The organism is Nocardia rhizosphaerihabitans, from assembly GCF_014646295.1.
GTDB lineage: Bacteria > Actinomycetota > Actinomycetes > Mycobacteriales > Mycobacteriaceae > Nocardia > Nocardia rhizosphaerihabitans.
The window spans coordinates 633,274-747,357 of record NZ_BMNE01000001.1 but is presented as its reverse complement, the minus strand read 5'-3'; the positions used below and the strand labels follow the sequence as shown (position 1 = coordinate 747,357).

The 114,084-nt window shown below is 69.3% G+C and carries 107 protein-coding genes, 1 tRNA gene and 1 pseudogene (2 of these 109 cut by a window edge); 58 read left to right on the top strand and 51 right to left on the bottom strand.

Annotation, left to right across the window (positions count from 1 at the left end; all coding sequences use genetic code 11):
* The 5 genes from coaBC to IEY60_RS03285 form a co-directional block, all read left to right on the top strand.
* Positions 1-51, top strand: the end of a protein-coding gene (gene coaBC / locus IEY60_RS03305; RefSeq protein ID WP_189023618.1) for a bifunctional phosphopantothenoylcysteine decarboxylase/phosphopantothenate--cysteine ligase CoaBC. 1,167 nt of this gene lie to the left of the window's left edge; 51 of the gene's 1,218 nt are visible here — the last part of the coding sequence; its start codon lies off the left edge, out of view; it ends in the stop codon at positions 49-51.
* 204 nt (positions 52-255) lie between these two features.
* Positions 256-1,467 (top strand): methionine adenosyltransferase, encoded by a 1,212-nt coding sequence (gene metK, locus IEY60_RS03300; protein ID WP_189023616.1) that lies wholly within the window; start codon positions 256-258, stop codon positions 1,465-1,467.
* A 14-nt stretch (positions 1,468-1,481) separates the two neighbouring features.
* A complete protein-coding gene (locus IEY60_RS03295; protein ID WP_189023614.1) occupies positions 1,482-3,914 on the top strand; it encodes a primosomal protein N' in 2,433 nt (810 codons plus the stop codon).
* A 207-nt stretch (positions 3,915-4,121) separates the two neighbouring features.
* A complete protein-coding gene (locus tag IEY60_RS03290; protein WP_229739505.1) occupies positions 4,122-4,940 on the top strand; it encodes an acyl-CoA thioesterase domain-containing protein in 819 nt (272 codons plus the stop codon).
* A gap of 90 nt (positions 4,941-5,030) precedes the next feature.
* Positions 5,031-5,693: a maleylpyruvate isomerase family mycothiol-dependent enzyme gene (locus IEY60_RS03285; RefSeq protein ID WP_189023612.1), complete on the top strand. Its 663-nt coding sequence runs from the start codon at positions 5,031-5,033 to the stop codon at positions 5,691-5,693.
* A 33-nt stretch (positions 5,694-5,726) separates the two neighbouring features.
* Here the strand turns inward: IEY60_RS03285 and IEY60_RS03280 are convergent, their stop codons facing one another.
* Positions 5,727-6,572, bottom strand: a complete 846-nt coding sequence (locus IEY60_RS03280; RefSeq protein ID WP_189023610.1) for an SDR family oxidoreductase — start codon at positions 6,570-6,572, stop codon at positions 5,727-5,729.
* Positions 6,573-6,645: 73 nt separating this feature from the next.
* Between IEY60_RS03280 and IEY60_RS03275 the strand changes: the two genes are divergently transcribed.
* Entirely contained in the window at positions 6,646-7,230 is a 585-nt protein-coding gene (locus IEY60_RS03275; RefSeq protein ID WP_189023608.1) for a TetR/AcrR family transcriptional regulator, read from the top strand.
* Positions 7,231-7,232: 2 nt separating this feature from the next.
* On the opposite strand, the gene IEY60_RS03270 is transcribed toward IEY60_RS03275, so the two are convergent.
* Entirely contained in the window at positions 7,233-7,634 is a 402-nt protein-coding gene (locus IEY60_RS03270; RefSeq protein ID WP_189023606.1) for a nuclear transport factor 2 family protein, read from the bottom strand.
* Positions 7,635-7,676: 42 nt separating this feature from the next.
* Positions 7,677-8,744 (bottom strand): HD domain-containing phosphohydrolase, encoded by a 1,068-nt coding sequence (locus tag IEY60_RS03265; RefSeq protein ID WP_229739504.1) that lies wholly within the window; start codon positions 8,742-8,744, stop codon positions 7,677-7,679.
* 208 nt (positions 8,745-8,952) lie between these two features.
* On the opposite strand from IEY60_RS03265, the gene IEY60_RS03260 reads away from it, so the two are divergent.
* The 6 genes from IEY60_RS03260 to IEY60_RS03235 all read left to right on the top strand — a co-directional run bounded on the left by IEY60_RS03260 (position 8,953) and on the right by IEY60_RS03235 (position 14,773).
* Entirely contained in the window at positions 8,953-9,624 is a 672-nt protein-coding gene (locus tag IEY60_RS03260; protein ID WP_189023604.1) for a PadR family transcriptional regulator, read from the top strand.
* A gap of 201 nt (positions 9,625-9,825) precedes the next feature.
* On the top strand, positions 9,826-10,746 hold the full coding sequence (locus IEY60_RS03255; protein WP_189023602.1) for an esterase/lipase family protein: 921 nt from the start codon (positions 9,826-9,828) through the stop codon (positions 10,744-10,746).
* Between the two features lie 86 nt (positions 10,747-10,832).
* Positions 10,833-11,372: a peptide deformylase gene (gene def / locus IEY60_RS03250; RefSeq protein ID WP_189023600.1), complete on the top strand. Its 540-nt coding sequence runs from the start codon at positions 10,833-10,835 to the stop codon at positions 11,370-11,372.
* Positions 11,372-12,295 carry a methionyl-tRNA formyltransferase gene (gene fmt / locus IEY60_RS03245; protein WP_189023598.1) on the top strand — a complete coding sequence of 308 codons (924 nt, stop codon included), beginning with the start codon at positions 11,372-11,374 and terminating at the stop codon, positions 12,293-12,295. The genes def and fmt overlap by 1 nt, the downstream gene beginning before the upstream one ends.
* Positions 12,296-12,972: 677 nt before the next feature.
* The gene (locus IEY60_RS03240) at positions 12,973-14,337 is read left to right on the top strand and encodes an RsmB/NOP family class I SAM-dependent RNA methyltransferase (RefSeq protein ID WP_229739597.1); all 1,365 of its coding nucleotides are present in this window, start codon (positions 12,973-12,975) and stop codon (positions 14,335-14,337) included.
* 91 nt (positions 14,338-14,428) lie between these two features.
* The gene (locus tag IEY60_RS03235; RefSeq protein ID WP_189023596.1) at positions 14,429-14,773 is read left to right on the top strand and encodes an MmcQ/YjbR family DNA-binding protein; all 345 of its coding nucleotides are present in this window, start codon (positions 14,429-14,431) and stop codon (positions 14,771-14,773) included.
* 22 nt (positions 14,774-14,795) lie between these two features.
* On the opposite strand, the gene IEY60_RS03230 is transcribed toward IEY60_RS03235, so the two are convergent.
* A complete protein-coding gene (locus IEY60_RS03230) occupies positions 14,796-15,584 on the bottom strand; it encodes an RNA polymerase sigma factor SigF (RefSeq protein WP_268241454.1) in 789 nt (262 codons plus the stop codon).
* A 104-nt stretch (positions 15,585-15,688) separates the two neighbouring features.
* Positions 15,689-16,111, bottom strand: a complete 423-nt coding sequence (locus IEY60_RS03225) for an ATP-binding protein (RefSeq protein WP_189023592.1) — start codon at positions 16,109-16,111, stop codon at positions 15,689-15,691.
* A 98-nt stretch (positions 16,112-16,209) separates the two neighbouring features.
* Between IEY60_RS03225 and rpe the strand changes: the two genes are divergently transcribed.
* A complete protein-coding gene (gene rpe, locus IEY60_RS03220) occupies positions 16,210-16,866 on the top strand; it encodes a ribulose-phosphate 3-epimerase (protein WP_189024847.1) in 657 nt (218 codons plus the stop codon).
* A gap of 13 nt (positions 16,867-16,879) precedes the next feature.
* On the opposite strand, the gene IEY60_RS03215 is transcribed toward rpe, so the two are convergent.
* Complete coding sequence (locus tag IEY60_RS03215; protein WP_229739503.1) at positions 16,880-17,350, bottom strand: hypothetical protein; 471 nt, start codon at positions 17,348-17,350, stop codon at positions 16,880-16,882.
* 544 nt (positions 17,351-17,894) lie between these two features.
* Between IEY60_RS03215 and IEY60_RS03210 the strand changes: the two genes are divergently transcribed.
* From IEY60_RS03210 to IEY60_RS03195, 4 genes are all read left to right on the top strand, one after another.
* Entirely contained in the window at positions 17,895-18,518 is a 624-nt protein-coding gene (locus IEY60_RS03210; protein ID WP_189023588.1) for a riboflavin synthase, read from the top strand.
* Between the two features lie 122 nt (positions 18,519-18,640).
* Positions 18,641-19,885: a bifunctional 3,4-dihydroxy-2-butanone-4-phosphate synthase/GTP cyclohydrolase II gene (locus IEY60_RS03205; RefSeq protein ID WP_189023586.1), complete on the top strand. Its 1,245-nt coding sequence runs from the start codon at positions 18,641-18,643 to the stop codon at positions 19,883-19,885.
* Between the two features lie 25 nt (positions 19,886-19,910).
* Positions 19,911-20,387 carry a 6,7-dimethyl-8-ribityllumazine synthase gene (gene ribH, locus IEY60_RS03200; RefSeq protein WP_189023584.1) on the top strand — a complete coding sequence of 159 codons (477 nt, stop codon included), beginning with the start codon at positions 19,911-19,913 and terminating at the stop codon, positions 20,385-20,387.
* An 11-nt stretch (positions 20,388-20,398) separates the two neighbouring features.
* Positions 20,399-20,881 (top strand): PH domain-containing protein, encoded by a 483-nt coding sequence (locus IEY60_RS03195; RefSeq protein ID WP_308426071.1) that lies wholly within the window; start codon positions 20,399-20,401, stop codon positions 20,879-20,881.
* Between the two features lie 4 nt (positions 20,882-20,885).
* Here IEY60_RS03195 and IEY60_RS03190 read toward each other — a convergent pair whose 3' ends face one another.
* On the bottom strand, positions 20,886-22,832 hold the full coding sequence (locus tag IEY60_RS03190) for a gamma-glutamyltransferase family protein (protein ID WP_189023580.1): 1,947 nt from the start codon (positions 22,830-22,832) through the stop codon (positions 20,886-20,888).
* Positions 22,833-22,997: 165 nt separating this feature from the next.
* On the opposite strand from IEY60_RS03190, the gene IEY60_RS03185 reads away from it, so the two are divergent.
* On the top strand, positions 22,998-23,690 hold the full coding sequence (locus IEY60_RS03185; protein ID WP_189023578.1) for an HAD family hydrolase: 693 nt from the start codon (positions 22,998-23,000) through the stop codon (positions 23,688-23,690).
* A gap of 19 nt (positions 23,691-23,709) precedes the next feature.
* Here the strand turns inward: IEY60_RS03185 and IEY60_RS03180 are convergent, their stop codons facing one another.
* The gene (locus IEY60_RS03180; protein ID WP_189023576.1) at positions 23,710-24,129 is read right to left on the bottom strand and encodes a hypothetical protein; all 420 of its coding nucleotides are present in this window, start codon (positions 24,127-24,129) and stop codon (positions 23,710-23,712) included.
* 88 nt (positions 24,130-24,217) lie between these two features.
* A complete protein-coding gene (locus IEY60_RS03175; protein WP_189023574.1) occupies positions 24,218-24,826 on the bottom strand; it encodes a hypothetical protein in 609 nt (202 codons plus the stop codon).
* A gap of 166 nt (positions 24,827-24,992) precedes the next feature.
* Here IEY60_RS03175 and uvrC point away from each other — a divergent pair, with 166 nt between their 5' ends.
* The 7 genes from uvrC (at position 24,993) to tpiA (ending at position 33,307) form a co-directional block, all read left to right on the top strand.
* Entirely contained in the window at positions 24,993-26,981 is a 1,989-nt protein-coding gene (gene uvrC / locus IEY60_RS03170) for an excinuclease ABC subunit UvrC (protein WP_189023572.1), read from the top strand.
* 120 nt (positions 26,982-27,101) lie between these two features.
* The gene (gene rapZ, locus IEY60_RS03165) at positions 27,102-28,058 is read left to right on the top strand and encodes an RNase adapter RapZ (protein ID WP_229739502.1); all 957 of its coding nucleotides are present in this window, start codon (positions 27,102-27,104) and stop codon (positions 28,056-28,058) included.
* Positions 28,055-29,101 (top strand): gluconeogenesis factor YvcK family protein, encoded by a 1,047-nt coding sequence (locus tag IEY60_RS03160; protein ID WP_189023569.1) that lies wholly within the window; start codon positions 28,055-28,057, stop codon positions 29,099-29,101. Before rapZ ends, IEY60_RS03160 begins: the two co-directional genes overlap by 4 nt.
* Complete coding sequence (gene whiA, locus IEY60_RS03155; protein WP_067493655.1) at positions 29,092-30,075, top strand: DNA-binding protein WhiA; 984 nt, start codon at positions 29,092-29,094, stop codon at positions 30,073-30,075. The genes IEY60_RS03160 and whiA overlap by 10 nt, the downstream gene beginning before the upstream one ends.
* Before the next feature lie 203 nt (positions 30,076-30,278).
* Positions 30,279-31,295, top strand: a complete 1,017-nt coding sequence (gap, locus tag IEY60_RS03150) for a type I glyceraldehyde-3-phosphate dehydrogenase (protein ID WP_189023567.1) — start codon at positions 30,279-30,281, stop codon at positions 31,293-31,295.
* A gap of 5 nt (positions 31,296-31,300) precedes the next feature.
* A complete protein-coding gene (locus IEY60_RS03145) occupies positions 31,301-32,515 on the top strand; it encodes a phosphoglycerate kinase (protein WP_189023565.1) in 1,215 nt (404 codons plus the stop codon).
* Positions 32,516-32,518: 3 nt separating this feature from the next.
* A complete protein-coding gene (gene tpiA, locus IEY60_RS03140) occupies positions 32,519-33,307 on the top strand; it encodes a triose-phosphate isomerase (RefSeq protein WP_189023563.1) in 789 nt (262 codons plus the stop codon).
* A 63-nt stretch (positions 33,308-33,370) separates the two neighbouring features.
* Here tpiA and IEY60_RS03135 read toward each other — a convergent pair whose 3' ends face one another.
* The gene (locus tag IEY60_RS03135) at positions 33,371-34,159 is read right to left on the bottom strand and encodes an META domain-containing protein (protein ID WP_229739501.1); all 789 of its coding nucleotides are present in this window, start codon (positions 34,157-34,159) and stop codon (positions 33,371-33,373) included.
* A 136-nt stretch (positions 34,160-34,295) separates the two neighbouring features.
* Between IEY60_RS03135 and IEY60_RS03130 the strand changes: the two genes are divergently transcribed.
* Positions 34,296-35,882: an MFS transporter gene (locus tag IEY60_RS03130; protein WP_373291673.1), complete on the top strand. Its 1,587-nt coding sequence runs from the start codon at positions 34,296-34,298 to the stop codon at positions 35,880-35,882.
* A 34-nt stretch (positions 35,883-35,916) separates the two neighbouring features.
* The gene (secG, locus tag IEY60_RS03125; protein ID WP_189023559.1) at positions 35,917-36,150 is read left to right on the top strand and encodes a preprotein translocase subunit SecG; all 234 of its coding nucleotides are present in this window, start codon (positions 35,917-35,919) and stop codon (positions 36,148-36,150) included.
* Here secG and IEY60_RS03120 read toward each other — a convergent pair.
* A complete protein-coding gene (locus IEY60_RS03120; protein ID WP_189023557.1) occupies positions 36,137-38,407 on the bottom strand; it encodes a transketolase C-terminal domain-containing protein in 2,271 nt (756 codons plus the stop codon). The two genes, secG and IEY60_RS03120, sit on opposite strands and share 14 nt — an antisense overlap.
* Before the next feature lie 464 nt (positions 38,408-38,871).
* Between IEY60_RS03120 and IEY60_RS03115 the strand changes: the two genes are divergently transcribed.
* Positions 38,872-39,849: an alpha/beta hydrolase gene (locus IEY60_RS03115; RefSeq protein ID WP_189023555.1), complete on the top strand. Its 978-nt coding sequence runs from the start codon at positions 38,872-38,874 to the stop codon at positions 39,847-39,849.
* Positions 39,850-40,019: 170 nt separating this feature from the next.
* Here the strand turns inward: IEY60_RS03115 and IEY60_RS03110 are convergent, their stop codons facing one another.
* The 6 genes from IEY60_RS03110 to tkt all read right to left on the bottom strand — a co-directional run bounded on the left by IEY60_RS03110 (position 40,020) and on the right by tkt (position 47,442).
* Positions 40,020-40,769 carry a PaaI family thioesterase gene (locus tag IEY60_RS03110; RefSeq protein ID WP_189024841.1) on the bottom strand — a complete coding sequence of 250 codons (750 nt, stop codon included), beginning with the start codon at positions 40,767-40,769 and terminating at the stop codon, positions 40,020-40,022.
* A gap of 127 nt (positions 40,770-40,896) precedes the next feature.
* Positions 40,897-41,682 carry a 6-phosphogluconolactonase gene (gene pgl / locus IEY60_RS03105; RefSeq protein WP_189023553.1) on the bottom strand — a complete coding sequence of 262 codons (786 nt, stop codon included), beginning with the start codon at positions 41,680-41,682 and terminating at the stop codon, positions 40,897-40,899.
* Positions 41,675-42,583, bottom strand: a complete 909-nt coding sequence (opcA, locus tag IEY60_RS03100) for a glucose-6-phosphate dehydrogenase assembly protein OpcA (RefSeq protein ID WP_189023551.1) — start codon at positions 42,581-42,583, stop codon at positions 41,675-41,677. Before opcA ends, pgl begins: the two co-directional genes overlap by 8 nt.
* A complete protein-coding gene (gene zwf / locus IEY60_RS03095) occupies positions 42,580-44,154 on the bottom strand; it encodes a glucose-6-phosphate dehydrogenase (protein WP_189023549.1) in 1,575 nt (524 codons plus the stop codon). The genes opcA and zwf overlap by 4 nt, the downstream gene beginning before the upstream one ends.
* A 4-nt stretch (positions 44,155-44,158) precedes the next feature.
* Positions 44,159-45,295 carry a transaldolase gene (gene tal / locus IEY60_RS03090; protein WP_189023547.1) on the bottom strand — a complete coding sequence of 379 codons (1,137 nt, stop codon included), beginning with the start codon at positions 45,293-45,295 and terminating at the stop codon, positions 44,159-44,161.
* A 5-nt stretch (positions 45,296-45,300) separates the two neighbouring features.
* Positions 45,301-47,442: a transketolase gene (gene tkt / locus IEY60_RS03085; protein ID WP_189023545.1), complete on the bottom strand. Its 2,142-nt coding sequence runs from the start codon at positions 47,440-47,442 to the stop codon at positions 45,301-45,303.
* A 442-nt stretch (positions 47,443-47,884) separates the two neighbouring features.
* On the opposite strand from tkt, the gene IEY60_RS03080 reads away from it, so the two are divergent.
* Positions 47,885-48,874 carry a heme o synthase gene (locus tag IEY60_RS03080; protein ID WP_189023543.1) on the top strand — a complete coding sequence of 330 codons (990 nt, stop codon included), beginning with the start codon at positions 47,885-47,887 and terminating at the stop codon, positions 48,872-48,874.
* Between the two features lie 93 nt (positions 48,875-48,967).
* Here the strand turns inward: IEY60_RS03080 and IEY60_RS03075 are convergent, their stop codons facing one another.
* On the bottom strand, positions 48,968-50,425 hold the full coding sequence (locus IEY60_RS03075; RefSeq protein WP_189023541.1) for an FAD-dependent monooxygenase: 1,458 nt from the start codon (positions 50,423-50,425) through the stop codon (positions 48,968-48,970).
* A gap of 96 nt (positions 50,426-50,521) precedes the next feature.
* Here IEY60_RS03075 and IEY60_RS03070 point away from each other — a divergent pair, with 96 nt between their 5' ends.
* The gene (locus IEY60_RS03070) at positions 50,522-51,124 is read left to right on the top strand and encodes a TetR/AcrR family transcriptional regulator (protein WP_229739499.1); all 603 of its coding nucleotides are present in this window, start codon (positions 50,522-50,524) and stop codon (positions 51,122-51,124) included.
* Positions 51,125-51,130: 6 nt separating this feature from the next.
* On the opposite strand, the gene IEY60_RS03065 is transcribed toward IEY60_RS03070, so the two are convergent.
* From IEY60_RS03065 to IEY60_RS03010, 12 genes are all read right to left on the bottom strand, one after another.
* A complete protein-coding gene (locus IEY60_RS03065; RefSeq protein WP_189023537.1) occupies positions 51,131-51,436 on the bottom strand; it encodes a gas vesicle protein K in 306 nt (101 codons plus the stop codon).
* Entirely contained in the window at positions 51,429-51,659 is a 231-nt protein-coding gene (locus IEY60_RS03060; RefSeq protein WP_189023535.1) for a gas vesicle protein, read from the bottom strand. The genes IEY60_RS03065 and IEY60_RS03060 overlap by 8 nt, the downstream gene beginning before the upstream one ends.
* Entirely contained in the window at positions 51,656-52,507 is an 852-nt protein-coding gene (locus IEY60_RS03055) for a GvpL/GvpF family gas vesicle protein (RefSeq protein ID WP_189023533.1), read from the bottom strand. The genes IEY60_RS03060 and IEY60_RS03055 overlap by 4 nt, the downstream gene beginning before the upstream one ends.
* Positions 52,504-52,890 carry a gas vesicle protein gene (locus tag IEY60_RS03050; protein ID WP_189023531.1) on the bottom strand — a complete coding sequence of 129 codons (387 nt, stop codon included), beginning with the start codon at positions 52,888-52,890 and terminating at the stop codon, positions 52,504-52,506. The genes IEY60_RS03055 and IEY60_RS03050 overlap by 4 nt, the downstream gene beginning before the upstream one ends.
* Positions 52,887-53,222: a gas vesicle protein GvpO gene (gene gvpO, locus IEY60_RS03045; RefSeq protein ID WP_189023529.1), complete on the bottom strand. Its 336-nt coding sequence runs from the start codon at positions 53,220-53,222 to the stop codon at positions 52,887-52,889. Before gvpO ends, IEY60_RS03050 begins: the two co-directional genes overlap by 4 nt.
* A 5-nt stretch (positions 53,223-53,227) precedes the next feature.
* Positions 53,228-53,488 (bottom strand): gas vesicle protein GvpG, encoded by a 261-nt coding sequence (locus tag IEY60_RS03040; RefSeq protein ID WP_189023527.1) that lies wholly within the window; start codon positions 53,486-53,488, stop codon positions 53,228-53,230.
* Between the two features lie 3 nt (positions 53,489-53,491).
* Complete coding sequence (locus tag IEY60_RS03035) at positions 53,492-54,253, bottom strand: GvpL/GvpF family gas vesicle protein (RefSeq protein WP_189023525.1); 762 nt, start codon at positions 54,251-54,253, stop codon at positions 53,492-53,494.
* Positions 54,253-54,657: a gas vesicle protein GvpJ gene (gene gvpJ / locus IEY60_RS03030; protein ID WP_189023523.1), complete on the bottom strand. Its 405-nt coding sequence runs from the start codon at positions 54,655-54,657 to the stop codon at positions 54,253-54,255. Before gvpJ ends, IEY60_RS03035 begins: the two co-directional genes overlap by 1 nt.
* Complete coding sequence (locus IEY60_RS03025) at positions 54,654-55,790, bottom strand: SRPBCC family protein (RefSeq protein ID WP_189023521.1); 1,137 nt, start codon at positions 55,788-55,790, stop codon at positions 54,654-54,656. Before IEY60_RS03025 ends, gvpJ begins: the two co-directional genes overlap by 4 nt.
* Positions 55,791-55,795: 5 nt before the next feature.
* A complete protein-coding gene (locus IEY60_RS03020) occupies positions 55,796-56,434 on the bottom strand; it encodes a hypothetical protein (protein WP_189023519.1) in 639 nt (212 codons plus the stop codon).
* 208 nt (positions 56,435-56,642) lie between these two features.
* Entirely contained in the window at positions 56,643-56,849 is a 207-nt protein-coding gene (locus tag IEY60_RS03015; RefSeq protein ID WP_189023517.1) for a hypothetical protein, read from the bottom strand.
* Positions 56,850-56,954: 105 nt separating this feature from the next.
* Positions 56,955-57,920, bottom strand: coding sequence for a quinone oxidoreductase family protein (locus tag IEY60_RS03010; protein ID WP_189023515.1), 966 nt, complete (start codon positions 57,918-57,920; stop codon positions 56,955-56,957).
* Positions 57,921-57,996: 76 nt separating this feature from the next.
* On the opposite strand from IEY60_RS03010, the gene IEY60_RS03005 reads away from it, so the two are divergent.
* Positions 57,997-58,365, top strand: coding sequence for a hypothetical protein (locus IEY60_RS03005; protein WP_189023513.1), 369 nt, complete (start codon positions 57,997-57,999; stop codon positions 58,363-58,365).
* A 61-nt stretch (positions 58,366-58,426) separates the two neighbouring features.
* On the opposite strand, the gene IEY60_RS03000 is transcribed toward IEY60_RS03005, so the two are convergent.
* The 5 genes from IEY60_RS03000 to IEY60_RS02980 form a co-directional block, all read right to left on the bottom strand.
* Positions 58,427-59,395 (bottom strand): COX15/CtaA family protein, encoded by a 969-nt coding sequence (locus IEY60_RS03000; protein WP_189023511.1) that lies wholly within the window; start codon positions 59,393-59,395, stop codon positions 58,427-58,429.
* Positions 59,396-59,461: 66 nt separating this feature from the next.
* The gene (locus IEY60_RS02995) at positions 59,462-60,244 is read right to left on the bottom strand and encodes an ABC transporter permease (RefSeq protein WP_189023509.1); all 783 of its coding nucleotides are present in this window, start codon (positions 60,242-60,244) and stop codon (positions 59,462-59,464) included.
* Entirely contained in the window at positions 60,241-61,173 is a 933-nt protein-coding gene (locus tag IEY60_RS02990) for an ABC transporter ATP-binding protein (RefSeq protein WP_189023507.1), read from the bottom strand. The genes IEY60_RS02995 and IEY60_RS02990 overlap by 4 nt, the downstream gene beginning before the upstream one ends.
* Positions 61,170-62,888, bottom strand: a complete 1,719-nt coding sequence (gene mptB / locus IEY60_RS02985) for a polyprenol phosphomannose-dependent alpha 1,6 mannosyltransferase MptB (protein WP_189024839.1) — start codon at positions 62,886-62,888, stop codon at positions 61,170-61,172. Before mptB ends, IEY60_RS02990 begins: the two co-directional genes overlap by 4 nt.
* An 82-nt stretch (positions 62,889-62,970) precedes the next feature.
* The gene (locus IEY60_RS02980) at positions 62,971-63,921 is read right to left on the bottom strand and encodes a rhomboid family intramembrane serine protease (RefSeq protein WP_189023505.1); all 951 of its coding nucleotides are present in this window, start codon (positions 63,919-63,921) and stop codon (positions 62,971-62,973) included.
* Positions 63,922-64,006: 85 nt separating this feature from the next.
* Between IEY60_RS02980 and IEY60_RS02975 the strand changes: the two genes are divergently transcribed.
* From IEY60_RS02975 to IEY60_RS02935, 9 genes are all read left to right on the top strand, one after another.
* Positions 64,007-65,485, top strand: a complete 1,479-nt coding sequence (locus IEY60_RS02975) for an FAD-dependent oxidoreductase (RefSeq protein ID WP_189023503.1) — start codon at positions 64,007-64,009, stop codon at positions 65,483-65,485.
* Between the two features lie 179 nt (positions 65,486-65,664).
* Positions 65,665-66,441 (top strand): helix-turn-helix transcriptional regulator, encoded by a 777-nt coding sequence (locus tag IEY60_RS02970; RefSeq protein WP_373291662.1) that lies wholly within the window; start codon positions 65,665-65,667, stop codon positions 66,439-66,441.
* The gene (gene sufB / locus IEY60_RS02965) at positions 66,438-67,874 is read left to right on the top strand and encodes a Fe-S cluster assembly protein SufB (protein WP_189023501.1); all 1,437 of its coding nucleotides are present in this window, start codon (positions 66,438-66,440) and stop codon (positions 67,872-67,874) included. Before IEY60_RS02970 ends, sufB begins: the two co-directional genes overlap by 4 nt.
* On the top strand, positions 67,874-69,052 hold the full coding sequence (gene sufD, locus IEY60_RS02960) for a Fe-S cluster assembly protein SufD (protein WP_189023499.1): 1,179 nt from the start codon (positions 67,874-67,876) through the stop codon (positions 69,050-69,052). The genes sufB and sufD overlap by 1 nt, the downstream gene beginning before the upstream one ends.
* A gap of 36 nt (positions 69,053-69,088) precedes the next feature.
* Positions 69,089-69,856, top strand: coding sequence for a Fe-S cluster assembly ATPase SufC (gene sufC, locus IEY60_RS02955; protein WP_189023497.1), 768 nt, complete (start codon positions 69,089-69,091; stop codon positions 69,854-69,856).
* Between the two features lie 5 nt (positions 69,857-69,861).
* The gene (locus tag IEY60_RS02950; RefSeq protein ID WP_373291661.1) at positions 69,862-71,124 is read left to right on the top strand and encodes a cysteine desulfurase; all 1,263 of its coding nucleotides are present in this window, start codon (positions 69,862-69,864) and stop codon (positions 71,122-71,124) included.
* A gap of 3 nt (positions 71,125-71,127) precedes the next feature.
* Positions 71,128-71,604: a Fe-S cluster assembly sulfur transfer protein SufU gene (gene sufU, locus IEY60_RS02945; protein WP_189023495.1), complete on the top strand. Its 477-nt coding sequence runs from the start codon at positions 71,128-71,130 to the stop codon at positions 71,602-71,604.
* Positions 71,604-71,987, top strand: coding sequence for a metal-sulfur cluster assembly factor (locus IEY60_RS02940; RefSeq protein ID WP_189023493.1), 384 nt, complete (start codon positions 71,604-71,606; stop codon positions 71,985-71,987). The genes sufU and IEY60_RS02940 overlap by 1 nt, the downstream gene beginning before the upstream one ends.
* A gap of 195 nt (positions 71,988-72,182) precedes the next feature.
* Complete coding sequence (locus IEY60_RS02935; RefSeq protein WP_189023491.1) at positions 72,183-72,608, top strand: DUF4189 domain-containing protein; 426 nt, start codon at positions 72,183-72,185, stop codon at positions 72,606-72,608.
* 67 nt (positions 72,609-72,675) lie between these two features.
* Here IEY60_RS02935 and IEY60_RS02930 read toward each other — a convergent pair whose 3' ends face one another.
* A complete protein-coding gene (locus IEY60_RS02930; RefSeq protein ID WP_189023488.1) occupies positions 72,676-73,299 on the bottom strand; it encodes a TetR/AcrR family transcriptional regulator in 624 nt (207 codons plus the stop codon).
* A gap of 158 nt (positions 73,300-73,457) precedes the next feature.
* On the opposite strand from IEY60_RS02930, the gene IEY60_RS02925 reads away from it, so the two are divergent.
* The 3 genes from IEY60_RS02925 (at position 73,458) to IEY60_RS02915 (ending at position 76,000) form a co-directional block, all read left to right on the top strand.
* Positions 73,458-74,684: a PucR family transcriptional regulator gene (locus IEY60_RS02925; RefSeq protein WP_189024832.1), complete on the top strand. Its 1,227-nt coding sequence runs from the start codon at positions 73,458-73,460 to the stop codon at positions 74,682-74,684.
* 76 nt (positions 74,685-74,760) lie between these two features.
* Positions 74,761-75,309 carry a riboflavin biosynthesis intermediates N-glycosidase gene (gene ybiA, locus IEY60_RS02920; RefSeq protein ID WP_189023486.1) on the top strand — a complete coding sequence of 183 codons (549 nt, stop codon included), beginning with the start codon at positions 74,761-74,763 and terminating at the stop codon, positions 75,307-75,309.
* A gap of 190 nt (positions 75,310-75,499) precedes the next feature.
* Positions 75,500-76,000 carry a DUF4189 domain-containing protein gene (locus IEY60_RS02915; protein ID WP_189023484.1) on the top strand — a complete coding sequence of 167 codons (501 nt, stop codon included), beginning with the start codon at positions 75,500-75,502 and terminating at the stop codon, positions 75,998-76,000.
* Between the two features lie 69 nt (positions 76,001-76,069).
* Here IEY60_RS02915 and IEY60_RS02910 read toward each other — a convergent pair whose 3' ends face one another.
* From IEY60_RS02910 to IEY60_RS02900, 3 genes are read right to left on the bottom strand one after another with little or no spacing between them, the layout of a single operon-like run.
* The gene (locus tag IEY60_RS02910; RefSeq protein ID WP_189023482.1) at positions 76,070-76,732 is read right to left on the bottom strand and encodes a methionine ABC transporter permease; all 663 of its coding nucleotides are present in this window, start codon (positions 76,730-76,732) and stop codon (positions 76,070-76,072) included.
* Positions 76,732-77,745: a methionine ABC transporter ATP-binding protein gene (locus tag IEY60_RS02905; RefSeq protein ID WP_189023480.1), complete on the bottom strand. Its 1,014-nt coding sequence runs from the start codon at positions 77,743-77,745 to the stop codon at positions 76,732-76,734. The genes IEY60_RS02910 and IEY60_RS02905 overlap by 1 nt, the downstream gene beginning before the upstream one ends.
* Positions 77,742-78,614, bottom strand: coding sequence for a MetQ/NlpA family ABC transporter substrate-binding protein (locus IEY60_RS02900; protein WP_189023478.1), 873 nt, complete (start codon positions 78,612-78,614; stop codon positions 77,742-77,744). The genes IEY60_RS02905 and IEY60_RS02900 overlap by 4 nt, the downstream gene beginning before the upstream one ends.
* Before the next feature lie 132 nt (positions 78,615-78,746).
* Between IEY60_RS02900 and IEY60_RS02895 the strand changes: the two genes are divergently transcribed.
* A complete protein-coding gene (locus IEY60_RS02895; RefSeq protein ID WP_189023476.1) occupies positions 78,747-79,613 on the top strand; it encodes a MetQ/NlpA family ABC transporter substrate-binding protein in 867 nt (288 codons plus the stop codon).
* 1 nt (position 79,614) lies between these two features.
* On the opposite strand, the gene IEY60_RS02890 is transcribed toward IEY60_RS02895, so the two are convergent.
* From IEY60_RS02890 to ku, 3 genes are read right to left on the bottom strand one after another with little or no spacing between them, the layout of a single operon-like run.
* Positions 79,615-80,880, bottom strand: coding sequence for an NAD(P)/FAD-dependent oxidoreductase (locus IEY60_RS02890; RefSeq protein WP_189023474.1), 1,266 nt, complete (start codon positions 80,878-80,880; stop codon positions 79,615-79,617).
* Positions 80,881-80,928: 48 nt separating this feature from the next.
* Positions 80,929-81,474 (bottom strand): GNAT family N-acetyltransferase, encoded by a 546-nt coding sequence (locus tag IEY60_RS02885; protein ID WP_189023472.1) that lies wholly within the window; start codon positions 81,472-81,474, stop codon positions 80,929-80,931.
* A gap of 14 nt (positions 81,475-81,488) precedes the next feature.
* A complete protein-coding gene (gene ku / locus IEY60_RS02880) occupies positions 81,489-82,403 on the bottom strand; it encodes a non-homologous end joining protein Ku (RefSeq protein ID WP_189023470.1) in 915 nt (304 codons plus the stop codon).
* A gap of 109 nt (positions 82,404-82,512) precedes the next feature.
* On the opposite strand from ku, the gene IEY60_RS02875 reads away from it, so the two are divergent.
* The gene (locus tag IEY60_RS02875) at positions 82,513-83,595 is read left to right on the top strand and encodes a lycopene cyclase family protein (RefSeq protein WP_229739498.1); all 1,083 of its coding nucleotides are present in this window, start codon (positions 82,513-82,515) and stop codon (positions 83,593-83,595) included.
* 209 nt (positions 83,596-83,804) lie between these two features.
* Positions 83,805-86,138: an MMPL family transporter gene (locus IEY60_RS02870; RefSeq protein ID WP_189023467.1), complete on the top strand. Its 2,334-nt coding sequence runs from the start codon at positions 83,805-83,807 to the stop codon at positions 86,136-86,138.
* Between the two features lie 81 nt (positions 86,139-86,219).
* Here the strand turns inward: IEY60_RS02870 and IEY60_RS02865 are convergent.
* Positions 86,220-86,983, bottom strand: a pseudogene (locus IEY60_RS02865) (SDR family oxidoreductase).
* A 146-nt stretch (positions 86,984-87,129) separates the two neighbouring features.
* Here IEY60_RS02865 and IEY60_RS02860 point away from each other — a divergent pair.
* A complete protein-coding gene (locus IEY60_RS02860) occupies positions 87,130-88,761 on the top strand; it encodes an ABC-F family ATP-binding cassette domain-containing protein (protein ID WP_189023465.1) in 1,632 nt (543 codons plus the stop codon).
* Between the two features lie 154 nt (positions 88,762-88,915).
* Positions 88,916-89,188 (top strand): helix-turn-helix domain-containing protein, encoded by a 273-nt coding sequence (locus tag IEY60_RS02855; protein WP_229739497.1) that lies wholly within the window; start codon positions 88,916-88,918, stop codon positions 89,186-89,188.
* A 6-nt stretch (positions 89,189-89,194) separates the two neighbouring features.
* Here the strand turns inward: IEY60_RS02855 and IEY60_RS02850 are convergent, their stop codons facing one another.
* The 4 genes from IEY60_RS02850 to IEY60_RS02835 all read right to left on the bottom strand — a co-directional run bounded on the left by IEY60_RS02850 (position 89,195) and on the right by IEY60_RS02835 (position 91,801).
* A complete protein-coding gene (locus IEY60_RS02850; protein WP_189023463.1) occupies positions 89,195-90,154 on the bottom strand; it encodes an MvdC/MvdD family ATP grasp protein in 960 nt (319 codons plus the stop codon).
* 14 nt (positions 90,155-90,168) lie between these two features.
* The gene (locus IEY60_RS02845) at positions 90,169-90,588 is read right to left on the bottom strand and encodes a hypothetical protein (RefSeq protein ID WP_189023461.1); all 420 of its coding nucleotides are present in this window, start codon (positions 90,586-90,588) and stop codon (positions 90,169-90,171) included.
* Between the two features lie 284 nt (positions 90,589-90,872).
* Positions 90,873-91,289, bottom strand: coding sequence for an acyl-CoA thioesterase (locus IEY60_RS02840; protein WP_189023459.1), 417 nt, complete (start codon positions 91,287-91,289; stop codon positions 90,873-90,875).
* 89 nt (positions 91,290-91,378) lie between these two features.
* A complete protein-coding gene (locus IEY60_RS02835; protein ID WP_189024826.1) occupies positions 91,379-91,801 on the bottom strand; it encodes a cupin domain-containing protein in 423 nt (140 codons plus the stop codon).
* A gap of 137 nt (positions 91,802-91,938) precedes the next feature.
* Between IEY60_RS02835 and IEY60_RS02830 the strand changes: the two genes are divergently transcribed.
* On the top strand, positions 91,939-92,433 hold the full coding sequence (locus tag IEY60_RS02830; protein ID WP_229739496.1) for a MarR family winged helix-turn-helix transcriptional regulator: 495 nt from the start codon (positions 91,939-91,941) through the stop codon (positions 92,431-92,433).
* 68 nt (positions 92,434-92,501) lie between these two features.
* Here the strand turns inward: IEY60_RS02830 and IEY60_RS02825 are convergent.
* The 3 genes from IEY60_RS02825 to acnA form a co-directional block, all read right to left on the bottom strand.
* Positions 92,502-92,574 (bottom strand) — tRNA-Val (locus IEY60_RS02825).
* A gap of 17 nt (positions 92,575-92,591) precedes the next feature.
* The gene (locus IEY60_RS02820; protein ID WP_189023455.1) at positions 92,592-93,161 is read right to left on the bottom strand and encodes a TetR/AcrR family transcriptional regulator; all 570 of its coding nucleotides are present in this window, start codon (positions 93,159-93,161) and stop codon (positions 92,592-92,594) included.
* 133 nt (positions 93,162-93,294) lie between these two features.
* Positions 93,295-96,108 carry an aconitate hydratase AcnA gene (acnA, locus tag IEY60_RS02815; protein WP_189023453.1) on the bottom strand — a complete coding sequence of 938 codons (2,814 nt, stop codon included), beginning with the start codon at positions 96,106-96,108 and terminating at the stop codon, positions 93,295-93,297.
* Between the two features lie 280 nt (positions 96,109-96,388).
* Between acnA and IEY60_RS02810 the strand changes: the two genes are divergently transcribed.
* The 3 genes from IEY60_RS02810 (at position 96,389) to IEY60_RS02800 (ending at position 99,720) form a co-directional block, all read left to right on the top strand.
* Positions 96,389-96,949, top strand: coding sequence for an Rv1476 family membrane protein (locus IEY60_RS02810; protein WP_189023451.1), 561 nt, complete (start codon positions 96,389-96,391; stop codon positions 96,947-96,949).
* Between the two features lie 325 nt (positions 96,950-97,274).
* Positions 97,275-98,639 (top strand): NlpC/P60 family protein, encoded by a 1,365-nt coding sequence (locus tag IEY60_RS02805; RefSeq protein ID WP_189023449.1) that lies wholly within the window; start codon positions 97,275-97,277, stop codon positions 98,637-98,639.
* A gap of 151 nt (positions 98,640-98,790) precedes the next feature.
* A complete protein-coding gene (locus tag IEY60_RS02800; protein WP_189023447.1) occupies positions 98,791-99,720 on the top strand; it encodes a response regulator transcription factor in 930 nt (309 codons plus the stop codon).
* A gap of 98 nt (positions 99,721-99,818) precedes the next feature.
* On the opposite strand, the gene IEY60_RS02795 is transcribed toward IEY60_RS02800, so the two are convergent.
* Complete coding sequence (locus IEY60_RS02795; RefSeq protein ID WP_189024824.1) at positions 99,819-100,454, bottom strand: HAD-IA family hydrolase; 636 nt, start codon at positions 100,452-100,454, stop codon at positions 99,819-99,821.
* Here IEY60_RS02795 and IEY60_RS02790 point away from each other — a divergent pair.
* The 6 genes in view from IEY60_RS02790 to IEY60_RS02765 are tightly spaced (at most 3 nt apart) and all read left to right on the top strand, a layout consistent with a single transcriptional unit that may run on beyond the window.
* Entirely contained in the window at positions 100,453-102,489 is a 2,037-nt protein-coding gene (locus tag IEY60_RS02790) for a fatty acyl-AMP ligase (RefSeq protein WP_373291660.1), read from the top strand. The two genes, IEY60_RS02795 and IEY60_RS02790, sit on opposite strands and share 2 nt — an antisense overlap.
* A complete protein-coding gene (locus IEY60_RS02785) occupies positions 102,489-108,122 on the top strand; it encodes a type I polyketide synthase (protein WP_189023442.1) in 5,634 nt (1,877 codons plus the stop codon). The genes IEY60_RS02790 and IEY60_RS02785 overlap by 1 nt, the downstream gene beginning before the upstream one ends.
* Complete coding sequence (locus IEY60_RS02780; RefSeq protein WP_189023440.1) at positions 108,119-111,181, top strand: type I polyketide synthase; 3,063 nt, start codon at positions 108,119-108,121, stop codon at positions 111,179-111,181. Before IEY60_RS02785 ends, IEY60_RS02780 begins: the two co-directional genes overlap by 4 nt.
* Positions 111,178-111,954, top strand: a complete 777-nt coding sequence (locus tag IEY60_RS02775; RefSeq protein ID WP_189023438.1) for a thioesterase II family protein — start codon at positions 111,178-111,180, stop codon at positions 111,952-111,954. Before IEY60_RS02780 ends, IEY60_RS02775 begins: the two co-directional genes overlap by 4 nt.
* A gap of 3 nt (positions 111,955-111,957) precedes the next feature.
* Positions 111,958-112,974 (top strand): AfsA-related hotdog domain-containing protein, encoded by a 1,017-nt coding sequence (locus IEY60_RS02770; protein ID WP_189023436.1) that lies wholly within the window; start codon positions 111,958-111,960, stop codon positions 112,972-112,974.
* Positions 112,971-114,084, top strand: the 5' portion of a protein-coding gene (locus IEY60_RS02765; protein WP_189023434.1) for an FAD-dependent monooxygenase. The gene runs 512 nt beyond the window's last position; the window shows 1,114 of its 1,626 coding nt (coding positions 1-1,114); its start codon is at positions 112,971-112,973; its stop codon lies off the right edge, out of view. Before IEY60_RS02770 ends, IEY60_RS02765 begins: the two co-directional genes overlap by 4 nt.

The window sequence follows — 114,084 nt, the reverse complement described above, 5'->3', positions numbered from 1 at the left end:
GCGCTGCTGGCCAGCCGGGTGCTCGACGCGCTCGTCCCGCTGCTGCGCTGACCGGGGTACGGTCCGCATACTTCGCGAGATCTGTTGCGCGGCAATGATCGTCGCGCAGTGTACTGCGCACGGGCGCGGTCTGTGGGCGGCTTCGCCGGTTCGGTGAACAGTCCGGGACAGTCTGTGTGCACTGCGCCACCTCGTCGGTGGTTTGGAATAGTCTTGATAAGGAACGAGTAACCCGTTGAGGGAGAGGGAATAACTGTGCGTACGACAGGTAGTCGGCTATTCACCAGTGAGTCCGTGACCGAAGGTCACCCGGACAAGATCTGTGACGCGATCAGCGATTCCATCCTCGATGCGTTGCTCGCGGAGGACCCGAGCAGCCGGGTGGCGGTGGAAACCCTGGTGACCACGGGTCAGGTCCATGTGGCGGGCGAGGTCACCACCTCGGCCTACGCCGATATCCCGCGGATCGTCCGGGAGAAGGTCCTCGAGATCGGATACGACTCCTCGGCAAAGGGATTCGACGGCAACTCCTGCGGTGTCAACATCGCGATCGGCGCCCAGTCGCCCGATATCGCGCAGGGTGTCGACACCTCGCACGAGGCGCGCGTCGGCGGTTCCGACGACGCGATCGAGCGCCAGGGCGCCGGTGACCAGGGCCTGATGTTCGGCTACGCCACCACCGACACCCCCGAGCTGATGCCGCTGCCGATCGCGCTCGCGCACCGGCTCTCGCGCAAGCTCACCGAGGTCCGCAAGTCCGGCGTGCTGCCCTACCTGCGTCCCGACGGCAAGACCCAGGTCACCATCGAATACGACGGTGACCGCCCGGTCCGCCTCGACACGGTCGTCATCTCCACCCAGCACGCGGCCGATATCGACCTGGACAACCTGCTCGCGCCCGATATCCGCGCGAAGGTCGTCGACGCCGTCATCGGTGACCTGGAGCTGCCCAGCCTGGACACCTCCGACATCCGGCTGCTGGTCAACCCGACCGGCAAGTTCGTGCTCGGCGGCCCGATGGGCGATGCCGGCCTGACCGGCCGCAAGATCATCGTCGACACCTACGGCGGCATGGCCCGCCACGGTGGCGGCGCGTTCTCCGGCAAGGACCCGTCGAAGGTGGACCGCTCGGCCGCCTACGCCATGCGCTGGGTCGCCAAGAACGTCGTGGCCGCCGGGCTGGCGGATCGGGTCGAGGTGCAGGTCGCGTACGCGATCGGCAAGGCGGCCCCGGTCGGCCTGTTCGTCGAGACCTTCGGCACCGAGAAGGTGGACCCGGTCCGCATCTCGGCCGCCATCTCGGAGGTCTTCGACCTGCGTCCGGGCGCGATCATCCGCGACCTTGACCTGCTGCGCCCGATCTACGCGCCGACCGCGGCCTACGGTCACTTCGGCCGCACCGATGTCGACCTGCCCTGGGAGCACACGGACCGCGCCGACAAGCTGCGCGCGGCCGTCGGCCTGTAAGACTCACCGCCCGCGTGGCAGCGGACGAGACAACGACAGCAGCGGGACACCCGATCGCTCGGGTGCTCCCGCTGCTGTCGCCTGCGCACCTGGACCGCGATTTCGACTATCTGGTGCCGCCGGAACTGGACGAGATCGCCCAGCCCGGCGTGCGGGTCCGCGTCCGTTTCGCGGGCCGGCTGGTCGACGGCTACCTGCTCGAACGGCTCCCGCGCAGCGATCACACGGGCAAGATGGTCAAGCTCGAACGCGTCGTCTCCCCGGAACGCGTCCTCACTCCGGAAATCCTGCGCCTGGCCACCACCGTCGCCGCCCGCTACGCGGGCACCCGCGCCGATGTCCTGCGCCTGGCCATCCCACCCCGCCACGCCCGCACGGAAGCGGGGCCAACCAAGAAGTCCACTGCCGCAACGGAATCGATGTCCGACGCAGCCGAGTCGACGCCGTCGGCGACGCCGGACACGGCCGCCGCCAGTCGCGGTGAACAGCCGGTGAGCGAGCGGTCCGAGGCGGAGCCACGAAAGTCCGGGGCTGATGTAGCCGACGCCGCCGACGCAGCCGAGCCGAGGCCGTCGGCGACGCCGGGCACGGTCGCCGACGGTCGCGGTGGGCAGCCGGCGAGCGGGTGGTCCGGGGTGGAGCCGCGGACGTCCGGGGCTGAGGCCGCCGTCGACGATGTGCCCGGCAAACGGACCGCGTCCGGATCGGCGGCAGCGCGAGAATCGTCGACTCACGATCAGGGCCCGAACGACGAATTGCAGGCTGTGGCCGGAGCTCGGGCGGCGACTGAGCAGCGGCCGTCACCATCCGGTTCCGATGGTGAAACACCTGGCGCGGCAACGGAACCGAGCGTCGACACGTCGGCGTGGGGTCGCTATACGCACGGCGAGGCGTTCGTCAGCGCGCTGCGGCAGGGCAGGGGTGCGCGTGCCGCGTGGCAGGCGCTGCCCGGCGAGGACTGGGCCGCGCGCCTGGCCGAACTCGCCGCGACGGTGGTGGCGAGTGGGCGCAGTGCGGTGCTGATGGTGCCGGATCAGCGCGACCTCGATCGGCTGCTCGCCGAATGTTTTCGGCTGGTGGGGGATTCGGCGGTCGGGTTGTCGGCGGGGCTGGGGCCCGCGGCGCGGTACCGGCGCTGGCTGGCGGTGCTGCGCGGGCAGGCACGCATCGTGGTCGGCACCCGCGCGGCCGTGTTCGCGCCCGCGCGCGACCTCGGGCTGATCGCCATCTGGGACGACGGCGACGACACCTACGCCGAGCCGCGCGCCCCGTATCCGCATGCGCGCGAAGTGGCGATGCTGCGTGCCCACGAGACGGGCGCTGCCTTCGTCGCCGCCGGCTTCGCCCGCACCGCCGAGATCCAGGCCGTCGTCGAATCCGGTTGGGCCCGTGATCTTCTCGCCGAGCGACAGGTGCTGCGCGAGGTGATGCCGCGGATCAGCGCGCCCGGCGACACCGACTTCGCCCTGGAACGGGACGCGCTGGCGCGGGCGGTCCGGATGCCCGGTGTCGCTTTCGCGGCAGCGCGCGCGGCGATCAAGGAGAACGCCGCGGTGCTGGTCCAGGTGCCACGGCGCGGGTACGTCCCCTCGCTGGCCTGTGCGAAATGCCGGACGCCTGCCCGGTGCAGGCACTGCAACGGGCCGCTGGCGCTGCCGCAGTCCGCCGACGGCCAGGCGGCGAGCCCGCAGTGTAAGTGGTGCGGCATCACCGAGGCCGCCTTCCGCTGTCAGGCGTGCGGGGCGCGGGCTCTGCGGGCGATGGTGATCGGCGCGGCGCGCACCGCCGAAGAACTCGGCCGGGCATTTCCCGGCGTGCCGATCCGGGGCTCGGGTGGCGGGGAAGTCCTCGACACCGTCGAGCCGGGCGCCCAGGTGGTCGTCGCCACGGTCGGTGCGGAACCGCTGGTGCGCGGCGGCTACGGGGTAGCGCTGCTGCTCGACGGCTGGGCCTTGCTCGGCCGGGCCGACCTGCGGGCGAGCGAGGACACGCTGCGCCGCTGGATGGGCGCCGCCGCCCTGGTCCGGCCGCGCGGACAGGTCATCGTGATGGCCGAACCCGCCCTGCCCACCGTCCAGGCCCTGGTCCGCTGGGACCCCGTCCACCATGCCGCCGCCGAGCTCGAGGCCCGCGCCGAGGTCGGCTTCCCGCCCGCCGTGCGCCTCGCGGCCGTCGACGGGACGTCCGCCTCGATCGCCGAATTCCTGGACGCCGCGGCCCTGCCCGACGGCACCGAGGTGCTCGGCCCGGTACCCCTGCCGCCGACCGCGCGAAAGCCGTTCTCCGGCAGCGACTCTCCCTCGGAAGTCGAGCGCATGCTGCTGCGGGTCGGCCGATCCGCCGGCACGCCCTTGGCCCGCGCCCTGATCGCGGCACAGGCGGTCCGCAGCACCCACCGATCCGACGATCCGCTGCGAGTGCAGGTCGACCCGGTCGACATCGGCTGACCGGCGTGTGCTCGGGTCGCCGCGCGGTGACGGGGCGGACTCGGGCGAGCGCCCGCCCGATTTGCCAGCCGCGGGCCCGGTCGACATCGGCTGACCGGCGTGCGCTCAGGTCGCCGACGCGGTGACCGGGCGGGCTCGGCCGAGCGCCCGTCGGATTCGGCGGGCGCGCCCCTGTCCTACCATGACCTCGAATGAGCGGAGAGGATCGTGGTGGAGTTCTTCACGACGCACGATGGGATGTACGTGGCGAGCGATCTGGCGGTGAGCCGCTGGTCGCCGAACCAACTGCACGGCGTCGGGGTGTGCGGTCTGCTCGCACTGGAGGCCGAGAAGCACAGTCCGGGAACGGGATTCGTCCCGGCGAGGATCTCGGTCGATCTGTTCCAGCAGGTCACCCGGGAACCGATCACGCTGCACAGCGCGGTGGTGCGGGCAGGCAATCGCATCAAGGTCGTCGATTCCTGGCTCGTCCAGCAGGACCAGACGCGGGCCAGGGCGACGGTGACGTTCCTGGCCGCCACCGACAACCCGCCGGGTACGGTCTGGCAGCCGCCACGGACGCTGCCCGCCCCCGCGGAACGCCGGGACGATCCGCAGGGCGCCGCACCGCTGTTCAAGTCCGGTGACGCCGACTGGATCACCGACTTCGGCGCCGCTCGCGACGCCGAGCGCAAAGTCACCTGGCAGAACCTGCCCCCGCTGGTGGCCGGGGAACCGTTCACGCCCTTCCAGCGCGCCGCCGCCACCGGTGACCTCACCAACCTCGTCTGCCACTGGGGTTCGCGCGGCGTCGGCTACATCAACGCCGACATGACCCTCACCCTGTCCCGCCTGCCGATGGGTCCGGAACTCGGGATGCAGGCTCTCGACCACGTAGGGAACGCCGGTGTCGCGGTGAGTACCGCGACCATGTACGACCGCGAAGGCCCCCTCGGCACCTGCGTGATCACGGCCGTGGCCAACGACCGGCGCCGGTCGGTCCCCGTGCCCCGCGGCGAACCGGTGCCCGCGACCGCCGAGGGCTGACCAGGGCCCGATGAATTCGCGCCGTCGGCGTCGTCTGCACTGACGACGGCGCGCGCCCGCGCGTCCCCGAACCGCGCCCTGGAGGTCCCCTTGGCGAACACCCTTTCTCGTGACGAACTCTGGGCAATGGCGCACGCCGAACGGGCGGCCCTGGCCGAGGACCTCGCCTCTCTGACCGACGAGCAGTGGGCGCGGCCGTCGCTGTGCGGGACCTGGGTGGTCGAGGAGGTCGTCGCCCACCTCACCGCGGCGGCGAGTATCGGCAGGCTGCGCTGGCTGCGGAGTGTCCTGGGCGCCCGCTTCGACTTCGACCTGCACAATGCCCGGCGCCTGGCCGACCATCGCGGGGCCACACCAGCCGAAACCCTCGCGCTGTTCCGGGCGGTCATCACCAGCACGACCGCGGCGTCCGGGCACACCGCGGCCTGGCTCGGCGAGGTCGTCGTCCACGGGCAGGACATCCGCAGACCGCTCGGGCTGTCCACCACGCCCTCGACGGAGGCCGCCACCGCGGTCGCCGACTTCTACGCGAGCCGCGATTTCACCGTGCCCAGCATGACCACCATCGCCGGCCTGCGCCTGGAAGCCACCGACGGGACCTTCGCGACGGGCGCCGGTCCGCTGGTCAGCGGTCCGACGATCGCGCTGGTCATGGTCATGGCAGGCCGCGTCACCTATGCCGACGAGCTGACCGGGTCCGGCCTGCCCACGCTCCGAACCCGGCTGAGCGCTGGTTCCGCCGACAAGGCGTGAGCTGGATCCACGCTGGGTCGGCACCGGACCCGCTCAGCGGTACATCGCGCGCTGCCGCAGTGCCCACTCGGCGTAGGAGGTCGCCGGGCGTCCGAGCACCTGCTCGATATCGCCGCTGACCTGCTGTTCCTCGGCGGTGGGAGTGCCCAGGATGGTCAGCGTGTGGTCGGCGACCGCCTCCGGCATGAATCGCAGCATGTTCTCCTTCGCCTGCGCCGCGGTGAGTTCGACGAAGCTGATCGGCTCGTCGACGGCCGTGGCGATCGCGGCCGCCTGCTCGCGCGGGGTGACCACCGCCGGGCCGGTCAGCGTGTAGGCGCGACCGCCGTGCCCGTCCTCGCGAAGAGCGACCGCCGCGACCGCCGCGATGTCCCCCGGATCGACCGCGGGCAGACCGACATCGCCGAACGGCGCGGCGACGGTCCGCGACGTGCGCACCGCTTCGATCCAGGCATAGGTGTTGGAGAAGAACGCACCAGGCCGCAGCGAGGTCCACTCGAGATCGGACTCCGCCAGCGCCTGCTCGAAGGCGATCGTCCGCGCGTACCCGGCGGATTCAGGACGGGTCACCGCGCCCTGCGAGGAGACGAACACCACCCGGCGGACACCGGCGGCGGAGGCGGCCTTCATGACCTGGGCGGGTTCCGGCCCGGTCATGAGCTGCTCGCCGGTGATCAGCAGGAACAGCGCCTCCGCACCGCGCAGGGCGGGGTAGAGGCTGTCGAGGTCGCCCAGATCGGCAACAGCGTGTTCGACGCCCGCGGGCAGGTCGACGGGCTTGCTGCCCCGAGAGACCGCGCGGACCTGTTCGCCCGCCTCGGCGAGCAGCCCGACCAGCTGACGGCCGATATTGCCGGTGGCCCCGGTGACGACGATCATGAGAACTCCTTGAGTTAGTTGACTGACTAACTCAACGTAGCAAGGTCTGACCGGGCTGTCTATAGTTAGTTGCATGACTGACTCAGCGACCCCGCCGAAGATCGGGAAACGGGAACGACTCGTTCACGCGGCCGCACGGGTCTTCTACGAGCAGGGGGTCGAGAAGACGACCATCGCCGACATCGCCAGCGCGGCCGATGTGCCCGTCGGCAACGTCTACTACTACTTCAAGACCAAGGACCAGTTCGTCCAGGCCGTGATCGATACCCATGCCGCGGTGCTCGGCGAGGTCATCGCGGGAATCGAGCCGCTGCCGGGCCCCGCCGAGCGGTTGAAGGCGATGGTCGCGAGCTGGGTGGACCAGCGCGAGCTGGCCGTGCGCTTCGGCTGTCCGACCGGCTCGCTGGCCGCCGAACTCGACAAGCGCGCCGACGCCTTCGGCGGCGAACCGGCGCGGCTGATGAGCCTGCTCATCGACTGGGCGCGGGCCCAGTTCGTCGAACTCGGCAGGCCTGACGCCGCCGAGCTCGCCGTTGCCTTCGTCGCGGCCTATCAAGGAATCTCCTTGCTCACCAACACCTTCCGCGACCCCGAGCTGATGGTGACCGAGGGTGCGCGCCTGGAGCGCTGGATCGACGAGCTGGCCGGTCAGGGCTGACCTCACTCGGCCGGCTGCCATCCCGAACACAGCAGATCGATGGTGGTGATCCGGTCCTGCTCGGTGGTGAGGAAGATCCGCTGCTCGGCGACCCGGGCGGCGCCGGGAGCGTGGACGGGCTGCATCCGGACCAGCCAGTGCAGGGCGAGCTTGCCGCCGACGCGGTCGCTACCGGCGTCGAGCACGGTGAAATCGTCGGGCCCGCCGAACCAGCCGCGGAACCGGTCGACGGCTGGGCCCGGGCCGACCGCGTCGAACGGGCCGGGCGGGATGAGGCCGCGCAGGCGTACCTCGGGGGCGAGGCAGGCGGTCATCGCGGCGAAGTCGCGCCGGGTCAGCGCGGCGAGAAACAGGTCGGCGACCGGGGATTCGGTCGGCTGCTGGGGGAGGGTCGAAGTAGTCATACCGGAAGTGTCGGCCGTACGCGGCGCCCCGACATCGGGTGATCACCCGATCTTTGCGGGCTGATCCTCGTCCGGCAGGAGGCCGTGGCGCATGGCGAAGACGGCGGCCGAGCCGCGGCTGTGCACGCCGATCTTGGTGTAGATGTGCTCGACATGGCTGCCCGCGGTCCGGGGACTGATGCCGAGCGCCTGCGCGATCTCCCTGGTCGAACGACCGCGAACCAGCAGCGCCAGCACATCGAGTTCGCGGGCGGTGAGACCGGCGACCAGCGCGCGTTTGCGCGGCCTTCGGCCCTGCGCGGCAGCCAGGACCGCGGCGACGGCATCGCCGTCGAGCCTGCCCGCCGTCGCCTCGGCGCGCAGGATCTTCGCACGTTCGTCGGGATCGGCGGCTGGTCGGTGCGGGCGGTCCTCGCCGAGGGCGCGCAGCATCTGGGCGGCGGCCAGGATGCGGGCCGTCGGCGGCAGCATCGCGCCGGTGAGCCCGCGCGGATACCCGGAGCCGTCCATCCGCTCGTAGACCATCGAGGCCGGTCCGGCCAGCACGGCGAGGTGCGGACTGCGGGCCAGGATGCGCTCGGTGAGGTAGGGGACCATGCGCACGCGTTCGCGCTCGCTCGGGGTGAGCGGCCCCGGCTTGTTCCATATCCCGGTCGAGACGCCGATGGTGCCGAGTCTGCACACCAGCGCGGCCCTGCGGACCATCGTGGCCTGGTCGGCGGGCAGGCCGTATTCGCGGGCCGCCGCCGCGGCCAGTTCGGCGACCGCGCGCGAATGTCCGAGGAACCAGGTGGCTTTCGCGTCGGCGTAGTCGGCGAACACCGCGAGCACCTCGGTGAGTTCGGCCTCGGGGATCGGGCGGTCGAGCGCGGCGCAGCCGTCGATCACGTGCTGCCAGGCGTCGACCTGGTCGAGCCCGTCGAGCAGCGCGCCGCCGTCGCGGGTACACAGGTCGACCAGGCCGGGGTCGAATTCGGTGCCGCGGCGCGAGCGCAACATCTGCACGGCCGCGTCGACACCGCCGACGCGGGCGTGTACCTCGGCGTCGTCGGCGATGTGGACCACCCGCATCACCGGGATGATCGCGTCGCCGCGCAGCCCGGCGGGCACGCCGTGGCCGTCCCGGCGTTCGAAGGCCTGGGGCAGCGCGGTGCGGACCGCGGTGGGTGGCCGGCGACAGCGAGGCGATCAGTTCGGCCAACCGCATCGGCCGCAGCGGCTCCGTCATGGTGATCACAAGAGTACCTCTTGCACTCGATGCATTGCCGATATATCGTCGATAGTGTGAAGAACGACGAGAGAGCCTGAGGAGGCTGTCATGCACAACGCAGAGAATCGAGAATTCGGACACTTCGGCCGCGGTCGCGGACCCGCGGAATTCGGTCCCGATCGGCGGCAGTTCCGCCGGGGTGGGCGACACGGGCACGGTCCCGAGTTCGGACCGGGCTTCGGCCCAGGTTTCGGACCGGGTTTCGGTCCCGGCTTCGGTCGTGGACGCGGCCGTGGCGGCCGGGGCAGGCGCGGTGACGTGCGTGCCGCGGTGCTGCTGCTGCTCGTCGAGCGGCCCATGCACGGCTACGAGCTGATCCAGCAGATCCGCGAGCGTAGCGACGATGTCTGGCGTCCCAGCCCGGGGTCCATCTACCCGGCATTGGCCCAGCTCGAGGACGAGGGCCTGGTGCTCATCGAGAAGGTGGCCGGTCGCAAGACCGCCCAGCTCACCGACGAGGGCAAGACCTATGTCGAGGCCAATCGCGAGGAACTCGGCGACCCGTGGGCCGAGGTCAAGCAGGACATCGGCGCCCAGGCGCTGGATCTGCGTGGCCTGGTCGGACAGGTGATGGGCGCGGTCGGTCAGGTCGCCCAGGTCGGGACGGCGGAGCAGGCGGCCAAGGCGGCCGAGGTGCTCACCGAGACCCGTCGGGCCCTCTATCGCATCCTCGCCGAAGACGACGTCACGCCCGGGGGCGACGCCACTTCTGAGAAGTGAGCTCCCGGTGCGGGATCGGCGCCGCCGCGGCACCCCCGATAATTCGGGGCATTCATACCCCGTTCATGGAGGTGCGAAACCCACCCCGAGGGTGTATTTCTTTGGGATATGGGACAGCGGCGGCGCAGGTGGGTTTGGGGAACGGCACAACAGCGACGGGCGGGCGCGATCGCGTTAGCCGTCGCCGCGGCTTTCGGGAGCATGGCCTCGCCTGCCGGAGCCGAACCAGCGGGGTACCGGCCTGCCGTCGTGCCGAGCGAAGAGGGTCCACGCCAGACCGACCACCTCGCCGCGGCACGCTATCTCGACACGCACCCGGCCGCAGTTCCGGTGGGGGTCAACAACTTCGGCTGTAAGCCGACCGCCGAACATCCGCGTCCGGTGGTGCTCGTGCACGGTACCGACTCCAGTGCGTACTCCGATTGGGCGGGGATCGGTCCGCAGCTCGTCGACGCGGGGATGTGCGTGTTCGCGCTGAACTATGGTGGCGCGCCCGGCGCCGACACCTACGGCACCGAGGACATGCGGATCAGCTTCGCGCAGCTCGCGGCGTTCGTCGACGACGTGCTCGCGGTGACCGGTGCGGCGAAGGTCGACCTGGTCGGCTTCTCGCAGGGCGCGAACGTCAGCCGGTACTACGTCAACAAGCTCGGGGGAGCACCGAAGGTCGGCACCTGGGTCGGGCTCGCCTCGCCCAGCTACGGCGGCGTCATGTACGGACTCGTGCCGGTCGGCCAGGCCGTCCCCGGCATGATGGACGTCTACGCGAAGGTCACCTCGACGGCCGCGGTCCAGCAGGCGCAGGGTGAGCCGCTGATGGTCGAGCTCAATGCCGGTGGCGATACCGTGCCCGGTCCGCGTTACGTCACCGTCGGCAGCCGGGTCGACGAGATGATCCAGCCCTTCGACAACATCGCCCTGCACGGCGCAGGCGCGGAGAACCTCGTCCTGCAGGACCTGTGCGCCGACGACCTGACCGGCCATTTCCACCTGGTCTACGACCCGTTCGTGCAGCAGCTGCTGCTGCGGGTGCTCGACCCCGCCCACGCCCCGGCTCCGGTCTGCAAGCCGGTCGCCCTCGGCACCGGTATTCCCCAGGTGATCATCGCCGGAAATTCCTGACGGCCGGCCGGATGGTGCGCCGACGACTCGACCACGGGGATCAATAGAATGGGCTGACCGCACTTCGTCCAGCCGGGAGCCGCCGCGTGACCATTCAGCCCGTTCGCCTGTTCGGCGATCCCATTCTGCGTTCCCGTGCGGATGCGGTCACCGAGTTCGGCGCCGAGCTCGGCCAGTTGATCGCCGACCTCACCGAGACCATGCACGACGACGGCGGGGTCGGGATGGCGGCGCCGCAGATCGGGGTCGGGCTGCGGGTGTTCGTCTACGACACCGGTGACGCTGCGGGACACGTGGTGAACCCGGAGTGGACGGCGATCGGCGAGGACGAGCAGGTCGGGCCCGAGGGCTGCCTGTCGATTCCCGGCGTGCGCTACGACGTGCGCCGCGCGATGCGGGTGCGCGTCACGGGCGTCGACAGTGCCGGTGCGCCCGTGGAATTCGCGGCAGAAGGGCTGCTCGCGCGGTGCGTGCAGCACGAGACCGATCATCTCGACGGCGTGTTGTTCGTGAACAAGCTCGAGCCGGCCGACCGCAAGGACGCGATGCGCACCATCCGCGAATCCGACTGGTTCCGTGCCGGAATCACCGTCCGCGAGTCCAGCGGTGTCGGCGGTGGCCGCTGATGCGCGTCGTCTTCGCAGGCACACCCGAACCCGCGGTGCCCTCGCTGCGCAGGCTGATCGAGAGCGAGCGCCACGAGGTCGTCGCCGTGATCACCCGCCCCGACGCCGTCGCGGGCCGCGGCCGCAAGATCATGCGCTCGCCGGTGGGGCAGCTGGCCGACGAGCACGGCATCCAGGTGCTCACCCCGCGCAAGCCCGCCGAACCCGAGTTCGTCGCGGCGCTGACCAACCTGGCCCCGGACTGCTGCCCGGTGGTGGCCTACGGCGCGTTGCTGCCCCAGCAGGTGCTCGACATCCCCACCCACGGCTGGATCAACCTGCACTTCTCGCTGCTGCCCGCCTGGCGTGGCGCGGCGCCGGTGCAGGCGGCCATCGATGCCGGTGACGACATGACCGGCGCGTCGACCTTCCTCATCGAGGCGGGCCTGGACACCGGCCCGGTGTACGGCGTGATGACCGAGAAGGTCGGCGTCACCGACACCGCGGGCGAGCTGCTCGCCCGGCTGGCGGAGGCGGGTGCCGTCCTGCTGGAGAAGACCCTCGACGGCGTGGAAGACGGGACGCTGCAAGCGATTCCGCAATCCAGCGACGGCGTGTCCTACGCGCCGAAGGTGACCGTGGAAGCAGGCCGGATCCGGTTCGACGAGACCGCACTGGCCATCCACCGCCGCATCCGTGCCGTCACCCCGGCGCCCGGCGCGTGGACCGAGATGAACGGACTGCGCCTCAAGCTCGGCCCGGTGGAGATGGTGGAGGAAACCTTGCCCGAACGCGAGATCGAGGTGCGCAAGTCCGGCGTCTTCGTCGGAACGTCGACCACAGCGGTCCGGCTCGGCCAGGTCCAGCCACCCGGCAAGAAGATGATGAATGCCCTGGACTGGGCCCGCGGCGCCCGCCTTGCCCCGGGCACGGTGATCGGATGAGTGCCTCGGATCGCAGGCGACGCCGGGAAGCCGACCAGCGCAGCGGCACAACACCGCGCGACGAACGCAAGGTCTCGGGCAAGAACGTCGACGGTGGCTGGGCGGCCCGCGCGGCCAAGGGCGGCGGCACCGTGCGAGCGGGCGGCGGACCCTCGCAGCGCTCCGGTGGTTCGCGCCAGGCGGACGATCGTGGTGACGCCGGTCGCGGTGCGAGTGGCCGGCAACGTGACGATCGTGGTCGCGGTGCCGATGACTCGCGTGGCGGGGGCTTCCGCGGTCGCGGCGAGGGTGGTCACGGTCGTGACGACGACCGTCGTACCGACTTGGCTGAGCGGCGTGGTGCTGACGGCCGCGGTGAGGCCGGACGTTCCGGTACTCGTGCGGGCGGCGACCGCGCCGAACGATCCGATGGTCCGCGGGGGCACGGCCGTGCCGAGACCGGACGCTCCGCTGGTCGCGCGGGCGGTGACCGCGCGGAACGATCCGGTGGTCCGCAGGGACGCGGTGCCGGTCGTGGCGACGCCACCGGAAGCAGGCCCACCGCGGAGCGCACTGCGCGCGAAGGGGATTCGCGTTCTCGCGGTGCGGGAGCCGCCCGCGGTGGCAAGCGGTCCGCCGGTGAGCGAGCCGGCGGTCAGGGCGCGGAGCGCAGGCGCGAGGATCGGCCGGATCCGAGTGTGCCGAGCCCGCGGAAGCGGCGCGGCGAGCCGGTCGATCCCGCGCGCGAAGTGGCACTCGATGTGCTGCGGGCCGTGCGGGAGCGCGACGCCTACGCCAACCTGGTGCTGCCGAAGTTGTTGCGGGAGCGCAAGATCAGCGGGCGTGATGCCGCGTTCGCGACCGAACTCACCTACGGCGCGTGCCGCTCGCAGGGGCAGCTCGACGCGGTGATCGCGGCGTGCGCGGGGCGGCCGGTGGCCGAGATCGACGGGCCGATTCTCGATATCCTGCGGCTCGGCGTCTATCAGCTGCTGCGGACCCGCACGAGCGCGCATGCCGCCGTCGACACCTCCGTCGATCTGGCTCGTGCCGAATTCGGCCAGGGCCGTGCCGGTTTCGTGAACGCGGTGCTGCGGCGGGCGGGGGAGAAGACGGTCGAGGAGTGGGTGGCCGAACTGGCGCCCGCCGATCCCGTCGGCGGCCTCGCCTTCGAATACGCCCACCCGACCTGGATCGCCCAGTCCTTCGCCGATGCGCTCGGCGCGCAGGCGGGCGAACTGGGTGCGCTGCTGGCCGCCGACGACGAGCGCCCGGTCGTGCACCTTGTCGCCCGGCCCGGTGAGATCACCGCCGAGGAACTCGCGCTGGTCACCGGCGGCGAGGAAGGCCGCTGGTCGCCGTACGCGGTGTACCTCGAAGGCGGCGACCCCGGTCAGCTGGAACCCGTCCGCGACGGTATCGCCGCTGTCCAGGACGAGGGCAGTCAGCTCGTCGCCGTCGCGCTGACCAAGGCACCGCTGAACGGTCCCGATGCGGGCCGCTGGCTCGATCTCTGCGCCGGACCCGGCGGCAAGGCGGCCATGTTGGGCGCGCTGGCCGCGATCGACCTGTTCACCGTCGACGCCGTCGAGCCCGCCGAGCACCGCGCCGAACTGGTCCGTAAGTCCACCCGTGGGCTGCCGGTCACCGTGCATGTCGCCGACGGCCGTGACAGTGGTCTGACCCCCGGTTACGACCGCATCCTCGTGGACGCACCCTGCACCGGCCTCGGCGCGCTGCGTCGCCGCCCCGAGGCGCGCTGGCGGCGCACTCCCGCCGACGTGCCGGAGCTGGTCACCCTACAGCGCGAACTGCTCACCGCCGCTTGGGATCTGCTGCGCCCCGGCGGCGTGGTCGTGTACTCGACGTGCTCGCCGCACCTGCCCGAAACCGTCGCGGTGGTCGGCGATTTCGTCCGCCGCTCCGGCGCGGAACAACTCGACACCCGCGACCTGCTCCCCGGCGTCACCGACCTCGGCGACGGCCCGTCGGCTCAGCTGTGGCCCCACCGTCACGGCACCGACGCGATGTTCCTCGCGGCCCTGCGCAAACCGCTCGACTAGCGGTCGGCGGGCGACGACGTACACGTCCGAGCCCGCCGACACGTGACATTCGTCCAATCGCCCGCCGCCCGAACAGGCGCAGAATCGGGGCATGGCGATGACGTGGGAGCAGGTGGTGACGATGGCGACGGCGCTGCCGGGTGTCGAGGAGGGCACCTGGTGGCGCAGTCCCGGGCTCAAGGTCGGAGGGAAGGGGTTCGCGCGATTGCGGGTCGAGGCCGAGGGTGGGCTGGCATTGCTGTGCGAGCCGGGAGAGAAGGAAGCCCTCCTGGCCTCCGGTGATCCGGCGTTCTACACGACACCGCACTACGACGGGAGCCCGTACGTTCTCGTCGATCTCGCCGTGGTCGACACCGACCAGCTCGCCGAACTTCTCGACAGCGCCTGGTGGCTGCGGGCGCCTGCTCGGCTGCGGCGCGAACGGCAGGGCGCGTAGGGACGTCGTTGTCCCGGTGACCTCAGTCTCGTTCGGACAATTCGCGCAGGCGGGCAAGGGTTTTCGCGAGGATCCGCGAGACGTGCATCTGGGAGATCCCCAGCTGGGACGCGATCTGGGTCTGCGTCATCGACTCGAAGAAACGCATCGTCAGAATGCGACGTTCGCGTTCGGGCAGGCCCGCCAGCAGCGGACGCACCGCGATGTACTCCTCGACCCGGTCGAACTGCGATTCCTCCTCGCCGAGGGTGTCGAGCAGCGAAGCATCACTGTCGCGCCCGACCGAGGCGGCATCGATCGAGGTGGGCTGGTACGCGTTGCCCGCGATCACCGCCTGGGTGACCTCGTCGGGGTCGACGTCGAGTTCGGCCGCGATCTCCTTCGCGGTCGGGGAGCGACCCAGCCGTTGCGACAGCTGATCGACCGCTGCCCCGATGCGTAGGTGGGTCTCCTTGACCCGCCGGGGTACTCGCATCGCCCAGGTGTTGTCGCGGAAGTAGCGCCTGACCTCACCCATGATCGTCGGCACCGCGAAGGACAGGAAGTTCGAGCCGCGGCTCAGATCGAACCGGTCCACCGCGTGCACCAGGCCGACGCGCGCCACCTGCGACAGATCGTCGAACGGTTCGCCGCGCCCGCTGAACTTCCTGGCGATGTGGTCGGCCAGCGGAATGCAGCGGTTGATCAGCGCGTCCCGCGCCACCGCGTGCGCGACGCTGCCCGGTTCGGTCGCCGCGAGCCGCTCGAACAGCGCGCTGACGTCGTCGTAGCCGGATACCGGCTCCTCGGTCTCGGCGTCCTCGTCGACGATCTCCTCGGCCGGGTTCTGCGCTGCGGCGCCGTTGTCGGCGGCCTGCGGTTCGGCGCGGGTTTCCTGGTCGGGCTTGTGGTCTTCGGTGGTGTCCTCGCCGTGCACTACGCCTTCCCCCGGACCCGACGGAATCGGACCGTCGTCGGATAACCGGACACGACCGCGTCGAAGCCCTGCTGGTCGGCGGTCACCTCGTCGCTGAGCGTGCGCAGCACGTGCCAGCCGAAGCTGCGCTGATCGGGCATGCCCTCGGCCGCGGCGACGCCGTCGACCCGCACCATCAGTTCACTGTCACCGACGACGAATTCGCAGGTCAGCGTCGAACCAGGCGCGGCGATCGCGATGAGGGTGGAGCACACCTCGTCTACGGCCAGGCGCACGTCGGCGACCTCGTCGAGGGTGAAATCGCTGAGCAGGACCAGGGTTTCGGCCAATCCGCGCAGGATCGGCAGCTGGGTCAACGAAGCTGCTACGCGAATCTCCACCGGGGCGCTGAACAGCCCTTGTTCCGCCGAAATATTGGTCACCCTATGGAGGCTACCCACATCCGGGCAGGGCAATCACCATTTGGTCGCTACACTTGCGCGCTGTGTCCACACCGACGTTCTCCCGCCCGGCCAAGCCGATGATCGCCCCGTCCATCCTGTCTGCGGACTTCGCGAACCTGGCTGCTGAGGCGGCCGCTGTCGAAGGCTGCGACTGGCTCCACGTCGATGTCATGGACGGCCACTTCGTGCCGAACCTCACACTCGGCCTGCCGGTCGTGCAGAGCCTGCTCAAGGCCACCGACATCCCGTTCGACTGCCACCTGATGATCGACGACCCGGGCCGCTGGGCGCCGGGCTACGCCGAGGCGGGCGCCTACAACGTCACCTTCCACGCCGAGGCGACCGACGACCCGATCGCGGTGGCCCGCGACATCCGCGCCGCGGGCGGCAAGGCCGGACTGTCGGTCAAGCCGAATACGCCGATCGAGCCGTACCTCGAGATCCTGCGTGAATTCGACACCCTGCTGGTGATGAGCGTCGAACCCGGTTTCGGCGGGCAGTCGTTCATTCCGGGCGTGCTGGAGAAGGCGCGGATCGTGCGCAATCTGGTCGACGCCGGTGAATTGCAGCTCGTCGTCGAAATCGACGGCGGCATCAATCTGGACACCATCGAGCAGGCTGCCGCGGCGGGCATCGATTGCTTTGTCGCCGGTTCGGCGGTTTACAACACCGCCGATCCCGGTGCGGCCGTGCAGACGCTGCGCAACATCGCGACTGCCGTCTGGCAGCCGTAAGTCGCGAATTCGATCAGAGCGAGCGGAGTGTGCGGGTGCCCAGCGCCCGCGCCGCTTCGATCACCGCCTGCACCGGCGGCCGGGTGTCGGCCGCGACGGGCGCCTGCACCCAGGTGCGGTAACCGGTGCGCTCGTCGTCGGGTGAGGGCAGCACGATCTGGCTGCCGTGGCACGCGACCGTCGTGTAGAGCCGGAACAGTTCGGCGGACGCGGTGGGGGTGAGGGTGTCGGGGCGGCACGGGCCGGTGAGGAAGGTCCAGCGCCTGGCCCGCGGGTGGTCGACGACCGGACCCGCGATCGCGGCGCTCCGCAACCGGGCCTGCACCCGCTCGCCCAGATCGCCCGGCATGGTGACCGCGCCGTAGTGCGCGCCGATCAACAGCAGAATGCGCCGGGAATCCGGATCGATCGTCGCGGGCAGGTGCAGTTCCCGCCGATAACGGACGCACCGAATTTGGAGCGTGGAATCGACCAATGTGCTCACGCGGCACCCCCACATGTATCGAACCTGTTGTGACCCACAGTGTTGTCTGACTTCCTGGAGTGGTGGACTAGCCCTGGGTCGAACTGCCCACGACTGCCTTGCCGCGGGCCGAATGCGCCGCCGACCAGGTCGAGACGAATAGTTGAACAGCAGGAATCGGCGACATAACAATATTGCGTCAATGGCCTGCTCGGCGCAAGCATTAGAATCACCGTGTTTCGAGTTCGTAATTCAAGGGTAAGTACAGGTTAGAGCCGCCGGACGAATGGCTGTGACCGATTCTCCGAAAATTCGATTGAACAATTACCGCCGGAATGATTAACGGCGGGGTTTCATCATGTCGGCCTACATTCACCGCCGGATCGATGCACGGCTGTCCGTTTCCCTGGACGTGACCGTGCCCGGGGTCCGATTCGACCCCGACCCGGCAGGCCTCACCCGGCCCGCCACTAGGCTGTGCGGCGAGCGGGTGCCGCCGGGAATAGCGGCCACCCACCTGCTGTTGGGCCCAACGGGTACGGATGACGCGACAAGGGAGTCAGGCATGTTCACAGGGATCGTCGAAGAGCTGGGCGAGATCGTCGCCACCGAACAGCTGGCCGACGCCGCCCGGTTGACGATCCGCGGCAAGCTGGTGACTTCCGATGCCGGGCACGGCGATTCGATCGCCGTCAACGGTGTCTGCCTCACCGTCGTCGACGTGATCGACGGCGACAGCTTCACCGTCGACGTCATGGCGGAGACGCTGAACCGGTCGAGCATCGGCGCTCTGGTCGCCGGCTCCCGGGTCAACCTCGAGCGCGCCGCCGCGCTCAACAGCCGCCTCGGCGGCCATCTCGTGCAGGGTCACGTCGACGGCACCGGCACCGTGCTCTCGCGGACGCCGTCGGAGAACTGGGAGGTCGTCCGGATCTCGCTGCCCGACGCGATCGCGCGCTATGTGGTGGAGAAGGGCTCGATCACCGTCGACGGCGTCTCCCTCACCGTCTCGGGTCTCGGCATCGCCGACGAGCCCGCCGCCGACGGCAACCGCGACTGGTTCGAAGTCTCGCTGATCCCGACGACGCTGGCACTGACCGTCCTCGGTACCGCGCCCGTCGGCACCACGGTGAATCTCGAGGTCGACGTGATCGCCAAGTACGTGGAGCGACTCGCCCAGCGAGGCTGACCTACCGCGGCCCCGGGCGGCACCGAAAGCGCCTGGAGCACGCCGTACTGTGTAGGAAGAATCGAGGCCGAGAGGCCGAGAAATACGCGGCGCCAGCCGCCAAGAATACGGAGCAAGCAGACGTGACCAGGTTGGACAGCATCGAGCGCGCGGTCGCCGATATCGCGGCCGGCAAGGCTGTTGTCGTCGTCGACGACGAGGACCGGGAGAACGAAGGCGATCTCATCTTCGCGGCCGAGAAGGCCACGCCGGAGCTGGTCGCGTTCATGATCCGCTACACCTCCGGCTACATCTGCGTGCCGCTGACCGGCGACGACTGCGACCGCCTCGGCCTGCCGCCCGCCTACGCGATGAACCAGGACAAGCACGGCACCGCCTACACCGTCTCGGTCGACGCCCGCGAGGGCATCACGACCGGCATCTCGGGCGCCGACCGCGCGGTCACCATGCGGCTGCTGGCCAGTGCCGACGCCAAGGCCGACGAGTTCACCCGGCCCGGTCACGTGGTGCCGCTGCGCGCCAAGGACGGCGGCGTGCTGCGCCGTCCCGGCCACACCGAGGCCGCGGTCGATCTGGCCAGGATGGCCGGTCTGCGGCCTGCCGGCGTGATCTGCGAGATCGTCAGCCAGAAGGACGACGGGCACATGGCCCGCACCGACGAGCTGCGGGTCTTCGCCGACGAGCACGATCTGGCGATGATCTCGATCGCCGACATGATCGCGTGGCGGCGCAAGCACGAGAAGCATGTCGTGCGGGTGGCCGAGGCACGGATCCCGACGGCGCACGGTGACTTCAAGGCGGTCGGCTACCAGAGCATCTTCGACGAGGCCGAGCACGTCGCGCTGGTGCGCGGCGACATCGGCGACGGCGAGGACGTGCTGGTGCGCGTGCACTCGGAGTGCTTGACCGGCGACGTCTTCGGTTCGCTGCGCTGCGACTGCGGTCCGCAGCTGGACGCGGCGCTGGAGATGGTCGACGCCGAGGGCCGCGGTGTCGTGCTCTACATGCGCGGGCACGAGGGTCGTGGCATCGGCCTGATGCACAAGCTGCAGGCCTACCAGCTGCAGGACACCGGCCGCGACACCGTCGACGCCAATCTCGATCTCGGACTGCCCGCCGACGCCCGTGACTACGGCACCGGCGCGCAGATCCTGGTCGATCTGGGGATCCGGTCGATGCGCCTGCTCACCAACAACCCCGCCAAGCGCGTCGGCCTGGACGGCTACGGCCTGCGGATCACCGAGCGGGTGCCGATGCCGTTGCGCGCCAATGCCGAGAACCTGCACTACCTGCGTACCAAGCGGGATCGGATGGGCCACGACCTGATCGGCCTGGATGACCTGGATCTGGGCGAAACCGCGCAGTGACCACCACTTCCGAAAGGTAGCAACGATGAGCGGCACGGGTGTCCCGTCCTTCGCGCTGGCACAGGCCAAAGACGTCAAACTCGGCATCGTCGCCTCGCGGTGGCACACCGAAATCTGCGACACCCTCGTCGCCAACGCGCAGCGCGTGGCCGAGGAAGCAGGCGTCGAGCAGGTGACCGTGGTGCGCTGCGCCGGTGCGATGGAACTGCCGGTCGTCGCCCAGGAACTGGCCCGCACGCACGACGCCGTCGTCGCGCTCGGTGTCGTGATCCGTGGTGGCACACCGCATTTCGAGTACGTGTGTGACGCGGTGACCGCCGGGCTGACCCGGGTGTCGCTGGATGCGGCCACCCCGGTCACCAACGGTGTGCTCACCACCAACGACGAGGAGCAGGCGCGCGACCGCGCCGGGCTGCCCGGTTCCTCCGAGGACAAGGGCGAGCAGGCCTGCGCCGCCGCCTTGGACGCCGCGCTCACCCTGCGCGCCCTGCGATCGGCGTGACCGTGCCGGTCGTGCGGACCTGGCGGCGCGGTGCGGGTGCCCCCGAACCCGGGGCGACCTGGGAATTCGAGGTGCGGCCGCGGCGCGCGATCCGGACCGCGGTGGTGGTCGCGATCGTCATCCTCGTCTTCTTCACCGCCGGTGGTCTGCTGCTGCGCACCGGTTCGACCGGGGTGAACTTCCGGGTCGCCGACCAGGTCGGAATGATCCTGATCGGCGTCCTCGGCGCGGCCGCGGTCCTGCTGCTCACCCGGCCGCGGGTCCGCGCGGGCGCCGCGGGGGTCTCGGTCCGCAATATCCTCGGCGATCACGAGTATCCGTGGGCCTACATCCGCAGCGCCGCGTTCCCCGACCGTAAGTCGTGGGCTCGCCTGGAACTGGTCGACGACGACTATGTCCCGATGCTGGCGATCCGCTCCAACGACAAGGCCCATGCCGCCGACGCCATCGAGCGCCTGCGTGAACTGGGCGCCAAGTATTCGTCCGAGGACTGACCCGCTAGCGGGTGTCGCCGAGGACCGCTCCTTCGCGGCGGGGGTCGGCGCCGCCGATCCAGCCGTCCTTGCCGTCGCGTTGTAGTGCGCTCAGACCGCTGGTCTGCGGTGCCACCGAGACCTGGTGGCCCATGGCGCGCAGGCGCTGGACGAGGGGGTCGTGGTCGCCGTTGTCGGTGGCATTGATGTCGGGGTGTTCGCCGCCGACGCCGGTCACCGGGGTGTTGCCGGCGCCGAAGGAGACGCCGGAGACCGCCTGTTGCGGGTCGACCCCCCAGTCCAGGACGTTGACCAGGGTCTTCACGACGAACTGGATGATCACCGCGCCGCCGGGCGAACCGGTCACCAGGGCGAGGTCGCCGCGGTTGCCCGCGTCGTCGCGGTCGAACACCAGGGTGGGGGCCATCGAGCTGCGCGGGCGCTTGCCGGGCTGCAGCCGGTTGGCGACCGGGGTGCCGTCCGGGTCGAGCGGGTCGGCGGCGAAGTCGGTGAGCTGATTGTTCAGCAGGAAGCCGTCGACGAAGTGGAACGAGCCGAACGCCGCCTCCACGGTGGTGGTCATCGCGGCGGCGTTGCCGTACTTGTCGACGACGGAGATGTGGCTGGTGCCGTGTTCGGGCGGCTGCGGGCCGTTGCCCAGCGGCACCGGACCGAGATCGCCGGGCTTGGCGGTGCCCATGCTGCGCTGCGGGTCGATCAGCGTCGACCGCTGCTTCAGGTACTGCGGGTGCACCAGGGAGAGCACCGAATTGCCCGGCAGCGGAACGAAATCCGGGTCGGCGACGTACTTGTTGCGGTCGGCGTAGGCCAGGCGCTCGGCCTCGGAGATCAGGTGCACGGCCTGCGCGTCGGGGCGTCCGCCGTCGGCGTCGACCTCCTGCGGGCGCAGGGCGGGCAGGTCGAAGTTGGCCAGGATGCCGAGCGTCGCGGCGACGGTGCTGCCGCCCGAGGACGGGGCGGGCATGCCGCACAGTTCGAACTTGCGGTAGCCGGTGCACAGCGCGGCGCGCTTCTTGACCTGGTAATCCGCCAGATCGGAGGTGGTCAGCAGGCTGGGGGTGCGCCCGCCCGCGGTGCTGCCCGCCGCCTCGACGATGTCCTGGGCGATGGCGCCGGTGTAGAGGGCCTCCGCGCCGTCGGTGGCGACGGCGGACAGTGTCTTCGACAGGGCCGGGTTGGTGAGAACCGTGCCTGCCTTCTTGGGCGAGCCGTCGGCTTCGAGGAAATACCCGCGCGCGCCCTCGTCGGCGGAGAGGTCCTTGGCCGACTCGGCGATCTGCCCGGCCAGCCGCGGACTGATCGCGAAACCGCTGTCGGCCAGGCTGATCGCCGGGTCGAACAGTTCCTTCCACTCGGTCATCCCGTGCTCGCGGTGGGCGAGTTCGAGCATCCGCAGCACGCCGGGCACCCCGATGGACCGGCCGCTGGCCCGGGTGTTGGGGGCGGGTTCGGTGCGGTCGGTGTCGCTGACCCAGCGCAGGTAGTTCTCGGTGGCCGCGGCGGGCGCGGTCTCGCGGCCGTCATAGGCCTCGACGGTGCGCGACTTCGCGTCGTAGTGCAGCAGGAACGCGCCGCCACCGATGCCGGAGGCCTGCGGTTCGACGAGCCCGAGCATCGCCTGCGCGGTGACCAGCGCGTCGGCGGCAGTGCCGCCCGCCCGCAGCACCCGGCACGCGGCCTCGGTGGCGAGCGGATTGGCGGTGGAGACCGCGTAGGTGTGGGTACGCACCGCGGTCATGCCCGAGCGGTAGCCCGACGCGATCTCCGGATTCGTGCTGAGATTCTGCGTGGTCGGGGCGCCGGTCGCCGGCGCCGCCGAGACGGGCGTGCCGTTCGGTGTACTCGTACATTCGGCTGCCGCGGCGTCGGTCGACGAGCAGCCCGTCAACAGCCCCACCGTGAGCACTCCGGCCGCCGCGGCCCCGATCCACGTCTGTCGCCTTGGCGTCATCCTGGCAGCGTAACCCCGCACGGCCCACCCTTGCCGCCGTTTCCGGCGCAGCACCCGCTGCGACGGTTGCCGCGGCGTCGACGCGCCGGTGACGACGGCACGAATGTTCGGTTGCCGAACCACTTTCCGCCCGTTGCGCTGCGCCGACCTCGCTACCCTGGCGAGATGGATATCGACGCGGTGCTGTTCGACTTCTCCGGCACGGTCTTCCGCTTGGAGGACGATCGGACCTGGGCCGACGAGTTGATCGACGACGACGGTGCGCCGTTCGACGTCGCGGCCAAAGCCGAAGTGCTGCGGCGGATGACGGCTCCGGTCGAGCAGTTCATGACCTTCGACGCGCGAGGTCAGCATGCCTGGGACAACCGTGATCTCGACCCGGCCCTGCACCGGCATGCCTATCTCGAGGTGCTGCGCGGATCCGGCGTTCCCGACGCGCAGGCTTCGCGCCTCTACGAGCGGCTCATCGACCCGCTGGCGTGGACGCCGTATCCCGACACCGGCACCGTCCTGGAATCCCTGGCCGCACAGGACATTCCGATCGGCATCGTCAGCAATATCGCCTTCGACATCCGCCCCGCCTTCGCGCAACGCGGCTGGGCGGACCTGATCGGTGCGATGACCCTGTCCTACGAGGTCGGCGCCATCAAGCCGGACGCCCAGATCTTCCGCGACGCCACCGACCGTCTCGGCGTCGACCCCGAGCGGGTCCTGATGATCGGCGACAGCACCGAAGCCGACGGTGGAGCGACCACCCTCGGCGCCCGCTTCGTCCTCGTCGACGCGGTTCCGACCGCCCAGCGCCCGCGGGCGCTCATCGACGCGCTCGCCGAGCACGGCATCCGCACGGCCGACTGATCCGCACGGGCCGAGGAGGTCAGCGCTCGCGGGTGAACCAGGCCTGGGCCGACGGACGCAGGAGCAGCGCGGCCACCGCACCGTTGGCGACGATGCCGACCGCACCCGGCGGCAGCCCGGTGAGGATCCCGGTGCACGACACCAGCCCCGCCAGCGCGGCGGCGCCGACCGTGGCCTTCCGGACCAGGTCACCGCCGCGGCCGAACAACAGCACCAGCGGGATGAGCGCGAAAGTCGGCAGGTAACCCGCGATCAGCGCACCGAGCGAGCCACCCGTGCCCAGCGCGATGGTGATGGCGATCAGCACGACGCCGACGGCGGCCGCGACCCCGGCGATGAGCCGCGCACCGCGCACGGTGCCCGGCATGACCCCCAGCGGGGTGCCCTCGTCGAACAGGTCGTCGTCGGCATGGGGTGGGGCAGCGGGCGCGTTGGTCATCGGAGGTCCTTTCCGGCACGGAAGCCGGCCACCCACGCTACACAGGCGAGTCGGCGGGCCTGCCGTCGCGCGGTCGTCCGGGCGCTGATCAGCGCGGCCGGTGGAACCAATCGCGCGCCGACCGCTGCGCGAGCAGGATCGCGACGGCACCGCCGATCAGCATCCCGAGCAGGCTCGGCGGCATCTGGCTCGCTGTCGAACCGAGACCGCACAGCGCCGTCAAACAGCCGACCACGATGGCCGTGGTCCTGATCCCCTGGCCGCCGGTCGGGAACGCGAACGCGAGCCCGCCCAGCACGAGGAACGGTCCGAAGCCGGCCGTTGCCCGCCCGGCGGCCTCGCCGCCCGCCATCGCACCGAAGACCACGATCAGCGCCAGCCCGAGCCCCGCCGCGACGAACGAGAGGACCTGGGCCGCGCGGACGCTGCCCGGCATCCGCACCGGCGCCTGCGGGTACCCGCCGTACGGGCCGCCCGGGTACGGGGCATAGCCGGGGTATCCGGGATCGCCGGGGTACGTCACGTAGCTGCCGTCGGGCTGGCGGCCGGGATGCGGAGCCGCCGGACCACCGTAGGTCTGGTGGGCAGGCGCCGCGGGATACGGCTGGTGGCCGGGCCCGGGTGCGATCGGCTGAGCGGCCGCCGGGTCGCCCGGTGCGGAATTCGGTACGGCGGGATGGTGTTCGGGGCCGGTCAACGGCTGTCCTTTCCGAGTGGATCATCGGGAGACGGCAGCACAGATCGATTCCGGCAGAAGCCCCCCGCGCACCATTCAAGATCATCGGTGCCCGCGCGTCATCTCAGGGGGAGCCGATGTCCGCCGGCGCGACCGGCCTGTCGGACGTCCTCGCTAGGCTGGATGCGTGGCAGATCCCGCGACGTACCGGCCGGCGCCGGGCACTATTCCCGTCGAACCCGGTGTGTACAAGTTCCGGGACGTGCACGGGCGCGTCGTCTACGTCGGCAAGGCCAAGAGCCTGCGCAGCCGGTTGAACTCCTACTTCGCCGACGTGTACTCGCTGCACCCGCGGACCAGGCAGATGGTGACCACGGCGGCCGGCGTCGAGTGGACGGTGGTGTCCACCGAGGTGGAGGCGCTGCAGCTCGAATACAACTGGATCAAGGAATTCGATCCGCGGTTCAACGTCCGCTACCGCGACGACAAGACCTATCCGGTGCTGGCGGTGACCCTCGACGAGGAGTACCCGCGCCTGTTCGTCTACCGCGGCGCCCGCAAGAAGGGCGTGCGCTACTTCGGCCCCTACGCCCACGCCTGGGCGATCCGCGAGACACTCGACCTGCTGCTGCGGGTGTTCCCCGCACGCACCTGCTCCAACGGAGTCTTCAAGCGGCACAGCCAGATCGGGCGTCCCTGCCTGCTCGGCTACATCGACAAGTGCTCGGCGCCGTGCGTCGGCCGGGTCACCGCCGACGAGCACCGCCAGATCGTCGACGACTTCTGCGACTTCCTCTCCGGCAAGACCGACAAGATGGTGCGCGCGCTGGAACGGCGCATGCACGAGGCCGCCGACGACCTCGACTTCGAGACCGCCGCCCGCCTGCGCGACGACGTGCAGGCCTTGCGCCGCGCACTGGAGAAGCAGGCGGTGGTGCTCGGCTCAGGCACCGACGCCGACGTGATCGCCTTCGCCACCGACGAACTCGAAGCCGCCGTCCAGATCTTCCACGTCCGCGACGGCCGCGTGCGCGGCCAGCGCGGCTGGGTGGTCGACAAGTCCGGCGACGCGCTCGACGTCGCCGAATCCGGCACCGAACTCGCGGCGCTTGTCGAACAGTTCCTCACCCAGTTCTACGGCGAACAGGCCGCCATGGCCGAGCAGAACGCCGACGGCGATGTCGTCGTCGTTCCGCGCGAGGTGCTGGTCCCCGAACTGCCCGCGGATGCCGAGGAGATCCAGGACTGGCTCAGCAGGCTGCGTGGTTCCGCGGTCTCGCTGCGCGTCCCGCAACGCGGCGACAAGAAGGCGCTCGCCGAGACCGTGCAGCGCAACGCGGGCGAGGCACTGGCCCAGCACAAACTCAAGCGCGCGGGCGACCTGACCTCCAGATCCCAAGCGCTGCAAGACATCCAGGACTTCCTCGACCTGGACAGCGCACCGCTGCGGATCGAGTGCGTCGATATCAGCCACGTCCAGGGCACCGACGTCGTCGCCTCGCTGGTTGTCTTCGAGGACGGCCTCGCCCGCAAATCCGACTACCGCCACTACGCGATCAAGGAGGCCGCGGGCGACGGCCGCTCCGACGACGTCGGCAGCATCGCCGAGGTGACCCGCCGCCGCTTCGCCAGGCTCGCCCGCGACCGCCAGCAGGTCGTCGACGTCGAGGTCGACGACACCGACGAGCCGACCTCGCGCCCCGGCGTCGACCCGGCCACCGGCAAGCCGCGCCGCTTCGCCTACCCGCCCAACCTCTACGTCGTCGACGGCGGAGCGCCCCAGGTCGCCGCGGCCGCCGAGGTGCTCGACGAACTCGGCATCACCGACGTCGCGGTGATCGGCCTCGCCAAGCGGCTCGAAGAGGTATGGGTGCCAGGCGAACCCGACCCGGTGATCATGCCGCGCAACAGCGAAGCCCTCTACCTGCTGCAACGCGTGCGCGACGAGGCACACCGCTTCGCGATCACCTTCCACCGCAGCAAACGCTCGCGGCGGATGACGGCATCGGCGCTGGACTCGGTACGTGGACTCGGCGAGGCGAGACGAACCGCGCTGGTCACCCACTTCGGCTCGGTCGCCCGGATAAAGGACGCGACTGTCGAAGAGATCACATCGGTGCCCGGTATCGGCGTCTCCACGGCGAAAGCGGTGCTGGAAGCACTGAACAGCCCGTAGCGAGGACGGGCGCGGATCACAGGACGCAAGATTGCGAGTGCCGTACGTTGAGTGTCTGCGCCCGATACCCGAACCGGTGCGGGATGATCGAAAGGCACCCAGAAACGGACCCGGTAGGACATGACACGCGTCGAATCGAACAACAATGCGGGGGCGGTACCCGGACAGACCGGGTCGGTCACCGACAAAAAGCAACCAGTAGAAGTGGTCATCGTGACCGGCTTGTCCGGCGCGGGCCGCGGCACCGCCGCGCGCGTATTGGAGGATCTCGGCTGGTACGTCACCGACAACCTGCCGCCCGAACTGATCGGGCGGATGATCGAGCTCGGCGCCGCAGCCGAACCACCGATCCGGCGTCTGGCGCTGGTCATGGACGTGCGCAGCCGGTTCTTCACCGGTGACCTCTCCGGCGTCACCGAGCAGCTGCGCTCGGCAGGCATCCGCACCAGAGTGTTGTTCCTCGAAGCCTCCGACGATGTCCTGATCCGGCGATTCGGCTTCGCCAGGCGCAGGCATCCGCTGCAGAGCGACAGCCCCGACGGCACCCTCTCGGCAGGCCTGACCGCCGAGCGGGTCCGGCTCGCCGCGGTCAAGGCGGCGGCCGATGTCGTCATCGACACCACCGAGCTGTCGATCCACCAGCTGCACCGCAAGCTGGAGGAGGTGTACGGCGCAGGCGCGCCCGCAGCGCTGCAACTGACCGTGCAGTCGTTCGGATTCAAGTACGGTGTTCCACTCGACGCCGACATGGTGTTGGATGTGCGATTCCTGCCCAACCCGCACTGGATTCCCGAGCTGCGGGAACACACGGGCCAGGAATCGGTGGTCAGCGACTACGTGTTGTCGAGGCCGGGTGCGCAGGACTACCTGCAGACCTGCCACCATCTCGTCGACCTGACCACGACCGGATACCGCCAAGAGGGGAAGCGATACATGACGGTGGCAGTGGGGTGCACCGGCGGCAAGCATCGCAGTGTCGCGATCGCCGAGGCGCTCGGCGAGCGCATCGGCGCCGATACCGGGCACGCGGCGGTGGACGTCGTCCGCGTCGTGCACCGGGATCTGGGGCGCGAATGAGTGGATGGGAAGCCGACCCGGCCGTTGTCGCGCTGGGCGGCGGTCACGGGCTCTACGCGACCCTGACGGCGGTACGCAGGCTGACCAGACGGATCACCGCGGTCGTCACCGTCGCCGACGACGGCGGGTCGTCGGGCAGGCTGCGCGCCGAACTGGGCATGCTGCCGCCGGGTGACCTGCGGATGGCGCTGGCCGCCCTCGCCGAGGACGCCGACGGCGTCTGGGCGACGACGGTGCAGCACCGTTTCGGCGGAACGGGCGCGCTGGCCGGTCACTCGGTCGGCAATCTGATCCTGGCCGGGCTCACCGATGTACTCGGTGACCCGGTGGCCGCGCTCGACGAGGTGGGCAGGCTGCTGCGGATCACCGGCCGGGTGCTGCCGATGTCGCCGATCCCGCTCGACATCGAGGCCGAAGTGTCGGGCCTGGAAGCGGATCCGCGAATCGGGCGGTGTGTGCGCGGTCAGGTTGCGGTGGCGACCACGCCGGGTAAGGTCCGGCGGGTGCGGCTGATTCCGTCCGATCCGCCTGCCAGTCCCGAGGCGACCTCGGCCATCGAGCACGCGGATGTCGTTGTGCTGGGGCCGGGTTCGTGGTTCACCAGCGTCATTCCGCATGTCCTCGTGCCGCAACTGCACGAATCGCTGGTGCACACCAGGGCGCGCAAGGTGCTCGTGCTGAACCTGGCCGCCGAGCCGGGGGAGACGGCCGGCTTTTCGGCGGAACGTCATCTGCATGTATTGTCCCAGCACGCACCGGATTTCGCGGTCGACGACGTGCTCGTCGACTCGGCGTCGGTGCCCGAGGGGCGGCAACGGGAACATGTGGCAAGAGCCGCCGAACAGTTGCGCGCACGGGTAACGTTCAGCGATGTCGCCGAGCCGGGAACGGATCGGCATCATCCCGGAAAACTAGCCGCCGCACTGGATCAGCTGATCCGGCAGCCGCGGTCGCAACTGGCAGGGCTTCGAGTCGAGGGACGGCACACGGGATCGGATGTGCGTTCCGGGTCGGTGGGAAAGGAGCGCGTCTCGTGGCGATGACAGCCGAGGTGAAGGACGAGCTGAGCAGGCTCGTGGTGTCGCAGGTCAGCTCGCGCAAGGCGGAATTGTCGGCCTTGCTGCGGTTCGCCGGTGGTCTGCACATTGTCGGTGGCCGGGTGATCGTCGAGGCCGAGGTGGACATGGGGTCCATCGCGCGGCGGTTGCGCCGGGAGATCTTCGAGCTCTACGGGTACGGCTCCGACGTGCACGTGCTCGGTGCGGGCGGGCTGCGCAAGACGTCCCGCTACGTCGTGCGGGTGTCGAAGGAAGGCGAGGCGCTGGCGCGCCAGACCGGTTTGCTCGACGTGCGCGGGCGACCCGTGCGCGGGCTGCCCGCCCAGGTGGTCGGCGGCAGCATCGGTGACGCCGAAGCGGCTTGGCGCGGTGCGTTTCTCGCGCACGGTTCGCTCACCGAGCCGGGGCGTTCCTCGGCGCTCGAGGTGAGCTGCCCCGGCCCGGAGGCGGCATTGGCGCTGGTCGGCGCCGCCCGGCGGCTCGGTATCACCGCCAAGGCGCGTGAGGTCCGCGGCACCGATCGGGTGGTGGTGCGTGACGGCGAGGCGATCGGCGCGCTGCTCACCCGGATGGGCGCGCAGGACACCAGGCTCACCTGGGAGGAACGCCGGATGCGCCGCGAGGTGCGGGCCACCGCCAACCGGCTCGCCAACTTCGACGACGCCAATCTGCGCCGGTCGGCACGGGCGGCCGTCGCCGCGGCGGCGCGGGTGGAGCGGGCGCTGGAGATCCTCGCCGACGACGTGCCGGACCACCTGGCCGCCGCGGGCAAGCTGCGCGTCCAGCACCGGCAGGCCTCGCTCGAGGAGCTCGGTCAGCTGGCCGAACCGCCGATGACGAAAGACGCTGTGGCCGGACGGATCCGGCGCCTGCTGTCGATGGCGGACCGGCGGGCCAAGGACCTCGGCATTCCCGACACCGAATCGGCCGTGACGGCCGAACTTCTCGACGACGCGTAGCGCGGTCGTTCGCCGGTCGCTGTGGTGAATCCGACGTTTAGGGCAGAGCGGTCATGCATGACCGCTCTGCCCTTTATTCTGGGGTTCCCGCAGGCCGGGGGCAGGGACCTCACAAATCACAGGTGGCTGTCGTGAAGTCGACAGTCGGCTACTAGTGTGGTGACGGTCGGAATGAATCCGCTTGAAAGCTGAGGAGCGATAACGTGACTGTCCGGGTAGGTATCAACGGCTTCGGTCGTATCGGACGAAACTTCTTCCGTGCGGTGGAGGCGCTGAAGGCTGTCGGCAAGACCGATATCGAGATCGTCGCGGTCAACGACCTCACCGACATCAACACCCTCGCCACGCTGCTGAAGTACGACTCCATCCTGGGTCGGCTGCCGCAGGACGTCTCCGTCGACGGCGACACCATCGTGGTCGGCGAGCAGCGCATCAAGGCGCTCGCGATCAAGGAGGGCCCCTCGGCACTGCCGTGGGCCGACCTGGGTGTCGACGTGGTCGTCGAGTCGACCGGCATCTTCACCGCCGCCGAGAAGGCCAAGGGTCACCTGTCCGCCGGCGCCAAGAAGGTCATCATCTCCGCGCCCGCCACCGGCGACGACATCACCATCGTGATGGGCGTCAACGACGACAAGTACGACGGCAGCCAGAACATCATCTCCAACGCCTCGTGCACCACCAACTGCCTCGGCCCGATCGCGAAGGTCCTGCACGACTCGTTCGGCATCGAGCAGGGTCTGATGACCACCATCCACGCCTACACCCAGGACCAAAACCTGCAGGACGCGCCGCACAAGGACCTGCGTCGCGCCCGCGCCGCTGCCCTGAACATCGTGCCCACCGGCACCGGCGCCGCCAAGGCCATCGGGCTGGTGCTGCCCGAGCTGCAGGGCAAGCTGGACGGCTACGCGCTGCGCGTTCCGGTTCCGACGGGCTCGGTCACCGACCTCACCGCGACCCTGACCAAGGCCGCCACCATCGACGAGATCAACGCCGCGATGAAGGCCGCCGCCGAGGGTCCGATGAAGGGCATCCTGAAGTACAACGAGGACCCGATCGTGTCGAGCGACATCGTCACCGATCCGCACTCCTCGATCTACGACGCACCGCTGACCAAGGTCATCGGCAACGAGGTCAAGGTCGTGTCCTGGTACGACAACGAGTGGGGCTACTCGAACCGCCTGGCCAACCTGGTCGATCTCGTCGGCAAGTCGCTCTGAGCCCGATGACTGTCCAGACACTGCAAGATCTGCTGGCCGAGGGTGTCGAGGGCCGGGGCGTGCTCGTGCGCTCCGACCTCAACGTCCCGCTCGACGACAACGGCCAGATCACCGACCCGGGCCGCATCATCGCCTCGGTCCCGACCATCCAGGCGCTGGTCGAAGCCGGTGCCAAGGTGGTCGTGATGGCCCACCTGGGTCGGCCCAAGGGCGAGCCCGACGCCAAGTTCTCGTTGGCCCCGGTGGCCGCGAAACTGGCCGAGCTGCTGGGCCGCAACGTCCAGCTCGCCGGTGACGTGGTCGGCTACGACGCGCTCTCGCGCTCGGAAGGCCTCACCGACGGCGACGTGCTGCTGCTCGAGAACGTGCGTTTCGACGCGCGCGAGACCAGCAAGGACGATTCGGAGCGGGCCAAACTGGCCGCCGCCTACGTCGAGCTGGTCGGCGACGACGGTGCGTTCGTCTCCGACGGTTTCGGTGTGGTGCACCGCAAGCAGGCGTCGGTCTACGACGTCGCCCAGGTGCTCCCGCACTACGCGGGCACGCTGGTGGCCGCCGAGGTCGACGTGCTGCAGAAGCTCACCCAGGACCCGGCCCGCCCGTACGCGGTGGTGCTCGGCGGCTCGAAGGTCTCCGACAAGCTCGCGGTCATCGAGGCGCTGGCCCCCAAGGTCGACACCCTGGTCATCGGCGGCGGCATGTGCTTCACCTTCCTTGCCGCACAGGGCCTTTCGGTGGGCACCTCGCTGCTGCAGGAAGAGATGATCGACACCTGCAAGTCGCTGCTCGAGCGCTTCGGCGACGTGCTGCACCTGCCGGTCGACATCGTGGCGGCCGACAAGTTCGCGCCCGACGCGGACGCCGAGATCGTCGCGTCGACCGAGATCCCCGACGGCTGGATGGGCCTGGACATCGGCCCCGAATCGGTGTCGCGGTTCGCCGCGCTGCTGACCGAGGCGCAGACGGTGTTCTGGAACGGCCCGATGGGCGTGTTCGAGTTCGAGAAGTTCGCCGCGGGCACCCGCGGGGTGGCCGAGGCCATCGTGACCGCCACCGGCAAGGGCGCGTTCACGGTCGTCGGCGGCGGTGACTCGGCGGCCGCCGTGCGCACGCTCGGCCTGCCCGACGACGGTTTCTCGCACATCTCCACCGGTGGTGGCGCGTCCCTGGAATACCTGGAAGGCAAAGAGCTGCCCGGTATTTCGGTGCTGGAGGGCTGAGCGATGGCAGCACGTAAGCCGCTCATCGCGGGCAACTGGAAGATGAACCTCAACCACCTCGAGGCCATCGCGCTGGTGCAGAAGGTGGCCTTCGCGCTGCCGGAGAAGTACTTCGCGAAGGTCGACGTGTCGGTGATCCCGCCGTTCACCGATCTGCGCAGCGTGCAGTCGGTGGTCGAGGGCGACAAGCTCCTGCTCACCTACGGTGCGCAGGACGTGTCGGTGCACGACTCGGGCGCCTACACCGGTGAGATCAGCGGGTCGATGCTGGCCAAGCTGGGCTGCACCTTCGTGGTGGTCGGGCACTCGGAGCGTCGTCAGTACCACAACGAGGACGACGCGATCGTGCTGGCCAAGGCCAAGCAGGCGCTGAAGAACGAGATCACCCCGATCGTCTGCATCGGTGAGGGTCTCGGCGTCCGCGAGGCGGGCACGCACGTCGAGTACAACCTCGAGCAGCTGCGTGGTTCGCTGAAAGGCCTGACGGCCGAGCAGATCTCGCAGATCGTCATCGCCTACGAGCCGGTCTGGGCGATCGGCACCGGCAAGGTCGCCTCGGCGGCCGACGCGCAGGAAGTGTGCGGCGCGATCCGGGCCGAGCTGGCCGAACTGGCCTCGCCGGAGGTCGCCGCGGGTGTTCGCGTGCTCTACGGCGGGTCGGTCAACGCCAAGAACGTCGGCGAGCTGGTCGGTCAGCCCGACATCGACGGCGCCCTGGTCGGCGGTGCCTCGCTCAAGGCGGACGAGTTCGCGACCCTGTCGGCGATCGCCGCGGGTGGGCCGCTGCCCTGATCGGGTAGAGTTGTGGCGAAGGGCCGGAAACCGAAAAGGTTTCCGGCCCTTCGTCGTTCGTCGCTACTGCGCGTGCAGGATCAGGCCGTTGCCGTTGTCGTTGCGCAGGGTGAGGCTGTCGCCGTCGATGGTGGACGTCGTGCGGCCGTCGAGGGCGCGCAGCACGGCGTTCTCGATCTCCATGACATCCGGTGCGCACATCATCTTGGTGGTGGCGACGGCGAAATTCACCGCGTCGCCGGGGCCGACGCCCGCGGTGCCGGTCATCCGGTTGCAGCCGGCCATCCCGTTGACGGTGCCGCCCGCGCCGATCGTCAGGTTCGCGCCCACCTCGTCGAGGGTGGTGGAGCGGACATGGCCCTGCTCGGTGATCAGAGTGGTGACGACCCAGGTGGTGCCGGTCAGCGGCTTGTCCGGGGTGACGATCTTCTTGTCGGTGAGGTGGATGGTGGTGTCCTTGCCGGTGAGGGTCAGCTTGTCGCCGTCCAGACGCCAGGTGGGATCGGACTCCAGGAAGGAGTTCTGCCAGGCGTCGGACATGCCGACGTCGTCGGCGCACGCCATCAGGGTGCTCGCCAGCGGCGAGGTGCTCAGGACGTGGTCGCTCAGGTCGACGGTGCCGCTGCTGGTGTTGCAGCCGGAGTTCGCCGAGATGCGGCCCTCGGCGAAGGTGAGCCTCATCGGGCCGCCGCCGGGGATCGGGTCGCCCTCGACCTCGGTGGAGAGGTAGGTGTGTCCCATCGGGGTCGCGGTGTCGTCCGGCGCCTTTCCGGAATCGGAGGAGGAACAGGCCGTGGCCGCGGCGGTGGCGAGTACACAGAGCGCGGCGAGACGGAGCAGAGTTGCCGACATGTAGCCCATCGTACGTGGCAGAGGGGTGAATTCGGCTCGAGCTGCGGCGAATCCGTCTCGCGGCCGCACCCGGCCTGCCGCCGTTGCGCACACGGTCGGGCGAGGTCGCCGGGGATATGCTCGGCGGGTGAACAGTGTGGCGGCGGGACCGGTGTCGACGTGGGCACCGTTGGGCTCGCCGGTGTTCCGGGCACTGTGGATCGCGCAGCTGGTGTCGAATCTGGGCACGTGGATGCAGACGGTCGGCGCGCAGTGGATCCTGGTCGATCAGCCGAACGCGGCGGCGCTGGTGTCGTTCGTGCAGACCGCGCTCGCGTTGCCGGTGATGTTGCTGTCCATCCCGTCCGGGGTGCTCGCCGACCTGGTCGACCGGCGCAGGCTGCTGATCGGCGCGCAGTCGGGGATGGCGCTGGCCTCGCTCACCCTCACCGTGTTCACCGCCACCGGGCACACCACGCCCGCGGTACTGCTGACCCTGCTGTTCCTGCTCGGTTGCGGGCAGGCGCTCACCGCACCTGCGTGGCAGGCGATCCAGCCGGAACTGGTGCCGCGCGACCAGATCACCTCCGCGGCGGCGCTGGGCAGCATGAGCGTCAATATCGGCCGCGCGGTCGGGCCCGCGGTGGCGGGGGTGATCGTGTCGATCGCCGGGCCGACGGTGGTGTTCGGGTTCAACACGCTCTCGTTCGTCGGGATCGTCGCGGTGCTGCTGGTGTCGCAGTGGCCGATCCGGATGCGCACCCTGCCCAGCGAGCGCCCGCTCGCGGCCCTGCAGGCAGGCACCCGGTTCATCCGCGCCGCGCCCGCGATCCGGCGGGTGCTGTTCCGCGCGATCCTGTTCATCGCGCCCGCCAGCGCGGTGTGGTCGCTGCTGCCGGTCATCGCGCACGACCGGCTCGGGCTGGCCTCCGACGGCTACGGGCTGCTGCTCGGCGCGCTCGGCCTCGGCGCGGTGTGCGGTGCGCTCGGCCTGTCCCGGCTGCGGGTGCTGTTCACGCCGACCCAGCGGCTGGCGCTGGCCGCTGTGCTGTTCGGGCTCGGCGCGGTGGCGACGGCGCTGGTGCCGAGCGTCCCGATCGTGCTGGTGCTGCTGGTCGGGTCAGGCCTGGCCTGGCTGCTCGCCATGGCGACGCTGAACTCGACCATGCAGTTGCTGCTGCCCGCCTGGGTGCGGGCACGTGGGCTGTCGGTGTACATGCTGGTGTTCATGGGCGGGCAGGCCATCGGCTCGCTGGTGTGGGGTCTGGTCGCCGGTGCGTACAGCGCGGTGGCGGCGCTGCTGATCGCGGCGGGGTTGCTGGCCTGCTGCGCGGTGAGCACGCTGTGGTGGCCGATCCGGCACAACGTCGAGGACATCGACCTGTCACCGGCCGCGTTCTGGCCCGAACCGCAGCTCGTCGTCGAACCCGACCCCGAGGACGGCCCGGTCCTGGTGATGCGCGGCTACGACGTGCCGCCCGAGGACGTGGCCGGGTTCACCGCGGCGATGGCCATGGTCGGCCGGTCCAGGCAGCGCACCGGCGCGATGGAATGGCGGCTCTACCGCGACGTCGGCACCGTGGACCGATTCGTCGAAGCCTTCGTCGTCCGCTCCTGGGCCGAGCACATGCACCAGCACCAGGTCCGGCTCACCGCCCGCGACCAGGAGATCGAACAGACCGTCGCCCACTGGTCGGCCGGCGCCGAAACCGTCGCCCACCTGGTCGCCGTCGAGCCTGGTTAGACCAGCCGGGCGTCGACCCCATAGGATGGGCGCCATGTCGCTGTTCCTCGATATCCTCCTTGTGATCACCAGCGTCCTGTTGGTGCTGCTGGTGCTGCTGCACCGCGCCAAGGGTGGCGGCTTGTCCAGCCTGTTCGGTGGCGGCGTGCAGTCGAGCCTGTCCGGCTCCACCGTCGTCGAGAAGAACCTCGACCGCATCACCATCTTCGTCGGCATCGTGTGGCTGATCGCGATCCTCGGCATCGGCCTGGAGATCAAGTTCGCCTGAGTCGCTGGGCCGCCGCTTCGATAGCCGATTCGCTGAGCAGGACGGTGTCGGCGGCGGGGCCGAGGGGGACGAAGCTGTCCTCGCTCGTGACGCGGGCGAGGGTGCCGGGGAAGCCCGCGTCGATGAGTGCCGCGAAGACCGACTCGGACACGCCGCCGGTGCGCCGGGTTTCGTCGGCGACGAGCACGTGGCCGGTGGCCTCGGCGTGATGGAGCAGGTCGGCGACCGGGAGCGGGTTGAGCCAGCGTAGGTCGAGCACCCTGGCGTGGATGCCCTGGGCCGCCAGGCGGTCCGCGGTGCGCAGGCACATCGGCACCCCGTTGCCGAAGGTGACGAGGGTGAGATCGGTGCCGTCGCCGTAGACACGGGCGCTGCCGATCGGGACGTGTTCGGAAGTCGGTGGGGCGAGCCAGGATTCGTCGCCGGGATGAAGATCTCTGGTGTGGTACAGCGCGATCGGCTCGACGAACAGGCAGACGCGTCCGTCGACCCGGGCGGCGGAAACGCAGGTGCGCAGCATCGCCGCGGCGTCGTCGGCGCGGGCGGGAACCGCCACGACGACGCCGGGGATATCGCGCAGCGCCGCCAGGGAATCGTCGTTGTGGAAGTGGCCGCCGAAGCCCTTCTGATACGCGAGCCCGGCGATGCGCACCACCATCGGATTGCGGTACTGGCCGTTGGAGAAGAACGACAGCGTCGCCGCCTCACCACGGATCTGGTCGGCGGCATTGTGGACGTAGGCCAGGTACTGGATCTCCGGGATCGGAACGAATCCGGCCAGCCCCGTCCCCAGGGCGGTGCCGAGGACGGCCTGCTCGTCGAGCAGGGTGTCGAACACCCGCCGCGCCCCGAATCGCTTCCGCAGCCCCTTCGTGACGCCGTAGACGCCGCCCTTGCGCGCCACGTCCTCACCGAAGACCAGCACGTCGTCGTCGCGGGCGAGCAGTTCGCCCAGCGTGTGATTGATCGCCTGGGCCAATGTCATCGGCAGAGGCCGGGCGGGGGCGGTGGAAACGCGCTGCGACCCGGTGTTCTCGGTTGCGCCGCTGCTCTGGCCGCGATCAGCACCTCGACCGTAGGCGCGACCACGCACGCCGACCGGCTCAACGCGGTCGGCTGCGCGGCTCTCGACATCGCTGCGAATCGCGTCGGGGCTGGACGGGGCGAGGGGAGCCGTCACCGCCGCCGCGGAGTCGAGCCGGGCCTCGCGGAGCACCTCGTCGGCCGTGTCGCGGACCCTGGCGCCGATGCGCTCGTAGCGGTCGAGCAGGTCGACGGCATCGGCGATGCCGGCGCCGAGGAGAAAGCGGGCGGTGCCGAGCAGGGGATCGCGAGCCAGGTCGGCGGCGAGTTCGGCCGGGCCACGGTAGGCCGCCTCGACATCGGATCCCGCGTGCCCGCCGAGGCGAACGGTGCGCAGGTGCAAGAAGACCGGTACGCGCCACGTCCGCGCGAGGTCCACCGCGTCCTCGGCGACGCCGAGGGCATCCGGGAGATCGCAGCCGTCGGCGGCGAGGTAGGTGAGCCCGGGCCGCGGGCCGTAGGAACGTTCGATCCAATCCGGCGGTGTCGGCACACTGATGCCGATCCCGTTGTCCTCGCAGACGAGCACGAGCGGCATCGGCACACCCTGATGCGCGGCGTGCACCGCCGCATTGATCGCCCCCGTCGCGGTGGAATGATTGGCCGAGGCGTCACCGAAGCTGCACACCACGACCGCGTCGGCGGGCCATGGACACGGAATGCCCAGCCGCGCAGCGCGATCCAGCGCGAAGGCCAGCCCGACCGCGCGTGGCAGCTGGGACGCGATCGTCGAGGTCTGCGGGATGATCGAGGCCTGCTTGCTCCCGAACACCTTGTGCCTGCCACCGGAAATCGGGTCGGCGGCCGCCGCGACAACCCCGAGCAGTACATCCCGGATCGGGTCGGCTCCCGGAATCTGCCTGCACCGCTGGACGAAGAACGCCCCCGACCGGTAGTGCAGCAGCGCCGGATCGTCGACCCGCAGCGCGGCCGCCACCGCCGCATTGCCCTCGTGCCCCGAGGATCCGATGCTGTAGAACCCCTGCCGGGCGGCGCCGAGCCGCCGCGCCGCCAGATCGAGATGCCTGCTGGTGACTTGGGATTCGAACAGCTCCAGCCCCCGCGCGGCATCGATCGCGCCGACGGCATCGCACCGGTCAGCCGCGGTGAGACCGGCCAGCGCGGCCCGAAATGCCGCGTCCAGGTCGAGCGAGCTCCTCGCCACTTCGCCCATCGCACCCACTCCTCGCCCGCAGTCGAGTCGACGTCCGATCCCGTCGGCATGCCAGGAATCCGATGCTAGGCGCTCGCACGCTCCGGCCCGCCACATTGGACCGATATCGACCGGCGGATGTCGAAGAGCGACCGGAGCCTCGGCTGGTACGTGCACTGAGCGGGCGGCGGTGCGGGCAGTCGGCCGGGCGAGCGACCACAGCAGCGCGGGCAGTACCGCGCGGCCTGCATCGCCTCGTCCCTCGACCACAACATCCGGCCCTGACGTCGGTCAGCTGATGGCACGCGCCGGATCCGGTACGACGCGCTGTGCGGTGACACCGGCCGAACTCGGCCGGGCGTGTGCGGCGATCGTTCCGGACCGCATGTTTCCGAAAGCGCACCGCCGGTCACCCCTGGCACCGTAGTGCTACCCGCTGATTCAGCGGCCGGTGAACAGCACGACGAGACGCCCGGAGGACCATCATGCGAGGCCGAATTCCCCTGCGAATGCGGATACTGGCCGCACTCAAGCCCGAACCGGACTGGGACACGATCACCCCGGCCGAGGTCATCGAACTGCGCGCCGCGCAAGCGCGCACGCTGGGATCCTCACTCGGCGCCTTCGTCCTCGGCAAGCCCGACCCCGGCGCGCGGATCACGACGCATGCCCTCGAGCTCCCCGGTCGCACCCTCGACGTGCGGATCTATCAGCCGACAAGCGGCAGGTCCGGACTGCCGCTGATCGTCGCCTTCCACGGTGGCGGCCTCATCGGCGGTGTTCCGGCCCAAGACGATTGGCTGCTCAGCCATCTGGCCGCGCACACCCCGGCAGTGGTCGCCTCCGTGGATTACCGCCTGGCGCCGGAACATCCGGTGCCGGAACCCGTCCACGACGCCTACGACGCGGTGCCTCGCCTGGTCGAGCAGGCCACGCGATGGGGCGCCGATCCGGGCCGCCTCGCCCTGCTCGGCGCCAGCGCGGGCGCCACGCTGGCGGCCCTCACCGCGATCAGGGCCGTGGAACTCGGGCTGCCGGTGCGCAGCCAAGTCCTGATCAATCCGCAGCTCGACTGGACCGAGGCCGTGTTCCGGTATCCCTCGTTCACCGAGAACGCCGATGCCCCGACCGCGTCGCCCGCCAATTGCCGTGCGGTCCAACGGATCGCGCTACCCCCGTCCTTCGATGCCAGGACGATCTCGCCGCTGTACGCCGAGGATCTCACCGACGTCGCCCCCGCCCTCATCGTGTCGGCCGGTCTCGACACCCTCGAGGACCAGTCGCCCGCCTACGCCGACCGGCTGCGCGCAGCAGGCGTCGAGGCGACACTGACCCGCTATGCCGAAGCGACCCACGCCTTCCTGAGCATGCCCCGGCTCGTCCCCGCGGCCCGGCCGGCTCGCGAGGAAATCCTCGCCCACCTGCGCAGCCGCCTGCCGGAGCGCGCAAGTACACCACGCTGACCTGGGCGTGGGCGACGTCGAGTTATCGGGTGGATCTCTGCGTCGCGAACGCGGCAAGCCGCCAGCACCGCGCTATCGCCTGGGGCCGGGGTTGCCCTATCGCCCGGGAGCGGGGCTGCGCGGTCGCCCGGGGGTTGGGGCTGCGCTATCGCCCGGGAGCCGGGGCCACGCTAGCGCTCGGAAGCCGGTGCCTGGGTCTGCTCGCGCGGCGCAACCCACAGCGCCTCGGCGAGGGCGCACAGTTCGCCGCCGCGCGTGGAAAGGGACACGCCCACTGTGTATTTGCGGCCTTCGCTGCGGATCGCCCAGGCATGGGAGATGTACTCCGCGCCCGCCAGGACCGGCTGTACCTGGGTGGCGGTGAGGGCCGCGGTGACCGCTCCGCGGGCCATTCCCTGGAACACCCAGGCGGCGATACCACCGGGGCAGTCGAGGGCAGCCCAGACGATCTCCGGTGGCAGTTCCCCGTTGTGGTCCGCGAGGCCCTGATCCGGAGTCCACGCAGCGGCGATGACCGGACGGTCCGGCACCGGCCAGGGGAACAGGCGCAGGCCGTGGCCGGGCGCGCACTCGATACCGCAGCCGAAACAGTCGGTGACCGGCCGTTTCGGGCTCGCGAGCGCGGCTTCGGCGGCGCGCTTCGCCGCCGACCAGGAGGGGCCGGGCGGCGCGGTGATGCCGAGTGTGGCGGGGGCGGCCTGTGCCAGCAGCGTGCCGTCCGCGTCGGTCAGGGTCGCGTGTCCGGGTTCGGCGGCGGGAAGGGCGAGCGGGGTGTCGATCGGGACCGCGCGGCGGAAATCGACGCGCACGGTGTCGGCCGTGGATCGGCGGGCCAGCATTCCGGCGACATATCCGCCGAACGCCACCTGCGGATAGCCGTGCACATGGCCGGGAATCGTCACCGTCTCGGTCTGGATCATGCTGGTGGTCACCCTTTCGGCCGGTACAACACCCTCGACGATATCGATGGGCCGGGGGAGGCCGCCGCGAGGGGCCCGGCATGCGCAAGGGCCGGACCCGTCCGGGCCCGGCCCTTGCGCCGGACGACTATTCCTCGTCGAGCAGCAGGTCGGCGGCGGCCGCCTCGTCGACGACCCAGGTGGTCGACTCGATGCCGACGGCGCCCGCCGAGGGGACATCGTCGGGGGAGGCACCGTTGACGGCGGCGGCGACCGCGGCGGCCTTGGCGGTGCCGCTGACCACGAGCATCACGTGGCGCGAACGGTGGATCGCCGGGAGGGTCAGGCTGACCCGGGTCGGCGGCGGCTTCGGGCAATCATGCACGGCGACAACGTAATCGTGCTGTTCCCGGATGGCGGGGGAGTGGGGGAACAGCGAGTCGATGTGGCCTTCGGGGCCCATGCCGAGAACGGTCAGGTCGATCTCGCCGCGCTCGTCGAGCTCGGTGTGGATCGCCTGGGCATAGGCGGCGGCCGCTGCCTCCGGGGAGCCGTAGGTGCCATCCGAGGGCGCGATGGGGAACACGTGGGCCGGGTCGAGCGGGACGAAGTCGAGCAGCGCCTTCCTGGCCTGCAGTTCGTTGCGATCCGGGTCGTCCGCGGGAACGAAACGCTCATCGCCCCAGTAGACGTAGAGCTTGGACCAGTCGATGGCGCCCGGGTTCTGCCTGACCCGCTCGAGCAGGCGGATGCCGTCGCTGCCGCCGGTCAGCGACACCGAGGCGGTGCCGCGTTCGGCCTGGGCCGCGACGATCACGTCGACGAATCGTTCGGCGGCGGCATCGGCCAGACCGTCGGCGTCGTCGTGGACCTCGACGGTATTGGCCGGGAATTCGGCACCGAGCTCGTCGTGCACGTCGATGTGGTCACTCATAGGTCACCTTCTCGATTCCGGCGAGCGCCTCGGCGTAGATCTCGTCGGCATCGAGCCGGCGCAGTTCCTCGGCGAGGCAGTCGCGAGTTTCCCGGCGCGCCAGCGCGATGCGCTGATCGGGTTCACCGGTGCGGGTCAGCGTTGCTGTTCTTCCTAGTTGCGGGCGGCTGATGGCGATCGAATCCGTGCCGCGGTGCAGTTCCACCCGCAGCTCACCCGTCCTGCGGACGACGGGACAACTCAGGCGTGAGGCCAGCCAGCCCGCGAGCGTGTCCAGGGCGGGCTCGCTGGCCAGCCCGGACACGGTCACCGAGGTGACCGGCTCGAACGGCGGCTCGTCCAGCGCCGCGGCCAGCAGCGCGCGCCAGTAGGTGATGCGGCTCCACGCCAGATCGGTGTCGCCGATCGCGTAGGAGTTGCGGCGCTTCTTGATGGCGGCCTGCGGATCGGGCGCGAAGGTGGCGTCGGTGATCCGGCGCTTGGCCAGCTTGCCCACCGAGTCCAGCGACGGGAACTCCGGGGCGCCACGCGGCCACCACGCCACCACGGGGGTGTCGGGCAGCAGGAACGGCGTGACGACGCTGCTCTCGTGGTTCACCAGCGGACCCTGCAACCGCAGCACGATCACCTCGGCCGCACCGGCGTCGCCGCCGACCCGGATCTGGGCGTCGAGGCGGGTGTCGGCGTCGCGGTCGCCGCGGGCCAGCACGATCACGCGACACGGGTGTTCGCGGCTGGCGTCGTTGGCGGCGTCGATCGCGTCCTCGGCCTCGGAGGAATCCAAGGTGCACACCACCAGGGTGAGCACCCGGCCCTGGGTGATGACGCCGTTGGTCTCGCGCAACTGCACCATGCGCTTGCCGACCTCGACGGTGGTGGTGTCGGGCATGTCGACGATCACGGGCGCCGCCATTCCCGCCCGCTGCGCGCGAGCATCTGATCGGCCGAGGTGGGACCCCAGGTGCCCGCCTCGTAGGGTTCGGGCTTGCCCTCGGCCGCCCAGTGCTCGAGCACGGGATCGAGGATGCGCCAGGACAATTCGACCTCCGCGTTGACCGGGAACAGCGAGGGCACGCCGAGCAGCACGTCCAGGATGAGCCGCTCGTAGGCCTCGGGGGAGGACTCGGTGAACGCCTCGCCGTAGCTGAAGTCCATGTTCACATCGCGCACTTCCATGCCCGAGCCCGGCACCTTGGAACCGAAGCGCAGGGTGATGCCCTCGTCCGGCTGCACCCGGATGACCAGCGCGTTCTGCCCGAGCTCCTCGGTCATGGTCTGATCGAACGGCAGGTGCGGCGCGCGTTTGAAGATCACCGCGATCTCGGTCACCCTGCGGCCGAGGCGTTTTCCGGTGCGCAGGTAGAACGGGACACCGGCCCAGCGGCGGTTCTCCACATGCAGGGTGATCGCGGCGTAGGTCTCGGTCCGCGACTGCGGGTCGAAACCGTCCTCCTCGTGCAGGCCGACCACCTGCTCGCTGCCCTGCCAGCCTTCGGTGTACTGGCCGCGCGCGGTCGTCTCGTCCAGCGGCGCAACGAGTTTGGTGGCCGAGAGCGCCTTGATCTTCTCGGTGGTCAGCTGCTCCGGCTCGAAGGAGGTCGGCTCCTCCATCGCGGTCAGTGCCAGCAGCTGCAGCAGATGGTTCTGGATGACGTCACGCGCGGCGCCGATCCCGTCGTAATACCCCGCGCGCCCGCCGAGACCGATGTCCTCGGCCATGGTGATCTGCACGCTGTCGACGTAGTTGGCGTTCCACAGCGGCTCGAACAACTCGTTGGCGAAGCGCAGCGCCAGGATGTTCTGCACCGTCTCCTTGCCGAGGTAGTGATCGATGCGGAAGACCTGCTCCTCCGGGAAGACCCGGTTGACCAGCGCGTTGAGTTCCTTGGCGCTGGCCAGGTCGTGCCCGAAGGGCTTCTCGATCACCACCCGCCGCCACGGCAGGTAGCCGTCGGCGTCGGTGCCGGCCGGCTGGGCCAGCTTGTGCTCGGAGAGCTGGTCGAGCACCACCGGGAACATGTTCGGCGGAATCGACAGGTAGAAGGCGTAATTGCCGCTGGTGCCGCGGGTCGCGTCCAGGGTGCGCAGCGTGTCGGCGAGCGTCGCGAAGGCAGCGTCGTCGTCGAAACTGCCCTGGACGAACCGCAGCCCCTCGGCCAGGTGGTCCCAGACCTCCTGGCGAAAGGGTGTGCGTGCGTGCTGCTTCACCGCGTCCAGGACGACGGCGGCGAAGTCTTCGTCGGCGTAATCACGCCGGGCGAACCCGACCAGGGCGAAACCAGGGGGCAACAGCCCCTGGTTCGCCAGGTCGTAGATGGCCGGCATCAGCTTCTTGCGGGACAGATCTCCGGTGACACCGAAGATCACCATGCAGCAGGGCCCCGCGATGAAGGGAACCCGTTTGTCTCGTTCGTCGCGCAGCGGGTTGCGCCACAGCCCCGCCGCCCGATCCGTCGATGCTGTGCCGGCCATCGGGTCAGTTGCCCCCCGCCGCCGCGGTGCGCAGTTCGCCGGTGGTGGCGTCGAGCAGTTCGTTCCACGCCGACTCGAACTTGTCGACGCCCTCGCGCTCGAGCAGCGCGAACACATCGTCGAGGTCGATGCCGACCGCCGCCAGGTCGGCGAAGACCTGCGCGGCCTCGGCGGCCCGGCCGCTGAGGGTGTCGCCGAGGACCTCGCCGTGATCGGCGAAGGCCTGCAACGTCTTCTCCGGCAGGGTGTTCACCGTGTTCGGGCCCACCAGCTCGGTGACGTACAGGGTGTCGGAGTAGTCCGGGTTCTTCACCCCGGTCGACGCCCACAGCGGACGCTGGCGGTTACCGCCCTGCGCGGCCAGGTGGTTGTAGGTGGAAGTGTGCGCCCCACCGTCGAACACGTCCTGGTACTCGGCGTAGGCCAGCCGGGCGTTGGCCACACCCGCCTTGCCACGCAGCGCGAGCGCCTCCGGGGTGCCGATCGCGTCCAGGCGCTTGTCGATCTCGGTGTCCACGCGGGAGACGAAGAACGAAGCGACGGAATGGATCTTGGCCAGGTCGTGGCCGCCGATCTGGGCGTTGCGCAGACCGTCGAGGTAGGCGCCCATCACCGCGCGGTAGCGCGGCACCGAGAAGATCAGCGTCACGTTCACGCTGATGCCCTCGCCGATCACCGAGGTGATGGCGGGCAGGCCCGCCTCGGTGGCCGGGATCTTGATGAACAGGTTCTTGCGGTCGACGATCTTCCACAGCTCGATCGCCTGGGCGACCGTCTTGTCTGCGTCGAAGGCGAAACGCGGGTCGACCTCGATCGACACGCGGCCGTCCACGCCACCGGTGGCCTCGAACACCGGGGCGAGCACATCGCAGGCGGCGCGCACGTCGTCGGTGGTCATGGTGCGGATCGCGGCGTCGGCGTCGGCGCCCTGGGCGGCAAGCTCTTTGAGCTGACCGTCGTAGTCGTGGCCCTTGCTCAGGGCGGCCTGGAAGATGCTCGGGTTCGTGGTGACACCGACGACGCTGCGGGTCGCGACCAGGTCGGCGAGATTGCCGGACTTGATCCGATCACGGGACAGATCGTCGAGCCACACCGAGACCCCCGCGGCCGAGAGCGCGGCGAGATTCTCGTTCTGTGCCATTGGTTTTACCCCTTCACCTTGTCGGTCGAACGCAGTGCGGCGGCGACGACGGCATCGGCGGTGATACCGAATTCGCGGAACAGGGTCTTGAAGTCGGCCGAGGCACCGAAGTGATCGATGCCGACGACCTCACCCGCGTCACCGACGAACCGGTGCCACGGCATCGCGATACCGGCCTCGACGGCCACCCGGGCGCGCACCGAAGGCGGCAGCACCTCGTCGCGGTAGCCCTGGTCCTGCGCGTCGAACCATTCCACACACGGCATCGAGACCACGCGGGTCGGGATGCCCTGCTCCTCCAGCGTAGTGCGCGCGGCGACCGCGAGCTGGAGCTCGGAACCGGTGCCGATCAGGATGACCTGCGGGGTACCCGTCGAGGCCTCCGCCAGCACGTAGCCGCCCTTCTTGACACCCTCGTAGCTGGTGCCTTCGAGGGTCGGGATGTCCTGGCGGGTCAGCGCCAGCGCGGACGGGCCGTCCTGGTGCGGGGGGTCGAAGGTCGCGAAGTGCGAGATGTGCTCGTCGGAATCGCGCTCGAGGATGGTGCGCCAGGCGTGCACGGTCTCGTTGGCGTCGCCGGGGCGCACGACATTGAGGCCGGGGATCGCGCGCAGCGCGGCCAGGTGCTCGACCGGCTGGTGGGTCGGGCCGTCCTCGCCGAGACCGATGGAGTCGTGGGTCCAGACGTAGATGGCGGGCACCCGCATCAGCGCGGCCAGGCGAACGGCCGGGCGCATGTAGTCGGAGAACACCAGGAAGGTGCCACCGTACGGGCGGGTCGGGCCGTGCAGCGCGATGCCGTTGAGGATCGAGCCCATCGCGTGCTCACGGATACCGAAGTGCAGGGTGCGGCCGTAGGGCTGCGCCTTCCACATGCCGGTCGAGATCGACTCGGGGCCGAAGCTCGGCTGGTTGGGCATGGTGGTGTTGTTGGACTCGGCCAGGTCGGCCGAGCCGCCCCACAGCTCGGGCAGCTCGTCGGCGACGGACGCCAGGAACTTGCCGGAGGCCTTGCGGGTGGCCATGCCCTTCGGGTCGGTCTCGAAGGTCGGCAGCGCCTCGACCCAGCCCTTGGGCAGCGAGCGGGTCTGCAGGCGGTCGAACAGCGCCTTGTTCGACGGGTTCGTCTCGGCCCACTTGTCGAAGTCCAGCTGCCACTTCGCCTTGGCCTCGGTACCGCGGGCCAGGGCCTTACGGGTGTGCTCGATGACGGCCGGATCGACGTCGAAGGACTTCTCGGGATCGAAACCGAGCGCCTTCTTGACCGCGGCGACCTCGTCGGCGCCCAGCGCGGCGCCGTGCACGCCGCCGGTGTTCATCTTGTTCGGCGCGGGGAAGCCGATGATGGTGCGCAGGATGATGATCGACGGCTTGTCGGTCTCGGCCTTGGCCGCCTCGATGGCCGCCTCGATCGCCACGACGTCCTCGCCGCCCTCGACGATCTGCACATGCCAGCCGTAGGCCTCGTAGCGCTTGGCCACGTCCTCGGTGAAGGCGATGTCGGTGTCGTCCTCGATGGAGATCTCGTTGTCGTCGTAGATCACCACGAGGTTGCCCAGCTGCTGGGTGCCCGCGATCGAGGAGGCCTCGGCGGTGACGCCCTCCTGCAGGTCGCCGTCGGAGGCGATGGTGTAGATGAAGTGGTCGAACGGGCTGGTGCCCGGCGCCGCTTCCGGATCGAACAGGCCGCGCTCACGACGGGCGGCCATCGCCATGCCGACCGCCGACGCCAGGCCCTGACCCAGCGGGCCGGTGGTGATCTCGACGCCGTCGGTGTGCCGGAACTCGGGGTGGCCCGGGGTCAGCGAACCCCACTGGCGCAGGTGCTCGAGGTCGGTCAGCTCCAGGCCGAAACCGGCCAGGTAGAGCTGGATGTAGAGGGTGAGGCTGGAATGCCCACAGGACAGCACGAACCGGTCGCGACCGACCCAGCGCGGTTCCGCGGGGTCATGGCGCATCGTGCGCTGGAAGAGGGTGTAGGCGACCGGCGCGAGGCTCATCGCGGTACCGGGGTGGCCGTTGCCCGCCTTCTGCACGGCATCGGCGGCGAGGACGCGGGCGGTATCGACGGCCTTGGTGTCGAGGTCCGTCCAGTCGCTGGGGTAGTTCCGCTGAGTGAGGGCGCGAATGTCGTCTGTGACTGACACGACCGTGGTTCTCCTGACCTGAGGTTTCGTCGACGGCGATACATGGCAGCTGCGATGTGTCTCGAACGGATCGCACGCGGCCGGGGGGTGCGTACCGATGTACATCCATACCCTAGTGGTGATGCTCGGTGGGACCGGCGCGAACCCTGGTTGTGAGTGTAGTGCGGACCTGGGCGTCGTCTCCGGGTGTGGGCGGCATCGATCCGCACGGCAGGTGGTGACGCCGCCGCGGTGCCGTTCACCTGCATGTCGATGCCGGTTCACCGCGGCGTGGGGCCTGGCGACGGCCGTGTGAGCGGCAGTGACCGTGCCCACGGTGGCGGGGGCCTGGCGTGGAGCGGCACCGGCGTGGGTCTACCATCGTCTGTAGTAGTGGCCGCGTCGCAGCCGCGCGCTGCTCGTTCCAATGCCGGATGCGAAGCACAGCGTGCGAGGAGAAACAGTGCGGATCGATCCCCAGCCGGGTAGTAGCGGTGCGCACAATTCCTCGACGGCACTGGCCGATCGCCTCACCGGGGACGGTCTCGTCTCCAAGGTCCTGCGCAAGCCGCTCGCCTACATCGCGCTCACCAAGCCGCGTGTCATCGAGCTGTTGCTCGTGGCCACCATCCCGACGATGTTGCTGGCCGACCGCGGCACCGTCGACATCCGGCTGATCCTGGTCACCCTGTTCGGTGGCTGGATGGGCGCGGCCAGCGCCAACACCCTCAACTGTGTCGCCGACGCCGACATCGACAAGGTGATGAAGCGGACCGCCCGGCGCCCGCTCGCCCGCGACGCGGTGCCCACCTCGCACGCGTTCGTCTTCGGCGTCACCCTCGGCGTGATCTCCTTCGCCTGGCTGTGGTGGCAGGCCAACCTGCTCAGCGGCCTGCTCGTCGTGGCCACGATCCTGTTCTACGTCTTCGTCTACACCAAGGGCCTCAAGCGCCGGACCTCGCAGAACGTGGTGTGGGGCGGCGCCGCCGGCTGCATGCCCGCCCTCGTCGGCTGGTCTGCGGTCACCGGGAACATCGGCTGGCCCGCGATCGTGCTGTTCGCGGTCATCTTCTTCTGGACGCCGCCGCATACCTGGGCGCTGGCCATGCGCTACAAGGAGGACTACCGGGCGGCCGGGGTGCCGATGCTGCCGGTGGTCGCGACCGAGCAGGTTGTCACCAAGCAGATCGTCATCTACACCTGGCTGACGGTGCTGGCCACGCTGGCTCTGGTCCCCGCGACCGGCGTCATCTACGCAGCCGTCGCGCTGGTGGCCGGTGCTTGGTTCCTGCTGATGGCGCATCAGCTCTATGCCGGGGTGCGGCGGGGTGAGTCGGTGAAGCCGCTGCGGTTGTTCCTTCAATCGAACAACTACCTGGCGGTGGTGTTCTGTGGTCTGGCTGTCGACTCGGTGCTCGGGTGGACCACGCTCGGTAGCCTCGTCGGGCTCTGATACTTCTCGAACCAACGCCGATGGCCGGGCAGAGATGCCCGGCCATCGGCGTATTCGTCTCGGTGCTGCCCCGCTGACTGGCGGCGGCAGGGTCTACCAACGGCGGGCGAGATGGCCGTCCGGACGGATCAGGATGTGGGTGCCGGGAGTGGCCGCGTAGGCGGTGAACGCGTGACCGTCGGTGTCGACGAGTGCTGTGGACGCGAGCTGGTCGGCGACGTCGGGGTGGGCCGGGGCATCGGCGTGACGGATCTCGACCGTGCGCACGGCGGGATCGTCGACGGGCGCGCGGTCCGCCGACGCGAAACGAAGCAAGGTGGCGTGCGGGCCGCGAAAGAGGTCGAACAGGCGGATCGGGCGGCCGGATTCGTCGTGCAGCGGAGCATCCGGTGCGCGGTCGCCCGCGACGAGCGGACCCTGCTCGGTGGGGGAGCGGTAGGTGATGCCGAGCTGGCGGGTCTCGGGGCCGCGGTGCATCGCGTCCTCGTCGCCGTCGACGAGTTTGTCGAGGAGTTCGGTGCTCAGACCGAGGACGCGGGCCGCGACCGTGCGGCGTTCGGGTTCGTAGGTGTCGAGCGGGGCGGTATCGCCGTCGAGGGCGGCCGCCAGCTTCCAGCCGAGGTTGTAGGCGTCCTGGACACCGGTGTTGAGGCCCTGTCCGCCGGTCGGCGGGTGGACGTGGGCGGCATCGCCCGCGAGCAGCACCCGGCCGTCGCGGAAGCGCTCGGCGAGACGAATGTTGGGGCGCCACACCGTGACCCACGACAGCTCGCTCAGGGTCAGGCCCAGCGCCGGAGCGTGGCGGTCGGCGAGACCCTGCAGGGTGGCCGAGTCGGGGGACTGACCCTCGGCCAGTGGCGCGGCGAACTGGAAGCGACGTCCACCCGGCAGCGGTGACAGCGTGAAGCCGTCCATCGGCTGGTCGGCCGCGCCGGCGAACCAGTAGCCGAACTCGTGGTCGATGGCGTCGACGCGGACATCACCGAGCAGCATCCTGATCGAGTCGTCGGTGCTGCCCTCGAATGCGATCCCCAGACCCTTGCGCACTGTGCTCGCGCCGCCGTCGGCGCCGACCAGGTAGCTCGCGTGGACCGTCTCGTGGACGCCGTCGCGCAGCAGTGTCGCGGTGACGCCCGTGTCGTCGTGTGTGAAATCGACCAGCGCCGTACCGAATTCGACCTGTCCACCCAGCTCGGCCAGCCGCGCTCGCAGGATCGCCTCGGTGTCGGATTGGCCGAGCACCCACCCGTTCGGATACGGCACGTCCGGTGTCGGTGCGACCGGTTCCGCCATGCGGCGCTCGCCGACGAACGCACCCGCGAAGTACACATGCATCGCCGGCAGGTCGCGCCCGGCGGACAGCACCGCGCCGAGGACGCCGAGATCCTCGAACACCTCCAGCGTGCGCGGCTGGATGCCGTCGCCACGCGACCCCTGGAAGGGTGTCTCGGCTCGGTCGACGAGCCGGACCGCGATCCCGCGCCGCGCGAGATCGATGGCGAGGGTGAGACCGGTCGGGCCTGCACCGGCGACAAGTACCTGGTCGGACATGAGAACTGCCTCCTGCGATGAGAACTGAATCAATATTCAGTGAATATGAATTCAGTTTCAGTGTTGGTACCGTGCTTGTCAAGGAGGTGGCTTCCGGTGGCAGGCAGCAGGCGCGAGAAATCCGCGGAGACCGAGCAGGCGCTCAAGGACGCCGCCCGCCAGGTCTTCGCCGAACACGGCTACCTGAACGCCAAGATCACCGACATCACCGCCGCCGCGGGCCGGGCCGCGGGCTCGTTCTACAACCACTTCGCGAGCAAAGAGGAACTGCTGCAAGCATTGCTGGCCGATATAGCCGTAGCGGGCGACGAACGCGCCGCCGATCCCGAGCACAACGGCGACTTCACCGATCCGGCCGCGGTGCGCTACCACGTGCGCGGTTACTGGACCTTCGCCCGCGACAACGCCTCGGTACTGCGGGCCATGGGCCAGGCCGCACAGGTCAGCCCCGAATTCGCCCGGATCATCGCGAGTTTCGGCACGGCGCAGCGCGCCGATATCGCCGACCACGTTTCCGATTTCCCCGAGCGCGGGCTGCACCTGCCCGGCACCGTCGATGCCAGCCTGGCGATGATGTTCGCCGCGGTCGACGGGACGCTGCGCATGGTCGAGGACGGGTCGGTGACGTTGACCGACGAGGAGGCGATCGAGTCGATCACGCGATTCGTCTACCGGGGGCTCACCGGTCGCGATTATTGACCGCGGTCAGCGGTCGGTCGGGTCACGCGGGAGCAGGGTGCCGAGGGGGCCGAGATCGATGTTGAGCTCTTCCGGGGTGAGGCCGAAGTGGTCACGTAATTCGTCCATGCGTTGTTCGAGCAGCATCAGGGTGGTGCCGATCCGTTCGATCTGGGTGTCGGTGAGGTCGCCTGCGTCGACGCGGCGCAACGCTTGCCGCTCCATCAGTTGCCGCAGCAGTTCCACCAGCGTGAGGACGAGGGTGACCAGCCCGCGCTCGACGGATTCCGGTTCGGTGTCGATACGCGGTGGGATGCCGCCGAATTCAGTCATCGCCGGGCGGTTCCAGCACACCGCGCACCGCGGACCCGGCCGGCGTCGAGAGCGTGCTGATCGAGGAGATGAGGGCTCGCAACGAGATCTGGACGAGGTCGACGTCGGCGATGGCGAGTGTGACGTCGCCGGAAATCACCACGCCACCGGCCAGCACCCGATCCAGCAGGTCGACCAGCGCGACGCGGCGCTCGTCGTCGACGGTGCGGTCGACCTGGCTCATGCCGGCTCTCGTTCTACGCCTGCGAACGAATACGGCGGCCACGGGCCGGTGAGTTCGAGCCGGATGCCGGGGAATTCGGAGCCGAGCATCGTGACGGTCGCGGTGAAGTCGTCGATGCGATCGTCGTCCACGAGGTATGTCCCGTTGAGCACCATCCAGTCCCGGCGCCCACTCAGCGCTGGATCGGTCAGCGCCTGCAGTCGTCCTGCCGCGGCGTGGCGAACCAAGCGTGTGTGGATCTCCGCGGCGCGCGCTGCCGCGTCGCGTTCGACGGTCTCCTGTGCGGACAGTTGCGCGCGACGCCGGGCCAGATACGCGGTCCCCGCCCCCGTCGCGCCGCCTTCGTTCGCGGCCCTGGCTTCGGCCACGGCAGCGGTCAGGGCAGCGCGATCGCCGCCTTCGTTCGCGGCCCTGGCTTCGGCCACGGCAGCGGTCAGGGCAGCGCGATCGCCGTAGGCTTTCACGCCCCACTCGGTGCGGCCGCTCACCAGGGCCAGAGCCGCACCGAACTCAGCTCGCCGTTCGTCGAGCAGCTCGCGCACTCGGTCGTCGTCGCTGAAGACGGTGGCCAGGCGCAGCGGGAGGGCCGGACCTCGGCGCACCACGGTCGACACGACGGCGTCGTGCGTGCGGGCTGTCGCCGCCAGCCAGTCGAGATCCTCCAAGTGCCCGCGTAGTGGCTGCTCCCCGAAAACCTCCAGCGGCACCGAGCCTACGACCGCGGTCAGATCATCCGAGACCACCGTCCGCACCGGCTCGCCCGCGACTCCGGTCAGCTCGTTCAGGTCCGCCACCCCGTCGCGGCTGGACGTCACCGCGTACAGCCAGACCCCGAGACCAGGGGTCACGATCGGTGTTCCTTGGGCTCGCGGTCGCGCTCGCTGAGTTGACCGCGTCCGTTCGTCGCCTCCAGCTGGGCGATCCGATCCCGAAGTTCGCGGTTCTCGAGTTCGAGATCCCGATCCTGCCGCTCCAGCGTGCGGGCCTTGCTGTTGAGCCAGGGGTCGGTCTCCCACCAGTCGATGCCGACCGCCTTGGCCGTCTCCAGGGACGCGATCACCAAGCGCAACTTGATCGTGAGCAGTTCGATGTCGAGCAGGTTCACCTGGATGTCGCCGGCGATCACCAAGCCCTTGTCGAGGACCCGCTCCAGGATGTCGGCGAGGTTCGTGGACTGATGCCCGCCCCCGTAGGGCTGCGGGACCGAAGATCCGCCTCCGACCACAGTCATCGCCGCTCGTTTCCGCCGACGTCGGTGTTGCCGCGCCCGAAGCGCTGTGTCCTGCGGTAGGCCAGCAGATTCCCGTCGAGATCGATCTCCTCCTCGTAGAGCGCCAGAATGTCCGCCGAGGAGGGGATGCGGCGATCCTCGAGTACCTCGATCTCCACCAGCCAGCCATCCTCCGTCGGTTCCATCCGGGTGACGCCCTGCACGTGTTTCGACGTCAGTTCGACGAGATGCTCGATCGCTACCGCTGCGGCTTGCGCCGCGCTCAGGGGAGGCTGTTCGTCCGACGCCGAATACACGTCCTCGGAATCGTCGGAAGTAGTCTTGCGGGCCACGCGAGTCACTCCTCTGTCCGGTCGATCGCGGTCAGGTCACTCGTGGAGCCGGTCATACGATCCAGAACCGACTGCTGCGCCTGCTTGTGCTCTTCTTCGGACAGCTGACCGGCCTGCGCCGCGCGATCGATCTGCTCGAGCTCGGCTCGCAGCGCCGCGGGATCATGGAGCTGCTGCTCGACCTGGTCCTGGATCACTTCGCCGAGCCAGATCACGCCGCGAACCGGCGCGAGGGGCAACGTCAATATCGTTGAGAGCAGACCCATGCCTCACCCCTCGGGGGCTCGCTTCGTCACGAAGTCGTAGGCCGCCATCGGTCCGAGCAGAGTCAGCTCCACTCGGCTGTCCCACCGCTCGGCGAGCCGGCGCAACGTATCCTCCAGCTCTTCCTGCCTGGCCAACTCGACCAGCACCGCGATGTGGACGGCGTCCTCCTCATGGCTGGGCTCGCGCTGGTTGACCAGCGGTTCCAGCTTCTCGAGTTCGGAAATTGTGGTGCGAGTATCCTCGGCTCGCTTGGTCTCGATGGCCTGATTGATCAGCTCGCCCAGCGCGATGCGGGCATTGCGGGTGGCGTCCTCCGGTTTGTCGCGGATCTCCTCGCGGAGCCGGGCGGCCTCGGCGTTCTCGTCGAGCAGTTCGCGCAGGATGGTGTCCTCGATGTAGCGCCCCCTGATCACGAACTGCGCCCGGCCCTCGAGTTCCTCCAGCGCGGCGCGGAATTCGTCCTCGTTCGTCGCGAGCAATTCGTTCTCCACCGCCTCCGCGTCGGCCATGACGGCACCGAACCGCAGCGGCAGTACCGGGGCGACGACGGCCGACCCGTCCAGCAGTTCGGCATGGACGGTGAGGTCCTCGGGGGTGCCCAGTGGCCGATCGGATTCGAGCGCGCTGACCAGCGCGGCGATCTCGCCGTGCCGCACCACGGTGACCTCGCCCGGAGGATCGCCGACACCGGTCGCGTTCGGCTCGGGTTCGACGTCGGCGGGCACGATGCCATAGACATACACAGCGGTGGCGTCGGCAGCCATTACTCCTCCCGGCGTCTGGACGACCGGGGCGTTGTCTGGCGCTTGTCCTCGACGTCGCCGAGAAAATCCGAGACCTTCTCGCCGGCCGCTTCCAGAACGCCCTTCGTCTTGTGCTTCGAGGCGCCCTCGGTGACTTCGCCGACGATATCGGTCAGCCCCTTCGGTTCGCTGGTCGAGATCTCCAGCCGGTTGACCGCTTCGGCGAATCGCAGATACGTGTCGACACTGGCCACCACGACGCGCGCGTCGATGGTGACCAGCTCGATGCCGACCAGCGAGACTCGCGCGAACGCGTCGATGACCAGTCCTTTGTCGAGAATCGTGTCTATGACATCGGCAAGGCTGGAGGAGTTCGGCCGCGCCATCGTGCCGGCTCCGCCACCTCCTGCGGGTTCGATGGTCATTCGCTTGCTCCTCGGCTCTCACGCGCCCGGCGGGTCACCGGGCTCTTGCGGCGGGCGGCCGGTCGGCGGCGAGGCGGCTCCGGTTCTTCTTCTTCTTCCTCCTCGTCTTCCTCGTCCACTTCGGTCTCGTCCGGCTCCTCGTCCGCGGGGGTTTCTTCGTCCGCGTGGTCGTCTTCGGTGTTCTCTTCTTCCTCACGCCGCGCGGTCTCGTCGTCTTTGACGACCTCGCTGTCGTGGATCTCGCCGTGCCAGCCGACGATGTCGTCGCTGTGCAGCACGGAGTCGAGCATGACCTGCCGCTGGAAGTGCTTGAGTTCCAGGCGGCACCGGCGACCTGCCGCGCGCCACAGATTGGCGGTCTTCTCGAACACGCCCTGGGGATGGTACTCGAGCACCACGAGGATGCGGGTGAGCCCCGGCGTGAGCTCGTGGAAGGTGACCGCGCCGTCGATGTAGCCTTTGGCGCCCTTGGAACGCCAGACGATCCGCTCGAAGGGCACCTGCTCGAGGATCGTGGATTCCCAGGTGCGTCTGGACCAGAACACCTTGCCGGTCCAGCTGAGCTTCTCGTCGGCGACCTGCTCGACCTGCTCGACCTTCTTCGTGAACTTCGGAAAATCCGCGAACTGGGTCCACTGGTCGTAGGCCAGATCCACCGGAACCCCCACGTCGATGTGTTCGACGATGTTGGTCAGCTTCAGCTTCTTGCCGCCGCCTTTGCCCTTGCCTTTGCCGCCGGTCAACGACTCCTTTGCCGCCTCGAACGATTCGCCGACCGAGTGCCGGAGCTTGCTCATGCTGCCGCTGACGGCCGCTCGCAACGGCGAGGCGCCTTCGGCCAGCTTCTCGACGCCGGTCACCGCAGCCAGCAGATTCCCTCCGTTACCTTCGCCGTACTCGCTCAACCGGCCCGCGGTCTGCGATACCCGGTTCGACAGCCCGGACACCGTGCGTTCGGCCAGGGTTCCGACGAGGTTCTGCACGGATTGCTGCAGCAGGCCCGTCGGGGTGGGACTTTGCGCCGTTTTCCGTGCCGTCGACCCAGCCCGGGTCGCGGCTTTGGTGGCGCGGCCCGCTGTATCGGTGGCCACCTTGCCGACTCCGGCCGTCGCATCGTGCAACGTCTTCGCCATCGCCCTCACCTCCTGGCGCGTCGTACGGGCGCTTCGTCGGGGTCGGAACGGCTACGGCGTCGGACAGCCGAAGCCGGCTTGCGGTCCGCGGACCCGGAGCTACGAGCCGCGGTCCGGGAGCCGGTTTTCCGTCCGCCCGCGGTCCCTGTCCGGCGTGCCCGCGTGCGCGCTGCGGGCTGACCGCTGTCGTCCTCGTCGTGGCTTCGTCCGGAATCGTCTTCGTCCTCGAGGTCCTCGTCCTCGGCCTCGTCGGCGGACGCTTGCTCGTCCTCCCGGGTCGGTTCGTCGTAGTACTCGCCTTCGTCGGAATCCGCTTCCGGTGACTCGTCTCGGCCCTCGTCCAACACGAGCGTCGAGCCCTGCTGCAACCGAGCGTTGAGTGCGTCGATGCGATTGCTCGCGGCGGTGACCGCCGCCGTCCGGACCGCGCCTGCCAACTCGCCGCGAACGGTGTCGGTGAGCCGAGTCAGCTCCGGCGACGATTTGAGCAGCGAAGCTCCGCGTCCCAGCAGCTCCGCGGGGGCACCCGAGGACCGCTTGGCCATCGCCGCACCCGCCAGTGCCAACGCAAAGCGCATTTTGCGCGTGCGGCCGAGCACATACCCGATTCCCACCCCTACCGCAATTCTCGTTCCGCCTTTCATGCTCAACTCCTCGCTGGCTCGACTGCCACGGCACCGACGCGTCCCCATTACGCCGGCTATGACACCGCTATGAGTGGGGTAGATCACATGCATTCCAGCGTATGCCTAGTTACCGAATGGGTCGATGGGTTCTGCCTGCGAAAACCCGCCAAGGTTCGGCATCTGAGCCGTGATCTGGCAACCAGCGAATCCGGGAAATCGAGTGGTATCAGGGGTTGTGCATCAGCTGCTTGGCAAGGCCGAACAGGCGGCTACCGAGCTTGATGACGGGAAGCCCCAGCGGAATCAGAAGGATCGTCGCGCACAACACGGCGCCGAGGACCCACACCACAGCGGCGAGCAACCCGACTACCGTGCCGAGCACAGCGGTCAGGATCCCCACCACCACATTGAGCAGACCCTGTATCGCTCGCATGACAACCTTCCTGCCTCCCCATTCTGCGCTCTTCTCGCTCGATTTTCACTCGACGCGCGCGGGCACAGCCGCCGGAGTTCGGCGAGAACGAGGTGGCCCGGGAAGCTAAGGCAGCAGGACGATGGAGCCGGTGGTCTTGCGTCCGGCCAGATCGCGGTGGGCTTGCGCGGCGTCCGCGAGGGGGTAGGTCGCGCCGATGCGGAAGGTCAGCGTGCCCGCGGCGATGCCATCGAAGACATCGGTTGCGCGCCACAGGAATTCGGCGCGATCGCGAGTGTAGGCGCCCAGGGACGGGCGGGTCAGCCACAGCGACCCCGCGGGGTTGAGGCGCTGCGGGTCGAACGGAGGGACCGCGCCGCTGGCCGCGCCGAACAGGGCCAGGGTGCCGCGCACGCGCAGCGAGGCGAGGCTGGCCTCGAAGGTGCTGGCGCCGACGCCGTCGTAAACCGCGGCGACACCGGCGCCGTCGGTGAGTTCGCGGACCTGGGCGGCCAGGTCGTCGCCGTAGCGCAGGACCTCGCGGGCGCCCGCCTGGCGCGAGAGCTTCTCCTTGTCGTCGGTGGAGACGGTGGTGATCACCCGCGCGCCCTTGGCGGCGGCCATCTGGGTGAGCAGTAGCCCGACGCCGCCCGCGCCCGCGTGGATCAGCACCGGATCGCCGGGTTCGGGGCGGAACACCGATTCGACCAGGTAGTGCGCGGTCATCCCCTGGAGCAGGGCGGCCGCCGCGACGATCGGGTCGACACCCTCGGGTACCTGCACCGCCACGGCCGCGTCGACGGCGACCTTGTCCGCGTAGCTGCCCGGCGCCGCGGCCCAGGCCACCCGGTCACCGACCGCGAACTCGGTGACGTCCGCGCCGACCGCCGCCACGATGCCGGTGCCCTCGGTGCCCGGGATATAAGGAGTCGCCTGCGGATACAGTCCGGTGCGGAAGTAGATGTCGATGTAGTTGACGCCCACGCCCTGGGTGTCGACCAGCAGCTGACCCGGCCCGATCGGCGGATCTGCCACCTCGACGTACCGCAGGACCTCGGGACCACCGTGCTCGGAAACCTGAATCGCGCGCATGAGTCCCCTTTGTACACCCCGTGTTCGACGCCACTCGGGGGTGGACTCGCAACTACCGGCCGGTAAACTCACGGCCATGAGTGCTACCACCGCCGCCCCCGTCGCCGTGAAGGTGCCTGCCGAGGTCGAGAAGTCCGTCGTCAAGTTCGTCGCCGAGCACGGTGGTTCGGGTACGGCCGTGCTGCAGTACATCGGCGAGCAGGGCGTGCGCATCACGCTGGTCGGCGCCGACGGCATCCTCGGTGACCGCATGGTGGCCGACATGGCGACCGCGAAGGCCCTCGTCGAGCGGGTCGACGGCCTCGCCGAGACCGACGAGTGGAACCGCGAACTGGTCTCCGTCGTGACTCCGGCCGCGTCGCACTGGAAGAAGATGGCGGGCTGGGTCGCCAACCAGACCCGCTTCCCGAAGGCGCGCAACTGGAAGCTCTTCGCCGGCGCCTGACTCCGGCAACGACAACAGCCCGCGATCGTCGAGATCGCGGGCTGTTGCTTTTGTCAGGAGATCAGTGCGCCGCGGCCACCGGAGTGGGCGCGTCGACCTGCTCGCGGACACGCAGCGAGGCCCACAGCGCGGCGGTGGCGGCGGTGCACGCCGCAGCGCCGCCGACATGGATGGCGACCAGCGCGGCGGGGACATCGGTGAAGTACTGGACGACGCCGACCAGGGACTGGGACACGACCAGCCCGAGCAGCACGTACAGGCGGACGCGGATCGCCGGGGTGATGCCGACGGCGAACAGGCCGAACGCGAGACCGACCAGCAGCGCCAGATAGCCGACGAGCAACTGCGAGTGCAGGTGCACCAGCGTGACGATCTCGACCTGCAGCCGCGCGACCGGACGTTCGATGCTCTTGTCTCCGGCGTGCGGTCCGGCGGCGGTCACCAGCGTGCCCGCGATCAGCACACCCGCCAGCGCGACACCGCTGAGCGCGGTGAGCCAGCGCAGGGGAGCGGGCACCTGGACGGTGTCGATGCCGTCGTCGGACTGACCGATCTTGGCGTAGAGCACGACCGCCAGCCACACCATCACCATCGAGGCCAGCAGGTGCACGGCCACCGTCCACCACAGCAGCCCGGTGCGCACGGTGATGCCGCCGATGATCGCCTGCACGACGGTGCCGCCGGGCATCAGCCACGCGTAGACGAGCACCTCGCGGCGGCGCCGCGCCCTGACCACGGCGAGCACGATGAGCGCGGCGCACAGCGTCACCGCGAAGGTGAGCAGCCGGTTGCCGAACTCGACGGTCTGATGGATGACCGGCACCTCCGACACCCCCACCGGGGTGAAGCTGCCGGGGAAGCACTGCGGCCAGGTCGGGCAGCCCAGGCCCGACGCGGTGACGCGCACGACGGCGCCGGTCACGGAAATGCCTGCCTGGCTGAGGATCACCGCGAACGCGATGAGCCGCTGCACCCGCAGCGAGGGGAGCGGCAGCCGGTCGACGAGTCCCAGGAAGGCGCGATACAGCACGTCACGATGGTACTGGCCGCGAATTCCCGGCCGATACCAGGGCTACTACAGTGCGTCGTTGATCACTCAGCTGAACCGGAACAGCCGGGTCGCGAGCCACCCGCACACCACGCCCCACACCGCGAGCACCGCGACACCGAACCAGTCGACCGCCCCGGACAGTGCCGCTTCCAGCGCGAACGCCAGCGCGCCGGACGGGACCAGCCGGACGAGCACGGTGACCGCGGTGTGCAGCGAATCGCCGACCAGCACCAGGCTGGCGACGCCGAGCATGATGAACCACAGGACATTGGCCAGCGCCAGCACGACCTCGGCCTTGAGCGTCCCGCCCAGCAGCAGGCCCATGGCCGCGAAGGTCGCGGTGCCGAGCGCGATCACCAGCGCACCGAGCGCGAGCCCGCCGAGGCCGGGCCGCCAGCCCAGTGCGGCGCCGATCGCGCCGAGCAGCATCGCCTGCAGCACCACCACGATCAGTACCGCCGCGCACTTGCCCGCGATCACGCCCCAGCGCGGCAGCGGTGTCGCGCCGAGGCGCTTGAGCGCGCCGTAGCGCCGGTCGAAGCCGACGGCGATGGCCTGGCCGGTGAACGCCGTCGACATCACCGCGGTCATCATGACCATCGGCACCACCTTGTCGACCCGGTGCTCGCCGAGCTCGCCGAACGGCAGCAGGGTGAGCCCGATCAGCAGCGTGATGGGGATGAACATGGTGAGCAGCAGCTGTTCGCCGTTGCGCAGCAACAGCTTCAGCTCGAGCCCGGTCTGCGCGGTGAGCATCGTCGCGCGCGATGCCGGGCGCGGGCCGGGGGCGAACGTGCCGGGCTGGAACCGGCTGGTGTTCTCGGTCATCCGCGCAGGTCCCGTCCGGTCAGTTCGAGGAAGACGTCTTCGAGGCGGCGCGCATCGATGCGGATGTCGGTGGCCAGCACGTCCATCCTGGCGCACCAGGCGGTGACGGTCGCCAGCACCTGCGGGTTGATCTCGCCCTCGACGAGGTAGGTGCCCGGCGAGGTCTCGCGCGGCGAGAAGCCTTCCGGCAGCGCCGATTTCAGCAACGCGAGATCGAGCTTGGGCGGGGCGCAGAACCGCAGCTGACCCGCGGCGCCGTGCGCGGTGACCTCGGCGGGGGTGCCCTGGGCGACGATCTCGCCGTGATCGATGATCACCAGCTGGTCGGCGAGCTGCTCGGCCTCGTCCATCATGTGCGTGGTGAGCACGACGCTCACCCCGTCGCGGCGCAGGGCGTCGATCAGTTCCCACACGATCAGCCGCGCCTGCGCGTCCAGGCCCGCGGTGGGTTCGTCGAGGAACACGATCTCCGGCCTGCCGACCAGCGCGCAGGCCAGCGCGAGCCGCTGCTGCTGACCACCGGACAGGCGGCGGTAGGGCGTGCGGCGGTTGTCCTGCAGACCGAGGGTCGCCAGCAGCCAGTCCGGATCGATCGGGTCGGCAGAATAGGCAGCGACCAGGTCGAGCATCTCGCCGGCGCGGGCGCCCGGGTAGGCGCCGCCGCCCTGCAGCATCACGCCGATGCGCGGGCGCAGCTGTTCGGAGTCGGCGATGGGGTCGAGCCCGAGGACGCGCACCGTGCCCGCGTCGGGGCGGACGAAGCCCTCGCACATCTCGACGGTGGTGGTCTTGCCCGCCCCGTTGGGGCCGAGCAACGCGAACACCTGGGCCTGTTCGACATCGAATCGCAGGCCGTCGACCGCGGTGGTCTCGCCGTAGCGCTTGACCACGCCGTCGACGCTAACAGCGGGTCCAAGGCGACTTGTCACGATGTCACACGGTAAGCCGTGCCCTCCTGTGACGGAGCCGACACCCCCGGCTGAGCCCGCCACGGCAGGGAGTGCCGGGTGAGCGCGAAGAACAACGCGAAGCAGACCGCGGCGGCCAGTGCCGCGCCGATGATCTGGAAGACCTGGAACTCCGCACCGCGCGGCATCACCAGCATCGAGACGACGGCGGAGAACGCGACGGCGGGCACGCGGAACACCGGTTGGGTGGCCCAGGCGGCCAGCGGCACGATCGCCCACAGCAGGTACCAGGGCTGGACCACCGGGAACAGCAGCACGATCGCGCCGAGCGAGACGCCGAGCGCGCCGACCGGGTGCAGCCTGCCGGTGCCGGTGGCGACCAGCATGCGCACCGTCACGTAGGCAGCGACCGCCGCCGCGATGGGCCGGGTGATCGACAGCAGTGCCGTCGTGTGATCGCCGAGACCGAGCAGCACGCCGCCGAATCCGGTGATGATGCCGATGACGGTCGGCAGCGACATCCAGCTGCGCACGGCGCTGGCGGTGTTGAGGGTGAAGATCCAGCCGAACCCGAGCCCGCTCAGCCAGCTCACCAGCAGCGTCGTCACCCCGGCGATCAGACCGAGCAACAAGGCCGCCTTGACGACGGCCTGGAGTGTGCCACCCCACCGGCGGGCCAGCGCCATGCCGACGAAGCCGAGCGCGATGATCGAGGTGAACTTGACCGACGACGACAACGTGATCACCACCGCGCCGCCGATCAGCAGGGCATACGCACGGCCGTCGAACGGCGCCGGATTCGTGCCGATCAACCGATCGGGCTTGCCACCGTTGCCGTAGATCGCGCGCAGCATCAGTTCGACGCCGGCCAGCATCAGACCGAGCATGAGCGCGTCGTTGTGCACGCCGCCGACCAGATGGAACAGCACCAGCGGGTTGGCCGCGCCCAGCCACAGCGCGCTCACCGGGGCGACACCGCAGCGCACGGACAGCCGGGGCAGCGCCCACACGATCAGGGCGACACCGGCCAGCGCCAGCAGCCGGTGCACCCACACCCCGGCGATGATGTTGTCCCCGGTCAGCTCCGCGATGCCGCGGCCGATCCACAGGAACAGCGGACCGTAGGGCGCGGGAGTGTCACGCCAGATCGTCGGCACATTGTTGGTGAGGACATTGTCGATGCCGAGCCCGGCGACCGGACCTTCCAGATACGGGTCGATGCCGCGCGCGGCGATCTCGCTCTGCGCCAGATAGGAATAGACGTCGTTGCTGAACATCGGCGGCGCCACGCTGAGCGGGATGATCCACAGCAGCAGCGTGCGATCCAGCTGCGATCGGCTCAACCGGTGCAGCGGCGAACCCGCCAGCCCGCCGACCGCGAACCGGCCCAGCAGCAGCCACGCGCCGATCACCAGTACGGTGCCGAACATGCACATCGCCAGCGACCCGGTGTGCGCCCGCGCGAAGATGCCGAGCACCCGCATGCCCGAGACCGGGTTCTGGTGCACCGGCTGCGCGCCGATACCCAGCGCCGCGATCGCCATCAGCACCGCGCCGGTGGCGCCCATCAGCCGGATCCGGTCCAGTTGCGCGCGCTCGTTCCTGTCGAGCCCGGGGACCTCGCTCTCGTCGCGGTGCAGCACCGCGACGGTGTGATCGGGCGTCGGCACGTCGAGCCCGAGAGCCCGCCTCCCGAACGCCAGTGTCTTGCGCGCCGCGCCCTCCAGTACCGCCACGAACACGGAGCCTAGTGTGGTCGGCCGCTGGTGGCGGTGTTCCGGTCGGCCGCCCGTCGTCGACCAGCGCGGATCGCGGCGGCTACCGGGGTTGCGGCGCCTCGACGACGGGCGCCGACACCCCGGTGGGCGCCGTCGGCCGGTCGTTGGACACCGCGGCGGCGGCCGCGACGGTGACGGCCAGGCACGCCACCGCGACCGCGGCGAGGGCGACCCAGCCGATGCGCCGCGCCGCTTCCGGTGTCCGCGCCGCCTCCGGCCTGCGCGCCAACAGCCAGCCGGGGACGAACAGGAAACCGAGCGCGGCGAGCGTGCCGGCGGCCAGCCCGCCGAGGTGGCCCCACAGCGAGATGCCCGGCAGCGAGAAACTGATCAGCACGTTGACACCGATGACGACCAACATCGGCGTCGGGCTCTGCCGCAACCGGATCAGCGTCACGGTCACCGCGCCGAACAGGCCGTACACCGCGCCGGAGGCCCCCGCGGTCGCGACGATCGTGTCCGACAGGGCCATCACCGCGGCGGAACCGCCGAGCAGCGAGACCAGATAGACGCAGGCGAACCGCACCCGGCCGAGCACCTGCTCGAGATCGCGCCCGACGACATAGAGCGCGAACATGTTGACCAGCAGGTGGATCGCGCCGTAATGCAGGAATCCCGAACCGAGCAACCGCCACCACTCGCCGTCGGCCACCAGCAGCGGAACCAGCACGAATTCCCGGAACAGCGCCGACCCGCGATAGTTGTCCATCGCGCTGCCCGCCTGGGCGGCCGTGATGACGTAGACCAGCACATTGACCGCGATCAACCCGTAGGTGACATACGGAACGGCACCGCCACCGGCCCGGCCGCCACCGACGGTGCGCACCTGCCGCACGTCCCGCTGCCCCTGCCGCACGCAGTCCACGCAGTGCTGTCCGACCGAGGCGGGCCGCAGGCATTCGGGACAGGCGGGCCTGCCACACCGCGTGCACGCGAGTCCGGTGGGTCGATCGGGGTGGCGGACACACGTGGGTGTGGGCGGGGTGGACACACCGCTATCGTGCCATGCGCCGACGCGGCGGGCGCTCTGTCGCGCGCGGCCGTTTCGGCCGGCGCGACGGGGCTATGACCGGGACATGACGTCATTGTGGTTGAACAACGCCGAGGTCCCCGCCCGTTTGCGGCTCACCGCCGGTTCCCGCTTCGACACCGTCGTCATCGGCGCCGGGCTGGTCGGGCTGGCGACCGCGCTGCTGCTGGCCGAGCAGGGCCGCGAGGTCGCGGTGCTCGAGGCCAGGCGGGTCGGCGCGGGCACGACCGCCGCCTCCACGGCGAAGATCTCGCTGCTGCAAGGCACCCGGGCCCAGGCCATCGCGGGCAGGCACGGCATCGCGTCGCTGTCGCGCTATATCGCGGGCAATGTGGAGGGCCTGGACTGGCTGCTGAACTTCTGCGCGGGGCACGATATCGACGCCCAGCGGGTCCCCGCGCTCACCTACGCCCAGAACCAGTCCGAAACCGCCGCTGTGCGTGCGGAATTCGAGGCCACCCGCGCCGCGGGACTACCCACCGAGCTGGTCGACGACATCGACGTTCCCTTTCCCATCCACAGCGCGGTCCGGCTGCGCGAGCAAGCCCAGATCGACCCGATGGCGATGCTGGCCGCCCTCGCCGCCGACGTCGAATCGCACGGTGCGCCGATCTTCGAATCCACCCGCGCCCAGAGCCTGCACCACCGCGACGGCGAGGTCGTGATCGGCACCGAACACGGCGAGGTGTCGGCCGCGAATGTCGTGGTCGCCACCGGCACCCCGATCTTCGACCGCGGCGGCTTCTTCGCCCGTCTCACCGCGCAGCGTTCCTATCTGTCGGCGTGGCGGGTGCCGGGACCGGTGCCGCAGGAGATGTACATCAGTGCCGGGCGGCCGATCCGGTCGCTGCGCGTGTTCCCGGCCGAGGACGGTGACGTGCTGCTCGTCGGCGGCAGCGGCCATGACGTCGGCCGGGATGGCTCGGCCACCGCCCACGTCCAGCAGTTGCTCGACTGGACCGGGCGCTGGTTCCCCGGTGCCGAACTGCTGCACCGCTGGTCGGCCCAGGACTATCACCCCGTCGGCGAGCTGCCCTACGTCGGACCGTTGCTACCGGGCCGCGACAATGTCCTGGTCGCCACCGGCTTCGCGAAATGGGGGCTGACCAACGGCGCCGCCGCCGCACTCGCGCTGGCCGGGCGGCTGACCGGCAAGCGGCCGCCGTGGGCGGGCACCCTGTCCACCTGGCGTCTCAACGAGGTGACCTCGGTCCTGGCAGGCGCCAAGTCCAACGCGGCGGTCGCCAGATACATGACGACCGGGTGGTTGCGGCTGGTCGGCGCTGGCGACCACACGGTGCCGCCCGAAGGGTGCGGCCGGACCGAACGCCACGGCCTGCGCCCCACCGCCGTCTCCACCGTCGACGGCGTGACCACCGAGGTGTCGGCGGTGTGCCCGCACCTGCACGGCATAGTGCAGTGGAACGATGCCGAACGGACCTGGGACTGCCCGCTGCACGGGTCGCGCTTCGCCCCCGACGGCACTGTGCTCGAGGGCCCGGCGACCGAACCGCTACCCCGGTGACGGATCCGCGCGCTGTGCGATGAGTCACCCCGGCGCACGGAATCGATCCGGCGCCGGGAGCGGTACCTGGGCTTTTACCCGGGGCGCAGACACGAGGCGTGGCGACTTCCCAGGTCAGGGCACCCTTGGCAAGGTGACCCTTATTAGATTTAGGGAAGTAATTCCGCCACACTGGTGTTGTGAAAACCGTGGGTTTGCGGACAGGCGTGGAAGGGACCGGTCGTAAGACGACCGGCGCCCGGACGTCGGCCGTGCCCGTCGCGACCGTGCACGAGGGTCAGACCAGGGCGGCCATCGTCCAGCTCCTGCTCGAAGAAGGCCCGATCACCGCGACCGCCATCGGCACCGCGCTCGGGCTCGCGCCCGCCGGCGTGCGCAGGCACCTCGACGCGCTCATCGACGCGGGTCAGGCCAGGGCGAGCCGATCGGCGCCGTGGCAGCAGAAGGGCCGCGGCCGACCGGCCAAGCAGTACCAGCTCACGGCGGCGGGGCGTGGCAATCTCGGCCACGCCTACGACGATCTGGCCGGGGCGGCGATCCGCCAGCTCGGCGAAATCGGCGGCGACGCGGCGATCGCCGAATTCGCCCGCAAGCGGGTCGGCACCATCGTCGACGGCATCGAGCCGGTCGCCGAGCACACCGCACCCCAGATCGAGGCCAAGGTGGAGGAGATCGCGGAAGCGTTCACCGACGCCGGTTTCGCCGCCACCACCCGCCAGGTCGGCACCGGTGTGCAGATCTGCCAGCATCACTGCCCCGTGGCCCACGTGGCCGAGGAGTTCCCGCAGCTGTGTGACGCCGAACTGGACGCTTTCCGCGACCTGCTCGGCACCCACGTACAGCGACTTGCGACCATCGCCAACGGCGATTGCGCCTGCACCACCCACGTACCGCTGATCACCGCCGCACAGCCCGCGGCGGGACGAACGAACGACTCCGGAAGGAGTGCCGAATGACGACGACCACCGACCAGGTGCAACCGCTGACCCAGGACGAGACCATCGCCTCGCTGGGCAACTACGGTTACGGCTGGGCCGATTCGGATGTGGCCGGTGCCAGTGCGCAACGCGGCCTGTCGGAGGCTGTCGTTCGCGACATCTCGGCCAAGAAGAGCGAGCCGGAGTGGATGCTCGACATCCGGCTCAAGGCCCTGCGCATCTTCGATCGCAAGCCCATGCCGAACTGGGGTTCCAACCTCGACGGCATCGACTTCGACAACATCAAGTACTTCGTGCGCTCCTCGGAGAAGCAGGCCGAGAGCTGGGAAGACCTGCCCGAGGACATCAAGAACACCTACGACAAGCTGGGCATCCCCGAGGCGGAGAAGCAGCGCCTCGTGTCCGGTGTCGCCGCGCAGTACGAGTCCGAGGTCGTCTACCACTCCATCCGCGAGGACCTGGAGAAGCAGGGCGTCATCTTCCTCGACACCGACACCGCGCTCAAGGAGCACCCGGAGATCTTCCAGCAGTACTTCGGCTCGGTGATCCCCGCCGGTGACAACAAGTTCTCCGCGCTCAACACCGCCGTCTGGTCGGGTGGCTCGTTCATCTACGTGCCGCCGGGCGTGCACGTCGACATCCCGCTGCAGGCCTACTTCCGGATCAACACCGAGAACATGGGCCAGTTCGAGCGGACGCTGATCATCGTCGACGAGGACGCCTACGTCCACTACGTCGAGGGTTGTACAGCCCCGATCTACAAGTCCGACTCGCTGCACTCCGCGGTCGTCGAGATCATCGTGAAGAAGGGCGGCCGCTGCCGCTACACGACCATCCAGAACTGGTCGAACAACGTCTACAACCTGGTCACCAAGCGGGCCAAGGCCGAGGCGGGCGCCACCATGGAGTGGGTCGACGGCAACATCGGCTCCAAGGTCACCATGAAGTACCCGGCGGTCTGGATGACCGGTGAGCACGCCCACGGCGAGGTGCTCTCGGTCGCGTTCGCCGGCGTCGGCCAGCACCAGGACACCGGTGCCAAGATGCTGCACCTGGCCCCGCACACCTCCTCGACCATCGTGTCGAAGTCGGTGGCGCGTGGCGGCGGTCGCGCGTCGTACCGCGGCCTGGTCCAGATCAACAAGGGCGCCCACGGCTCCAAGTCGACGGTGAAGTGTGACGCGCTGCTGGTCGACACGATCAGCCGCTCCGACACCTACCCCTACGTCGACATCCGCGAGGACGACGTGACGATGGGCCACGAGGCGACCGTCTCCAAGGTCTCCGAGGATCAGCTGTTCTACCTGATGAGCCGCGGTCTGACCGAGGACGAGGCGATGGCGATGGTGGTGCGCGGCTTCGTCGAGCCCATCGCCAAGGAACTGCCGATGGAATACGCGTTGGAACTGAACCGGCTCATCGAGCTGCAGATGGAAGGGGCCGTTGGCTGATGTCGTCGCTCGAGACGCCGACCCAGAACCCGGGCGCGGGCGCCGCCGTCAACAAGGGCGAGGTCTTCACTTCGTTCGACGTCGACCAGTTCGAGGTCCCGTCGGGCCGTGACGAGGCCTGGCGCTTCACCCCGCTGCGCCGGCTGCGCGGCCTGCACGACGGCTCGGCCGCGCGTGACGGTCAGGCGACCGTCGAGGTCAGCGAGGTCGCCGGGGTCACCGTGGAAACGGTGGACCGCACCGACGCCCGCCTCGGCCAGGCCGGTACCCCCGCCGATCGTGTTGCCGCCCAGGCCTATTCGGGCTTCGAGTCGGCGACCGTGATCACCGTCGGCAAGGAGACCGAGGTCTCCGACCCGATCACCGTGACCGTCACCGGTCCCGGCGAGGGCAAGACCGCCTACGGTCACCTGCAGGTGCGCCTGGACAACTTCGCCGTCGCCACGGTGGTCCTCGACCAGCGCGGCAGCGGAACCTACGCCGAGAACGTCGAATTCGTGCTGGGTGACAGCGCCAAGCTGACCGTCGTCGCCGTCCAGGAATGGGCCGAGGACGCCGTGCACGCCACCGCGCATCACCTGAAGCTGGGCCGCGACGCCACCGTGCGCCACTTCGCCGCCACCCTCGGCGGCGACCTGGTCCGCCTCACCGGCACCGTGCGCTACGCCGGTCCCGGCGGCGAGGCCGAGCTGTTCGGCCTGTACTTCGCCGACGCGGGCCAGCACTTCGAGCAGCGCCTGCTGGTCGACCACTCGGAGCCCAACTGCAAGTCCAACGTGCTGTACAAGGGTGCGCTGCAGGGTGATCCGGCCTCGCCCAAGGGCGATGCCCGCACCGTGTGGGTCGGCGACGTGCTGATCCGCGCGGCAGCCGAGGGCACCGACACCTACGAAGCCAACCGCAACCTGGTGCTCACCGACGGCGCGCGCGCCGACTCGGTGCCGAACCTGGAGATCGAGACCGGCGAGATCGCCGGCGCCGGACACGCCAGCGCCACCGGCCGTTTCGACGACGAGCAGCTGTTCTACCTGCGTGCTCGCGGCATTCCCGAAGACGTCGCCCGCCGCCTGGTGGTGCGTGGCTTCTTCCACGAGATCATCCAGAAGATCACGGTCCCCGAGGTCCGGGAGCGGCTGGAGGCGGCCATCGAGGCCGAGCTCGCCACTGTCGGCATCTGACACCCCTCATACTCCCCACGAAGGAATTCGAATTCGATGACCACCTTGGAAATCAAGGACCTGCACGCCGAGATCACCACCCCCGAGGGTGAGTCCAAGCAGATCCTCAACGGCGTGAACCTCACCGTGCGCTCCGGCGAGACGCACGCCATCATGGGCCCCAACGGCTCGGGCAAGTCGACGCTGTCCTACGTGATCGCGGGCCACCCGAAGTACACCGTCACCCAGGGCACCATCACCCTCGACGGTGAGGACGTGCTGGAGATGTCGGTGGACGAGCGTGCTCGCGCCGGCCTGTTCCTGGCCATGCAGTACCCGGTCGAGGTCCCCGGCGTCTCGATGTCGAACTTCCTGCGGACCGCCGCCACCGCCGTGCGCGGCGAGGCGCCCAAGCTGCGCACCTGGGTCAAGGAGGTGAAGGAGTCGATGAAGGAGCTCGACATCGACGCCGCCTTCGCCGACCGCAGCGTGAACGAGGGCTTCTCCGGTGGCGAGAAGAAGCGCCACGAGGTTCTGCAGCTGGGTCTGCTCAAGCCGAAGATCGCGATCCTCGACGAGACCGACTCCGGCCTGGACGTCGACGCGCTGCGCATCGTCTCCGAGGGCGTCAACCGCTACAAGGAGCGCGAGAACGGCGGCGTGCTGCTGATCACGCACTACACCCGCATCCTGCGCTACATCCAGCCCGACTTCGTGCACGTGTTCGTCAACGGCAGGATCGTCGCCGAGGGCGGCTCCGAGCTGGCCGAGGAACTCGACGCGAACGGCTACGTGCGCTTCACCTCCGCGACCGCTGGAGCCTGACAACGATGACCGCTGTGTCTCTCTCGGGTCCCGCCCTCGACGTCGCCCGGATCCGGGCCGACTTCCCGATCCTGAACCGCACGGTCCGGGACGGGAAACCGTTGGTGTACCTGGATTCCGGTGCGACCGCGCAGCGTCCGCTGCAGGTGCTGGACGCCGAGCGCGACTTCCTGCTCACCCGCAACTCGGCGGTGCACCGCGGTGCCCACCAGCTGGCGGAGGAGGCGACCGACTCCTACGAGGACGCGCGCGTCGCCATCGCGCGCTTCGTCGGCGCCGATGCCGGGGAGATCGTGTTCACCAAGAACGCGACCGAGTCGCTGAACCTGGTGGCCAACGCGTTCGGCGACGACCGGTTCCCCTACAAGGTGGGTCCCGGCGACGAGATCGTGATCACCGAGCTCGAGCACCACGCGAATCTCGTTCCGTGGCAGGAACTCGCGCGCCGCACCGGCGCCACCCTGAAGTGGTACGGCATCACCGACGACGGCCGCATCGACCTGGATTCGCTCGAACTGTCGCCCGCGACCAAGGTTCTCGCGTTCACCCACCAGTCGAATGTGACCGGCGCGGTGGCCCCGGTGGCCGAATTGGTCCGCCGGGCAAAGGAAGTCGGCGCGCTGGTCGTGCTCGACGCCTGCCAGTCGGTGCCGCACATGGCGGTGAACTTCCGTGAGCTCGGCGTCGACTTCGCCGCGTTCTCCGGCCACAAGATGCTCGGCCCGATGGGCGTCGGCGGACTGTGGGGCCGTCGGGCGCTGCTCGAGGAGACCCCGCCGTTCATCACCGGTGGGTCGATGATCGAGACCGTCACCATGGAGAAGACCACCTACGCGCCGCCGCCGCAGCGCTTCGAGGCGGGCACGCCGATGACCTCGCAGGTCGTCGGGCTGGCCGCCGCGGTGCGCTACCTCGAAGACCTCGGCATGGACGCGATCGCCGCCCACGAGCACGCGCTCACCGACGCGGCGCTCGAGGGTCTGCGCGGGATCGAGGGTGTGCGGATCATCGGGCCGACCGAGAACGTGGATCGCGGTGGCGCGGTGGCGTTCGTGGTCGACGGTATCCACGCCCACGACGTGGGTCAGATTCTCGACGACCAGGGTGTCGCCATCCGGGTCGGGCACCACTGCGCCTGGCCGCTGCACCGCAAGTTCGGTGTCGCGGCGACCGCGCGGGCGTCGTTCGCCGTGTACAACACCCTCGACGAGGTCGACGCGCTGGTGCAGGCCGTGCGGAAGGCTCAGAACTTCTTCGGAGTTGCATAAGTCATGCGCATGGAGCAGATGTACCAGGAAGTGATCCTGGACCACTACAAGCACCCGCATCACCGCGGGCTGCGGGAGCCGTTCGGTGCCGAAGTGCACCACGTGAACCCGACCTGCGGTGACGAGGTGACCCTGCGGGTGAACATCGACGGCGGCGGCGAGATCGCCGATGTCTCCTACGACGGTCAGGGCTGCTCGATCAGCCAGGCCGCCACCTCGATCCTCGCCGATCAGGTGATCGGCCTGCCGGTGCAGCAGGCGCTGAAGGTGGTCGACTCCTACAGCGAGATGATCTCGAGCCGCGGCACCGTCGAGGGCGACGAAGACATGATCGGCGACGGCATCGCACTCGCGGGCGTCGCCAAGTACCCGGCGCGCGTGAAGTGCGCACTGCTGGGGTGGATGGCGTTCAAGGACGCCGTCGTGCAGATCGCCTCGGCCGAAGATGCCAAGCCTGCCATGGGAAATGGGGAAGCGTGATGAGTGAGACACCGGCCGTCGAAGCGACCGAAGCCGCGGCTCCCGAGCTGGAGCTGACACCCGAGCAGATCCAGCACCTGGCGGATCTCGAGGAGGCCATGCGCGACGTGGTCGACCCCGAGCTCGGCATCAATGTCGTCGACCTCGGCCTGGTCTACGGCATGTCCGTCGACGACACGAACATCTGCACCCTCGACATGACGCTCACCTCGGCGGCCTGTCCGCTGACCGACGTCATCGAGGACCAGTCCCGCAACGCGCTGGTGCGCAGCGGCCTGGTCGAAGACCTGAAGATCAACTGGGTCTGGATGCCCCCGTGGGGCCCGGACAAGATCACCGACGACGGCCGCGAACAGCTGCGCGCCCTCGGCTTCACGGTCTAGCAGCGACCACCACCGCAGGCCCGGATCCCGTCGGATCCGGGCCTGCGGCGTTGTGTCACCAGGCGTCGCCGTGTCGGCGATGTAAACCTCCGTCGCGGTGTGATCTAGGTCAAATTGTTTGGCGTTGCCCGGTGGCTCGGTGATGATCTTGAAGGTTCCGGATCGCCGGAACTGTTTCCAGAGGAGATCTTTCGAATGAGTTTCATGGGTAAGGCCGGCCTCGCCGTCGCCGCGCTCGGCCTCGCGACCGGTTCGGTGTTCGGTGCCGGTGCGGCACAGGCGGCGAACCTGCACGGTGTGATCGCGCTCAGTGCCAACGACTGGGCCTACGGGGTCGGCATCAACGCGGCGACCTTCGAGGAGGCCCGCGACGAGGCGATGGCGATCTGCGACGCCGAGGACTGCCGGATCCTGGTCTCGTGGGCCAACGGCTGCGCGGCCATCGTCGAAAGCAACGAGGGCGTGGCGGCGGGCTCGGGTGCGAACTCGGGCGATGCGCAGCGCGCCGCGTTCCAGCGGCTCTCCGAGCTCACCCCGACCGCCCAGCTGGCCAACTTCGGGTCCTCCGACCTGAGCGGTGCCAAGCTCGTCGAGGTGGTCTGCACGGCCAACGCCCGCTGACCCGCGGCTGAGATCGGGCCCGTATCCCTGGTGGGTACGGGCCCGACGTGTGTCCGGTGGACGTTCGCTACACCGGTTCGGTGACCGAGGCGATCCAGGCGCCGATCATGTCGGCGGTGTTGTCGATGACGACGTCGCGGTCCAGGCCCTCGTCCTCCATCTCGACCGACCGCAGCGCGGTGGCGAATCCGGCGTTGAGCACGACGAGGGCCATGATGTCGATGTCGACGTTCTTGGTGGGGCCGAGCAGGTGGATCAGGTAGAGCTTGATGATCATGCGCAGTCGCGGCTCGAATTCCGGGATGCCGCTGCCGTAGAAGTGCAGGTCGGCGACGAGGGCGCGGACCAGGGGACCGTTGGCGACGAGGATCTCGACCGCGGTGCGGATCACGTCGGCGACGGCGTCGCGCGGGGTCTTGTCGGCGGCGACGGTGAGCAGCCTGCTGTAGCGGTCTTCGACCTGCAGGAACAGGCTGTCGGTGAGTTCCTTGACGATCTCGTCGCGGTCGGAGAAGTACCGGTAGAGGGTGCCGATGCTCATGCCCGCTTCGGCGGCGATGCGGTTGGTCGAGGTGTTGCCGATTCCGCGGCTGCCGAAAAGGTGAGCGGAGACCGTCAGAATGCGGGTTCGGGTTTCCTTCGCGCGATCCTGTTTGGGGCGTTTGCGCTGCTTATCGGCATGCGGTGGCATTCGGGGACCTCGGCTGAAAGAGGAGTAGAAGGTGAGCAGTTACTCATCCTAGAGTCATGATCACGAAGAAACCGCAGTGTCGGCCATCACAGAGGCCGCGGTGTGGCAGCTGAACCACCACCGGTGCCGCCGGTTCGGTGTGGAAGGAGTCGACGATGATGATGACGGTCCCCACAGACGGAGCCCCGATGTGGCAGCCGCTGCGCGAAGTCCGGACCTTGACGGGCACGCTCGTCGGCCACTTCGTCGACACCGTGGCGACCTGCCGGACGCTACCCGGTGACGCGATCTCGGGCGACGTCACCACCGTCACCCGGCTGTGCCTGGAGATCGTCGGCGGGATGCTCGACGGCCGCGACGAGACCGAGCGGCTGAACCGGCTCTCGGTCGCCGCGGCGGGCTGGGCGCGCGAGGGTGTGCCGATCGACACCATCCTGCACGCCTTCCACGAGGGTTTCCGGCTCGCTTTCGACGCCGTGTTCGCCGGGGTCGGCGACGGCGACCGGACGAGCCTGATCGACGGATTCCGCAGGGCCGTCACGATTTCGGATCAGCTGTGTACGACGGTCACCCTCGCCTACATCCGGGAGCATCGCGATATCGCCGGTGAGCATCACACGGCCGTGCACACCCTCACCTCGGCGTTGCTGGCCGGTCAGCCGACCGTCACGATGGCGCGCGAATGCGGGATCGCCGTCGCCGACGCGTATTCGGTACTGGCCCTGTCGATCCGGCGTCATCCCGACCACGACGATCCGCGGGTGAACAGCGCGGTGGTGGCCCGGCGCACCCTGCGCCGGGTGCAGGCGGCACTGGCCCATCACGGCGGCGATCAGGTGCTGTCGCTGCTGTCGGTGGACGGCGGCACGCTGCTGATCCCGGCCGAGCTGATGGACTCCGACGCTCTCGACGCCCTGCTGGCCGCCCTGTCGCGGGCGGCCCGGGTGGACGTGACGGGCGCGCTGGTGCCCGCGACCACCGAGGAGATCCCGTCCGCGGCCGAGCGCGCGCACGAACTGCTCGACATGGTCGAGCGCCTCGACTGCGCGCCCGGCCTCTACCGCTTCGGTGACCTGGCCCTGGAATACCAGCTCACCCGTCCCGGCCCCGGCCGCGCCCGCCTCGGCGAACTGCTCGCCCCGCTCGACAACCACCCCGAACTGTTCGAAACCCTGCGCGTGCACATCGCCAACAACATGAACCGCCGCCGCACCGCCCGTCTGCTGCACATCCACACCAACACCGTCGACTACCGCCTGCGCCGCATCGCCCAGCTCACCGGCCTCGATCCCACCCAGGGCTCCGGCCTCTGGCAACTCCGCTCCGCCATGATCGCCCGCAGTTTCCACACCGGCCCCACCACCCCGGAAGCCCGCCTGGCCTAGCTCTCGCCCGCGAATATCGTTGGCGGACAGTCCACCCGCCGGTATATGGTTCATAAGACCAAAACCGGGAGGGATCATGACCGTCGACACCGTCGAACAGTTGCGTCAGTCGATCGAGCAGGGCGCGTCGCCGAAGTACCTGCCGTTCTGGGGCCACACCCCGAGGCGGGACGGGACCATCGGCACGAGCTGCCTGAGCCAGTGGTGGCCCGCGGTATTCGTCGTCGACGGCACCGAGTTCACGAGCGCCGAGCACTACATGATGTGGCGCAAGGCGCTGCTGTTCGACGACGCGCGCATCGCGGCCCGCGTCCTCGAGGTGAAGCATCCGAGCGAGGCGAAGAAGCTCGGCAGGCAGATCCGCGGGTTCGACGAATCCGTCTGGGAGCAGGCTCGATTCGAGATCGTGGTCGCGGGCAATGTGGCCAAGTTCGGTCAGGACGACGCGCTGCGGGACTTCCTGCTCTGCACCGGCTCCCGTGTGCTCGTCGAGGCCAGCCCGGTGGATCGGATCTGGGGGATCGGGTTGGCCGCCGACGATCCGCGCGCCGCCGACCCCGCGCAGTGGCGGGGTCTCAACCTGCTCGGCTTCGCGCTGATGCGGGCCCGGAGCATGGTGCGGTAGACGGGGCGCGACCACATCGAGATTGTCGGTGGGGGTTGTTAGTCTGTGGCAGACGAACGGACCGGGAGGATTCGGGCGTCGCTACCGGCGAAATCAATTCGGGAAAGCTATTTCTCGATGGCGCGGGTGGCGGTTCATGATTGCTTCGGCTTCGACCGCGAAGCCGACATTTCGATGGGGAGATTCACTGATGTCTGTTGTGGGCAAATATGCCCTGGGTGTGGCCGCCGTGTCCGCGGTAGCCGCGTTCACCGTCGTGAACGCCGGTTCGGCCGCCGCGGCCGAGAGCGGCGTGGCGATTGCCGAGGCACCGGGTTACACCGCTGTCTCGCGGGACGGTGGCTTCCAGGCCGCCGCCGGTGATCTCTATGGCGCGCTGGCGCTGTCGTCGAAGGAAGCCGTGGTCGCTTCGGCGGTCAACTACGGCAGCTGGGCGGCCGCGAGCCAGGCCGCGCTGGCCGAGTGCGGTGTGTGGGACTGCCAGATCGTCGTCGAGTTCCGCAATGCCTGCGGTGCCGTCGCGCAGGGCGCCGACTACCGCTTCGGCTGGGCCTGGGATCACACCCTGGCCGCGGCCGAGCGGTCCGCGGTGGACGTGCTGGGAATCAGCGCCCCGCCGTTCCCGGATCCGGGTTCGGCCTCGCCGCGTGCGGCGAGCGTCATCCTGTCCGCCTGCACGGCGAACGTCTGACGAAAAAGAAACAGGGGCACGGACCATTCGGACCGTGCCCCTTTCTCGTCTGCGGTGCTCGAGAGTTTCTCAGCGGCGCAGTACTTTTCGTGCCAGCCAATTGCCGAAGAACTGCACACCCTGCACCCCGGCGATGATGATCAGCGTCGCCACGATCGTGACTTCCCAATCGAACTGCTGATACCCGTAGACCAGCGCGAAATCACCGAGCCCGCCACCGCCGACCGTGCCCGCCATCGCGGAGATGTCGACGATCGAGATCACCACGAAGGTATAGCCGAGAATCAGCGGCCCGAGCGCCTCCGGAATCAACAGCGTGGCGATGATCCGCAGCGGCCCGGCGCCGACCGCACGGGCAGCCTCGATCACGCCGGGATCGACCGTCACCAGATTCTGTTCCACGATCCGCGCGATACCGAACGACGCCGCCACGATCATCACGAACAGCGCGGCCTCGGTGCCGATGGTGGTACCGACGACCTCCAGGGTGACCGGTCCGAGCGCGGCAAGCAGGATGATGAACGGAATGGGGCGCACCACATTGACGATCACATTGAGCACCAGATAGACCGGCGCGTTCGCCAGCAGCCCGCCCTTGCGGGTGGTGTAGAGCGCCGTGCCGATGAGCAGGCCGATCACCCCGGCGACAACGAAGGTCACGCCGACCAGATAGATGGTCGTGCCGATCGCCTCGAACAGGGTGGGCCGCAGCTTCTCCCAGTTGGTCTCCATCAGCCCGCCTTCCGTGCCAGGTCGGCGACCACGCGGTCCAGCGCGTCGTCGGGGCCGTGCAGCGCCAGCGTGATGCTGCCGAACGTCTTGTCCTGCAAGGTGCTCACACCGCCGTAGACGATCTCGAAGCGCACGTCGGCGGCGGTCGCGGCGGCCAGCGCGGCGCCGATCCCGCTGTCGTCGTCGACATCGACGGTGACCAGCCGGCCACCGTGCAACTCCCGCAACCGGTCGAGCTCGGCCGCGTCGGGCCGGTTGTGCAGCACGGTCGCCACGAACGATCGTGTCGGCGCCGCCTTCGGTGCGGCGAAAACCTCGAAGGTGTCGGCCAATTCGACGATCCGCCCCTCGGCCAGCACCGCCACCCGGTCGGCGACCGCGCGGATCACGTCCATCTCGTGGGTGATCACCACGATGGTCACGCCGAGTTCGGCGTTGATCTTCTTCAGCAGCCGCAGCACCTCGCCGGTGGTCTCCGGGTCGAGCGCGGAGGTGGCCTCGTCGGCGAGCAGCAGCGACGGCGAGGTCGCCAGCGCCCGCGCGATCCCGACGCGCTGCTTCTGCCCGCCGGAGAGCTGATCGGGATAGGCGCGCGCCTTGTCGGTGAGGCCGACGAACTCCAGCAGCTCGGCGACTCGCGCCTTGCGTTCGGCGCGCTTCCAGCCCGCCACCTCGAGCGGGTACTCGATATTGCCCGCGGCCGTGCGTGAACGGAACAGGTTGAACTGCTGGAACACCATGCCGATATCGCGCCGCAGCGTGCGCACCGCCGACTCCGGCACCCCGGTGATGGGGGTGCCGGAGATCGTGACGGTGCCCGAGGTCGGCTTCTCCAGCGCGTTGATCAGCCGCACCAGGGTGGACTTGCCCGCCCCGGAATAACCGATCACACCGAAGATCTCGCCTCGCTCGATCCGCAGGTCGATGTCGTCGAGCGCGACATGCCGCTCGGCGCCGCTGCCGAAGACCTTGGTGACCGAACGGAATTCGACAGCGGCGGCGTCGGCGCTCACTTGTTCGCGCGGATGCCCTGCTGCACCCGGTCGAGGATCTGTTCGAGCTCGGCGCCGGGACGGGTCACGGCGACCGCGGTGTTCTTGGTGACCTGGGCGTGCGCGGCGGCCACGGCCGGGTCCTTCCAGATCTCGACCAGCTTCAGATAGGTCGGGTTGGTCTTGTCCTCGGCGCGGGTGACGATGACATTGATGTAGGGCTCGGCGGCCGGGTTCTTCGGATCGTCCTTGTACAGCGCCGAATGCGGGTCGATGCCGGAGCGCTCGAGGAAGGTGTTGTTGACCACCGAGCCGTCGACCGAGGCCAGCGACAGCGCGGTCTGCGCGGCGTCGACCGGGGTCACCCGCACCTTCGAGGCGGCCTTGTCGATGTCGGCCGGCGTCGGCTGCGCGGAGGTGCCGGTCAGCTTCAGCAGCCCGGCGGCCTGCAGCACGAACAGCGCGCGGGCCTGGTTGGTCGGATCGTTGGGGATCGCGATCTCACCGCCGGCCGGGATGTCGGCCAGTGCCTTGTGCTTCTTGGAGTACAGGCCGAGCGGCACGATGTAGGTCGAGCCGATCGGGGTCAGCGTGTCCGAGCTCGCCACGTTGTACTGGCCGAGGAACTGCAGGTGCTGGAACAGGTTGACGTCGATCTGCTTCTGCGACAACGCCGCGTTGGGCTGCTTGTAGTCGGAGAAGTTGGTGATCTTCAGCGTGATGCCCTGCTCCTTGGCCTTCTGCTCGAAGACGTCCCACGCCTGGTCCTTGTCGGTGGTGCCGATGCGCACCACGGTGCCGGACTCGGCGTCGTCCGCACCGCACGCCGTGAGGGTGAGGGCCGCGGTTGCTACCAGTACCGGGATCGCCAGTACCCGACGGAATTTCACTTGATACTCCCGAATTGCTCGCTGAGGGTGAACCCGGTCATCCAAGCTGGGCCCGCCGACCTGCGACAACGGTTTGAGTTGGCTCGAGCGAAACCCTCGCTAACTCCTGGACGGCCGTCTAATTTGCGGACGATGCGAATCCTGCGCCGTATTCTGGCGATCCCGGTCCTGGTAGCACTGGCGGCGGGCGTGGTGGCCTGTGGCGAAGACCACCCGGCGGGGGTGGTGCGGATCGGTGTGAACGACATCGCCCAGCCGCACTGGGACGTCTACAAACGCAAGGCGGCCGAACAGGGCATCACGGTCGAGTACGTCAACTTCACCGATTACAAGCAGCCCAATCCCGCGCTGGCGCAGAAACGGGTCGACCTCAACAAGTTCCAGCACGTGCGATATCTGGCCAACTACAACGTGGCCAACAACGACACCCTGGTGCCGATCGGGGCGACCGAGATCTTCCCGCTCACCCTGTATTCGAAGAAGCACAAGGCGGTCGCCGACATCCCCCGCGGCGGCCAGATCACGCTCAGCAACAATCCGGCCCAGCAGGTGCGCCCGCTGCTGGGGTTGGCCGCGGCGGGCCTGATCGTGCTGAAGGGCGGCGCGAGCTGGGATTCCAAGATCGAGGACATCGACACCGGTGCGTCGAAGGTGACGCTGACGACCATCGATCCGACGTTGACCGCGCAGTCGCTCGACAGTGTCGACGCGGCGTTCGTCGACGACACCTTCGCCCAGCCCGCCGGGCTCACCCAGCAGCAGGTCATCTACACCGACGATCCGGCGCGGCCGGAACTGAAGCAGTACATCAACGTCTTCGCCGCGCGCGCCGCCGACAAGGACAACCCGACCTACCTGAAACTGGCTCAGCTCTACCATGATCCGGAGGTGGTGGCCGCGGTCCGTGCCGAGACGGGCTATGCCGGGATCTTCAAGACCAACGACCCGGCCGACCTGCAGGCGACGCTGCGTGAACTGGAGGCGAAGTTCCGCAAGTAGCTCAGTCGCGCAGGTATTCGTGGACCAGCATGACCGCCATGGAGCCCTCGCCGACCGCGGCCGCGACCCGGTGGGCGTTGAACGCGCGCACGTCGCCCGCGGCGAAGACGCCGGGCACGGTGGTCTCGAGGTGCAGCGGCGGCCGGGTCAGCGGCCAGGGTGAGTCGGCGCCTGCGACGGTGGCGATATCGGGTCCGGTGAGCAGGTAGCCGCGGTCGTCGCGGGCGAAGCCGGGGCCGAGCCAGGTGGTGGCGGGGTCGGCGCCGATGAAGGCGAACAGCCAGGTGGCTGGCACCTCTTCCGTCGCGCCGGTACGCCGGTGGCGCAGGGTGAGGCGTTCGAGGTGGGTGCCGCCGGAGGCGCCGGCGATCTCGGTGCCGGTGCGCACGTGGATCTCCGGGATCGACGCGATCTGGTCGATCAGGTAGGCCGACATCTCGGTGGCCAGCGATTCGGCGCGGACCAGCAGGATCACCCGGCGGGCGCAGCTGGCGAAGTAGACCGCCGCCTGGCCCGCCGAGTTCGCGCCGCCGACGATGTAGACGTCGGACCCCGCGCACAGCGGCGCCTCGGTGAGCGCCGAGAAGTAGTAGACGCCGCGGCCGGTGAAGTCCTCGACACCCGGTGCGTCGAGGGTGCGGAAGGTGGCGCCGGTGGCGATGATCGCCGCCCGCGCCGAGACTGTTGTGCCGCCCGCGCAGTGCACGGTGACGTCCTCGTCGGTGGCCTCGAGCGCGTCGGCGCGCAGGCTGATCACCAGTTCGGCGCCGAACTTGCCCGCCTGGCGTCGGGCCCGGTCGGTGAGCACGGCGCCGGAGATCCCGTCGGGGAAGCCGAGGTAGTTCTCGATGCGCGAGCTCAGCCCGGCCTGCCCGCCGATCGCCCAGCGCTCCAGCAGGACCGTGTGCAGTCCCTCCGACGCGCCGTAGACGGCGGCCGCCATGCCCGCCGGACCGCCGCCGACGACGAGCAGGTCGTAGCCGCCGGAGCTGGGTGTGGTGTGCAGCCCGACCCACTGGGCGAGTTGCTCCTCGTCGGCGGGTTTCAGCACCCGGCCGTCGGCGGCGATCAGCACCGGGGTGTCGTCGGCGGCGAACCCGTGCGCGGCCAGCAGTTCGCGGCCGGTCGGATCGCTGGGTTGCACCCAGCGGCAGGCGATCTCGTTGCGGCTGAGGAAGGTGCGGATGGCCGCGCACGCGGGCGACCACATGTCGCCGACGACGGTCAGCGCGGGGGAGTCGTGCTCGTCCTGCGAGGTAGGAGCCACCTGTCGAGAATAGGCCCGACCAGCGGCGATGCCGGAGTGGCGCTCCGGTCAGCGGCGCGGGTGCTCCACCGACAGCCTGCCGCGGCGGATGAGATCGTGGCGGGTGTTCGCCGACATCGGTGGCAGCGGCTGTTCGCCGCTCGCCTCGTCCGGGTTCGGCCGCACCAGCAGGGTGACGGTCGCGGCGGGCACGAAACCGGTGCTGGTCATCAGCGCCGCCGAGGCGCTGTTGCGGTCCTCGACATCGGTGACGATGTGGCGTGCCCCGCGTGCGAACAGCGCCTCCGAGCACACGTTCACCAGCCGCCGGGCGATGCCGTGGCCCTGCATGTCGGGCGCGACCGCGATCCACTCCAGGTAGGCCCAGTCGTCGCGGTGCTCGAATTCCATCGAACCGAGCACGAAGCCGACGACCCGGTCGGAATCCAGGGCGACCCAGCAGGCGTTGTCCGGGCTGTCCAGATGCTCGGCGACGGCCGTGAGCGACCACGACGTGTAGGGCTTGGTGGTCGTGTCGAACACCTGGTGGCCGAGGTCGAGGACTTGACGCAGATGTCCCAGCCCCATCGGCACGACGACGATCGAGGAGTCCATGGGGCCAGTCTGCCCTACGCCCCCTTGCGGGTCGCGGTCTTGCTGCCCGTGGATTTCTTCGCCGCCGCCTTGCGCGGCGCGGCCTTCTTGGCGGCTGTCTTCTTGGCCGCCTTCTTCGGGGCAGGCGCCGCCTCGGTGTCGCGGCGGCCACTGGCTTCGAGACTGCGCTGCAATGCCGCGACCAGGTCGACGACCTCGGCATCGGGCTGTTCGGCTGGTTCGGCGGCCGCGGCGGATTCGACCTTGCCGGTCCCGCTGGCGATCGCCTCGTCGAGGAGTTTCTGCAATTCGATCTGATATTCGTCGGTGTATTCGCCGGGATCGAAATCCCCCGACATCGACTCGACCAGCGTTTCGGCCATCTTCAATTCCTGTGGACGCGGCGCGGGCGCCTCGTCGAGCGACGGGAAGTCCACGGCACGCACCTCGTCGGGCCACAGCAGTGTCTGCAGGACCAGCACGCCGTCGCGCACCCGCAGGGCCGCCAGCCGGGTCTTCTGGCGCAGCGTGAAGTGCACGAGCGCGGTCTTGTCGATGCGTTCGAGGGTGGCCGCCAGCAGCTGGTAGGCCTTGGGCGTGGCCGAATCCGGTTCGAGGTAATAGCTCTTGTCGAACAGGACGGGGTCGATCTGCTCGGACGGCACGAATTCCAGCACCGGGATTTCGTGTTTCTCCGCCGCGGGGAGTTTCGCGAAATCGGCGTCGGTGAGGACGACCTGGTCGCCGTCGGGGGAGACGTAGGCCTTGTCGATATCGGAATACTGGACCGATTTGCCGCACACCTGGCAGACACGGTCGTATTTGATCCGGCCGCCGTCCTTGGCGTGGACCTGATGGAACCGAATGTCGTGGTCCTCGGTCGCGGTATAGACCTTGACCGGGACATTGACCAGCCCGAAGGCGATCGAGCCTTTCCAGATCGATCTCATTTCCCCATAATTGCCGAAATGTCGCGCGGGGGCGAGACAACGCCGCCCAACCGGTGCCCGTCCGTGACGCGGCGGTGCTTGAAATCGTTGCGTCTGATCCAATTGCCGGGTGGACGCCGAGCTGATCATCTGCGGACTCGGCCCGGCAGGCCGGGCGGTGGCCCATCGCGCCCTGGCCCGCGGCCTCGCCGTCACGGTGATCGATCCGCATCCCGACCGGGTGTGGACCCCGACCTACGCCGCCTGGGCGGACGAACTGCCGGACTGGCTCGATCCGGCCGTCGTCGCCGCGACCGTCGACGGGCCGACAGCGTGGGCCGTGCGGGAGCACCGTATCGACCGCGTTTACCAAGTCCTCGACACCGCGAGACTGCAACGGTCGCTGACCCTCGACGGCGCGGGGGTGATCGCCGACCGGGTCGTCGAGCTGGACGCGGGATCGGTGCGCACCGCGAGCGGACTGACCCGCACCGGGCGGGTGATCGACGCACGCGGTCTGGCCAGGTCACCGCACCGGGCCGAACAGACCGCGTATGGCATGGTTCTGCCCAGGGACGCTCTCGACCAGCCGACCTTGTTCATGGACTGGCGCCTGGACAACGGCGCCGACCCGGACGATCCGGCCTCGTTCCTCTACGCGGTCCCGCTCGGCCCGGACACGATGCTGTTCGAGGAAACCTGTCTCGCCGGCCGCCCCGCCCTCGGCCCCGACGTCCTGCGACACCGCCTCGAACACCGCCTGCGGGCACGCGGCATCCCCTTCACCGGTGCGGAACCGGTTGAGCGGGTGCGCTTTCCGGTGCAAGGCGGCAAGCCCGGCCACGGCCGATTCGGGGCGGCGGGCGGCCTGACCCATCCCGCCACCGGGTACAGCGTCGCCGCCTCGCTGAGCGCGGCCGACCTCGTCGCCGCCGGCGCGACGCCGTGGACGGTCCAGGCGCGCACCGTGGCCGCCCTGCGCCGGGCGGGTTTGCGGGCGCTGCTGGCCCTCCCGCCGCGCGATGTCGTGGTCTTCTTCGACGCGTTCTTCGAGCTGCCCGCCCCACGGCAGCGGTCGTACCTGTCCGGACACGACGACCTACGCGGCACACTCGCGGCAATGCGCGCACTGTTCGCCGCCCTTCCCCCGCGACTGCGCCGCGTGATCGCGACGTCGGTAGCGGGAATCGGCCCGGCGCCGGCCGGGATGTAGCGGGCCGGTCGCTGACCGGGAATCGGAGGGTGTGCGCGCGCTCACCCCGAGGCCCGGCGGCGCCGCCACGAAGTTGCTACCATCGCTGCGCGAACGCGCCCACCCGCCAACAGGATCGGGCCGGCGAGGCGGACCGGCCGGAAACACCCGAGCCCCCGCACGTCGACGTGCGTGCCGCACAGTTGCGTGACGAGTTAGGGGAATATCCGGTGTTCGAATTCACCAAGCGGCGCAGCTGCTGGGTGCTCGGCGTTTTCGCAGTGCTCGCGCTGGTGCTCGGCGCACTCGGCGCCACGCTGTTCGAGCGGGTGGAGGGCGGCGGATACACCGACCCTGGCAGCGAATCCAGCAGAGCACTCGAGGTGCTGCGCGAGGAGTTCGGGCAGGCGCCGCCGAATCTGCTGCTGCTCGTGGAGACCGAGTCCTCGGTCGAGGATCCCGAATCGACCGCGGCGGCAACGGCACTGGTGGCCAACCTGCAGGAGCGCGACGGTGTCACCGACGTGGTGTCCTACTGGACCACCCACCAGCCCGCGCTGCGCAGCGTCGACGGCAAGCAGGGCCTGATCGTGGCCAGCGTGCTCGGCAGCGAACGCGAGATCGACCAGCGCGTCGCCGCGATCGCCGGCGAACTCACCGGCACGCAAGGCACCCTGCAGGTCAGGGCCGGTGGCTTCGCGATGCTCATGCACGAGACCGTCGAGCAGAGCAAGACCGATATCGCCAAGGGCGAGGCGATCGCGTTCCCGCTCACCCTGATCGCGCTGCTGTTCGTCTTCGGCGGCCTCGTCGCGGCGAGCCTGCCGCTGCTGGTCGCGCTCGGCACCGTGCTGGCGACGATGGGCGCGCTGTGGCTGCTGACGCTGTTCACCCCGCTGTCGGTGTCCGCGACGAACGTGGCCACCCTGCTCGGCCTCGGCCTCGCCATCGACTACAGCCTGCTGATCGTCAACCGCTACCGCGACGAACTGTCCGAGGGCCGCACCCCGGCCGGCGCGGTGGCGACCACCCTGCGCACCGCTGGCCGCACCGTCGCGTTCTCGGCGCTGACCGTCGCCGTCGCCCTCGCCGGGCTGCTGTTCTTCCCGCTGCTGGCGATCCGGTCCATGGGTTACGCGGGCATCCTCGTCGCGGCACTGGCCGCGCTCGTCTCCCTGACCGTGCTGCCCGCGGCCCTGCTGCTGCTCGGCCCGCGGATCGACAAGGGCCAGCTCGGCTGGTGGTTCCTGCGGGCGCCGCGCCCCGCACCGGGCGAGGGCGCCTGGCACAAGCTCGCCACCGCGGTCATGCGCAAGCCGATCCCGATCGGGCTGGCCGTGACCGCGCTGCTGCTGCTCCTGGGCGCACCGTTCCTCGGCGTGAAGCTCGGCTTCCCGGACGAGCGCACCCTGCCGGAGTCGATGAACTCCCGCCAGGTCACCGAGATCGTGCAGCGCGACTTCGGCGAGAGCGACCAGAACACCCTCGTCGCCGTCCTGCCCGAGAGCGCGTACAGCGCAACGGGAATCGACTCGATCGCCCGCGACCTGTCCGACCTCGACCACGTCCGCCGCGTCGACAGCGCCACCGGCAGCTACGCCCAGGGCGGTCTGCTCACCGCCCCCACCGCGGCGAACGCCCGATTCCGGGCCGACCGGGCCGTCTACCTGTCGATCGTGCCCGCCACCTCCGACAGCGACGCGCTGGCCGGTCTGGTCGAGCAGGTGCGCGCGGTGCAGACACCCAGCGAGCTGCTGGTCGGCGGCGTCGCCGCGGCCAATGCCGACTCCATCGCCGCCATCGAGGACGAATTGCCCTGGGCGCTCGGCTTCGTCGTGCTCGTGATGCTGCTGGTGCTGTTCGCACTCACCGGCAGCGTGGTGCTGCCCGTACTGGCGGTCGTCCTCAGCGCGCTCAGCCTCACGGCGACCTTCGGCGCGCTGGTCTGGATCTTCCAGGACGGCCATCTGTCCGGGCTGCTCGGTTTCACCGTCACCGGCAATCTGTCCGCCACCGTGCCGGTGATGCTGTTCGCCGCCGCTTTCGGACTCGCGATGGACTACCAGGTGTTCCTGCTCTCGCGGATCCGCGAGGAATACGACCGCACCGGCAAGAACGAGACCGCCGTCGCGGTGGGGCTGGAGCGGATCGGGCGCATCGTCACCGCGGCCGCGATCCTCATCTCGCTGGTGTTCCTCGGCTTCCTCGCCTCCGACATCACCTTCATGAAGGCGTTCGGGATCGGCCTGCCGCTGGCGGTGATCGTCGACGCCACCCTGGTGCGCGGGTTCCTGCTGCCCGCCGCGATGAAGGTGCTCGGCGACGCGAACTGGTACGCGCCGGAATCCCTGCGCCGCCTGCACGATCGCTGGGGCCTGGACGAGGGCGGTGCCGGGCGGTCGCTGAATCGCGATGTCCCGGTGCGTGATCCGCTCGGTGTCACCACCGGCAAGCCGGTGACCACGGATGTGGAGATCGTCGTCAACGATCCGCTCGCGCGGGCGGAGGCGGCACGGGCCAAGGAAGACCTGGCCTCCGCGGGCCGCGGCGAGACCACGGACTGACCCGGCGGGGCCTGTCGAGAGCTGTTGGGCGACACCGGTTTCCACTCGGACCGGTGTCGCCCTTCGCGTTCTCCGGAAGCTTCAGATGCCGCCGGTGGACAGCAGTCCGCCGTCGACCCGCACGCAATCGCCGGTGATCCACGCGGCCTCGTCCGAGACCAGGAACGCGATCAGCCTGGCCACGTCCTCGGGGACACCGAGGCGCTTCAGCGGGTAGGCGCTCGCGGCCCGGTCCTCGTCCGCCGAGTACAGCGCGTCGGCGAACTTGGTCTTCACCACGCCCGGCGCCACCGCGTTGACGCGGATGTTCGGGCCGAGCTGCCAGGCCAGCTCCTCGGTGAGCCGGATCAGCGCCGCCTTGGACGCGCCGTAGGCCGAGATGACACCGGAGGACCGGATGCCAGCGACACTGGCGACGTTCACGATCGCGCCACCGTGCTCGGCCATCCACGCCCGGTACGCCTGCTGGACGTAGCCCAGCGAGGCCACCACGTTCACGTCGAAGATCTTGCTGACCCACCCAGGTCGGCGTCCATCAGCGAGCCGTACACCGGGTTGATGCCGGTGTTGTTGATCAGGATGTCCAGCGAACCGAACTCGGTGACCGCCCTGGCCACGGCCTCGGCCCTGGCATCGGCATCGCCCGCGTTGCCTGCCAGCGTGCTCACCTGGCCCTTGTGCCCGAGGGCGCGCAGCTCGGTCGCCGCGGCCTCGAGCGGCTCGGCCTTGCGCGCGGTGATCAGCACGTTCGCGCCACGGCGCAGCAGTTCGGCGGCGGTGGCAAGGCCGATGCCGCGGCTCGCTCCGGTGACGAGGGCGGTCCGGCCCAGAAGATCGGTAGTCATGCGACGAGAGTAACCACGCTCACACCGGGCGGCGCCGGTTCGGCCGCCGGGTTCGAGGACGGTAAAATGAGTGGTTCTTGCCGAGACCGACGGTGCACGATGGGTCGGTTCGGCGGCCACCCTTTTCCGACACGAGGAGATTCCCTGTGATCACGGCGACCGACCTGGAGGTCCGGGCCGGAGTCCGCACCCTGCTCTCGGCCGCCGGGCCGGCGCTGCGGGTGCAGTCCGGCGACCGGATCGGACTGGTCGGGCGCAACGGCGCCGGCAAGACCACCACCTTGCGCATCCTCGCGGGCGAGGGCGAGCCCTACGCCGGAAAGATCGTGCGTTCCACCGAGATCGGCTACCTGCCGCAGGACCCGAAGGAAGGCGATCTCGATGTGATCGCCCGCGACCGGGTGCTCTCCGCGCGCGGCCTGGACACCCTGATCCGGGACATGGAGAAGCAGCAGGCGCTGATGGCCGAGGTGGCCGACGAGAAGGAACGCGAGAAGGCGATCCGCAAGTACGGCCGCCTCGAAGACCAGTTCTCCTCGCTCGGCGGCTACGTCGCCGAGAGCGAAGCGGCCCGCATCTGCAACAGCCTCGGCCTGCCCGACCGGGTCCTGGACCAGCAGCTGCGCACCCTCTCCGGCGGTCAGCGCCGCCGCATCGAGCTGGCCCGCATCCTGTTCTCCGCCTCCGACGGCTCCGGCGGGCGCTCCGATCGCATCCTGCTGCTCGACGAGCCAACCAACCACCTCGACGCCGACTCCATCACCTGGCTGCGCGGGTTCCTGCAGAACCACGACGGCGGCCTCATCGTGATCAGCCACGATGTCGAACTGCTCGAGGCCGTGGTCAACAAGGTGTGGTTCCTCGACGCGGTGCGCGGCGAGCCCGACGTCTACAACATGGGCTGGAAGAAGTACCTCGACGCCCGCGCCACCGACGAACAGCGCCGCGTCCGCGAGCGCGCCAACGCCGAGAAGAAGGCGAGCGCGCTGCGTCAGCAGGCCGCCAAGCTCGGCGCCAAGGCCACCAAAGCCGCTGCGGCACACCAGATGGTGCGCCGCGCCGAGCGGTTGATGTCGGAGCTCGACGACGTGCGCGTGGCCGACAAGGTCGCCCGCATCCGCTTCCCCGAGCCGGCGCCGTGCAGCAAGACCCCGCTGATGGTGAACAACCTCACCAAGCTCTACGGGTCCCTGGAGATCTTCACCGGCGTCAACTTCGCCGTCGACAAGGGCAGCCGCGTCGTGGTGCTCGGCCTCAACGGCGCGGGTAAGACGACCATGCTCAAGCTGCTCGCCGGCGTCGAGACGCCGACCTCGGGCGGAGTCGAGCAGGGCCGCGGCCTCAAGGTCGGCTACTTCGCCCAGGAGCACGACACCCTCGACGACGAGGCCTCGGTGTGGGAGAACATTCGGCACGCGTCCCCGGACGCGGGCGAGCAGGAGCTGCGCAGCCTGCTCGGCGCCTTCATGTTCACCGGTCCCCAGCTCGAGCAGCCCGCGGGCACGCTGTCCGGTGGTGAGAAGACCCGTCTGGCCCTGGCCGGGCTGGTGTCCTCGGCGGCGAACGTGCTGCTGCTCGACGAGCCAACCAACAACCTCGACCCGGTCTCGCGCGAACAGGTCCTCGAGGCGCTGCGCACCTACGCGGGCGCCGTCGTCCTGGTGACTCACGACCCGGGCGCGGCCGAGGCGCTGAACCCGGAACGCGTCATCCTGCTGCCCGACGGCACCGAGGATCACTGGTCAAACGAGTACGCCGAGCTGATCGACCTCGCGTGAGCCGTCGCGGGCCCAGACGGCGGTGTGTCGCGCGTGAAACGCTGTGTCGCGAGGGAACTCGCGGGTCTCAGGTGAGTTTCATCACTGTTTTCGTTGATCACCGACTCCAGAGTGTCTAGCCTGGAATCAGCTGCTCGGCGACTCGGAGGAAGCCATGAGCGACAGTGCGAGACAGGCCGCTAGGTCGGCCAAGGGCAAGGCGACGATCGGCAAGACCGCGCTGGGAAAGGGCACCCGGGTCACGGGCAAGTCCCGCGACCGGTTGCAGTCCCAGCTGAAGAAGCAGTACGAGGCGGGAGCAAGCATCCGCTCCCTGGCCAGGGCCACCGGCCGCTCGTACGGCTTCATCCACAACGTGCTGGTCGAATCGCACGTCGAGTTACGCGGCCGTGGCGGCGCCAACCGGCGGAAGAATCCGGCCGACTGACCGGCATCACCAGCCGGGGACGGCACCGTCCCCGCGGACGAGCAGGTTCGCGAGGCTGGTGAACAGCGGCAGGCCGGTCTTGATCTCCAGATACGCGAACTGACCCTGCGGGTTCACCTCGAGGAAGTAGTACTCCCCGTCGCTGCCGAGGCGCAGATCGACGACGCCGAAGCTCAGGCCCAGCGCGCCCATCAGGGTGGCCAGCGACTTGCTGACCGAGGCGGGCAACCGGTCGCGCGTGAACCCGACGGAGGTGTCCAGCCGGGAATCGACCCGGCCGACACCCGCCTGCGAATCGATGCGCACCGTCCACTCGATGCCGTCGACCCACACCACCCGCAGATCGCAGCTGGCCTCGACATAGTCCTGGAACGTGGTGGGCGTCGACCGGATCGAACCGAGCCTGCCCAGCTCGGGCCTGGTGATGATCCGGGTCTCGGAGAACTCGCCCCGGCCCGTCCCCGTGCGCTTGTACACCACTGGGCCGGAACGGGATTCGACGAAACTGCGGGCCTCGTCCGGATCGTTGGTGATCAGCGTCTCGGGAATGGTGAAGCCCGCCCGCTGCGCCGTCTCCAGTTGCACGATCTTGCGGCTCGCGGTGCGCTCGGCGGCCGGATCGTTGACCCAGTACGCCGGGATCGACCACAGCATGCCCTGCAGGAACCCGTCGCACTCGGCCTGGCGGAACTCGTCGTCGGCGACGCGAACACCGTGCGGCACCCGGCACGGGTGCGGCCTGCGCCACCACACCGCGCGCACGTCGTCGAGACCGCGGATATGGGCGAGCGCGCGGTTGGTGCCTGCCTTGTCGAGCCGGAAACTGCCTGTCTCGGTGGGGAAGTCACGCAGGTCGAGCCGGATCGGGTCGAGCCCGTGGTGTTCTCGCAGGGTGGCGGCCAGCGCATCGGCGTGCAGGTCGTCGGTTTCGGAGACGATGAGCACCGCGTCGGTCGCGCGTTCCATGATGGTGGGCCGCTTCAGTCGAGGCTGTCGCAGTTGATGCCGTCGCGGAAGGTGAACGTGGCGCCGGTGACGCCGCCGCGTTCGGCGATCCGCAGCTTGGTCGCCCAAGCGCGGGTGGCCTGGGCCAGCAGGTCGTCACCGAGCGCCTCCGACGGCTCGGGAGCCAGCGTGAACGGCCGGTCGACGAGCTCGACGCGCATCCTGCGCGTGAAATCGGCGGTGGCGCCGGGCCGGATGTCGACGCGCACCTGCCGCTCGCCCGCCGCGGCGCGATCCTCGGTGAGCCGCACGACATCCCGCCGGTCGAAGGTCCACGTACCACCGTCGACGCGCACCGAGATGTCGCGATCGGACTCGGCCACCAGCAATCCGCGCAAGGCCGGGCCCCGATCTCGGGACGACGCGCTAGCGGGGAGGTGGATGGCGTCGGTCATGGGCACTCACTCCGATCTTCTCGTCTGCTCGCGATTTGCCAGAACCCCCGAAGGTGCTTCGGATCATAGCGCGCGAGCGGGCATCGCCGAGCCGGTTCGCAAGATTTGCAGAGCCCCGGGCAAACCGCCGAGCGGCGCGTGATCGCCTAGCGGGGAGAGAATTTCGGACAACCGGACCGCTGATCGCCCCGTCGCACCGGCAATCGATCAGCTAACTATGCCGGACGCGAGCACGGCCCGCCTCGCCCGGGAATTGCTGGGCGCGGCGGGCCGTGTCGGTCAGGTCAGAGGCCGAGCAGCTCGGGGCGCTCGGCGAGGCCGCGGAAGTGCTCGGCGGGGTTCGCGACCAGCTTGCGCTCGGTCAGATCCATCGCGCCGGCCACCACGGTGATCTCGGCGGAGACGGTCCCGTCGAGCTTGATGATCTTGTGGTGGAACTTGAAGACCTTGCCGCCGTCCCAATCGAATTCGCACGTCACGGTCACCTCGTCGCCACCGCGCAGCTCCCGCCGGTACTTGATCGTCGACTCGAGCACCACCGCCCCGATGCCGCTGGCGAGGAACTTGTCCTGCGGGATCCCCGCCGCCCGCATCAGCTCCCAGCGGGCATGCTCGCCGTACTGGTGGTAGACGGCATGGTTGAGGTGGCCCTGGGTATCGAGCTCATAGCCGCGGACGAGGACCGGTACGGAGAACGTCATACGGCGTACAACCGGTGGCTTCTTCGCTGTTGTTCCCGATCCGGCTGCAATCTGCACCACAGTCCGGCCGGTTCGGTATGGCCGGTGGGTCAGCGGCGGTGGGCGTTGCGTTCGGCCCACCAGGCGGGAGCGTCGACGAAGTGGTTGTCGAATTCCTCTTGGGCGGCGAGGAATTCGTCGTGGGTCGCCTGGCCGTGGATGAGGCGGTCGAGCAAGCGGAAGTATTCGAAGCGCTGGACGCCGGGCATCAGGGCGATGAGGATGCGGGCGCCGCTGTCGGGGGTGGCGCCGAAGGCGTGCGGCATCAGCCGGGGGACCACCAGGGACCCGCCCGCGCCGACGGTGCGGATGCGGTCGCCCGCCATGACCTGAAGTTCGCCGTCGGCGACGTAGAAGAGTTCGTCGGAGCGGGTGTGGAAGTGCGGTGCCGCGCCGTCGGCGCCCTGGACCATGGTGACTTCCAGGGTGCTGACGGTGCCGTCGCTGGCGTCGGCGTCGGTGAGCAGGCGCATGCGCACGGAGTCGGTGCCGAGGGTTTCGGCGTCCTCGGGCAGGCAGAGGGCGATGTCGCGAGTGTTCGTCATGGCAATTCCATTCGCCGGTTGATAATTCGCTACCGAACTATATCGCAGCGAATAGAATCATGTCCATGGATGAACCGGATGCCGTCGACGCTATCGCCGCGCAGTGGCGGCGCGAACGCCCCGACCTCGACCTCACGGCGATGGCCGTCTTCGGCAGGCTGGGCAGATTGATGACCGTGGCGATGGCCCGCATCGAAGCCGTGTTCACCGCCCACGGCTTGCAGCGCGGTGAGTTCGATGTGCTTGCGGCACTGCGCCGTTCGGGCGCACCGTTCGAACTCAACCCCTCGGTGCTCGCCGACACGCTGATGCTGTCGCGCGCCGGGATGACCGGCCGTATCGACCGCCTGGAGGCCGCGGGCCTGGTCCGCCGGATCGCCGATCGGGGTGACCGCCGAGCGGTCCTGGTCGCGCTGACCGACGAGGGGCGTGAGCTCGTCGATATCGTCGTCGGCGCGCACACCGAGAACGAGACGGCGATGCTGTCGGTACTCGATCCGGCCGACCAGGAATCCCTGGACCGCATCGCCCGCATCCTGCTGAAGAGCCTCGAGGACTAGCCGATCCCGGCCGCCACAAACATCGAGACCGTAGATCCCGCAGAACGCAATCGGCGGAGTTCTAGGGGCCATGGAGGCGGGATTCGAGCCCGCGACCTCCGTCTTGTCGAGGCGGTGTTCTACCTGCTGAACTACTCCATGGCCGCGCTGAGCATAACTCAGGCTTCCTTGCGGCGCACCGATGCTTCGACGAGATCCAGTACGGCGGAAAGGTTTTCGTCGGTGTGGCCCGAGGCGATGCGGGCGATGAGGCCGTCGAGGACGAGGTCGAGATAGCCGAGCAGGACGTCGGTGGGGACGTCGTCACGCAGGGCGCCCGCGGCCTTGCGGCGCTCGAGGCGGGCCAGGGTGGCCGCGGTGAGTTCGGCGGAGCGCTGGGTCCAGCCGGCGCGGAACTCGGGGTCGGTGCGCACCCGGCGGGCGATCTCGAGGCGGGTGCCCAGCCAGTTGAATTCCTCTGGGCGGGCGAGCATGTCGCGCATGACCTGCACGATGCCCTGGTTGGCCGCGACCTCGGCCATCCGCTCGGCGTCGTCCTTGGCCAGGGCGAAGAACAGCGCGTCCTTGTCACGGAAGTGATGGAAGATCGCGCCGCGGGACAGACCGATGGCCTCTTCCAGACGGCGCACCGTGGCGCCGTCGTAGCCGTATTCGGCGAAGCAGCGCCGTGCGCCGTCGAGGATCTGGCTGCGGCGGGCGGCGAGGTGGTCGTCGCTGACCTTGGGCATGAGTCCTCCAACGGGAAATACACGGACCCCCGCCCCGGAATTCCGAGACGGGGGCTGTCGCAAAGGGGCATCCGCTACCGGATGCCCTGTGGTGCAGCATCATTCGATACTGCACCACCGGACTCCGAGGCTATTAACCGCGGATCATGTTGCGCAGGACGTACTGCAGGATGCCGCCGTTGCGGTAGTAGTCGGCCTCACCGGGGGTGTCGATGCGGACGACCGCGTCGAAGACGGTCTTCTTGCCGTCTTCGGCGGTGGCGGTGACCTTGACGGTCTTCGGGGTGACACCCTCGTTGAGGGCGGTGATGCCCTCGATGTCGAAGGTCTCGGTGCCGGTCAGGCCCAGCGACGCGGCCGACTCACCCTGCGGGAACTGCAGCGGCACAACGCCCATGCCGATGAGGTTGGAGCGGTGGATGCGCTCGAACGACTCGGTGATGACGGCCTTCACACCCAGCAGGCTGGTGCCCTTGGCGGCCCAGTCACGCGAGGAGCCCGAACCGTACTCCTTGCCACCGAGCACGACCAGCGGGATGCCGGCGGCCTGGTAGTTCTGCGAGGCGTCGTAGATGAACGACTGCGGGCCGCCCTCGAGGGTGAAGTCGCGGGTGTAACCACCCGAGACGTCGTCGAGCAGCTGGTTGCGCAGCCGGATGTTGGCGAAGGTGCCGCGGATCATCACCTCGTGGTTACCACGACGCGAGCCCAGCGAGTTGTAGTCCTTGCGGGCCACACCGTTGGCGTCGAGGTACTGCGCGGCGGGGGTGCCGGGCTTGATCGGGCCCGCCGGGGAGATGTGGTCGGTGGTGACCGAGTCGCCCAGCAGCGCGAGGACGCGGGCGCCCTTGATGTCGGTGACGGGGCTCGGGTCCATCGACATGCCGTCGAAGTACGGCGCCTTGCGGACGTAGGTCGACTTCTCGTCCCACGCGAAGGTGTCGCCCTCCGGGGTGGCCAGGCCCTGCCAGCGGGCGTCGCCGTCGAAGACGGTGGCGTAGGAGTTGCGGAACATGTCCTGGTTGATCGAGGACTTGATGGTGTCGTCGATCTCCTGGGCCGAAGGCCAGATGTCCTTCAGGAAGACGTCGTTGCCCTCGGTGTCCTGGCCCAGCGGGTCGGTCTCGAAGTCGAAGTCCATGGTGCCCGCGAGCGCGTAGGCGATGACCAGCGGCGGGGAGGCCAGGTAGTTCATCTTCACGTCGGGGGAGATACGACCCTCGAAGTTGCGGTTACCCGACAGCACGGCGGTGACCGAGAGGTCGTTGTCGTTGATCGCGGCCGAGATCTCCTCGGGCAGCGGGCCGGTGTTACCGATGCAGGTGGTGCAGCCGTAGCCACCGACGTAGAAGCCGAGCTTCTCGAGGTAGGGCCACAGACCGGCCTTCTCGTAGTAGTCGGAGACGACCTGCGAACCCGGCGCCATGTTGGTCTTCACCCACGGCTTGGTCGACAGGCCCTTCTCCACCGCGTTGCGGGCGAGCAGGGCGGCGCCCAGCATGACCGACGGGTTGGAGGTGTTGGTGCAGGAGGTGATACCCGCGACCACGACGGCGCCGTGATCGAGGACGAAGTCACCGCGCTCGGCCGAGCGAACCTCGACCGGCTTGGACGGACGGCCGTTGGCGCCCTTGGCGGCCGAGTGGGCCGGGGTGTAGGTGTCGTCGGCGGCGTTCGCGGACACGGCGACCGAATCGGAGGCAGGGAAGGACTCGTCGCCCGCCTCGTCCAGCGCGGTCAGCTCACCCTCGCCGACGTAGTTGACGATGTCGGAGCGGAAGGCGCTCTTGGACTCGCTGAGCAGGATGCGGTCCTGCGGGCGCTTCGGGCCTGCGATGGACGGCACCACGGTGCTCAGGTCCAGCTCCAGGTACTCCGAGTACGCGGGCTCCTTGTCGGCGTCGTGCCACATGCCCTGTTCCTTGGCGTACGCCTCGACGAGCGCGAGCTGCTCGTCGGTGCGGCCGGTCAGGCGCAGGTAGTTGATGGTCTCCTCGTCGATCGGGAAGATCGCCGCGGTGGAGCCGAACTCGGGGCTCATGTTGCCCAGGGTGGCGCGGTTGGCCAGCGGCACCTCCGACACGCCGGCGCCGTAGAACTCGACGAACTTGCCGACGACGCCGTGCTTGCGCAGCATGTCGGTGACGGTCAGCACCACGTCGGTGGCGGTGACGCCCGGCTTGATCTCACCGGTCAGCTTGAAGCCGACGACGCGCGGGATCAGCATGGAGACCGGCTGGCCCAGCATCGCGGCCTCGGCCTCGATGCCACCCACGCCCCAGCCCAGCACGCCCAGGCCGTTGACCATGGTGGTGTGCGAGTCGGTGCCGACACAGGTGTCGGGGTAGGCCTGGCCGTTGCGGACCATGACGGTCGGGGCCAGGTACTCGATGTTGACCTGGTGGACGATGCCCATGCCCGGGGGGACGACCTTGAAGTCGTCGAAGGCGCCCTGGCCCCAGCGCAGGAACTGGTAGCGCTCGCCGTTGCGCTCGTACTCGAGCTCGACGTTGCGCTCCAGCGCGTCGGCGCGGCCGAAGACGTCCAGGATGACCGAGTGGTCGATGACCATGTCGGCGGGGGAGAGCGGGTTCACCTTGCTCGGGTCGCCGCCGAGGGTGGTGACGGCCTCACGCATGGTGGCGAGGTCGACGATGCAGGGAACGCCGGTGAAGTCCTGCATGATCACGCGCGCGGGGGTGAACTGGATCTCGACGCTCGGCTGCGCCGAGGGGTCCCAGTTCGCGATCGCGCGGATGTGATCGGCGGTGATGTTCGCGCCGTCCTCGGTGCGCAGCAGGTTCTCCGCCAGCACCTTCAGGGCGTAGGGCAGCTTCTCGGTGCCGGGAACAGCCGAGAGACGGAAGATCTCGTAGGAGTTGCTTCCGACCTCGAGCGTGCCCTTGGCGCCGAAGGTATCAATCTTCGTCACGTCAGCTCCACTCATGTGTGAGGGTGTGCCGCCGGCGGGGCTGTGCCGGCGACTCGCGTCTTCGGAGGGGGTTCCGGCGCCGTGAGATGCCGGTTTCCTCGCCGTACGAGCCTAACAGTACGCTTGTCCTATGAAATACGCGGGGGCGGTTGGGCGTGCCGTGCCAGCGTGTCCGCGCGCGCCGTCGCGTACTGTGCCAGTCGAGCGAGTCGGGGAATGACGCATTGACGCTCACCCTGCAGTGTTGGATGCCCGTCGCAACGTAGCGGCCGAGGCTCGACAGACCGGATGGAAGATGACCGTCTTGCACACCTTTGCGCCGATGGCCGCCGAACTGCCGCCGAATACCGTGCTGAGCAGTGTCCGGTCCGATCTCGCCGACAATCATGTCGCCGCCCCCAAAGGCGTGAACCAGGAGAAACTGGCGGCGATCGTCGCCGAGGCGCGATCCGAGGGGATCCCGCTGAGCGTCGTCGTTGTTCCAGGTAACCCCGGCCACGACTCGAGCCTACGTGACCTGGCCACCGAGGTGGGCAAAAGCACCGACGGCACCGTCGCGGTCTTCAGCGACGACTGGGTCGGCACCTACAGCGACAGCATCAGCCGGGTCCGGCTGGAGTGGGCCGAGGATGTCGCCAAGTACAAGGGGAACCACCCTGAGGAGGCCGTGCAGGCCTTCGTCGACCGGTTGGAGCAGCCCGAGGGTGTGCCCTGGAGCGTGATCACCGCGGTGTTGCTGACGCTCACCGCGCTGGTGATCGCCGGGCTGTACGTCGTGAAGGCGCGCCGCGGTCCCGACGCCGACACGCAGGTTGCGGCGTCGACCGACCGGGCTGATGTGGGTTCCGCTAAGTAACCGGTTTCCCTTCAGCAACATTTCCGGACCATCGGTCTGTTTTCTGCCCTGAAAAGCTGTCCTCCGTCAGGCTATTTTCAGGCAATCCGCTAATTGCACCCCCGTGTCGCTGTGGCAGTTGTTTCCTTTGTGAACTATGTGTCGTACGGTTGCGGTGATCGCGATCGTGAATGCAGTGGTACAGGGGGCATTGGTCGACTCATGTGGTCGGTGGGTGGGCTGATGCGTCAGTGGCGTATGTCGAGTCGAGTCACTCGGAGGTGCCGTGCGCGGTGCGGGCAGGCAGGACGAACCAGGTCTATTACGGGTAGCGGCGGGATTGCTGATGACGCTGGCCGTGCTCGCGGGCGCGGGGCAGGTCACGGCGGTGCCACCGCCGCCGCCCAATCCCTCCGACGGTGAGATCGCGGGCGCGGGCGCGCAGGTCGACGCGCGGGTGAGCGAGATCGGCGTGCTGATCAACCGGGTCGCCGCGGCCGATCAGCAGTTACGAGCCCTCGACGACGCGCTCGCCGCCAAACGCGAGGCGGTCAACCAGGCGCTGGTCGACCTGCAGACCGCCAGGGACGCCGCCGACGCTGCCGCCGCCGCGGTCACCGATTCGCAGGCCCTGCTCGCCGACGCGGGCGCGAAGGTCGGCGCGGCCCGCCAGGACTTCGACCAGCTCGCCACCCAGGCCTACGTGCGGCCGGTGAACAGCTCCGTCGTCACCTACCTCGCCTCCGCCACGCCTGATTCCGCGATGGACCGCGCGCAGGTGCTGAGCATGGTCTCCAAGAACCAGCGCCAGGTGCTCGACGATCTGCGCCGCACCCAGATCGCCCAGGCCAACCAGAATGCCGCGGCCCGCCAGGCCAAGGCCGACGCCGACAGCGCCGCCGACGCCGCCGAACAGAAGAAGAACACCGCCCAGGCCGCGGTCACCGTCGCCAAGACCGAATTCGACACCCAGGCCGCGGCCCGCGACACGCTGCAGCGCGACCGCGCGGCGGCCCAGTCCGCCCTCGACGTCGCCCGCGCTACGGTGTCGGGTCTGCAGAGCCAGCGCGAGGTCTTCCTGGCCTGGGACGACCAGCGCAAGGCCGAGCTGACCGCGCTGCTCGCCGCCGCCAACGCCGCGGCCGCCCGCGCCGCCGCCGACCAGGCCGCCCGCGACCGCGCCGCCAAGCTGGGCGAAGGGCAGCGCCCGCACACCGAGCTCGAATCCACCCCGGCCTCGCCGCGCAAGACCAAACCCAAACCGACGAAACCGCAGGTCACCGGCTCGGCGGCGATCGAGACGGTGATCGACCGGGCGATGTCGCAACTCGGCGTCACCTACGCCTGGGGCGGCGGCGACGAGGACGGCCCCACCCTCGGCATCCGCGACGGCGGCGCCGGCGACGCGCACGGCGACTACAACAAGATCGGCTTCGACTGCTCGGGCCTGATGCTCTACGCCTTCGCCGGCATCGGCGTCTCCCTGCCGCACTACAGCGGCTACCAGTACAACGCAGGTACCCGCGTCGACGTCGAGGACCGCGAACGCGGCGACATGCTGTTCTGGGGCCCGGGCGGCAGCGCCCACGTCGCGCTCTACCTCGGCGACGGGCAGATGATCGAAGCGCCCGAATCCGGTGACGTGGTGAAGATTTCACCGGTCCGCGAGGACGGCATCATGCCGTACGCGGTCCGCATCGTCACCGAATGAGGCTGCGGGTAGTGAAAGATCGAGGTAAACAACTGGAGAACAGTAGATGTGGCCGGGCGTTTTGCGCGAAGCTGGCTTGTCGGGGCCTCGGAAGAGGGATAGCGTCACTACCTATAACCAAGTCGCGCCTCGAAACATCAAGTGTGAGTGGGTGTTTCAGAATGAGGCTATCGCGGGGCAAGACCGCTCCTCGGTCGGCGACGGTTTGTGGTTCATCGCCGAGCCTTCCTGGGTACGCGTGGCCGGAGAGAGTCGGCGGCTGGGGCAGTACGCAGTTCGCGCATCCAGGATCCACGGCAGCAGTATCCGAGGGGGCGTAGTGAGACCAACCGAACCCACGCAAGCAGTAGCGGAGCGCGCGAGTATCGGCTCCGAGTGCCGGGGGATTCCGATCCGAACACCCGATCTGGCTACCCGGTATCTGGTAATCCCGAATACCGCGTTGTCCGAGGAGAGGGTCAGCATCGAGGTGGTGGCCGACAACTCCCTGACGCGAGAAATGCTGTGTGGGTTCTTGGGTTCCGAAGACGACTTCGTCGTCATCAGCGGGGTGTCCTGGAACGAAGCCGACAGACGGACCGGCGCGGTGGCCCCGGATGTCATCGTGCTCGACATCGACGAAATCGGCAGTGGCGCTGTACGGATCACCCGCTCGCTGATTCGGAAATTTCCCGACGCCGCGATCGTGGTGCTGAATTCGGGCGGCCCCGGACACGTGTTGTACGACATGCTGGAGATCGGTGTTCGGTGTTTTCTCCACAAGGGGATTTCCCGCAGCGAACTGGTGACGTCGATTCGAGGCGTGGCGTCGGTGGAGAACCAGATCACGGTCAGCGTGCCCCGCGAGTTCCTGACATGCGGCGGACCATCGAGTCGCGGCAGACTCTCTGCGCGTGAGGAACAGGTCGTTCGCCTGGTCGGCGAGGCCATGACGAATCGCCAGATCGCCAATGCCCTGTCCATCACCGAGGGAACGGTCAAACGCCATCTGCGCAGTATTTTCGACAAGCTGGGGGCGGTCTCGCGGATCGACGCGGTCAATCGGTATCGCACCCTCGAAGGTCGGCAGGACTCGGCCTGAACTACCCGAAAGATGCGAAATAGGCCGGACTGTCCGCCGAGGCGCGGACAGTCCGGCAACAAGTGCGTTGTGCAGGCAGGCACTCGGCTGCCTCGGTATCAGTGGTCGACGGCTCGTTCCAGGTCGGCGATAGCCTGCTCCGCGTCGACGAACAGGACCGCGCGCCAGCCTGCCGCGCGGGCACCCGCGCAGTTCTGGGGCAGGTCGTCCACCAGGATGCACCGATCCGGGGCAATGCCCGCTCGCTCGGCTGCCAGGTCGAAGATCTCGCGATCGGGTTTTCGGCAACCGACCTGCGCGGAATTGACCACGGCATCGAACAGTTCGTCGGCGACCACCATCTTTCGCCAGTAGGGCTCCCAGGCGGGCGGCATGTTGGACAGCATGCCGACGAACGCGCCCTCGGTGCGATAGCGCAGCAGCGCGTCCACCCAGGTGGTGTTGGCCGGCCGGTCGGCGAACCACGTCTCGGCCAAACTCGGGATCGCGGTATGAATCCCCTGCTCGGCCAGTGCCGTGCGCACCAGGTCCAGCCACTCGTCCTCGGTGACCAACGGTGTGTCAAGCGGCAGCATCATGTCTTCGGTGCCAAATGTGGCGGTCACGTTCGCAATTGCCGAACGAAGCGGATCAGGCGCCAGCCCGGTTTTTCGGCAGAACGCCGCAAAAGTTTCGGCGACCGGCGGTGTCAATACGCCACCGAAATCTGACCATATCGCGACAGAAGGTCCCATGCTGAGGTCGGTCAACGGTCTCTCCACTCTGTATTCAACTATCCCTGCCAGCGGCACGATATCTCTGCACCGGGCGCCCGCGCGATACGACGAACGGGGTACCTCGCATGGTGCGACATGTCTCCTCCGGTCGCGTACCGGAAGTGATACGCCTTGGGAGACAAGGAATTCAGCCCATTGGAAGGTGACTCTTTCACCTGTCGCGGCACGGTCTGGCGTCGGTAATGTCCGAATCGTGTCGGGGGAGGACGGTATCGGCTGGTTCGCGATGCGAATTCTCCCGAGCCGGATGGATATGGGTAGGAGCATGACGATGGAGACAACACTCCGGGCAAGAACTCTCGCGGAGGCTATTTCTCTGCGTGCTACCGAAGATACAAATCGGACTGCCTACACGTTTTTGGCCGATGGCGAAAACGAATCGCTGTCGTTGACATTCGGTGAGGTCGGCGGGCGCGCCCGGGCGATCGCGTCCCGATTGGCGGCGGTGGTCGCACCGGGTGAGCGGGCGCTCATCATCGCCCCGGATTCGGCCGATTTCGTGCTCGCGTTCCTGGCCTGCCAGTACGCGGGGGTGATCGCGGTGCCGGTCTACCCGCCTTTCCCGATCACCTCGCCCCGTCGGATCGACACCCTCCGGACGATCGCCGCGGACTGCGGGGCCACGGTAGTGCTCGCCGGCGCTCCGGAACAGACCCGGCAGGCCCTGCTCGCCGCGGCGCCCGAACTGGGCGCGTTGCATTGGGTGGGTACCGACGCGACCGACGACACAGGGTTCGAACCGGTCTTCCCGACCGGAGCCGACGTGTCGTTCCTGCAGTACACCTCCGGTTCGACCTCGGCTCCCAAGGGCGTGGTCGTCACCCACGACGCACTCATGCACAACCAGGAGCTCATGTGTCACACCATGGGCTACCGCCCAGAATCGAGCATCGTCGGCTGGCTTCCGTTGTTTCATGACATGGGATTGATGGGGCTGATCGTGCCCGCGATCTACGCGGGCGGCAGCACCGTTCTGCTGCCGCCGTTGACCTTCGTCCAACGGCCGCAGCGCTGGTTGCGCGCGGTGACCCGATACTCGGCCACCATTACCGGCGGCCCGAACTTCGCCTTCGAGCTGTGCTGCCGTCGCATCCCCGCCGCGGAGCGCGAAGGACTCGATCTCAGTTCGCTCGAGGTCGTCTTCAACGGCGCGGAGCCGATCCGCACCGAGACCTTGGCCAAGTTCGCCCAGGAGTTCGGGCCCCACGGATTCGACCCGCGCACGCATTACCCCTGCTATGGCCTGGCCGAATCGACGTTGTTCACCGTCGGTGCCGTGCGTGGGGCCGGCGCGGTCACCCTGTCGGTGGACCGGGCACAGCTGGCGGCAGGCCGGGTCGTGCGAGGGGAGGGGCATACCTTGGTCAGCTCCGGTGTCGTCGCCTTGCATCGCGAGCTGCTGATCGTCGACCCGGAAACCCGGACCCCGGCCGCCGAGGGCGACGTCGGCGAGATCTGGATCGGTGGCCCCGATGTGGCCGCCGGGTATTGGCAGAACGCCGACGCGACGAACGAGACATTCCGCGCGGAAACGGTGTCGCCACGTCGCGGCCCCTTCCTGCGCAGTGGCGACCTCGGTGCGGTCGTCGACGGCGAGCTGTATGTGGTCGGCCGTCGCAAGGACCTGATCATCGTCGGCGGGCGCAACTACTACCCGCAAGACATCGAGGCGACGGTCGAGAACGCGAGCCCGCTGGTACGACGCGGTTGCACCGCGGCGTTCGCGTCCGAGCGGTCCGGCGGCGAAGAGCTGATCGTGGTCGCGGAGACGCGCGCGGACACTGCCGGCATCGACGTGGCCGCGCTCTCGGCCACCTTGCGCGCCGCGATCACCATGGACCATTCGATCACCCCGGCCGAAGTGCTGCTGGTTCCGGCGGGCACAGTGCCCAAGACCTCGAGCGGAAAGCTGCAGCGCCGCGGCACTCGTGCCGCCTTCGAGGCGGGCGAGCTGACCCTGGCACAGCAGTCCCTGACTGTCGGAGTGCAGTGATGTCGCGGGCGGATCACGTTGTCACGTGGCTGGTCGAGCGGATCGGTTCCCTGCTCGGCGTGGAGAAGGAGAGCCTGGCGGTCGATGTCCCGTTCGTCGCACTCGGATTGTCCTCGTTGCAGGCGGTGGAGCTGTCCGACGATCTCCAGCGCTGGACCGGACTGACGCTCTCGCCGACCTTCGCCTATGACTATCCCAGCATCACCGCCGCGGCCGTGGCGCTCGCGGAGCAGATGGCCGCGGCGGCCCAGCCGGTCACCGGCGGACGCGGCGAAGGGCCGGGCCCCTCGCACCGGCTGCAGGAGCCGATCGAGGCCGGTACCGAGGGCGAGCTGATCGCGATCGTCGGCATCGGCTGCCGATTCCCCGGCGCCGACGGTCCCACACAGTTCTGGGACCTGCTGAGGCATGGAGTCGACGCGATCAGCGAGGTGCCCGCAGATCGCTGGAATGCCGACGAACTCTACGATCCCGATCCTGATACTCCCGGCCGGATGACCACCAAGTGGGGTGGGTTTCTCCCCGGCGTCGACCATTTCGACGCGGACTTCTTCGGCATCGCGGCCCGGGAGGCCGTGCGGATGGATCCCCAGCAACGCCAGCTACTCGAAGTGGCGTGGACCGCGCTCGACGACGCCGGGATCGGACCGCGCGGCCTGGCGGCGACCCCGACCGGTGTCTTCATCGGCGCATCGTCCTACGACCACGGCGTCGCCGTGCTCGCGCCCGGTACCGAGGTGTCCGCCCAGGACGGCACTGGTGCGGCGTTGAGTGTCATCGCCAACCGGCTGTCGTACTGCCTGAACCTGGCGGGTCCGAGCCTGGTGGTCGACACCGCTTGCTCGTCGTCACTGGTCGCCGTGCACCTGGCCTGCCAGTCGCTGCGGGCGGGGGAGTCGGAGCTGGCCTTGGCGGGCGGGGTCAATGTGATCGCCGGGCCACGCATCGCGCTCAGCTTCAGCAAGGGCCGGCTGATGGCTCCGGACGGCCGGTGCAAGCCGTTCGACGAGCGCGCCGACGGCTACGTCCGCAGTGAGGGGGCGGGCGTGGTCGTCCTCAAGAGACTCGACAAGGCGCGCGCTGACGGGGACCGGGTCTATGCCGTGATCCGTGGCAGCGCGGTCAATCAGGACGGGCGGACCAACGGTCTGATCGCGCCGAGCCGCCCCGCGCAAGAACGGGTGTTGCGCGCGGCCTATCGCAACGCCGGTGTCGACCCCGCTTCCGTCGCCTATGTGGAGGCGCACGGTACCGGCACCGCTGTCGGCGACCCGATCGAGGTCGGGGCGCTCGCCACGGTACTCGGTGCGGGGCGTGACCCGGCCACACCATTGCGAATCGGCTCGGCGAAATCGAATCTCGGACATCTCGAGGCCGCCGCGGGCATTGCCGGAATGATCAAAACCGCGCTGTCGCTGCATCATCGGCAATGGATGCCGTCGCTGCACTTTCAGCGGCCGAATCCGAGAACAGGCCTGGATACCGTCCCCGTGGTCGTCCAGACCCAGGTCGAGTCGCTGCCTGTCGACACCGCGGGCAGTGCTGTCGCGGGAACCAGTTCGTTCGGCTTCGGCGGCACCAACGCCCATGTGGTGCTGTCCACCGCGCCGACGCCCGTACCGCGGTCGGCACCGCGAACCACCGAATACCTGCTCTTCCCGGTGTCGGCGCAGACGGAAGCCGGCCTGCGCCGCCGTGCCCGGGGCTGGGCCGCTGTCGCCGAACGAGACGGGCACGACCCGGGATGGCTGGCCCGCGCCGCTGCGACGGCGGCCCGGCGAGCCGATCACGACACGCATCGGGCCGCGGTGATCGTGCGCGATGTCGACGACTTGGTCGAAGGCATGACCGCGATCGCCGAGGGCGAACGGGCGCGCGGCATCTGCGGACCACGGCCGCGGGCGACAACTCCACGTCAGGTGGGGCTGATCTTCCCCGGGCAGGGTTCGCAGTGGGACGGGATGGGACGCGGGCTGGCGCAGAGCATTCCGGCGTTTCGAGAGGCGATCGAACGCGCCGACACCGAACTGTCGGCCTGGCTGGGTGAAGCACTGTGGTCGGCCGATACCGGACTCGTCGCGCACGGCACCGCGCAGGTGCCGCCCGCGCTGTTCGCGATGCAGGTGGCGTTGGCACAGACCTGGCGAGCTTTCGGCGTAGAGCCCGCCGCGGTGTGCGGGCACAGCATGGGTGAGATCGCCGCTGCCCACATCAGTGGGGCGCTCTCGCTCGCCGATGCCGCGCGCGTCGTCTCGGTGCGTAGCAGGCTGCTCACCGAGATCTCCGGCCACGGCGGACTCGCGCTCGTCGAACTGGATGCGGCACAACTGGAAACGGTGCTCGCCGAGCACCTCGACACAGTGTCGGTGGCAGCGGTGAACGGACCACGCGCGACGGTGCTGTCCGGCCCGCCGCAGGCGTTGGACGAGATCGTCCGGCAGCTGGAGGCCGACGGCGTATTCGCCCGGCGCATCGCGGTCGACTTCGCCGCCCATAGTCCAGCGGTGGAGCCGTTGCGGCCGCGCTTGCGCGCGGGCCTCGAGGGCATCACGGCGCGGCCTCCCGCGCTGCCGTGGTATTCGACGGTCACCGGTGCCGTGTCCGCCGACACGCTCGCCGATGGCGACTACTGGTCGCGCAATCTGCGCGAGACGGTGCTGTTCGATACCGCGGTCGGCCGGATGCTGTCCGAGGGACACGACACGTTCGTCGAGATCGCACCGCACCCGGTGCTTTCCCGGTCACTCGGTGAGATCGCCGAGGCCACCTCGGCGACAGCGGATGTGGTGGTGGTGTCCTCGACACGTCGTGACGAGGACGAGGTATTCGCGTTCCTGCACGCGCTGGGCGAGATCTACGTCTCCGGCGTGAGCCTGGATTGGGAGGCGATTCACCCGGACGCGGAGGCAGTAGCGGTTCCGTCACAGGGCTGGAACCATCAGCGGTTCCCGCTGATCCGGGCTCTCGGGCCCGGGGAAGGCGCCGGCGTCGGTGCGGCTTCGAGCCGGCTGATCGGCGCTCGGGTCTCCGTCGGCACCCACCCCGAACTCGGCGTGTGGCCGATCGAGCTCGACGCCGCACCCGAGATCGCCGACCACGTCGTCGATGGTGTGGTTGTGGTGCCTGGTGCGTACTGGCTCGCCGCGGCGGCGGGTGCCGCCGCCGCGGGGACTGTCGTCGACGCGTCGCCGACGGTCGTGCTCAGCAATGTCAGTTTCGACGCCCCGCTCGTCCGTGCCGGTGGACCGGTTCCGGTGCAGCTCGTGATCGAATCCGCGGGTGGGCGTTCGGAATTCGCGATCATTTCCGATCCGGCGGGCACCCCGCTGACGCACGCGCGCGGCTGGCTCGATGCCGCGCCGGGCCGACTCGCCGAGCGCCGGGTTCCCGCGCTCGACGACCTGCTCGCTCGGTGCGCCGAGCCCGTCTCGATCGAGCAGTTCTACGCCGATCTCGCGGCGGCAGGCCTCCACTACGGCCCGGCGTTTCGCTCCATGACGCTGCTGCGACGCGGCGACGGCCAGGCGATCGGGAAGTTCAGCGCGGCCCTCGGTCCGGGCAGACACACCGGGATACACCCCGCGCTGCTCGACGCCTGCCTGCACACCATCGCGGCGGCCGCGGGCAGGCAGCTGGAGCCGGGCACACTGCCGTTGCCCTCCGGCGCGACCCGCGTACAGTTCTCGGCCACCGGCGAGCCGATCACCGAGGTCTGGTGTCACGCGCGGATAGTCGAGTACGGCGATCGTGACCTGACCGCGGATCTGGTGGTGCTGACCGGCGACGGGACGCCGATCTGGTCGGCGATGGACTTCCAGGTCACCAAGAGCAGTGCCCCGGCTGTCGACCGTGGCAGGCTGTATCGGCTGTCCTGGACAGCACACGAATCGGCGCCCGCGCCGATCGAACCCGGCCGTTGGCTTGTCCTCGGCGCCGATACCGCGCCGCTGCGCGCGTTGGCGGCCCGGTTGAGCGGGCCCGGCGACAGCTGTGTGCTCGGAAACCCCGACAGCGCGGCCGGACTGGATGCGCTGCCGGTGCACTGGGACGACCTCGCCGGCATCGTGGACGCCCGTGGCTTCGCCGATCCGGGTGACCCCGATCCGGTCGCCTCGGCAGACCGTGCCGCGGCGGCGATCAGCCTGGCGCGCTCGCTGACCGAGCGTTTCACCCAGGGCAGCCGCACCCCTCGACTGTGGCTGTTGACCGCGCACACGCAACAGGATCCACGAGTCGGCGGGCTTTCCACGGCGGCCCTGTGGGGCGTCGCGAGGGTGATCGCCACCGAGCATCCCGAATTGCGCTGTGGTGTCGTCGATCTCCCGGCCGCGCCGAGTGCTGCCGAACTGGACCGGCTGGTCGCTGTCCTGCGTCATCCGGATCCGTCGCGGCAATGGGCGATCGGGGCGACCGCGGCGGTTCCCCGCCTGCTGCCCGCGCCGCGCGCTCGCTCGACCCCGGCTTTCGACGCCGAACTCGGCTATCTCGTCACGGGTGGACTCGGTGGACTCGGCCTGCGGCTGGCGCAGTGGCTGAGCTCGCAGGGGGTGCGCAGGCTGATGTTGCTCGGCCGGTCGGCACCGACCCCCCACGCGGCGCTGGTGATCGAGGAACTGCGGTCGCGTGGAGCCCAGGTCGAGGTGGCGGCGGTAGACCTCGCCGATGCCGACGCCCTCGAAGCGGTGGTCGCGAGTGCGAGCCCCCTCGGCGGCGTCTTCCACCTGGCGGGCGTGCTCGAGGACGGTGTGATCGGCGAATTCGAGAACGCGCAGCTGGACCGCGCGTTCGCCGGAAAGGCCCGGGGCGCGTGGAATCTGCACCGCGCGACCCTGGATCAGCCGATCGAGCACTTCGTGCTGTTCTCCTCGCTGGCGGGAATGTTCGGCTCACCGGGGCAGGCCGCCTATGCGGCGGCCAACACCTATCTGGACGCGCTGGCTTCGGCGCGAGTCGCCGACGGCCTGCCCGCGGTCAGCATCGCCTGGGGTCCGTGGGCCGAGATCGGCCTCGCCGCCGCCGTCGGGAGTGACCGACGGCTCGCGGCCCTCGGCGTTCCCGCGCTCGCCCCCGACGACGCCATGGCGCTGCTGGCGGCGGCCTTGACGGATCCGTCGCCGGTACTGGCCGCCGCCGCCTTCGATCTGACGGCGCTGGCTGGTCCGAACACCCCGCCCTCGGCGCGGGAACTGCTCACCGATCTCCTGGCAGGGATTTCGGCAATCGGTGCCGATGCCGGAGCCGCCCCCGATCTGTCCGGAATCGATGATCCGTTCGAGCGGGCCGAACTGGTCCGGCAGTTCGTGCTCGGCCAAGTCGCCACCATCGTCGGGGCGACCGGCGCGATCGACCCGACGGTGCCGTTCCGCGACCTCGGCTTCGATTCACTGATGGCGGTCGACCTGCGCAACCGGCTGGAAGCCGGTCTGGGGCAACCGATGTCGGCCAGCATGGTCTTCGCCTATCCGACCGTCGACCAACTCGTCGGCGAACTGATCGAGCGGATGTCGCCGTCGCGGCAGCCGGCTCCGGTCGTGGCGGAGTTCGATGCCGTGCTCGCCCAGGCCACCGACGACGAACTCGCCGACCTGCTGTCGGCCGAACTGGACCTCAACTCTGAGGGGGAATCCCGATGACTACCACGACGTCCGGCGCACATCGCGAGATATTGCAGCAGTCGCTGCAGGAGATTCGACGACTTCGAGCACAACTGGCAGCGCACTCCGCACCGGCGGCGGTCCTGGGCGCGGCAGTGCGAATGCCCGCCGGTATCGAAGACCTGCACGGTTACTGGTCGGCGCTGCGTGACGGCGTAGACGCGGTCACCGAGCTGCTCGGCGGGACCGACGGGCGCCGCGGTCCCGGGGCCGGCGTCGACCCGAACGGCCGTTACGGCGGCCTGCTCAGCACGGTCGACAGCTTCGACGCCGAGTTCTTCGGCATCTCGCCCGCCGAGGCCGAACGGATGGACCCGCAGCAGCGGCTGGTGCTCGAAGTCGCCTGGGAAGCCATCGAAGACGCCGGTCTCACGCTCGACACGCTGCGCACCGCGACAACCGGGGTGTTCATCGGCGTGTACGGCTCCGATTACCTCATGATGCAGGTCGCCGACAGCTCCGGTGTCAATGCCTATACCGCACCGGGCGGGGTCCACAGCATCGTCGCCAACCGGCTGTCGTATGTGCTGGACCTGAGCGGTCCCAGCATGGCTGTCGACACCGCGTGCTCGTCCTCGCTGATGGCTCTGCATCTCGCGGTGCGGGCGCTCCGCGACGGTGACTGCGATATCGCGCTGGTAGGCGGGGTGAACACGATCTTGTCGCCGGTGTCGACGACGGTGACCGAGAAGGTGCTGCCGCTGGCGCCCCGTGGTCGGTGCCGGGCTTTCGACGCGTCGGCGGAGGGGATCGTGCGCGCCGAAGGCTGCGGCATGGTGGTACTCACCAGGGAGTCGTTCGCCGCGGCCGGCGCACAACGACCGCGGGCGGTCATCCGCGGGACGGCGGTCAACCACGACGGCCGGACCAATGGACTCACCGCACCGAGCCCCCGTGCCCAGACCGACCTGCTACGCCGCGCGCTGCGCGACGCGAACGCCGAACCGGACGACGTGGTCTACATCGAATCGCACGGCACCGGAACACCGTTGGGTGATCCGATCGAATTCGATGCGATCCGCACTGTCTACGGTGCGGGTTCGGACCCGTGCCCGGTGGGCGCGGTGAAGACGAATTTCGGCCATCAGGAGGCGGCCGCGGGCATCGCGGGCCTCATCAAGGCGATCCTCGTCCTGGAGCACGACGAAGCCCCGGCGAACTTGCATCTGGAGCGGGTGAACCCGGAGATCGATCTGACCGGAACCAGGCTGCTGCTGCCGCAGGCGCCGACACCATTGGCCGATCGCGTCGGCCCGAAGCTGGCGGCTGTCAGCTCCTTCGGCTTCGGTGGCGCGAATGTGCACACCATTCTGGAGTCGCGCCCGCGGACCCCGGCCGATACCGAAACCGGGAACCCGAGCTCCGCGCGTGCCGACCGGGGCACATTGATCCTGCCGATCTCGGCGCGCAGCGCGCCCGCGGCCAGGGCACTCGCCGCCCGCTACGCCGAACAGCTCGCCGAGGCCGATGTCGCCACGGCCGTCGAGATCTGCGCGGCGGCGGCGACCAGACGGTCCCATCTGCCGGTGCGGCTGTGCCTGACCGGGGCTACTGCCGAGGAGTTGGCCCAGCGCGCCGGGTCGGCGACAGTGATCAGCCGGCCGAAAGCCGCACCCCGGCAGCGGACGCTGTTCGTGTTCAGCGGCCAGGGTTCGCAGTGGGCGGAGATGGGCAGGGCGCTCTACGCCGAACCGGTCGCCGCCGCGGAACTGGAGGCGTGCGAAGTCGTCGTGGCCGAGCGGGCAGGCTGGTCGTTGCGGGCCGAACTGCTGGCCGGCCCGGCCGACAGCCGGCTCGAGCGCACAGATATCGCTCAAATCTGCATCGCCGCGGTCGAATTCGCGCTGACCGCCCTGTGGCGTTCGTGGGGAGTGGCACCCGCCGCGGTGGTGGGGCACAGCATGGGTGAGGTCGTGGCCGCCGCGGTCGCCGGAATGCTCACCAGGGAACAAGCTTTCGATATTCTGGTCCGCCGCGCGGTACTCACCGAGAAGTACGCGCGCGGTGGCGCGATGTGTGCCGTCGCGCTGCCTGCCGATGATGTCGCGGCGCTGCTCGACCCGGACTCCGGAGTCGGCATCGCGGCGGTCAACGGGCCGCGGTCGACGGTGATCACCGGTCCGGCCGCCGCCGTCGACACGGTGGCCGCCGCGGCGTCGGCCCGTGCGGCCGAGGTCAGAAGGCTGCCGGTCGACTACGCCTTCCACAGCACACTGCTCGCCCCCTGCGCCGAGGAGTTCGCCGACCAGCTCGCCGCGATCACGGCGAGCACCCCCACGATCCCCGTGTACTCCACGGTGACCGGGCAGCGGGTCAGCGCCGACCAGCTGTCCGGGCAGCATTGGGCTCGCAATCTCGTCGACACGGTGCTGTTCGCGCCCGCGGTGACGGCCGCACTGCGCGCCGATTCCACTCTCACGACAGTGCTCGAGGTGGGCCCGCATCCGGTGCTGATCCGCGACCTCGCCGCGGTGGCGGCCGCTGCCGGCCGTTCCCCGGCCCTGGTCGCGAGCCTGCGGCGGGGGCGCTCCGCCGCGGACTCGCTGCATCGAAGCCTTGCCGATCTCTACGTCGACGGCCACGACATCACCTGGAACGCGGTGCTCGACCCGCCTGGCGTTCGGGTCGACCTGCCGCACTATCCCTGGGTGCGCAGGCGATATTGGCTGCCGGAACATATCGGCAAGATCGCGCATACGCACCCTGTCGACGGCGCGACCGATGTGCGCGAGCCGAGCGCACCGGCCCCGCTCGGTCGCGACGCACACGCCGACCGGCCCGCGCAGCTGCAGGCCCTCACCGAATTCGTCCGGGAACGCATCGCGCGTGCGCTGCAACGTCCGATCGCCGAGATCGACGAGTCGACCCCGATCCGGGAGTTCGGGCTCGAATCGTTGGTCGTCGTCGAGATGAAGAACGAGCTCGAGGCCGAATCGGGCATTCTCGTCCCCCTGCACAAGTTGCTCGAAGTGCTCGATCGTGGGTCGGCGCGTGATCTGGCCGCGGTCATCATCGGCGCGGACACGGAGCGGCCATGAGTACGCCCGCGCTCGCCACCCCGCGGGCGAACCACAACGGCGTCCTGACCTGCCCACGTCCACAGCCCGCTCCGGCGGTCCGGCTGGTCTGCTTCGCTCATTCGGGCGGCAATCCGCGGATGTACCAGAACTGGGTCGAGAAGCTGGCGCCGGAGATCGAACTGTGGTGGGTGACCCTGCCCGGCCGTGGGCAGCGGTGGCGGGAGCACCACGCCGACCGGTGGGAGCCCCTGATCGATGACATCACCGCTGCGCTGGTCACGCATGTGCCGTGGCCGATGGCATTGTTCGGGCACAGCCTCGGCGGACTGATCGCCTTCGACGTCGCGCGGCGGCTGACCGAGGAGCAGGCGCCGCCGAACTATCTGTTCGTCTCCGCCCGCGCCCATCCGCGCCGCGAGTTCGCGCTGGACCTGCCCGAGGACGATATCGACCTGCTGCGCCTGGTCGACACGGTCTACGCGGGCGTGCCGGCGCAAATCCTGGAATCGCCGGAGCTGGCCAGGCATTTCGCGCCGACGCTACGCGCCGATCTCGCGCTCGGCGCCGACTACCGATACCGGCCGGGACGATTGACCACTCCGATCACCGCGCTCGGCGGCGTCGACGATCCGACGACCCCGGCCGAGGAACTCGACGCCTGGCGCGACTGCACCACGGCGGCCACTCAGTGGCGCCAGTTCCCCGGCGGCCACTTCTACCTCGAGCAGTCCGAGGCCGGTGTCCTCCGGACGATCCGCCGCAACCTTCTCAGATCGACAGGCAAGGAATAGACGATGACAGAGATCGATCTTCGACCTCAGGCCCTACCGACGCTGACCTTCGAACGAACCGTCGCGAGGGCGCACGCGCACCGGCGTGCGCTGGGCGAGGTCTTCGTGTCCGATTCTGTCGCCGAGGGCGACTCCACCTTCTATGCCGCCGTGCAGATCCCGCGCGCGCACAGCCTCTGGTACGACCGGACCACGGTGTACCACGACCCGTTCGCCATGGCCGAGGCCGCGCGGCAGGGGTCGTTCGTGGTGCTGCACCGGCATGTCGGCGTTCCCGTCGGCTTGCCGTTCAGCATGCTGCGCTACGAGTTCGAGGTCACCGATCGCGCCGCGTTTCTCGACGACGAGAAATCGCCACTGGAGGGTGTCCTGCGCTACGAGATCGTGTCGCGAACAGACCGGGGTGCCGATTTCGCCGACCTGACCTTGGAAGGTGAGCTGCGCGTCGGCGGGACAAGCGCCATGCAGCTCAGCGCCGATGTCGTGTTCCTGGCGCGCGCCGATTACGAGGCCCTGCGCGCCTACCAGCAGTCGCGGAAGTCCGAAGCCGACCCAGGACAGCCGGTCCTGTCACCACTGCCACCAGAACGGGTGGGACGGCTGGATTCCCGCAATATCGTGATCGCCGAGCCTGCCGACGAGGGCGCGCGCTGGGTGTACCCATTGCTGCCGGATCCGCGGCATCCCGCGCTGTTCGATCACGAATACGACCATGTGCCAGGGCCGTTCATCATCGAGGCGTTCCGCCAGGCCGCGATCGACACCGCGGTGCGCTCCGGTGGACTCACCTCACCGATCACCACCGTGGTGTCGTGCTCCTCGCGGTTCGACCAGTTCGGCGAATTCGGCGCGCCGCTGGAATGCGTCTGCACGCCGGTCGACTCGACACGGCCGGACACGGCCCGGGTCGACGTCGAGCTGCGCCAGTTCGATCGGGTACTCACCACCGGCACGCTCGAGCTGGCCTCGATCGCCGAATTCGCGAGTTCGTTCGTCCACCGTGTGCGGGCCGAGTCATGACGGGAATGGTCGATGTCCTGGTCGTAGGCGCGGGCCCGACGGGTCTGACGCTGGCCACCGAGCTGCGCAGGCACGGCGTCTCGTGCCGCATCATCGACCGGGCGGCGAACCGGCCCGCCGATCAGGCGCGCGCGCTGACGATGTGGGACGGCGCTCTCGATGTCCTGGCACGGCAAGGCACGGCCGAGGCGGTCCGGTCACGCGGGATCCCGATGACGGCGGCCAAGTACTTCTCCGGCGGCAAGGTCGTGGCACATGTGCCGTTCGGGCCCGCCGCGGCCAACTCCGCGTCGCCGGTGATCATCACCCAGCCCTCCGTGGAATCGGCGATGATCGAGAATCTGCGCGCGCTCGGGGTGAGCGTGCACTGGCAGACCGAGTTGACCGGGCTCATCGACACCCCGGACTCGGTGGAGACGACCCTGACCGGTCCCGACGGTGTCGAGACGCTGAGCGCCCGGTGGGTGGTCGGCTGCGACGGTACGCACAGCGCGGTGCGCACCCTGGCGGGCATCGATTTTCAGGGCAGTACGTACGAGCAGCGCTACACGCTCGGCGACGGTGACATCACGGCACCGGTGCCGCCGGGGGAGGCGCACTATCACCTCCACCCCGACGGCGTGCTCGTCGTGGTGCCGCTGCCGGACGGGCAGGTCCGGGTCTTCGCCGACGCGACCCAGCTCGGCGCCGAGGACACCGCGCCGTCGACCGCCGACCTCCAGAAGCTGGTCGACGTGCGCGCTCCCTATCCGATCAAGGTTCGGGCATTGACATGGAGCACAAGGTTTCTCGTGCACATGCGCCATGCCGAGCGGTTCCGGTCCGGGCGTTGCCTGCTGGCCGGCGATGCCGCACACGTGCACAGCCCGGCGGGCGGTCAGGGCCTCAACACCGGTATCCAGGACGCGGCCAACCTGGGATGGAAACTCGCGGCGGTCCTGCACGGCGGGGTGGACTCCGCGATACTGCTCGACAGCTACGCCGCCGAGCGCGTGCCGATCGCCCAGCAGGTGATCACCGCCGCCGACCGGCAGACCAGGCTGTGGACTGTGCGATCCGGTCGCGGCAGATGGGCCAGGGACCTGCTGCTCTCGACGCTGAGCCGCACAG

Excerpts from the sequence above, each read along its gene's own strand:
- IEY60_RS03280 (WP_189023610.1), bottom strand. The coding sequence starts at position 6,572 with ATGATCGTCGTCACCGGGGCCACCGGCAATATCGGCCGTCAGCTGGTC.
- IEY60_RS03275 (WP_189023608.1), top strand. The coding sequence starts at position 6,646 with ATGACTGACTCAGCGACCCCGCCGAAGATCGGGAAACGGGAACGACTC.
- IEY60_RS03270 (WP_189023606.1), bottom strand. The coding sequence starts at position 7,634 with ATGACTACTTCGACCCTCCCCCAGCAGCCGACCGAATCCCCGGTCGCC.
- IEY60_RS03260 (WP_189023604.1), top strand. The coding sequence starts at position 8,953 with ATGCACAACGCAGAGAATCGAGAATTCGGACACTTCGGCCGCGGTCGC.
- IEY60_RS03255 (WP_189023602.1), top strand. The coding sequence starts at position 9,826 with ATGGCCTCGCCTGCCGGAGCCGAACCAGCGGGGTACCGGCCTGCCGTC.
- fmt (WP_189023598.1), top strand. The coding sequence starts at position 11,372 with ATGCGCGTCGTCTTCGCAGGCACACCCGAACCCGCGGTGCCCTCGCTG.
- IEY60_RS03235 (WP_189023596.1), top strand. The coding sequence starts at position 14,429 with ATGGCGATGACGTGGGAGCAGGTGGTGACGATGGCGACGGCGCTGCCG.
- rpe (WP_189024847.1), top strand. The coding sequence starts at position 16,210 with ATGATCGCCCCGTCCATCCTGTCTGCGGACTTCGCGAACCTGGCTGCT.
- IEY60_RS03210 (WP_189023588.1), top strand. The coding sequence starts at position 17,895 with ATGTTCACAGGGATCGTCGAAGAGCTGGGCGAGATCGTCGCCACCGAA.
- ribH (WP_189023584.1), top strand. The coding sequence starts at position 19,911 with ATGAGCGGCACGGGTGTCCCGTCCTTCGCGCTGGCACAGGCCAAAGAC.
- IEY60_RS03190 (WP_189023580.1), bottom strand. The coding sequence starts at position 22,832 with ATGACGCCAAGGCGACAGACGTGGATCGGGGCCGCGGCGGCCGGAGTG.
- IEY60_RS03185 (WP_189023578.1), top strand. The coding sequence starts at position 22,998 with ATGGATATCGACGCGGTGCTGTTCGACTTCTCCGGCACGGTCTTCCGC.
- IEY60_RS03180 (WP_189023576.1), bottom strand. The coding sequence starts at position 24,129 with ATGACCAACGCGCCCGCTGCCCCACCCCATGCCGACGACGACCTGTTC.
- rapZ (WP_229739502.1), top strand. The coding sequence starts at position 27,102 with ATGACACGCGTCGAATCGAACAACAATGCGGGGGCGGTACCCGGACAG.
- IEY60_RS03160 (WP_189023569.1), top strand. The coding sequence starts at position 28,055 with ATGAGTGGATGGGAAGCCGACCCGGCCGTTGTCGCGCTGGGCGGCGGT.
- IEY60_RS03145 (WP_189023565.1), top strand. The coding sequence starts at position 31,301 with ATGACTGTCCAGACACTGCAAGATCTGCTGGCCGAGGGTGTCGAGGGC.
- tpiA (WP_189023563.1), top strand. The coding sequence starts at position 32,519 with ATGGCAGCACGTAAGCCGCTCATCGCGGGCAACTGGAAGATGAACCTC.
- IEY60_RS03135 (WP_229739501.1), bottom strand. The coding sequence starts at position 34,159 with ATGTCGGCAACTCTGCTCCGTCTCGCCGCGCTCTGTGTACTCGCCACC.
- secG (WP_189023559.1), top strand. The coding sequence starts at position 35,917 with ATGTCGCTGTTCCTCGATATCCTCCTTGTGATCACCAGCGTCCTGTTG.
- IEY60_RS03120 (WP_189023557.1), bottom strand. The coding sequence starts at position 38,407 with ATGGGCGAAGTGGCGAGGAGCTCGCTCGACCTGGACGCGGCATTTCGG.
- IEY60_RS03115 (WP_189023555.1), top strand. The coding sequence starts at position 38,872 with ATGCGAGGCCGAATTCCCCTGCGAATGCGGATACTGGCCGCACTCAAG.
- IEY60_RS03110 (WP_189024841.1), bottom strand. The coding sequence starts at position 40,769 with ATGATCCAGACCGAGACGGTGACGATTCCCGGCCATGTGCACGGCTAT.
- pgl (WP_189023553.1), bottom strand. The coding sequence starts at position 41,682 with ATGAGTGACCACATCGACGTGCACGACGAGCTCGGTGCCGAATTCCCG.
- zwf (WP_189023549.1), bottom strand. The coding sequence starts at position 44,154 with ATGGCCGGCACAGCATCGACGGATCGGGCGGCGGGGCTGTGGCGCAAC.
- tal (WP_189023547.1), bottom strand. The coding sequence starts at position 45,295 with ATGGCACAGAACGAGAATCTCGCCGCGCTCTCGGCCGCGGGGGTCTCG.
- IEY60_RS03075 (WP_189023541.1), bottom strand. The coding sequence starts at position 50,425 with ATGTCCGACCAGGTACTTGTCGCCGGTGCAGGCCCGACCGGTCTCACC.
- IEY60_RS03065 (WP_189023537.1), bottom strand. The coding sequence starts at position 51,436 with ATGACTGAATTCGGCGGCATCCCACCGCGTATCGACACCGAACCGGAA.
- IEY60_RS03060 (WP_189023535.1), bottom strand. The coding sequence starts at position 51,659 with ATGAGCCAGGTCGACCGCACCGTCGACGACGAGCGCCGCGTCGCGCTG.
- IEY60_RS03050 (WP_189023531.1), bottom strand. The coding sequence starts at position 52,890 with ATGACTGTGGTCGGAGGCGGATCTTCGGTCCCGCAGCCCTACGGGGGC.
- IEY60_RS03040 (WP_189023527.1), bottom strand. The coding sequence starts at position 53,488 with ATGGGTCTGCTCTCAACGATATTGACGTTGCCCCTCGCGCCGGTTCGC.
- IEY60_RS03035 (WP_189023525.1), bottom strand. The coding sequence starts at position 54,253 with ATGGCTGCCGACGCCACCGCTGTGTATGTCTATGGCATCGTGCCCGCC.
- gvpJ (WP_189023523.1), bottom strand. The coding sequence starts at position 54,657 with ATGACCATCGAACCCGCAGGAGGTGGCGGAGCCGGCACGATGGCGCGG.
- IEY60_RS03025 (WP_189023521.1), bottom strand. The coding sequence starts at position 55,790 with ATGGCGAAGACGTTGCACGATGCGACGGCCGGAGTCGGCAAGGTGGCC.
- IEY60_RS03020 (WP_189023519.1), bottom strand. The coding sequence starts at position 56,434 with ATGAAAGGCGGAACGAGAATTGCGGTAGGGGTGGGAATCGGGTATGTG.
- IEY60_RS03015 (WP_189023517.1), bottom strand. The coding sequence starts at position 56,849 with ATGCGAGCGATACAGGGTCTGCTCAATGTGGTGGTGGGGATCCTGACC.
- IEY60_RS03010 (WP_189023515.1), bottom strand. The coding sequence starts at position 57,920 with ATGCGCGCGATTCAGGTTTCCGAGCACGGTGGTCCCGAGGTCCTGCGG.
- IEY60_RS03005 (WP_189023513.1), top strand. The coding sequence starts at position 57,997 with ATGAGTGCTACCACCGCCGCCCCCGTCGCCGTGAAGGTGCCTGCCGAG.
- IEY60_RS02995 (WP_189023509.1), bottom strand. The coding sequence starts at position 60,244 with ATGACCGAGAACACCAGCCGGTTCCAGCCCGGCACGTTCGCCCCCGGC.
- IEY60_RS02975 (WP_189023503.1), top strand. The coding sequence starts at position 64,007 with ATGACGTCATTGTGGTTGAACAACGCCGAGGTCCCCGCCCGTTTGCGG.
- sufB (WP_189023501.1), top strand. The coding sequence starts at position 66,438 with ATGACGACGACCACCGACCAGGTGCAACCGCTGACCCAGGACGAGACC.
- sufD (WP_189023499.1), top strand. The coding sequence starts at position 67,874 with ATGTCGTCGCTCGAGACGCCGACCCAGAACCCGGGCGCGGGCGCCGCC.
- sufC (WP_189023497.1), top strand. The coding sequence starts at position 69,089 with ATGACCACCTTGGAAATCAAGGACCTGCACGCCGAGATCACCACCCCC.
- IEY60_RS02950 (WP_373291661.1), top strand. The coding sequence starts at position 69,862 with ATGACCGCTGTGTCTCTCTCGGGTCCCGCCCTCGACGTCGCCCGGATC.
- sufU (WP_189023495.1), top strand. The coding sequence starts at position 71,128 with ATGCGCATGGAGCAGATGTACCAGGAAGTGATCCTGGACCACTACAAG.
- IEY60_RS02940 (WP_189023493.1), top strand. The coding sequence starts at position 71,604 with ATGAGTGAGACACCGGCCGTCGAAGCGACCGAAGCCGCGGCTCCCGAG.
- IEY60_RS02935 (WP_189023491.1), top strand. The coding sequence starts at position 72,183 with ATGAGTTTCATGGGTAAGGCCGGCCTCGCCGTCGCCGCGCTCGGCCTC.
- IEY60_RS02930 (WP_189023488.1), bottom strand. The coding sequence starts at position 73,299 with ATGCCACCGCATGCCGATAAGCAGCGCAAACGCCCCAAACAGGATCGC.
- IEY60_RS02925 (WP_189024832.1), top strand. The coding sequence starts at position 73,458 with ATGATGACGGTCCCCACAGACGGAGCCCCGATGTGGCAGCCGCTGCGC.
- ybiA (WP_189023486.1), top strand. The coding sequence starts at position 74,761 with ATGACCGTCGACACCGTCGAACAGTTGCGTCAGTCGATCGAGCAGGGC.
- IEY60_RS02915 (WP_189023484.1), top strand. The coding sequence starts at position 75,500 with ATGTCTGTTGTGGGCAAATATGCCCTGGGTGTGGCCGCCGTGTCCGCG.
- IEY60_RS02910 (WP_189023482.1), bottom strand. The coding sequence starts at position 76,732 with ATGGAGACCAACTGGGAGAAGCTGCGGCCCACCCTGTTCGAGGCGATC.
- IEY60_RS02895 (WP_189023476.1), top strand. The coding sequence starts at position 78,747 with ATGCGAATCCTGCGCCGTATTCTGGCGATCCCGGTCCTGGTAGCACTG.
- IEY60_RS02885 (WP_189023472.1), bottom strand. The coding sequence starts at position 81,474 with ATGGACTCCTCGATCGTCGTCGTGCCGATGGGGCTGGGACATCTGCGT.
- ku (WP_189023470.1), bottom strand. The coding sequence starts at position 82,403 with ATGAGATCGATCTGGAAAGGCTCGATCGCCTTCGGGCTGGTCAATGTC.
- IEY60_RS02855 (WP_229739497.1), top strand. The coding sequence starts at position 88,916 with ATGAGCGACAGTGCGAGACAGGCCGCTAGGTCGGCCAAGGGCAAGGCG.
- IEY60_RS02850 (WP_189023463.1), bottom strand. The coding sequence starts at position 90,154 with ATGGAACGCGCGACCGACGCGGTGCTCATCGTCTCCGAAACCGACGAC.
- IEY60_RS02845 (WP_189023461.1), bottom strand. The coding sequence starts at position 90,588 with ATGACCGACGCCATCCACCTCCCCGCTAGCGCGTCGTCCCGAGATCGG.
- IEY60_RS02840 (WP_189023459.1), bottom strand. The coding sequence starts at position 91,289 with ATGACGTTCTCCGTACCGGTCCTCGTCCGCGGCTATGAGCTCGATACC.
- IEY60_RS02835 (WP_189024826.1), bottom strand. The coding sequence starts at position 91,801 with ATGCGCCTGCTCACCGACGCCGACGCCAGCGACGGCACCGTCAGCACC.
- IEY60_RS02830 (WP_229739496.1), top strand. The coding sequence starts at position 91,939 with ATGGATGAACCGGATGCCGTCGACGCTATCGCCGCGCAGTGGCGGCGC.
- IEY60_RS02820 (WP_189023455.1), bottom strand. The coding sequence starts at position 93,161 with ATGCCCAAGGTCAGCGACGACCACCTCGCCGCCCGCCGCAGCCAGATC.
- acnA (WP_189023453.1), bottom strand. The coding sequence starts at position 96,108 with ATGAGTGGAGCTGACGTGACGAAGATTGATACCTTCGGCGCCAAGGGC.
- IEY60_RS02810 (WP_189023451.1), top strand. The coding sequence starts at position 96,389 with ATGACCGTCTTGCACACCTTTGCGCCGATGGCCGCCGAACTGCCGCCG.
- IEY60_RS02805 (WP_189023449.1), top strand. The coding sequence starts at position 97,275 with ATGACGCTGGCCGTGCTCGCGGGCGCGGGGCAGGTCACGGCGGTGCCA.
- IEY60_RS02790 (WP_373291660.1), top strand. The coding sequence starts at position 100,453 with ATGCTGAGGTCGGTCAACGGTCTCTCCACTCTGTATTCAACTATCCCT.
- IEY60_RS02795 (WP_189024824.1), bottom strand. The coding sequence starts at position 100,454 with ATGGGACCTTCTGTCGCGATATGGTCAGATTTCGGTGGCGTATTGACA.
- IEY60_RS02785 (WP_189023442.1), top strand. The coding sequence starts at position 102,489 with ATGTCGCGGGCGGATCACGTTGTCACGTGGCTGGTCGAGCGGATCGGT.
- IEY60_RS02780 (WP_189023440.1), top strand. The coding sequence starts at position 108,119 with ATGACTACCACGACGTCCGGCGCACATCGCGAGATATTGCAGCAGTCG.
- IEY60_RS02775 (WP_189023438.1), top strand. The coding sequence starts at position 111,178 with ATGAGTACGCCCGCGCTCGCCACCCCGCGGGCGAACCACAACGGCGTC.
- IEY60_RS02770 (WP_189023436.1), top strand. The coding sequence starts at position 111,958 with ATGACAGAGATCGATCTTCGACCTCAGGCCCTACCGACGCTGACCTTC.